Origin of the sequence: Sphingomonas abietis (genome assembly GCF_027625475.1) — a bacterium.
GTDB lineage: Bacteria > Pseudomonadota > Alphaproteobacteria > Sphingomonadales > Sphingomonadaceae > Solisphingomonas > Solisphingomonas abietis.
Map to the genome: position 1 here is coordinate 3276292 of NZ_CP115174.1, position 111202 is coordinate 3387493.

At 65.9% G+C, this 111202-nt stretch carries 111 protein-coding genes, 3 tRNA genes and 2 pseudogenes (1 of these 116 cut by a window edge); 69 read left to right on the top strand and 47 right to left on the bottom strand.

The window, feature by feature from the left end; all coding sequences use genetic code 11:
• Positions 1-222 precede the first annotated feature (222 nt).
• The 3 genes from PBT88_RS15450 to PBT88_RS15460 all read left to right on the top strand — a co-directional run bounded on the left by PBT88_RS15450 (position 223) and on the right by PBT88_RS15460 (position 5673).
• On the top strand, positions 223-1560 hold the full coding sequence (locus PBT88_RS15450) for a glycoside hydrolase family 27 protein (RefSeq protein WP_407696466.1): 1338 nt from the start codon (positions 223-225) through the stop codon (positions 1558-1560).
• Positions 1561-1981: 421 nt separating this feature from the next.
• Positions 1982-4621 (top strand): TonB-dependent receptor, encoded by a 2640-nt coding sequence (locus PBT88_RS15455; RefSeq protein ID WP_270076212.1) that lies wholly within the window; start codon positions 1982-1984, stop codon positions 4619-4621.
• A 14-nt stretch (positions 4622-4635) separates the two neighbouring features.
• On the top strand, positions 4636-5673 hold the full coding sequence (locus PBT88_RS15460) for an arabinan endo-1,5-alpha-L-arabinosidase (protein ID WP_407696467.1): 1038 nt from the start codon (positions 4636-4638) through the stop codon (positions 5671-5673).
• Positions 5674-5972: 299 nt separating this feature from the next.
• Here PBT88_RS15460 and PBT88_RS15465 read toward each other — a convergent pair whose 3' ends face one another.
• The gene (locus PBT88_RS15465) at positions 5973-7187 is read right to left on the bottom strand and encodes an IS701 family transposase (protein WP_270075978.1); all 1215 of its coding nucleotides are present in this window, start codon (positions 7185-7187) and stop codon (positions 5973-5975) included.
• Between the two features lie 42 nt (positions 7188-7229).
• Here PBT88_RS15465 and PBT88_RS15470 point away from each other — a divergent pair, with 42 nt between their 5' ends.
• The 3 genes from PBT88_RS15470 (at position 7230) to PBT88_RS15480 (ending at position 9290) form a co-directional block, all read left to right on the top strand.
• Positions 7230-7991, top strand: coding sequence for an MFS transporter (locus PBT88_RS15470; protein ID WP_270076213.1), 762 nt, complete (start codon positions 7230-7232; stop codon positions 7989-7991).
• Positions 7992-8367: 376 nt separating this feature from the next.
• Positions 8368-8796: a DUF2252 family protein gene (locus PBT88_RS15475; RefSeq protein WP_270076214.1), complete on the top strand. Its 429-nt coding sequence runs from the start codon at positions 8368-8370 to the stop codon at positions 8794-8796.
• Positions 8796-9290 carry a nucleoside deaminase gene (locus PBT88_RS15480; protein WP_270076215.1) on the top strand — a complete coding sequence of 165 codons (495 nt, stop codon included), beginning with the start codon at positions 8796-8798 and terminating at the stop codon, positions 9288-9290. Before PBT88_RS15475 ends, PBT88_RS15480 begins: the two co-directional genes overlap by 1 nt.
• 224 nt (positions 9291-9514) lie before the next feature.
• Here the strand turns inward: PBT88_RS15480 and PBT88_RS15485 are convergent, their stop codons facing one another.
• On the bottom strand, positions 9515-9703 hold the full coding sequence (locus PBT88_RS15485) for a hypothetical protein (RefSeq protein WP_270076216.1): 189 nt from the start codon (positions 9701-9703) through the stop codon (positions 9515-9517).
• A 323-nt stretch (positions 9704-10026) separates the two neighbouring features.
• On the opposite strand from PBT88_RS15485, the gene PBT88_RS15490 reads away from it, so the two are divergent.
• From PBT88_RS15490 to PBT88_RS15515, 6 genes are all read left to right on the top strand, one after another.
• Positions 10027-10974 (top strand): manganese catalase family protein, encoded by a 948-nt coding sequence (locus PBT88_RS15490; RefSeq protein WP_270076217.1) that lies wholly within the window; start codon positions 10027-10029, stop codon positions 10972-10974.
• A 205-nt stretch (positions 10975-11179) separates the two neighbouring features.
• Positions 11180-11482, top strand: a complete 303-nt coding sequence (locus PBT88_RS15495) for a hypothetical protein (protein WP_270076218.1) — start codon at positions 11180-11182, stop codon at positions 11480-11482.
• Between the two features lie 23 nt (positions 11483-11505).
• The gene (locus PBT88_RS15500) at positions 11506-12147 is read left to right on the top strand and encodes a hypothetical protein (protein ID WP_270076219.1); all 642 of its coding nucleotides are present in this window, start codon (positions 11506-11508) and stop codon (positions 12145-12147) included.
• 23 nt (positions 12148-12170) lie between these two features.
• Positions 12171-12803, top strand: a complete 633-nt coding sequence (locus PBT88_RS15505; RefSeq protein ID WP_270076220.1) for a DUF4142 domain-containing protein — start codon at positions 12171-12173, stop codon at positions 12801-12803.
• 58 nt (positions 12804-12861) lie between these two features.
• A complete protein-coding gene (locus tag PBT88_RS15510; protein ID WP_270076221.1) occupies positions 12862-14037 on the top strand; it encodes a zinc-dependent alcohol dehydrogenase in 1176 nt (391 codons plus the stop codon).
• A 263-nt stretch (positions 14038-14300) separates the two neighbouring features.
• Positions 14301-14486 carry a DUF3606 domain-containing protein gene (locus PBT88_RS15515; protein WP_270076222.1) on the top strand — a complete coding sequence of 62 codons (186 nt, stop codon included), beginning with the start codon at positions 14301-14303 and terminating at the stop codon, positions 14484-14486.
• A 267-nt stretch (positions 14487-14753) separates the two neighbouring features.
• Here PBT88_RS15515 and PBT88_RS15520 read toward each other — a convergent pair whose 3' ends face one another.
• Positions 14754-15206, bottom strand: a complete 453-nt coding sequence (locus PBT88_RS15520) for a GNAT family N-acetyltransferase (protein ID WP_270076223.1) — start codon at positions 15204-15206, stop codon at positions 14754-14756.
• A 200-nt stretch (positions 15207-15406) separates the two neighbouring features.
• Between PBT88_RS15520 and PBT88_RS15525 the strand changes: the two are divergent.
• From PBT88_RS15525 to PBT88_RS15540, 4 genes and pseudogenes are all read left to right on the top strand, one after another.
• A pseudogene (locus tag PBT88_RS15525) lies at positions 15407-15481 on the top strand (ATP-binding protein); the annotation flags it as partial.
• 205 nt (positions 15482-15686) lie between these two features.
• Positions 15687-16880 carry an AI-2E family transporter gene (locus PBT88_RS15530; RefSeq protein ID WP_270076224.1) on the top strand — a complete coding sequence of 398 codons (1194 nt, stop codon included), beginning with the start codon at positions 15687-15689 and terminating at the stop codon, positions 16878-16880.
• A 99-nt stretch (positions 16881-16979) separates the two neighbouring features.
• Positions 16980-17135 carry a DUF2256 domain-containing protein gene (locus tag PBT88_RS15535; protein ID WP_270079288.1) on the top strand — a complete coding sequence of 52 codons (156 nt, stop codon included), beginning with the start codon at positions 16980-16982 and terminating at the stop codon, positions 17133-17135.
• A gap of 105 nt (positions 17136-17240) precedes the next feature.
• Positions 17241-18413 (top strand): alkene reductase, encoded by a 1173-nt coding sequence (locus PBT88_RS15540; protein ID WP_270076225.1) that lies wholly within the window; start codon positions 17241-17243, stop codon positions 18411-18413.
• 134 nt (positions 18414-18547) lie between these two features.
• On the opposite strand, the gene PBT88_RS15545 is transcribed toward PBT88_RS15540, so the two are convergent.
• Positions 18548-19786, bottom strand: coding sequence for a tyrosine-type recombinase/integrase (locus PBT88_RS15545; protein ID WP_270076226.1), 1239 nt, complete (start codon positions 19784-19786; stop codon positions 18548-18550).
• Between the two features lie 165 nt (positions 19787-19951).
• Positions 19952-20037: transfer RNA gene (locus PBT88_RS15550), tRNA-Leu, on the bottom strand.
• Between the two features lie 142 nt (positions 20038-20179).
• Here PBT88_RS15550 and PBT88_RS15555 point away from each other — a divergent pair.
• The 6 genes from PBT88_RS15555 to PBT88_RS15580 all read left to right on the top strand — a co-directional run bounded on the left by PBT88_RS15555 (position 20180) and on the right by PBT88_RS15580 (position 29428).
• Positions 20180-21115: a complex I NDUFA9 subunit family protein gene (locus tag PBT88_RS15555; RefSeq protein WP_270076227.1), complete on the top strand. Its 936-nt coding sequence runs from the start codon at positions 20180-20182 to the stop codon at positions 21113-21115.
• Positions 21116-21238: 123 nt separating this feature from the next.
• Positions 21239-22045: an undecaprenyl-diphosphate phosphatase gene (locus tag PBT88_RS15560; protein WP_270076228.1), complete on the top strand. Its 807-nt coding sequence runs from the start codon at positions 21239-21241 to the stop codon at positions 22043-22045.
• Positions 22046-22220: 175 nt separating this feature from the next.
• Positions 22221-23663, top strand: a complete 1443-nt coding sequence (locus tag PBT88_RS15565; RefSeq protein ID WP_270076229.1) for an NAD(P)-dependent oxidoreductase — start codon at positions 22221-22223, stop codon at positions 23661-23663.
• Positions 23660-24247, top strand: a complete 588-nt coding sequence (locus PBT88_RS15570) for a DUF2059 domain-containing protein (protein ID WP_270076230.1) — start codon at positions 23660-23662, stop codon at positions 24245-24247. The genes PBT88_RS15565 and PBT88_RS15570 overlap by 4 nt, the downstream gene beginning before the upstream one ends.
• A 10-nt stretch (positions 24248-24257) precedes the next feature.
• Positions 24258-28784, top strand: coding sequence for a glutamate synthase large subunit (gltB, locus tag PBT88_RS15575; protein ID WP_270076231.1), 4527 nt, complete (start codon positions 24258-24260; stop codon positions 28782-28784).
• Entirely contained in the window at positions 28781-29428 is a 648-nt protein-coding gene (locus tag PBT88_RS15580) for a fumarylacetoacetate hydrolase family protein (protein ID WP_270076232.1), read from the top strand. Before gltB ends, PBT88_RS15580 begins: the two co-directional genes overlap by 4 nt.
• Positions 29429-29642: 214 nt before the next feature.
• On the opposite strand, the gene PBT88_RS15585 is transcribed toward PBT88_RS15580, so the two are convergent.
• Positions 29643-29933, bottom strand: coding sequence for a GIY-YIG nuclease family protein (locus PBT88_RS15585; RefSeq protein ID WP_270076233.1), 291 nt, complete (start codon positions 29931-29933; stop codon positions 29643-29645).
• 236 nt (positions 29934-30169) lie between these two features.
• Here PBT88_RS15585 and PBT88_RS15590 point away from each other — a divergent pair, with 236 nt between their 5' ends.
• A complete protein-coding gene (locus PBT88_RS15590) occupies positions 30170-30841 on the top strand; it encodes a glutathione S-transferase family protein (protein WP_270076234.1) in 672 nt (223 codons plus the stop codon).
• Positions 30838-32253, top strand: coding sequence for a peptide MFS transporter (locus PBT88_RS15595; protein ID WP_270076235.1), 1416 nt, complete (start codon positions 30838-30840; stop codon positions 32251-32253). Before PBT88_RS15590 ends, PBT88_RS15595 begins: the two co-directional genes overlap by 4 nt.
• A gap of 56 nt (positions 32254-32309) precedes the next feature.
• Here PBT88_RS15595 and PBT88_RS15600 read toward each other — a convergent pair whose 3' ends face one another.
• A complete protein-coding gene (locus PBT88_RS15600) occupies positions 32310-32747 on the bottom strand; it encodes a winged helix-turn-helix transcriptional regulator (protein WP_270076236.1) in 438 nt (145 codons plus the stop codon).
• 72 nt (positions 32748-32819) lie between these two features.
• Here PBT88_RS15600 and PBT88_RS15605 point away from each other — a divergent pair, with 72 nt between their 5' ends.
• Positions 32820-33620, top strand: a complete 801-nt coding sequence (locus tag PBT88_RS15605) for an SDR family NAD(P)-dependent oxidoreductase (RefSeq protein ID WP_270076237.1) — start codon at positions 32820-32822, stop codon at positions 33618-33620.
• Here PBT88_RS15605 and ubiG read toward each other — a convergent pair.
• On the bottom strand, positions 33617-34393 hold the full coding sequence (ubiG, locus tag PBT88_RS15610; RefSeq protein ID WP_270076238.1) for a bifunctional 2-polyprenyl-6-hydroxyphenol methylase/3-demethylubiquinol 3-O-methyltransferase UbiG: 777 nt from the start codon (positions 34391-34393) through the stop codon (positions 33617-33619). The genes PBT88_RS15605 and ubiG overlap by 4 nt on opposite strands.
• A 69-nt stretch (positions 34394-34462) precedes the next feature.
• Here ubiG and PBT88_RS15615 point away from each other — a divergent pair, with 69 nt between their 5' ends.
• Together PBT88_RS15615 and PBT88_RS15620 are read left to right on the top strand one after the other, a co-directional pair.
• The gene (locus PBT88_RS15615) at positions 34463-35731 is read left to right on the top strand and encodes an aspartate kinase (protein ID WP_270076239.1); all 1269 of its coding nucleotides are present in this window, start codon (positions 34463-34465) and stop codon (positions 35729-35731) included.
• Positions 35732-35809: 78 nt separating this feature from the next.
• A complete protein-coding gene (locus PBT88_RS15620; RefSeq protein WP_270076240.1) occupies positions 35810-36862 on the top strand; it encodes an NAD(P)H-dependent flavin oxidoreductase in 1053 nt (350 codons plus the stop codon).
• Between the two features lie 22 nt (positions 36863-36884).
• On the opposite strand, the gene PBT88_RS15625 is transcribed toward PBT88_RS15620, so the two are convergent.
• The 4 genes from PBT88_RS15625 to ubiA all read right to left on the bottom strand — a co-directional run bounded on the left by PBT88_RS15625 (position 36885) and on the right by ubiA (position 40832).
• Positions 36885-37523, bottom strand: a complete 639-nt coding sequence (locus PBT88_RS15625; RefSeq protein ID WP_270076241.1) for a L,D-transpeptidase family protein — start codon at positions 37521-37523, stop codon at positions 36885-36887.
• Positions 37524-37703: 180 nt separating this feature from the next.
• Positions 37704-38492, bottom strand: coding sequence for a 3'(2'),5'-bisphosphate nucleotidase CysQ (locus PBT88_RS15630; protein ID WP_270076242.1), 789 nt, complete (start codon positions 38490-38492; stop codon positions 37704-37706).
• Positions 38485-39831, bottom strand: a complete 1347-nt coding sequence (locus PBT88_RS15635) for a TldD/PmbA family protein (RefSeq protein ID WP_270076243.1) — start codon at positions 39829-39831, stop codon at positions 38485-38487. The genes PBT88_RS15630 and PBT88_RS15635 overlap by 8 nt, the downstream gene beginning before the upstream one ends.
• A 53-nt stretch (positions 39832-39884) precedes the next feature.
• Positions 39885-40832, bottom strand: coding sequence for a 4-hydroxybenzoate octaprenyltransferase (gene ubiA / locus PBT88_RS15640; RefSeq protein ID WP_270076244.1), 948 nt, complete (start codon positions 40830-40832; stop codon positions 39885-39887).
• A gap of 189 nt (positions 40833-41021) precedes the next feature.
• Between ubiA and PBT88_RS15645 the strand changes: the two genes are divergently transcribed.
• On the top strand, positions 41022-41744 hold the full coding sequence (locus tag PBT88_RS15645; RefSeq protein WP_270076245.1) for an energy transducer TonB: 723 nt from the start codon (positions 41022-41024) through the stop codon (positions 41742-41744).
• Between the two features lie 17 nt (positions 41745-41761).
• Here PBT88_RS15645 and PBT88_RS15650 read toward each other — a convergent pair whose 3' ends face one another.
• Entirely contained in the window at positions 41762-42088 is a 327-nt protein-coding gene (locus PBT88_RS15650; RefSeq protein ID WP_270076246.1) for a glycine zipper 2TM domain-containing protein, read from the bottom strand.
• A 110-nt stretch (positions 42089-42198) separates the two neighbouring features.
• Between PBT88_RS15650 and PBT88_RS15655 the strand changes: the two genes are divergently transcribed.
• Complete coding sequence (locus PBT88_RS15655; protein ID WP_270076247.1) at positions 42199-42945, top strand: 16S rRNA (uracil(1498)-N(3))-methyltransferase; 747 nt, start codon at positions 42199-42201, stop codon at positions 42943-42945.
• Positions 42946-42986: 41 nt separating this feature from the next.
• Positions 42987-44360, top strand: a complete 1374-nt coding sequence (locus PBT88_RS15660; protein ID WP_270076248.1) for a glutamate--cysteine ligase — start codon at positions 42987-42989, stop codon at positions 44358-44360.
• A gap of 141 nt (positions 44361-44501) precedes the next feature.
• On the opposite strand, the gene PBT88_RS15665 is transcribed toward PBT88_RS15660, so the two are convergent.
• Positions 44502-45332: a hypothetical protein gene (locus tag PBT88_RS15665; protein WP_270076249.1), complete on the bottom strand. Its 831-nt coding sequence runs from the start codon at positions 45330-45332 to the stop codon at positions 44502-44504.
• 205 nt (positions 45333-45537) lie between these two features.
• On the opposite strand from PBT88_RS15665, the gene PBT88_RS15670 reads away from it, so the two are divergent.
• Together PBT88_RS15670 and PBT88_RS15675 are read left to right on the top strand one after the other, a co-directional pair.
• Positions 45538-45717 carry a hypothetical protein gene (locus tag PBT88_RS15670; protein ID WP_270076250.1) on the top strand — a complete coding sequence of 60 codons (180 nt, stop codon included), beginning with the start codon at positions 45538-45540 and terminating at the stop codon, positions 45715-45717.
• A gap of 64 nt (positions 45718-45781) precedes the next feature.
• Complete coding sequence (locus tag PBT88_RS15675) at positions 45782-46090, top strand: hypothetical protein (RefSeq protein ID WP_270076251.1); 309 nt, start codon at positions 45782-45784, stop codon at positions 46088-46090.
• A 64-nt stretch (positions 46091-46154) separates the two neighbouring features.
• On the opposite strand, the gene PBT88_RS15680 is transcribed toward PBT88_RS15675, so the two are convergent.
• Entirely contained in the window at positions 46155-47495 is a 1341-nt protein-coding gene (locus tag PBT88_RS15680; protein WP_270076252.1) for a methyltransferase family protein, read from the bottom strand.
• Between the two features lie 155 nt (positions 47496-47650).
• Positions 47651-48253 carry a CHAP domain-containing protein gene (locus PBT88_RS15685; RefSeq protein WP_270076253.1) on the bottom strand — a complete coding sequence of 201 codons (603 nt, stop codon included), beginning with the start codon at positions 48251-48253 and terminating at the stop codon, positions 47651-47653.
• Between the two features lie 237 nt (positions 48254-48490).
• Here PBT88_RS15685 and PBT88_RS15690 point away from each other — a divergent pair, with 237 nt between their 5' ends.
• Both PBT88_RS15690 and PBT88_RS15695 read left to right on the top strand, forming a co-directional pair.
• Positions 48491-49825, top strand: coding sequence for a lipopolysaccharide biosynthesis protein (locus PBT88_RS15690; protein ID WP_270076254.1), 1335 nt, complete (start codon positions 48491-48493; stop codon positions 49823-49825).
• A 55-nt stretch (positions 49826-49880) separates the two neighbouring features.
• Positions 49881-50285, top strand: coding sequence for a hypothetical protein (locus tag PBT88_RS15695; protein ID WP_270076255.1), 405 nt, complete (start codon positions 49881-49883; stop codon positions 50283-50285).
• A 45-nt stretch (positions 50286-50330) separates the two neighbouring features.
• Here the strand turns inward: PBT88_RS15695 and PBT88_RS15700 are convergent, their stop codons facing one another.
• The gene (locus PBT88_RS15700; protein ID WP_270076256.1) at positions 50331-52049 is read right to left on the bottom strand and encodes a DNA methyltransferase; all 1719 of its coding nucleotides are present in this window, start codon (positions 52047-52049) and stop codon (positions 50331-50333) included.
• 167 nt (positions 52050-52216) lie between these two features.
• On the opposite strand from PBT88_RS15700, the gene uvrA reads away from it, so the two are divergent.
• A complete protein-coding gene (gene uvrA / locus PBT88_RS15705) occupies positions 52217-55276 on the top strand; it encodes an excinuclease ABC subunit UvrA (RefSeq protein ID WP_270076257.1) in 3060 nt (1019 codons plus the stop codon).
• 71 nt (positions 55277-55347) lie between these two features.
• On the top strand, positions 55348-56190 hold the full coding sequence (locus PBT88_RS15710; protein ID WP_270076258.1) for a DUF4747 family protein: 843 nt from the start codon (positions 55348-55350) through the stop codon (positions 56188-56190).
• A 580-nt stretch (positions 56191-56770) separates the two neighbouring features.
• On the opposite strand, the gene PBT88_RS15715 is transcribed toward PBT88_RS15710, so the two are convergent.
• Complete coding sequence (locus PBT88_RS15715) at positions 56771-57070, bottom strand: BrnA antitoxin family protein (RefSeq protein ID WP_270076259.1); 300 nt, start codon at positions 57068-57070, stop codon at positions 56771-56773.
• A complete protein-coding gene (locus PBT88_RS15720; protein WP_270076260.1) occupies positions 57030-57302 on the bottom strand; it encodes a BrnT family toxin in 273 nt (90 codons plus the stop codon). The genes PBT88_RS15715 and PBT88_RS15720 overlap by 41 nt, the downstream gene beginning before the upstream one ends.
• A 157-nt stretch (positions 57303-57459) precedes the next feature.
• Here PBT88_RS15720 and PBT88_RS15725 point away from each other — a divergent pair, with 157 nt between their 5' ends.
• On the top strand, positions 57460-58062 hold the full coding sequence (locus PBT88_RS15725; RefSeq protein WP_270076261.1) for a hypothetical protein: 603 nt from the start codon (positions 57460-57462) through the stop codon (positions 58060-58062).
• Positions 58063-58334: 272 nt separating this feature from the next.
• Here PBT88_RS15725 and PBT88_RS15730 read toward each other — a convergent pair whose 3' ends face one another.
• Both PBT88_RS15730 and PBT88_RS15735 read right to left on the bottom strand, forming a co-directional pair.
• Positions 58335-58649 carry a hypothetical protein gene (locus PBT88_RS15730; RefSeq protein ID WP_270076262.1) on the bottom strand — a complete coding sequence of 105 codons (315 nt, stop codon included), beginning with the start codon at positions 58647-58649 and terminating at the stop codon, positions 58335-58337.
• Positions 58650-59125: 476 nt separating this feature from the next.
• Complete coding sequence (locus tag PBT88_RS15735) at positions 59126-59338, bottom strand: hypothetical protein (RefSeq protein ID WP_270076263.1); 213 nt, start codon at positions 59336-59338, stop codon at positions 59126-59128.
• 129 nt (positions 59339-59467) lie between these two features.
• Here PBT88_RS15735 and PBT88_RS15740 point away from each other — a divergent pair, with 129 nt between their 5' ends.
• From PBT88_RS15740 to PBT88_RS15750, 3 genes are all read left to right on the top strand, one after another.
• Positions 59468-59893: an OsmC family protein gene (locus PBT88_RS15740; RefSeq protein ID WP_270076264.1), complete on the top strand. Its 426-nt coding sequence runs from the start codon at positions 59468-59470 to the stop codon at positions 59891-59893.
• A gap of 97 nt (positions 59894-59990) precedes the next feature.
• Entirely contained in the window at positions 59991-60572 is a 582-nt protein-coding gene (locus PBT88_RS15745; protein WP_270076265.1) for a carboxymuconolactone decarboxylase family protein, read from the top strand.
• A 57-nt stretch (positions 60573-60629) separates the two neighbouring features.
• Complete coding sequence (locus PBT88_RS15750) at positions 60630-61040, top strand: DUF4345 domain-containing protein (RefSeq protein WP_270076266.1); 411 nt, start codon at positions 60630-60632, stop codon at positions 61038-61040.
• An 18-nt stretch (positions 61041-61058) separates the two neighbouring features.
• Here the strand turns inward: PBT88_RS15750 and PBT88_RS15755 are convergent, their stop codons facing one another.
• The 3 genes from PBT88_RS15755 to PBT88_RS15765 form a co-directional block, all read right to left on the bottom strand.
• Complete coding sequence (locus PBT88_RS15755) at positions 61059-61523, bottom strand: hypothetical protein (protein WP_270076267.1); 465 nt, start codon at positions 61521-61523, stop codon at positions 61059-61061.
• A 417-nt stretch (positions 61524-61940) separates the two neighbouring features.
• Positions 61941-62087 (bottom strand): hypothetical protein, encoded by a 147-nt coding sequence (locus PBT88_RS15760; RefSeq protein WP_270076268.1) that lies wholly within the window; start codon positions 62085-62087, stop codon positions 61941-61943.
• Between the two features lie 92 nt (positions 62088-62179).
• Entirely contained in the window at positions 62180-65056 is a 2877-nt protein-coding gene (locus tag PBT88_RS15765; RefSeq protein WP_270076269.1) for a TonB-dependent receptor plug domain-containing protein, read from the bottom strand.
• 223 nt (positions 65057-65279) lie between these two features.
• Here PBT88_RS15765 and PBT88_RS15770 point away from each other — a divergent pair, with 223 nt between their 5' ends.
• From PBT88_RS15770 to PBT88_RS15790, 5 genes are all read left to right on the top strand, one after another.
• On the top strand, positions 65280-66068 hold the full coding sequence (locus PBT88_RS15770; protein ID WP_270076270.1) for a hypothetical protein: 789 nt from the start codon (positions 65280-65282) through the stop codon (positions 66066-66068).
• A gap of 307 nt (positions 66069-66375) precedes the next feature.
• Entirely contained in the window at positions 66376-68118 is a 1743-nt protein-coding gene (gene rpsA / locus PBT88_RS15775; RefSeq protein WP_270076271.1) for a 30S ribosomal protein S1, read from the top strand.
• A 203-nt stretch (positions 68119-68321) separates the two neighbouring features.
• Complete coding sequence (locus PBT88_RS15780; RefSeq protein WP_270076272.1) at positions 68322-68603, top strand: integration host factor subunit beta; 282 nt, start codon at positions 68322-68324, stop codon at positions 68601-68603.
• Positions 68604-68679: 76 nt separating this feature from the next.
• Positions 68680-68763 (top strand) — tRNA-Leu (locus PBT88_RS15785).
• 164 nt (positions 68764-68927) lie between these two features.
• On the top strand, positions 68928-69179 hold the full coding sequence (locus PBT88_RS15790) for a hypothetical protein (protein WP_270076273.1): 252 nt from the start codon (positions 68928-68930) through the stop codon (positions 69177-69179).
• A 44-nt stretch (positions 69180-69223) separates the two neighbouring features.
• Here the strand turns inward: PBT88_RS15790 and PBT88_RS15795 are convergent, their stop codons facing one another.
• Together PBT88_RS15795 and PBT88_RS15800 are read right to left on the bottom strand one after the other, a co-directional pair.
• A complete protein-coding gene (locus PBT88_RS15795; protein WP_270076274.1) occupies positions 69224-69595 on the bottom strand; it encodes a BlaI/MecI/CopY family transcriptional regulator in 372 nt (123 codons plus the stop codon).
• A gap of 83 nt (positions 69596-69678) precedes the next feature.
• Positions 69679-69984: a PilZ domain-containing protein gene (locus tag PBT88_RS15800; protein ID WP_270076275.1), complete on the bottom strand. Its 306-nt coding sequence runs from the start codon at positions 69982-69984 to the stop codon at positions 69679-69681.
• A gap of 113 nt (positions 69985-70097) precedes the next feature.
• Between PBT88_RS15800 and PBT88_RS15805 the strand changes: the two genes are divergently transcribed.
• Both PBT88_RS15805 and PBT88_RS15810 read left to right on the top strand, forming a co-directional pair.
• On the top strand, positions 70098-71564 hold the full coding sequence (locus PBT88_RS15805; protein ID WP_270076276.1) for an ABC transporter substrate-binding protein: 1467 nt from the start codon (positions 70098-70100) through the stop codon (positions 71562-71564).
• 22 nt (positions 71565-71586) lie between these two features.
• Positions 71587-72018: a DUF4112 domain-containing protein gene (locus PBT88_RS15810; protein ID WP_270076277.1), complete on the top strand. Its 432-nt coding sequence runs from the start codon at positions 71587-71589 to the stop codon at positions 72016-72018.
• A 52-nt stretch (positions 72019-72070) separates the two neighbouring features.
• On the opposite strand, the gene PBT88_RS15815 is transcribed toward PBT88_RS15810, so the two are convergent.
• The 13 genes from PBT88_RS15815 to PBT88_RS15875 form a co-directional block, all read right to left on the bottom strand.
• A complete protein-coding gene (locus PBT88_RS15815) occupies positions 72071-72766 on the bottom strand; it encodes a ribonuclease T2 family protein (RefSeq protein WP_270076278.1) in 696 nt (231 codons plus the stop codon).
• A 125-nt stretch (positions 72767-72891) separates the two neighbouring features.
• A complete protein-coding gene (gene nadC / locus PBT88_RS15820; RefSeq protein WP_270076279.1) occupies positions 72892-73746 on the bottom strand; it encodes a carboxylating nicotinate-nucleotide diphosphorylase in 855 nt (284 codons plus the stop codon).
• The gene (locus tag PBT88_RS15825; protein WP_270076280.1) at positions 73743-74270 is read right to left on the bottom strand and encodes a DUF1993 domain-containing protein; all 528 of its coding nucleotides are present in this window, start codon (positions 74268-74270) and stop codon (positions 73743-73745) included. Before PBT88_RS15825 ends, nadC begins: the two co-directional genes overlap by 4 nt.
• 98 nt (positions 74271-74368) lie before the next feature.
• Complete coding sequence (locus PBT88_RS15830) at positions 74369-74584, bottom strand: hypothetical protein (RefSeq protein ID WP_407696468.1); 216 nt, start codon at positions 74582-74584, stop codon at positions 74369-74371.
• A gap of 73 nt (positions 74585-74657) precedes the next feature.
• Entirely contained in the window at positions 74658-75644 is a 987-nt protein-coding gene (gene nadA, locus PBT88_RS15835) for a quinolinate synthase NadA (protein WP_270076281.1), read from the bottom strand.
• 79 nt (positions 75645-75723) lie between these two features.
• Positions 75724-76416, bottom strand: a complete 693-nt coding sequence (locus tag PBT88_RS15840) for a DUF4230 domain-containing protein (RefSeq protein ID WP_270076282.1) — start codon at positions 76414-76416, stop codon at positions 75724-75726.
• Positions 76416-77264: an MBL fold metallo-hydrolase gene (locus tag PBT88_RS15845; protein ID WP_270076283.1), complete on the bottom strand. Its 849-nt coding sequence runs from the start codon at positions 77262-77264 to the stop codon at positions 76416-76418. The genes PBT88_RS15840 and PBT88_RS15845 overlap by 1 nt, the downstream gene beginning before the upstream one ends.
• 236 nt (positions 77265-77500) lie before the next feature.
• Positions 77501-77836, bottom strand: coding sequence for a Grx4 family monothiol glutaredoxin (gene grxD / locus PBT88_RS15850; protein ID WP_270076284.1), 336 nt, complete (start codon positions 77834-77836; stop codon positions 77501-77503).
• A 99-nt stretch (positions 77837-77935) separates the two neighbouring features.
• Entirely contained in the window at positions 77936-78166 is a 231-nt protein-coding gene (locus PBT88_RS15855; RefSeq protein ID WP_270076285.1) for a BolA family transcriptional regulator, read from the bottom strand.
• The gene (locus PBT88_RS15860) at positions 78166-78489 is read right to left on the bottom strand and encodes a DUF1476 domain-containing protein (protein ID WP_270076286.1); all 324 of its coding nucleotides are present in this window, start codon (positions 78487-78489) and stop codon (positions 78166-78168) included. The genes PBT88_RS15855 and PBT88_RS15860 overlap by 1 nt, the downstream gene beginning before the upstream one ends.
• An 80-nt stretch (positions 78490-78569) precedes the next feature.
• Positions 78570-79226 carry a CoA transferase subunit B gene (locus tag PBT88_RS15865; RefSeq protein WP_270076287.1) on the bottom strand — a complete coding sequence of 219 codons (657 nt, stop codon included), beginning with the start codon at positions 79224-79226 and terminating at the stop codon, positions 78570-78572.
• Positions 79226-80074, bottom strand: a complete 849-nt coding sequence (locus tag PBT88_RS15870) for an HAD family acid phosphatase (RefSeq protein WP_407696566.1) — start codon at positions 80072-80074, stop codon at positions 79226-79228. Before PBT88_RS15870 ends, PBT88_RS15865 begins: the two co-directional genes overlap by 1 nt.
• 29 nt (positions 80075-80103) lie before the next feature.
• Complete coding sequence (locus tag PBT88_RS15875) at positions 80104-80814, bottom strand: CoA transferase subunit A (RefSeq protein WP_270076289.1); 711 nt, start codon at positions 80812-80814, stop codon at positions 80104-80106.
• Between the two features lie 108 nt (positions 80815-80922).
• Here PBT88_RS15875 and PBT88_RS15880 point away from each other — a divergent pair, with 108 nt between their 5' ends.
• Positions 80923-82587, top strand: coding sequence for a thiamine pyrophosphate-binding protein (locus PBT88_RS15880; protein ID WP_270076290.1), 1665 nt, complete (start codon positions 80923-80925; stop codon positions 82585-82587).
• Positions 82588-82674: 87 nt separating this feature from the next.
• The gene (locus PBT88_RS15885) at positions 82675-83022 is read left to right on the top strand and encodes a hypothetical protein (protein ID WP_270076291.1); all 348 of its coding nucleotides are present in this window, start codon (positions 82675-82677) and stop codon (positions 83020-83022) included.
• A 170-nt stretch (positions 83023-83192) separates the two neighbouring features.
• On the opposite strand, the gene PBT88_RS15890 is transcribed toward PBT88_RS15885, so the two are convergent.
• From PBT88_RS15890 to PBT88_RS15900, 3 genes are all read right to left on the bottom strand, one after another.
• The gene (locus tag PBT88_RS15890; protein WP_270076292.1) at positions 83193-83384 is read right to left on the bottom strand and encodes a CsbD family protein; all 192 of its coding nucleotides are present in this window, start codon (positions 83382-83384) and stop codon (positions 83193-83195) included.
• A gap of 92 nt (positions 83385-83476) precedes the next feature.
• Positions 83477-84481, bottom strand: a complete 1005-nt coding sequence (gene thiS, locus PBT88_RS15895; protein ID WP_270076293.1) for a sulfur carrier protein ThiS — start codon at positions 84479-84481, stop codon at positions 83477-83479.
• A 42-nt stretch (positions 84482-84523) separates the two neighbouring features.
• Positions 84524-85186 carry a hypothetical protein gene (locus tag PBT88_RS15900; protein WP_270076294.1) on the bottom strand — a complete coding sequence of 221 codons (663 nt, stop codon included), beginning with the start codon at positions 85184-85186 and terminating at the stop codon, positions 84524-84526.
• A 195-nt stretch (positions 85187-85381) separates the two neighbouring features.
• On the opposite strand from PBT88_RS15900, the gene aroQ reads away from it, so the two are divergent.
• Genes aroQ through aat form a run of 7 tightly spaced genes read left to right on the top strand, consistent with a single transcriptional unit; the run spans position 85382 to position 89952 of the window.
• The gene (gene aroQ, locus PBT88_RS15905; RefSeq protein ID WP_270076295.1) at positions 85382-85822 is read left to right on the top strand and encodes a type II 3-dehydroquinate dehydratase; all 441 of its coding nucleotides are present in this window, start codon (positions 85382-85384) and stop codon (positions 85820-85822) included.
• Between the two features lie 40 nt (positions 85823-85862).
• Positions 85863-86348, top strand: a complete 486-nt coding sequence (gene accB, locus PBT88_RS15910; protein ID WP_270076296.1) for an acetyl-CoA carboxylase biotin carboxyl carrier protein — start codon at positions 85863-85865, stop codon at positions 86346-86348.
• 4 nt (positions 86349-86352) lie between these two features.
• The gene (accC, locus tag PBT88_RS15915; RefSeq protein WP_270076297.1) at positions 86353-87702 is read left to right on the top strand and encodes an acetyl-CoA carboxylase biotin carboxylase subunit; all 1350 of its coding nucleotides are present in this window, start codon (positions 86353-86355) and stop codon (positions 87700-87702) included.
• Positions 87703-87728: 26 nt separating this feature from the next.
• Positions 87729-88046, top strand: a complete 318-nt coding sequence (locus PBT88_RS15920; protein WP_270076298.1) for an ACT domain-containing protein — start codon at positions 87729-87731, stop codon at positions 88044-88046.
• Positions 88043-88384 carry an arsenate reductase (glutaredoxin) gene (gene arsC, locus PBT88_RS15925; RefSeq protein WP_270076299.1) on the top strand — a complete coding sequence of 114 codons (342 nt, stop codon included), beginning with the start codon at positions 88043-88045 and terminating at the stop codon, positions 88382-88384. The genes PBT88_RS15920 and arsC overlap by 4 nt, the downstream gene beginning before the upstream one ends.
• Positions 88385-88433: 49 nt before the next feature.
• Positions 88434-89159 carry a ParA family protein gene (locus tag PBT88_RS15930; RefSeq protein WP_270076300.1) on the top strand — a complete coding sequence of 242 codons (726 nt, stop codon included), beginning with the start codon at positions 88434-88436 and terminating at the stop codon, positions 89157-89159.
• 16 nt (positions 89160-89175) lie between these two features.
• Complete coding sequence (gene aat / locus PBT88_RS15935) at positions 89176-89952, top strand: leucyl/phenylalanyl-tRNA--protein transferase (protein ID WP_270076301.1); 777 nt, start codon at positions 89176-89178, stop codon at positions 89950-89952.
• Positions 89953-89987: 35 nt separating this feature from the next.
• On the opposite strand, the pseudogene PBT88_RS15940 reads toward aat, so the two are convergent.
• The 5 genes and pseudogenes from PBT88_RS15940 to PBT88_RS15960 all read right to left on the bottom strand — a co-directional run.
• Positions 89988-90221 (bottom strand): annotated as a pseudogene (locus tag PBT88_RS15940) (DUF2155 domain-containing protein); the annotation flags it as partial.
• A gap of 224 nt (positions 90222-90445) precedes the next feature.
• Entirely contained in the window at positions 90446-90961 is a 516-nt protein-coding gene (gene mlaD, locus PBT88_RS15945) for an outer membrane lipid asymmetry maintenance protein MlaD (RefSeq protein ID WP_270076302.1), read from the bottom strand.
• A gap of 3 nt (positions 90962-90964) precedes the next feature.
• A complete protein-coding gene (locus PBT88_RS15950; RefSeq protein ID WP_270076303.1) occupies positions 90965-91357 on the bottom strand; it encodes an NADH:ubiquinone oxidoreductase subunit NDUFA12 in 393 nt (130 codons plus the stop codon).
• Between the two features lie 141 nt (positions 91358-91498).
• Positions 91499-92062 carry a cold-shock protein gene (locus PBT88_RS15955; protein ID WP_270079290.1) on the bottom strand — a complete coding sequence of 188 codons (564 nt, stop codon included), beginning with the start codon at positions 92060-92062 and terminating at the stop codon, positions 91499-91501.
• A gap of 198 nt (positions 92063-92260) precedes the next feature.
• Positions 92261-92746, bottom strand: a complete 486-nt coding sequence (locus tag PBT88_RS15960; RefSeq protein WP_270076304.1) for a regulatory protein RecX — start codon at positions 92744-92746, stop codon at positions 92261-92263.
• Between the two features lie 278 nt (positions 92747-93024).
• On the opposite strand from PBT88_RS15960, the gene PBT88_RS15965 reads away from it, so the two are divergent.
• From PBT88_RS15965 to rpoC, 13 genes are all read left to right on the top strand, one after another.
• The gene (locus PBT88_RS15965; RefSeq protein WP_270079291.1) at positions 93025-94704 is read left to right on the top strand and encodes a fatty acyl-AMP ligase; all 1680 of its coding nucleotides are present in this window, start codon (positions 93025-93027) and stop codon (positions 94702-94704) included.
• Positions 94705-94835: 131 nt separating this feature from the next.
• A complete protein-coding gene (locus PBT88_RS15970) occupies positions 94836-97178 on the top strand; it encodes a putative bifunctional diguanylate cyclase/phosphodiesterase (RefSeq protein ID WP_270076305.1) in 2343 nt (780 codons plus the stop codon).
• Between the two features lie 56 nt (positions 97179-97234).
• Positions 97235-97310: transfer RNA gene (locus tag PBT88_RS15975), tRNA-Trp, on the top strand.
• A 146-nt stretch (positions 97311-97456) separates the two neighbouring features.
• Complete coding sequence (secE, locus tag PBT88_RS15980) at positions 97457-97687, top strand: preprotein translocase subunit SecE (protein WP_270076306.1); 231 nt, start codon at positions 97457-97459, stop codon at positions 97685-97687.
• Between the two features lie 9 nt (positions 97688-97696).
• Positions 97697-98236, top strand: a complete 540-nt coding sequence (gene nusG / locus PBT88_RS15985; RefSeq protein ID WP_270076307.1) for a transcription termination/antitermination protein NusG — start codon at positions 97697-97699, stop codon at positions 98234-98236.
• 80 nt (positions 98237-98316) lie between these two features.
• Positions 98317-98748 carry a 50S ribosomal protein L11 gene (rplK, locus tag PBT88_RS15990; protein ID WP_270076308.1) on the top strand — a complete coding sequence of 144 codons (432 nt, stop codon included), beginning with the start codon at positions 98317-98319 and terminating at the stop codon, positions 98746-98748.
• A gap of 4 nt (positions 98749-98752) precedes the next feature.
• Positions 98753-99448 carry a 50S ribosomal protein L1 gene (gene rplA, locus PBT88_RS15995; protein ID WP_270076309.1) on the top strand — a complete coding sequence of 232 codons (696 nt, stop codon included), beginning with the start codon at positions 98753-98755 and terminating at the stop codon, positions 99446-99448.
• A 174-nt stretch (positions 99449-99622) separates the two neighbouring features.
• Entirely contained in the window at positions 99623-99835 is a 213-nt protein-coding gene (locus PBT88_RS16000) for a hypothetical protein (RefSeq protein WP_270076310.1), read from the top strand.
• 308 nt (positions 99836-100143) lie between these two features.
• On the top strand, positions 100144-100659 hold the full coding sequence (gene rplJ / locus PBT88_RS16005; protein ID WP_270076311.1) for a 50S ribosomal protein L10: 516 nt from the start codon (positions 100144-100146) through the stop codon (positions 100657-100659).
• A gap of 81 nt (positions 100660-100740) precedes the next feature.
• Positions 100741-101118 carry a 50S ribosomal protein L7/L12 gene (gene rplL, locus PBT88_RS16010; RefSeq protein ID WP_270076312.1) on the top strand — a complete coding sequence of 126 codons (378 nt, stop codon included), beginning with the start codon at positions 100741-100743 and terminating at the stop codon, positions 101116-101118.
• Between the two features lie 265 nt (positions 101119-101383).
• Positions 101384-102439: an FUSC family protein gene (locus PBT88_RS16015; RefSeq protein ID WP_270076313.1), complete on the top strand. Its 1056-nt coding sequence runs from the start codon at positions 101384-101386 to the stop codon at positions 102437-102439.
• Between the two features lie 301 nt (positions 102440-102740).
• Positions 102741-106904 carry a DNA-directed RNA polymerase subunit beta gene (gene rpoB / locus PBT88_RS16020; protein WP_270076314.1) on the top strand — a complete coding sequence of 1388 codons (4164 nt, stop codon included), beginning with the start codon at positions 102741-102743 and terminating at the stop codon, positions 106902-106904.
• 173 nt (positions 106905-107077) lie between these two features.
• Positions 107078-111202: the 5' portion of a DNA-directed RNA polymerase subunit beta' gene (rpoC, locus tag PBT88_RS16025; RefSeq protein WP_270076315.1), read on the top strand. Its footprint extends 150 nt past the window's final position; 4125 of the gene's 4275 nt are visible here — the first part of the coding sequence; it begins with the start codon at positions 107078-107080; its stop codon lies off the right edge, out of view.

Consider the following 111202-nt stretch of genomic DNA (forward strand, 5'->3'; position numbering starts at 1 on the left):
CACCGTCATCGGCCTCACCAGCATAGCGCCAGCCTCTTTAGGACCCTTTCATTTGCCCAACAATTGTAGGCTTCACGAGAGGCGCCTGGCGACGCGATGCAAATCTCGCGCGCTGCGCGGTGATCAAGCTGGCACACGTCGCCTTGCTCGACATGCAAGGCTCGAACGGTTTTCTCACCGGCCGGAACGCTCGAGACCACGACCGAGGACAGGGCAATCGTAATGGACAGTAATCGACGCATGGTGTTGGCAGGCGGGATGGCAGGCCTCACCGCCGCATCGTTGAGCGGCGCGGCGGCGGCGCCCGGGGCGCGCCTTGCGCCGCGCCCGCCGATGGGCTGGAACAGCTGGAACAGTTTCGCGACCACGATCAACGAGGCGCAGGCCCGCGAGACCGCTCAGATCATGGCCCAAACGCTACTGCCCTTCGGCTACGAGATCTTCACGATCGACATCCAATGGTATGAGCCCGGCGCATCCGGCTACGCCTATGCCGCAAATCCGGTGCCTACGATCGACGGCCATGGCCGGCTCCTCCCCGCCCCGAACCGTTTTCCATCGAGCGCGGGTGGCCGCGGTTTCGCGCCGCTGGCTGCGGAAATCCATGCGCTGGGCCTGAAATTCGGCATCCACCTGATGCGCGGCATTCCCCGCCTCGCGGTCGATCGCAACCAGCCCATCCTGGGTACCGAGCACCGCGCCGCCGACATCGCCGATCGCGACAGCATCTGCTCGTGGAATCCCGACATGTACGGCGTCGACATGACGAAGCCGGGCGCGCAGGCTTATTATGACAGCGTCTTCCAGCTCTATGCCGATTGGGGCGTCGATTTCGTGAAGATGGACGACATGAGCCGCCCCTATGACGCGCATGTGCCGGAGATCGAGGCCGCGCACCGCGCCATCGTCGCAACGCGACGCCCCATCCTGCTCAGCCTGTCACCCGGCGAAACCCCCGTGATCCGCGGCGATCATGTCCGCCGCTTTGCCCAGATGTGGCGGATCGCGGACGATTTCTGGGACGAATGGCCAATGCTGGAGGCACAATTCGTCCGCCTCGAAAACTGGACGCCGTATCGCGGCTTGGGCGCGTGGCCTGATGCCGACATGCTCCCGCTCGGGCGACTTGCGCTCGGCCAGCGCGACAGTCGCTTCACGCCCGACGAGCAACGGACGCTGATGACGCTGTGGTCGATCGCCCGCTCACCGCTGATCATGGGCGGTGATCTGCGCGATCTGGACGCCGACACACTCGCCCTGCTCACCCATCGCGACGTCCTTGCGGTCAGCCAGACCAGCACGGACAATCGCCCGCACTTCGTCGAGGACGGCGCGCGCATCTGGTCCGCTCGGCCGCAGGCCGGCCGTGGTCGTTACCTTGCGCTCTTCAACACCACGGACCAGCCGAAGGACGTGGGTATCAATCTTCGCGATCTGGGCTTTTGTGAGTCGGCCGACGTGCGCGACCTCTGGGAAGGGCGCTCACTGGGCCGCTGCGCCGGGCGTATGTCCCGGACGCTCCCCGCACATGGCGCAGGCCTCTATCTGCTCTCCGATTGACTGGCCATCGTCTTGACTGGCCATTGTGGACGGCCATTGCCGACGGACGAACGAAGCCGAGCCTACCAGACGCGCCGTCGACCTCGCTGCAGCGCAGCAATCATTTCAAAGAAGAACTGATTCGCTTTGAAATAGCATCAGCCACGTCATCCGTTCCATAATACTGCGTTCACGCAGACTGTCCGGTCATGCGAGCCGACCCGGACTACTCGGTCGACGCGACAGCTTGCCGTTCAGCTGGAAACCGGAGGATCCCAGGCGAATCCGACCCGGCTTCTCACATTGATTATACGCTTATTTCTCCATCCCAAGATGCTGCTTGGCAAAGCTCTTGCCAGCACCATCCGGGTTCGATAGGAATTGTCTGAGTAAATCACATCGATGCCGCAGATAGCGGTGCGAATTATAGGGAGGGGATGGAATGGCTTCCGTTCGTCATACGCTGTTGTCCGCATGTTCGGCACTCGCGCTCGGCATGATCGTCGGGCCCGCCTTTGCGCAGGATCAGTCCATTCAGACCGACGGTTCTGGCACAGCCGCCTCCGCCGCCACCGTCGATCCGGGTGCTGCGAGCCAGGAAATCATCGTCACCGGCGTCCGCGCCAGCCTGTCGAGCGCACAGTCGATCAAGCGCAACGCGCCGCAGATCGTCGACTCGATCGTGGCCGAGGATATCGGCAAGTTGCCGGACAATACCGTGGCCGACGCACTCCAGCGTGTCACCGGCGTGCAGGTGATCCGTGGCAATGGCGAGACCACCGGCGTCGACATCCGCGGCCTGCCCAACGCCGCGACGCTGCTCAACGGCCGCGAGGCCTTTACCGGCACCGGCCGCGGCGTCGCGCTGCAGGACATTCCGGCCGAGTTGCTCGCCGGCGTCGATGTCTACAAGACCAGCACGCCGGACATCATCGAGGGCGGCGTTGCCGGCGTGATCGACATTCGCCTGCATCGCCCATTCGATTTCAAGGGCTTCACGATCGCCGGCGACGGCCGCGCCGTCTATTCGGATCAGGCGAAGAAGTGGAGCTATCTCGGCGGCGGCCTGGTCTCGGACCGGTGGGACACCGGCATCGGCGAACTCGGACTGTTGATCGGCGCGTCTTACAACAAGCGCAGATATGAGGATCAGGTTGCCTTCGATTTCGATGCGAGCGGCACGCCGGTCGCGACGCCCGATACCGTTGGCGGCACATACACGGATGGCAATCGCCGCCGGATCGGCCTCAACGCGTCCGCCCAGTGGCGCCCTTCCGACAAGCTAGAATTCTACGCCGACGGTACCTACACCCAATATAAGGAGCGCTACGGCGTCAATTTCTTCATCGGTCTACCGAAGGCCGGCAATGTCGTCTCCATCACCCCGCGGTCCGACAGCCCGTCGCTTGCGCAGGGCGCGACGACGCTCAACGATTATACGCTGACCAGCAAGCAGGCTTATCAAAACAAGACGCAGACATATCAGGGTGACCTCGGCGGCAAGTGGCACATTGATGACCAAACCACGCTGACCGGCGAGTTCGTCTATAATTACAGCAAGATCGTCGATCGCAACGCTATTCTCGATACCTCGTTCAACGCACCGTCCGTCACCTATGATTTCGACAATAACGGCACACCCAACGTGGCGATCAGCGGCGTGGACATCACTGATCCGTCCAACTTCTACATCCGCACGCTGTTCGACAATCACAGCCTCGCGACCAGTAAGCAATATGCCTATCGCGCCGATCTGCAGCATGATTTCGAAGGCGGCTTCCTGCAGAACTTCAAGCTTGGCGCCCGCTACACCAATCGCAAGGCGAACTCGCAGGCCACCGCCTCGATCGGCCAGGCCAATCCCGATCCCGATGGCACGCAATTGACCAGCATTCCGGGCCTCGCTTCGTTGTCACCCGGCGGCCTCGTCGACGGCAAGCTAGGCATTGATCAGTTCGCGCTCAGCGACACTGATTTCCTGCTCGATAACACCGACACGATCCGCCAGATATTCGGCTACACCGGCGCACGTGCGTTCGATCCGACCCTGGCTTTCTTCGATAAGGAGAAGACCTATGCGGCCTACGCACAGGTTGGTTATCATCTCGATGCTGGCTCGATCCCGATCGATGGCATCGCGGGTGTCCGCGTCGTCAATACGGTCGAGCAACTCAACGGCGACGGGGTGAACGCCCGTGAGAATTATCTAGACTGGCTGCCCAGCGCGACCCTGCGCGCCAAGCTGACCGATAAGCTCCAGGCACGGCTCGCTTATGGCAAGACGATCACGCGCCCGGAATTCTCCGCGCTCAATCCGCTGGTGACTTACACCCCGAACGGCGCGACCGGTGGCGACAGCTATTACGGCACCGGCGGTGGCGGCAATCCGATGCTCACCCCGATCAAGTCGCAAGCCTTCGATGCGTCGCTGGAATATTATTTCAACCGGACCTCATCGGTCACCGTCGCCGGCTTCTATCATAAGCTGAAGGGCTATATTCAGACCTACTCTGCTCCGGAGGTCTATGGCGTCGACGGCAACGGGGATCCCGCTACCTATCTGGTCAGCCGCCCCCGCAACACCGGCGACGGCAAGCTCTACGGCGCGGAAGCCGCCTATCAGCAATTCTTCGATTTCCTTCCCGGGGCACTCTCCGGCTTGGGTGCCCAGATCAACGGCACCTTCCTGATCGGCACAACGGCCGATCCCAATACCGGTGCGCAGGAGCGGCTCGTCAACGTCTCCAAATATTCCTACAACGCGATTCTGATCTACGAGAAATACGGCATTTCGGCCCGGCTTGCCTATAATTGGCGCTCGAATTTCATCGACAGCTACACCTCCGGCGGCTCACAGGGCGGCACGATCCGGGTGAGCCCGGTTCAGCAACTGGATTTTTCCGGCAGCTACTCGCCGATCCCATGGCTGACCCTGACCTTCGATGCCACCAACCTGCTTGATCGCACTTATCATGATCGCTTCGTCGGTGTGAGCCAGACCACCGGCCTTGCCTCCAACACCCCGCGCGACACCCGCATGTACGACCGAACCTTCGAGTTCGGCGCGCGCTTTAAATTCTGATCGGGAGCCGTTCGATGCGTCGTTTCACCAGGTCCGCCCTCGCCGCCTCCTTCGCCGTCTTCGGGATGGCGGCAGCACCGGCCCCGCCCTCGTCGGCCAATGCTTCGATCAATGCAGCGATGGTCGGCGATCTTGTGCCCACCCATGATCCCGTCATGATCAAGCAGGGCGATAAATTCTACGTCTACGGCACCGGCACCGACAAGGCGACCGGCCGCCATATTCTGTCGCGTACATCGACTGATCTGATCCACTGGACCGCGCAGGGCGGCCTGTTCGCGGGCATCCCGGACTGGGGCGCGAAGGCGATCCCCGGCACCGAGGAATATTGGGCGCCCGACGTCCATTTTTTCAACGGTCAATATTATCTCTATTATGCGCTTTCGACCTTCGGCAGCAATCGCTCGGCGATCGGGCTGTTTACCAGCCCGACGCTCGATCCCCAGTCCTCCGATTATCACTGGACCGACCAAGGGCTGGTCGTGATGTCGACCGCGCAAAGCGACTTCAATGCGATCGATCCCAATCACTTCATCGATCGCGACGGCAAGCACTGGCTGTCGCTCGGCAGTTTCTGGAGCGGGATCAAGCTGTTCGCGCTGAATCCGAAAACCGGGAAACTGCTCGATCCGAACGAGAGGCCGATCTCGCTGGCCAAGCGGCTGGCCCCGGCCGGCGCGGCCGCGCCGATCGAAGCGCCCTATTTGTTCAGCCATGGTGGCTGGTATTATTTGCTCGCCTCCTACGACTATTGCTGCAAGGGCGTGAACAGCACTTATTATACCGTGGTCGGCCGCTCGAAGGATATTCGCGGGCCTTATCTGGGCGAAGATGGCAGTCGCATGCTCGATGGCCAAGGGACCGTCATCCTGAAGGCCGACCTGCAGGAAAAGCAGCGCTTCCGCGGTCCCGGCCATTCCGCCTATCTTTCGGACGGCGGCAAGGATTACATCGTCTATCACGCCTACGATAAGGAGCACGATGGCGCTCCGACGCTGCGCATCTCGCAGATCAGCTGGACCGCCGATGGCTGGCCACGCGCAGCGCTCTGATCCGCGGGCGATCGAGCGCCCGCGATTATAATGCCGCATGTCGGAAGTCGACGATGCCACCGCGGGCAATGATCGTCCCTTCCTCATGGCCCTCAGTCCGCCAAGGATCTGATAGCAGCGCCGTTATTGATCTGACCTCCTCTAGCATTACAGTTGCATTCTAGTTTTGAGATGAGCTCGTCTGGCAGCGGCTTGGTGCGCGCGTCGCCAGCATGACCAGGCGATGATGTACGCGGGCCGTATGCGGCGCTGAGCGAGCTTGTTGGCGATCCGCCGAACTTCCTGGATCGACCAGCGGATCAGATCCTGACGGTCCGCGTCCTCGATCTTTTTGGGGGCGTCACGGCATTGGCGCGGTATCGGATCACCGCCATCATGGCGAAGGCGAGCATGACCAGAGAGACGTGGCGATGCCAGCCATGCCACGAACGGCTTTCGTTATGATCGAGGCCGAGTTCGTTTTTGGTGGTCTCGAAGCTATCTTCAATCGCCCAACGACGGCCTTCGACAGCGACGAGTGTCTGGATGTTGGTGCCGGCCGGGCACCAGGTCGTGAAGTAGGCCAGGTCACCGTCGCTGATGTTACGGCGGATCAGCAGGCCCCGGGTCCACACGCCTGATTTCGTCTCGTCATATTCATCGGCATCGAGATCGGCGAGCTCGCAATATGCCCAGTCATGAAGACGGGCGCCCTTTGTGCCCTCACCAGCGGACAGGCGTTTCCATGCGTCTGCATCGAGGTCTTGTGCGATCTCCTCCGCCTTGCCTGCGACCGGGGGCTTGTCGCCCCAAGAGCCAAAATAGTGATCCGACTTCACGCCGAGAACGTAGCCCTTGCAGGCTCGACGCAGGGCCTGCTCGACGTCACCGACCCCATATACGGCGTCCGCCGCGACCCATGAAAATGGGACCTTGGCCGCCAAAGCCCGCTGTATCATCTGAACAGCCAAAGCCGGCTTGGTGGCGAAGGCTAACGCTTCAGGGACATGGGTTGCGGCAAGTCGTGCGGGATCACCCGTCCAGCTCTTTGGAAGATACAAAGCGCGATCGATAAACGCGTGCCCGCGAGCCGATACATAGGCCACGAATACACCGATCTGGCAGTTCGTGATCTTGCCAGCCGATCCGGTATATTGACGCGCAACGCCACAGGAAGCCTTGCCTTGCTTGAGGAAACCGGTCTCGTCGATGACCAGGACTGCCTCGTCGGTCGCAAGGCTCTCAACAACATAGTCTCGTACGATGTCGCGAAGCTCGTCTGCCTCCCATCGCCCGCGGCCCAAAATAGCCTGTTGCCGCCAAGGCCCCGGATCCCCTGCAGCCTCGGCGCGCATCCAACCCGTCTTGCGGCGCTCGTCACTCAGCAAGCCGTCCAGAAACAGGTTCGCAGACGCCGCAACGCGCTCCTGCGTGAACAACCCGCGCATACGGCTCTTCACGTCCCGCAGCGAGGACGCCCACAACTCCAGTGTCGCTTCTATCGATGCACCCGTCATCCACGGCCTCCTTACCATGGAGACCTATTGATTCAGAGTTCCGCTTGATATGCAACTGTAATGCTAGTGCTACAAACCCGCGGTCTGGGCGCGCAAATCGGAAACGCCTTCTCGGTCGGCCCGATCGCGTCGATCGCCGGCTCACTCCTGCTCGGCATGGCGGCAGCACGCTACCTCAACCCGCGCATGCTCCTCGTCGTGCTACATCTCGTCGGCGCAGCGATCCTGTTGGCATTGCCGCGTCTGATAACCCCTGCCGCCGGCGGCAGCTTCGTCTGGCTCCTGCTCGGCTATATGATCCTGTACATGCCGACCGTAGGGCTCGCCAACACGATCGCGCTGAAGAGCTTTGGCGGACGCGTCGATCGTTTTCCACTGGTCCGCGCGTTCGGCACGATCGGCTGGATTGTCGCAGGACTCGGCATCGGCCGGGCGGGACTCTCAGCCAGCCCGCAGGTCTTCACCATTGCCGCGATCGCGTCGCTGGTACTTGGCCTTTACAGCTGCACGCTGCCCGACGTCGCCGCCGATGCGCCGCGCAGCGGTAGCCTGGCTCGGGAGATCTTCTGTGTCGAGGCGTTTGCGCTGTTGCGGCAACGATCGTTCTGCATCTTCATCGTCTGCGCGACACTCATCTCGATCCCGCTCGCCATGTATTATGCCTATGCATCACCTTTCATCGGTGCGACCGGCATTGCCAATGTCGGTGGAACGCTTGCGATAGGGCAGATGTCGGAGCTCGGCTTCATGCTGTCGATGCCATGGCTCTATCGCCGGTTCGGGGTGAAGGCCCGGTCGGCCGAAGCGAGCGCACCACGGTGATAATATTCATAGGCCGCGAGGATAAGGGCGGAAGCGACCGCCAGATCGTGCTCGAACGCCTCGGTGCGGATACGAACGTGGGCTTTCTGGACGATGTCGATATCGTCTGGACCGCGCCGAGCGGAGGCACATGATCGCGGACGGTGGTGGGCTGGTACCGCCATGCTAGGCTCTACCGTCAGCGGCAGTTTTTCAGCGGGCATTATCCGTCACGCCAGCATCGTAACGCCGGGATTGATACCTACAGGGTCAGGGCGCGTCCGGGCGACGCATTCCTCCTCCCCGAAGAAGAAAGGACCTTAGCCCTAGGTCATGGTGACGGCTGGAGCGGTCACGCCTCGCACCGGAAGATCGCAATCGTCTGGTCTCCGAACTCATGGCCGCGCGACGAGACGTCGGAAAGAAGACCGTGATGCCGGAAGATCCGGCGGAGCGCGTCGTGGCGGGCGCCTGTGCGCTCTCGCCCAATCTTGGTGAGCGGATGATTGCGGCGAAGCTGCTTGGAAGGCCCGTCGTGCTCCGCGAGCTTGCCCCACAAGACCTCAAGATCGAGGTCGACCAGTTCTCCCGGAAGGAAGCGATCGAGGCGGCGACCTACCTTGCCTACGTTGTCGGGATCGCCCACGCGCGCCAGCTGACACCGGACCAGCGCCTGACCTGGCGGCAACAACTGGTGTCGGGACAGGAGGGCGACCTCGATGCGCCATCCTGGCTCTGGCGGAGCATCATCGATCTCGCGGGCGCGCACGAGACGGAGTATCTCGAACATTGTCGGCGCTTCGCTCTCGGCACGGAGCACGCTTGATGGGCGCGCATCTCGACGAGAAGTGGATGCGGCTCGCCATCCAGACGGCCACCCAGGATGGATCGGACCCCGCGAAGTCCCCAATCGGCTGCGTCATCATACTCGATGGGAAGGTATTCGCCGCGGAGCGAAACCAGACCGAGCCGCTGAACGATGCGACGGCACATGCGGAGATGATGGCGATCCGCAAGGCCGGCGCTGCCCATGGCGACATGGAATTGCGCGGAGCAACGCTCTACTCGACGCTCCAACCCTGTGGCATGTGCACCATGGCCTCGGTCTGGTCGAAAGTCGGGCGCGTCGTCTACGGGGCCGAGCGTGAAGACGTTCATCGGATGTATTTCGAGGCTCACCACGTTGACACGCTCGGCTTCGTGCGGTCCGCCTATCGTGACGACCTTGAGATAGAAGGCGGCTGCCTGCGCAGTGAATGCGCCAGGCTCTATTATGGTCCTAACGACGAAGTACCTGCCGACGATCAGGGGAATCTGTAGCAAGTGAAGCCTCGCTATCGGCGCGTCATGAAGTCGAATGACCACCGCAGATCGATACTGCACTGCACAATGCCTGAGTCACCGAAAGGATGCCGCCGATAAGCCGATCGGTTTTACGCCGGACCGATCGCCGCCCTTTGCGACCTAACATCACCGGCCGAGACCAGGCGTACCGGGCCGAGATCATCGGCCCGGCGATCACACGCCGGGAAAAGGACGCCGTATCAATTTTTTGCGGGTTTTTGATCTTCGTGCACGCCTTCCTCGTTACCTTCGGTAACTACGCCCCCCTCATCCTCACCACCCTCTCCCGCGCCGTCTTCATTGTTTGGCGGCATGTCCGTTCCACCTTCCTTGGAGCCCGTCATCTTTTCGATCTTATGAGGATCATCCTGCTTTGGGACTTCGGACATGTTAATCGCTCCAACAAATGGGTATCGAAGGGGATCGTCTTTCGACGGCTTTCTTGGACTGGCGCTTTGTCGATCCGAGCGTCCGGTCACACGAATGCCGCTCGAGATAGGTACTATTTCGAGCTTTTATGGATTTGCCTGCGCCGAACGACACTTCTCCACAGTACATAGAATATGGAAATTTGTTAGCGTTGGTACTAATGTAGATCATTAAATGCACTTTTTGCGATAAATCCGAACTTAATTTCTGATTCTTCGTTCGCAATAGGAACGTATCGTCGCCGCATTCGCTGAACGCATAATCCTAAAACAAGGAAACATGCATGTTCATGCACAACAAGCGCCTGCAATATACTGTGCGGGTCGCCGAGCCGAACCCGCGTCTCGCCTGCATGATGCTCGAGCAATTCGGCGGCGCGGATGGCGAACTTGCGGCAGCGATGCGCTATTTCACGCAGGGGCTCGGCGAGATCGATCCTGGTCGCAAAGACCTCCTGCTGGACATCGCGACCGAGGAGTTGAGCCACCTCGAGGTGATCGGTTCGATCGTCGCCATGCTCAACAAGGGCGTGAAGGCACAGCTCGCCGAGGGTGCGCTCGAAGAGGCCGAACTTTACAACATGATCGGCGCGAGCAGCTCGAGCGCCAAGGAAGCGCTGCTGTTTGGCGGCGGTCCATCGCTGACCGATTCCGCCGGTGTCCCTTGGACCGCGGCCTATATCGATAGCCGGGGTGACCCGACCTGCGATCTGCGATCGAACATCGCTGCGGAGAGCCGCGCCAAGGTCGTCTACGAGCGGCTGATCAATATCACTGATGATCCCGGCGTCAAGGAGGCGCTTGGCTTTCTGATGACGCGTGAGATCGCGCATCAGAAGTCGTTCGAGAAAGCGCTCTACGCGATCGAGGACAATTTTCCGAGCGGCAAGCTCCCCGGGATCGCGGCCTATGCCAACCTTTACGTCAACTCCTCGCAGGGCGAGGGTGATGTCGAGGGGCCGTGGAATAGCGGCGCGCAGTGGGATCGGATCGACGATCTCGAAAAGACGATGCCGATCGACGATGGTGACGGAACAGCGTCCGTGAAACTCTCGGCCGCCGATGAGGCCGTCGCGACGAAGCTCGCTCTTCGCACCGCATCTGATCGTTCGACCGATCCTGAAACCGGCGTTGATCTGGGCGCAGGTCCCGGTGCCGGGTTGATCTCGGGCGAAGATATGGGCGCCGCGAAGGATATTGGCGAAGCGATCAAAATGGCGGAAGACCTCTGACGAAGCCCGGCCGGCGCAAGCCGGCCGGGTCCGTTCAGGCTACCATCAGAACTGCCAATCACGCGCAAGGTCCCCGGCCATAAGGGCCGGAAGACATCATATAATGTCCGTAATCGAGCACTAAACATCGGCGATTGACTAATGTTTAAACACGATTGGCATGATTACATGCGTCGTACACTTAGAATATAAAATGGAGCGGATTATGCAGCGTATTTTGATTGCAGTTGCCATGGTGACTGCGCTTCCCACGGTCGCGTCCGCGCAGATGGCCAGCCCTCACAATCCGGCGGTGACTGATCCGTCACCCCGAGCAACGAGCAACGCGGTGCAGGGGCGTAACTCCTTCACGCAATCCCAGGCGCAGAGCCGTATCGCCAAGGCCGGGTATAGCAAGGTCGACAAGCTCGCCAAAGACGAGAATGGAGTCTGGCAGGGCAAGGCGATGAAAAACGGAAAACCCGTCACTGTCGCGCTCGATTACAATGGCGACGTCATGACGCGCTGAACAGCCCTTTTAGAGAGACAGTTATGACCCAGACAATCACGCGGCTGTTCGACAGCTATACCGACGCCACTTCTGCCGTCCGCTCGCTGGAGACAGCCGGGACGGCGCACGACGATATCAGCGTCATCGCCAACAATGCCGATGGCACCCACGCGGAGCGCGCCAATGATGGGGTCGACACCCGCGACGGCGTCAACGACCATGGCGACGTAACCCGGGGCACATCGACTGGTGCGGTGCTCGGCGGTGCTGGCGGGCTGCTCGCCGGCCTCGGCCTTCTCGCCATCCCGGGCCTCGGCCCGATCGTTGCCGCAGGCTGGCTTGCTGCCACGGCAGCTGGTGCCGGCATCGGTGCTGTCGGAGGTGCCGCGACAGGCGGCATCGTCGGCGCGCTCAAGAATGCCGGGCACAGCGACGAGGACGCGCATGTCTATTCCGAGGGGGTTCGCCGCGGCGGGACGCTGGTGAGCGTTCGTGCGCCAGAAGACCGCCGTGCCGCGATCGAGGCAATTCTCGACCAGAATGGCTCGGTCGATGCGGCGTCGCGTGGCCAGGCCTATCGCAGCTCCGGCTGGAACGGCTTCGATGCGGAGGCACCCGCCTATGATGCATCGCAGGTCCAGGGCGAACGCGCGCTCTATGCGCGGGATACCACGCGCGTCTGAACATCAAACCGCAACGGGCTTGCTTGAAGCTGAGCGGGTCCGTCGGTGGCGTACGACACACTGTCCGGATCGGATCACGTATGAAACAACCCATTCTTCTGGCTTCGGCCTTCGCGCTTCTCGCCTTTGCCGCCCCCGTCTCCGCCCAGGATCCCACCTCGATGACGGGATCAATGACTGCAGCAGACGTCGGCGCGTCCCCGATGACGAGCACGTCTGCAGCCGACTATGTGAAGCTCGCTGCCGACGGCGACAATTACGAGATCCAGTCGAGCAAGCTTGCCGAGATGCGCAGCAAGCGCGCGGACGTGAAGGCGTTCGCCAAGCAGATGATCACCGACCATATGCAGACCAGCAAGTCGCTCATGGCGGCGCTCAACAACGCCGACCGCAAGATTGCGCCGCCGTCGTCGATCTTGTCCACGGCGAACATGTCGAAGATCCAGTTGTTGAAGCAGGCGCCGCGCGCGAGCTTCGACGACCTGTATCTCCAGCAGCAGCTTCAGGCCCACCAGATGGCCTGGTCGGTGCACAAGGGCTATGCGAAGACCGGCACCGATCCGGCGCTCAAACAGGTCGCCTCCACGGCCGTCCCGGTCGTTGAGATGCATCTCCAGCATCTGAAGGCGATGGCTGGCGCAATGAGCGCCAACTGAACGCGATCGCAAAACCTCGGAACGTCGGCTGAGCCGGCACATTATCGGAGACTGAACGATGCGTGCACTGTGCTGGCACGGCAAGGGCGATGTTCGCGTGGACACCGTGGCCGATCCCGAGATCAAACATCCGCGCGACGCGATCATCAAGGTGACCGCATGCGCGATTTGTGGCTCCGATCTTCATCTGCTCGATGGCTATCAGCCGACGATGGAAGCCGGCGATATCCTCGGTCATGAGAATATGGGCGAGGTCGTGGCGCTCGGATCCGACGTCACCAACCTCAGGATCGGGGACCGCGTCGTCGTCCCGTTCACGATTAGCTGCGGTGAATGCTGGTTCTGCCAGAAGGGTCTGTTTGCAGCGTGTGAACGCACCAACCCCAATGCCGAGATGGCGATCAAGGCGATGGGTCACTCGCCTGCGGGACTGTTCGGCTTCAGCCACATGCTGGGTGGCTATTGTGGCGGTCAGGCGGAGTATCTGCGCGTGCCCATGGCCGATATCGGGCCCATCAAGGTGCCGGACAACGTCACCGACGAGCAGGCGCTTTTCCTGTCGGACATCTTCCCGACCGGATACATGGCCGCTGAGAACGCGCAGATCGAACCGGGCGATACGGTCGCTGTTTGGGGCTGTGGTCCGGTCGGCCAGTTCGCTATCCGCTCGGCGCTAATGCTGGGCGCTGGTCGGGTCATCGCGATCGACGAGGTGCCTGAACGGCTGGCCATGGCAGTAGCGGGCGGTGCCGAGACGATCAATTTCGCCGAAACCGATGTCTATGACGAGCTTCAGGCGCGCACCAAGGGGCGCGGCCCCGACAGCTGCATCGATGCCGTCGGCTGTGAGGCCTCCGGCCACGGCGGAGCGGACGCGATCATCGATAAGATCAAGGCGGCGACCATGCTCGCGACCGATCGGGTCCACGTCCTGCGCCAGGCAATCATGAGTTGCCGCATGGGGGGCACAGTGTCGATCCCCGGTGTCTATGTCGGCATGGGCGACAAGATCCCGCTTGGTGCGATGATGAACAAGGGGCTGACGATCAAGACCGGCCAGACCCACGTTCAAGCATACACCAAGCCGCTGCTCGCCCGCATCGAGGCCGGCGACATCGACCCGAGCTTCGTCGTGACACACCCTGCAAGCCTCGAAGACGCGACGGAGATGTACGCCAAGTTCCGCGACAAGGAGGACGGCGTCATCAAGGTCGTATTGCGGCCGGGCCTCTGACCTTATCCTCCTCGGTGGCGGGTTGGCGGTTCGCTTCAAGGCAGTCTGTAAAGCGGCATCTCAGCCAGTTCCTCCGGGTCTACCGACGCGGGTAGAAAGCTCCACCACGAAAAGGAATTATTAAGTCGACGCCCGAAGACCTCAAGGAAGTCTACACGGAAAGCCGAGCTGGAGAACGGCGACCCGTCATGGACGACAGACAACGGCCCCGCGAATGAACTCGCTGGAATCTCGGTGGTTCATAGCGGGAGAGGAGACGGACGATGGCAGACGACAAGACGAACCGCGGCCCGCAGGACGCTTCGCGGATCAACATCCACGAGGATTACGAGGTCGAATATTGGACCAAGAAGTTCGAAGTCAGCCGCGCGGAATTGGAGGCGGCCGTCGGAAAGGCGGGAGTGAGCGCGGACGCAGTCGCCCGTGAACTGGGCAAAGCGCCCGCTTGAATTCCACATAACAAAAAGGGCCGCTCCCGAAGGGGCGGCCCTTCCATTGTCAGCCGCTCGACATGCGGCTCAAAGACGACGTGCGGCTCGCTCCAACGAGCCTGCCGTCAGAGGCACCTCAGGCGCCGAACGCTCCGAAGAAGCTGTCGCTACCCTTGATGTGCCGGTCGAGCGGCATAGGACAATGAGACATTCGACCACCTCCTTTCGCGTTGTTGAACTCATGTCGAATATGGGAGTGTTTGATCGAATGAGAAGTGCCTCCGCTCAAATCCTTGCGACGAACCGGTAACTGACCTGGCGCAAACCCAGCGCGCGAAGGAAGCCGTTGGCGTTTCTTATCTCGATGTCGCTCATGCCCTCGATGAGCCCGACCTTGCGCTTACCAAACTCCTCGACCACCGCCTCGTAAAGCGCCTTCCCGACACCATCGCGACGGTCATGCTCGTCCACAACGACGACGGATATGCGACCCACGGCACCCGCCAGGACGTCGGCGATGACGGTCCAGGCCAGGATACCTATGACGTCGGCGCGCTCCGCGACGAGTATCGGCTCCTTTCGCGCATTCGCAGAGGCGATCGCCTTTCTCGCGCCAGACGCGTCCCCTTCGAAGCCGACGGTCGACAGGAGTCTCCCCACCGCCTCCGCATCGGACGCGCGCGCTTGCCTGATCGTCAGCTTCGGAACCGGCGGCGGCGCTTCGGGCGCGGTCCGCATGGGCCGACGTTCGGAGCGGGTTGCCTCCTCGTCATTGGTTCGAGCTTTTGCCTGGTTGGCAGACGCTCCCGCATCTCCCGCCGGTTGGCTCACCGCAGACGATGCTCCGCTGCGACGCGGTCGCGGTCGGATCGCGGATAACGTTGCCTCTGGAATGTCGTCCTTACTGGCCTTCGCTTTGCTGACGGCCTGCGGCGTGAGCCATGCTGATCACGTCCAATCGCAGCGTGGGGGAATGGGGAACGGTTTTTGGAGACCCGGTTGTCGCGACGGCGAATGTCCTTGAGCATGCAGCCTGTCCCGTCTCGCGATCCCGACGCGTTGCGCCGGCGGTGTTGTAAAGGAGCCGGCATCTCGATCGCAAAACCCGATGCTCATTACGGAAACGGAACCGTCACGTGGGTGGGCGGTTCCGGTCGCTCGTTCAGCCGTGGCGCCTTTGTCGCCATGGCTGATCCGCAACTTGATCGGCTCGTGCCGATGGCAAAGCAGCAGGACGATATCGTGGAAGAGAATGACGCGCCCATCGCCAAGCCCGGCACCTATAGACAGGGTGGAAAGCTGGCGATGTCGCGCGCGCAGCTCCGCGCGAGCCTCTTGGCCGCAGCGATCCTGTTCATCGCCGGCATCATCACGCTGAAGGACTTCCTGCCGGCGCTCGGCTGGACAGCGATTTTCGCGATCGCATTATGGCCGATCTACGTCCGTCTGTCGACGCGATGGCCGCAGCACCGCCGCGGCGCGGTGCCGGCGCTGCTGGTCTGCGGAATTCTGCTGGCCTTCGTGGTGCCGTTGCTGATCGTCGTGGTGCCGCTCGTCGCCGACACCCATGCCGTGATGCAATGGGTGTCGCAGACCCAGCAGAATGGCATCCCCGCCCCCGCCTTCCTGTCGAGCCTGCCGTTCGGCACGAAGCTGGTGCCGCTCTGGCAGAACGAGCTTGGCCAGCCCGGCGGCTTGGCCGGGCTCGCCCATCATGCCGTGCAAGCCAGCGGTGCGGGCCTGGGACGAAAGATCGCCGGCGAGGCCGTTCATCGCCTGGTGTTGATCGGGTTCATGCTGCTGACCCTGCTGTTCCTGCTGCGCGACGTCGGCGATGTCGTCGACGGCCTGCGCATCGGGAGCCATCGCGCATTCGGGCCCGCGGGCGAAAGTGTCGGGCGCCAGCTCATTCGCGCCGTCCAGGGCACGGTCAACGGGCTGGTCTTCGTGGGACTTGGCGAAGGCGTGCTGATGGGGATCGCCTATGCGGTTGCAGGCGTCCCCCATCCGACATTATTCGGGCTGCTGACCGCCATATTGGCGATGGTCCCCTTCGGAGCGGCCCTTGCCTTCTGTGCGGCCGGGATCGCCCTGCTGGTATCGGGAAGCACGGTCGCCGCGATCGTCATCGTCGTGCTGGGCTTCGCCGTGACCTTCATCGCCGATCATTTCGTGCGCCCGGTCCTGATCGAGGGAGCGACGCGCCTGCCCTTCGTGTGGGTGCTGCTCGGCATTCTTGGTGGGGTCGAGGCCTGGGGCCTGATCGGCCTCGTCATGGGGCCGGCGATCATGGCCGGGCTGATGCTGCTCTGGCGCGAGTGGATCGGTTCGCAGAAAGGGCCGATCAACCCGGCGCGCGGGGTTTCGGCCGAGGCCGGTGCCGGCATCGAGCAGGGTAGCGTTAGATCCTGACTGTCCTACCATCGGGTGATGCGGCGATAGGCCGGGCACGCCGACGACCTGGCGATGGCCTGTTCGCCGCTTCCCTGACCGCTCATGCGTTCGGATCGCATGGCCCATAAGAAGCCCCACCTCCCGACAAAAACGTGCGTCGTCTGCGGCCGTCCCTTTGCCTGGCGCAAGAAGTGGGAGCGGGACTGGGACAATGTGAAATTCTGCTCGGACCGATGTCGGACATCGGCAAAGGCAGATCCCCCCAAGCCATGACGACCGGGCCGGCCCAACTGCCGGTTGCGCTTCGAGACAGGCGAGTACTGTTCCGATGCGCATGGGAACCCGCCGGCAACAGACGAATAATCGGGGGCCGGACCATTGAGGCCGCTCGTCTGTTCAGCGTCCGGATCCACCACCCTTGCCATGGGATTCTCGATCATGCCTGACCGCTCCACCTCCCCCGTCCTGCAGCCTGTCACGATCGGCGACCTGCCGTTGAAGAACCGCATCGTCATGGCACCGCTTACCCGGAGCCGCTCCGACGATGCTGGCGTTCCGCCTCCCTACGCTGCCGACTATTACGCCCAGCGCGCCGACGCTGGCCTCATCGTGACCGAGGCGATCAATATCTCGCCGCAGGCGATCGGATATGCGCTGACGCCCGGCATCTGGACGGACCAGCAGGTCGAGGCATGGCAACCAATCGTCCAGGCCGTCCACGATCGCGGCGGCAGCTTCTTTCTCCAGCTCTGGCACACCGGCCGCATCTCGCACCCGGACCTGCAGGACGGAGCGCTGCCGGTCGCGCCTTCCGCGATAAAGCCGGTCGGGCAGGCCTTCACCAAGGACGGCATGAAGGACCATGTCACGCCGCGTGCGCTGGAGACCGACGAGATTCCACTGATCGTCGAGGATTATCGCCGCGCGGCCGCCAACGCCAAGGCGGCGGGCTTCGACGGGGTCGAGGTCCATTCCGCCAACAATTATCTGCTGGAACAGTTCGTCCGCGACAGCACCAACAAACGTGACGACCGCTATGGTGGCTCCATCGAGAACCGCCTGCGCTTTCCGCTGGAGGTGGTCGACGCGGTGGTCAGCGTCTGGGGCGCCAACCGGGTGGGGATCCGACTTTCGCCGGCAACGACGATGCCGGGCGAGACACCGCTCGATAGTGCGGTCATGGAGACGTTCGGCACCTATGTCGATGCGCTGTCCGCACGCGGACTTCTTTATATCCATGATATCGAGGGGGTGACGCAGCTGACGCGCGAGGCTCCGGACGACGTTGATTTCCCGGCGCTTCGCCGGCGCTTCTCGGGCGCCTACATCGCCAATAACCAATATACGCTCGATCTGGCGGAACAGGTCCTGGAAAAGGGCGATGCGGACCTGTTCAGCATGGGCCGGCCGTTCATCGCCAACCCCGACCTGATCGAGCGCCTTCGCCATGGGGCGCCGCTGGCCGAGGCGCCGAAGCAATATTGGTATGGTGGCGGGTCGGTCGGATATTCGGATTGGCCGCCGATGCGACCCATCACGCCGGCAGGCTGAAGCCTCCATCCGGCAACTCCAATCAAGGATGTGGAGAGAAGCTCGCGCTTATCTCAATCCATGATCGTGCGGCGGGTTCGATGGGAGACGATGGTGGAGGCCACCATCGTCTCCCATCGTTTGTAGATAGATACCTAGGCTGTGGCGGAATACGGCCTGCCGAAACTCGGCTTCCCCGGGCGAACATCGTCACGCAGGCGATCGAGATCGTCGGACCAATGCTGCATCATGCCGACACGCTCGCTCCAATATTCGCCGCGCGTATAGGCCCTGCGGACGGCGTTGTTCTCCATATGCGCAAGCTGGCGCTCGATCGCATCGGGATTGAACCTGCCCGATTCGTTGAGCAGCGTCGCGGCCATCGCGCGAAAGCCGTGGGCCGACATCTGATCCTGGCCGAAACCGAGAACCCGCAAGGCTGCGTTGACGGTGTTCTCCGACATCGGGCGCCGGGGCGACCGGAATGACGGAAAGCAGTATCGCCCGGTGCCGGTCAGGTCGTGAAGCTGCTCGAACAGCTTCATGACCTGACGCGAGAGCGGGACGCGGTGCGGCCGGCGCATCTTCATCTTCTCGGCCGGGATGTCCCACAGGCAGCGATCGAAATCGAATTCGCTCCACTCCGCCTGCCGAAGCTCACCGGGGCGGACGAACAGATGGGCTGACAGGCGCAGCGCGAACAGCGTGACCGCGTGGCCGGTATAGGCCTCGATCGCGCGCATGAGATCGCCCGCCCCTTTCGAGGTCGTGATGGCCGCGAGATGCCTGGCCTTGGGCACGGTGAGCGCGCCCCTGAGGTCACGTGCCGGATCCCGCTCGGCGCGGGTGGTGGCGATGGCGTAGCGGAAGACGCGGCTGAGCACGCTGCGCATCCGCCGCGCGCTTTCGTAGCGGCCGGTTGCCTCGACGGCGCGCAGCACGGCGAGCACCTCCTGCGCCGTGATCTTGGCGACGGGCCGGTTGCCGATCCTGGGATAGGCCTTGGCGAGCAGCCAGCGGATCTTGCTGAGCGTGATCTCGGCCATGCCTTCGCGGGCATTCTTCGCAACCCATTCCTCGGCGACGAGCTCGAACGTGTCGTCCTCCGCGACCTTCGCTCGCGCGGCATCGAGTTTCTGCTGGTGGCAGGGGTCCACGCCCGAGGCGATCAGGCGGCGCGCCTCGTCCCGGCGCGTCCGCGCGTCGGCGAGGCCGACATCGGGCCATGCCCCGAACGCCAGGGTCCGGTGTTTTTCGAGATAGCGATAGTTGAGGCGCCACAGCTTGGCGCCATTCGGCCGAACGAGGAGATAAAGGCCACCGCCGTCGGAAAGTTTGTAATCCGCATCCCTGGGCTTGGCGCTGGCGACCGTCGTTGCGAACAGCGTGCTCATCGAGGTATCGTCCTTGCTAGGACGGAGAACGGATACCCTCGGATATACCCTCATTGTTCCCGATTGGTGCCGTATCCGCCCGGATTTGACCGGACGGTTATAGCACAAGAAACGGCTGAAATCAGCCATTTCCGGGACGTCCACGGACGTCCCCGGAAGAACAAATGGTGCCCAGAAGAGGACTCGAACCTCCACGGCCTTGCGACCGCCAGCACCTGAAGCTGGTGCGTCTACCATTCCGCCATCTGGGCACGGGGTAGGCCGCGGCGGATAGCGGCGGGTGCGCTCCCTTGTCAACGCCTTCTTCCACTCTTTTTGTTGAACGCTTGTTTTCCCGCCCCCGCGGAGGCAGAGCGACACCCGACGGATTTCGCAGATGAGGATGGTGCGACGATGGTTGAGCTGGTGACGCTCTTCGGCGGCGGCGGGTTCCTGGGGCGCTATGTCGCGCAGGCCCTGCTGCAACGCGGCATGCGCGTGCGGATCGTGGAGCGCGATCCCAAGCGCGCCTTCTTCGTGAAGCCGCTCGGCGGCCTCGGCCAGACCCAGTTCATCGCCGCGGACGTCACCAAGCCCGCCACCGTCGCCCGCGCCGTGCAGGGCAGCGATGTCGTGGTGAACCTCGTCGGCATCCTCTCCGGCAAGTTCGAGGCGGTGCAGGTCGAGGGCGCCCGCAACGTCGCCGAAGCGGCCCGCGCGGCGGGCGCGAAGGCGCTGGTCCACGTCTCGGCGATCGGCGCCGACGCGGCATCGGACATCCCCTATGCCCGCACCAAGGGCCAGGGCGAGGCGACGGTGCGCGAGGCCTTCCCCGCCGCCACCATCGTCCGCCCGTCGATCATCTTCGGCGCCGAAGATGATTTCGTGAACCGTTTCGCCGGCATGATCCAGTCCGCCCCGGCGGTGCCGATCATGAGCCCCGACACCCGGTTCCAGCCCGTCTATGTCGCCGATGTCGCCAAGGCGATCGCGGAGACCGCGTTGTCGCCGGAGCGCTTCGGCGGCCGCACCTTCGAACTGGGCGGCCCGGAGGTGATCAGCATGGCCGACCTGATCCGGCGCACGGCGGCGATGATCGGCGCGACGCCGCGCTTCATCACCCTGCCCGATGCGCTGTCCGGCCTGATCGCCAGCTTCGGCTTCCTGCCCGGCGCGCCGATCACCCAGGATCAGTGGCGGATGCTGAAGCAGGACAATGTCGTGACGCCGGGCGCCGACAACCTCGCCACGATCGGCGTGCGGCCGACGCCGATCGCCACGGTCGCGCCGTCATGGCTGGTGCGATACCGGCGGCTGGGCCGCTTCGGCGCCGAGCGCAAGGCCTCCTGATCGCGGCAGGCCGGCGGCGGGCGCCCGCCCGCCCCCGCTTTCCGCATCCACCGCTTGTTCATGGGCAAGAATTAACCGGCGGGCATCTTCCCTTGTGCGCCGCGATAAGGGAGACAGGCCCGCATGATGATCATCCAGCCCATTCTCCTCGGCATCGTCGAGGGGCTCACCGAATTTCTGCCGGTCTCCTCCACCGGCCACCTGATCCTGGCCGGCGCGCTGCTCGGCTATGACGACAGCCAGTGGCAGGTGTTCGACATCGTCATCCAGCTCGGCGCGATCCTGGCGATCGTGGTGCTCTACTGGCGGACCTTCTGGGCGGTGCTGGGCGGGCTGCTGGAGCGGCGCCCGACATCGTGGCGGTTCGTGCGCAACATCCTGCTCGCCTTCCTGCCGGCGGCGGTGATCGGCCTCGCCCTGCACAAGCAGATCGAGGCACTGCTCAGCAAGCCGGAGCTGGTCTGCGTCACCCTGATCCTCGGCGGCATCGCGATCCTGATCATCGAGCGGCTGGCCAAGCGCCAGACCATCGTCGGCGTCGCCGACATCCCGGTGAAGACCACGATCGGCATCGGCTTCTTCCAGTGCCTGGCAATGGTGCCCGGCGTCAGCCGCTCGGGCGCGACGATCATGGGCGCGCTGTCGCTGGGCGTCGAGCGCCGCACCGCGGCCGAGTTCAGCTTCTTCCTCGCCATCCCCACGATGATCGGCGCGACGGCGCTGGAACTGGTCAAGAACCGGCACACGCTGGCGACGCCGGGCGCGGTCGGCGTGCCGGAGATCGCGATCGGCTTCATCGTCTCCTTCCTCGTCGCGATCCTGGTCGTGAAGGCGTTCGTCGGCATCGTCACCAAGCATGGCTTCGGCCCGTTCGCCTGGTATCGGATCATCGCCGGCAGCGCCGCCTTGATCTGGCTGATCAATAAATAGGACCGTAACGGACTTATCATGATCGATCGACAGTCGATCAGGACGAAGCGAGCGAAAATTCCGACATATCCACGTCAGCAATGCTGACCTATCGCCGAATCCTTTCGTGACTCACCCCTGAATCTATGCTTTTCGCGTCTTCCGAGTGGAGGGCGCGATGGCAGCTGAAAATCCGATGTTGAAGTTCGTGGGGACGGGCCAGGCCTATCCCGAGAAGCGCGCGCCCGAAATCCGCGCCGAGGACTTCGCCGAAATCACCCAGGCCTATCTGGCGGCCAAGGCAGAGGAGCAGGCCGGGCGCTGTTCGCAATGCGGCGTGCCCTATTGCTCGACCCATTGTCCGCTGCACAATCACATCCCGGACTGGCTGCGGCTGACCGCCGAGGGTCGCCTGCGCGAAGCCTATGAGCTCTCCGCCGCGACCTCGACCATGCCCGAGATCTGCGGCCGCATCTGCCCGCAGGATCGGCTGTGCGAAGGCAATTGCGTCATCGAGTTTTCGGGCCATGGCGCGGTCACCATCGGTTCGATCGAGAAGTTCATCACCGATACCGCGTGGAAGGAAGGCTGGGTCGAGCCGATCGTGCCGGCGCGCGATCGCTCCGCGCAGTCGGTCGGCATCATCGGCGCCGGCCCCGCAGGCCTCACCGCCGCCGAATATCTGCGCGGCCACGGCTATGACGTGCATGTCTATGATCGCCACGATCGCGCCGGCGGCCTGCTGGTCTATGGCATCCCCGGCTTCAAGCTGGAGAAGGAGGTGGTCACCCGCCGCTTCGAGCGGCTGCGCGACAGCGGCATCCAGTTCCACCTGAACTTCGAGGTCGGCCGCGACGCGACGATGGCGGAGCTGCGCCAGCGCCACGATGCGCTGCTGGTCGCCACCGGCGTCTACAAGGCGCGCGCGATCAAGGCGCCGGGCGTCGGTTCGCCGGGCGTGGTCAAGGCGCTCGACTATCTGATCGCCTCCAACCGCAAGAGCTTCGGCGATCAGGTGCCCGACTTCGAGAGCGGCGCGCTCAACGCGCAGGGCAAGCATGTCGTCGTCGTCGGCGGCGGCGATACCGCGATGGACTGCGTGCGCACCGCGATCCGCCAGGGCGCCAAGTCGGTGAAGTGCCTCTATCGCCGCGATCGCGCCAACATGCCCGGCTCGCAGCGCGAGGTCGCCAATGCCGAGGAGGAGGGCGTGGAGTTCGTCTGGCTCTCCGCCCCCGATGCTTTCGACGCGGAAGAGCGCGTGAAGGGCGTGCGCGCCTCGCGGATGCGCCTCGGCGCGCCGGACGCCTCCGGCCGCCGCGCGCCCGAACCCGATCCGGGCAGCGATTTCCGGCTCGATGCCGACCTCGTCATCCAGGCGCTCGGCTTCGATCCGGAAGACCTGCCGCAGATGTTCGGCACGCCGGAGCTGTCGGTGACGCGCTGGGGGACGCTGCGGGTCGACCACAAGACCATGCAGACCTCGCTCCCCGGCGTGTTCGCCGCCGGCGACATCGTCCGCGGCGCCAGCCTGGTGGTGTGGGGCGTGCGCGATGGCCGCGACGTCTCCGAGCGGATGCACGCCTGGCTCAAGGCCAAGGCGAAGGCCGCGAAGCCGGCCGAGACGGTGGCGGCGTGATCCGGCGCCTGCTCCTCGTCAGCGCGGTCGGCGCACTGGCCGCCGCTGCTTTGCCCGCCTGGGCGGATGTCGCGCCAGCACCCGCCGCGCCTGCGGCAGCCACGCCCGACGCGGCGACGATGGCGGCGGCGCGCGCGCTGATGCGCGCCACCGACATCCAGGCGCAGATGCGTGCGATCGGGCCGCGCATGGGTCAGGCGGTGACGATGCAGCTCCAGCAATCCTTCGCCGACCATCAGCTTCCGACCGAGCTGCAAAGCCAGATTGCGGGCGCGATGCAGGACTTCGTGGGATCGATGGACACCATGTTCACCCCCCAGCTGATCGATCAGATGGCCGCCATCTACGCACGCCATTTCACCGCGGCAGACCTGCAGCACCTCAGCCAGATGATGCAGGATCCGGCGATGGTGCGCTTCCGCAAGGTAATGCCCGACACGCTGGCCGAGATGATGCCCCTGATCATGACGGCGATGCGCCCCCAGCAGGACGCGTTCCAGGCGCGCATCCAGAAGATCGTTGCGGACTGGATCCAGCAGCACCCCGAAGACCAGGCGAAGCTCCGCTCGCCCACCGCCCACTAGGATGACGATCATGTCCTACGCGCACCTGACCCCCGAACATGCCCGCCTCGCCGAGCATGGCATGTACCGCCCCGAGTTCGAGGGCGATGCCTGCGGCGTCGGCCTCGTCGCCGCGACCGACGGCCAGTCCTCGCGCCGCGTCGTCGCCGCCGCGATCGATGCGCTGAAGGCGGTATGGCACCGCGGCGCCGTCGATGCCGACGGCAAGACCGGCGACGGCGCCGGCATCCATGTCGAGCTGCCGGTCCATTTCTTCGACGATGCCATCGAGAATGGCGGGCACAAGCCCGGTTCCGGCCGCCTCGGCGTCGGCATGATCTTCCTGCCGCGCACCGATCTCGGCGCGCAGGAGGCCTGCCGCACCATCGTCGAGAGCGAGATCATCGATTTCGGCTATGCGATCTATGGCTGGCGCCAGGTGCCGGTCGATATCGCGGTGATCGGCGAGAAGGGCCTCCAGACCCGCCCCGAGATCGAGCAGATCATGATCCAGGGCCCGCACCCGGATTCGGTCGATGCGGCCGAGTTCGAGAAGAATCTCTACCTCATCCGCCGGCGGATCGAGCGCAAGGTGATCGAGGCCCAGATCCAGGGCTTCTACATCTGCTCGCTGTCGTGCCGCTCGATCATCTACAAGGGGCTGTTCCTCGCCGAGGAGCTGTCGGTCTTCTACCCGGACCTGATGGACGAGCGCTTCACCAGCCGCTTCGCGATCTTCCACCAGCGCTATTCGACCAACACCTTCCCGCAATGGTGGCTGGCCCAGCCGTTCCGCACCCTCGCCCATAATGGCGAGATCAACACGGTTCGCGGCAACAAGAACTGGATGAAGAGCCACGAGATCAAGATGGCGGCGATCGCCTTCGGGGAACATTCCGAAGACATCAAGCCGCTGATCCCGGCCGGCGCCTCCGACACCGCGGCGCTCGACGCGGTGTTCGAGGCGATCTGCCGCGCCGGCCGCGACGCGCCGACCGCCAAGCTGATGCTCGTTCCCGAGGCGTGGCAGAACGCCACCACCATGAAGCCCGAGCATCGGGACATGTACGCCTATTACGCCTCGGTGATGGAGCCGTGGGACGGCCCGGCCGCGCTCGCGATGACCGATGGCCGCTGGGTGGTGGCCGGCGTCGACCGCAGCGCGCTGCGGCCGCTGCGCACCACGCTGACCGCCGACAATCTGCTGATCGTCGGCTCCGAGACCGGCATGGTCGTCGTGCCGGAGAGCACGATCATCGCCAAGGGCCGGATCGGGCCGGGCGAGATGCTGGCGGTCGACCTCGACGAGGGCCGGCTGTTCACCGATGGCGAGCTGAAGGATCGCCTCGCCGGCGAGCATCCGTTCGGCGACTATGTGAAGGACTTCAAGACCCTCGCCGATCTCCCCGTCCCCGAGGGCGACCATGCGGTGCGTTTCGAGCGCGCCGAGCTGATCCGCCGCCAGGTCGCCGCCGGGCAGACCATGGAGGATATGGAGCTGATCCTCGCGCCCGCCGTCGAGGACGCCAAGGAGGCGATCGGATCGATGGGCGACGATACGCCGCTCGCCGTCATCTCGGACAAGCCGCGCGTGGTCAGCCAGTTCTTCCGGCAGAATTTCTCGCAGGTCACCAACCCGCCGATCGACTCCCTGCGCGAGACGCGGGTGATGAGCCTCGCCACGCGCTTCGGCAATCTGGCCAACATCCTCGATACCGGGCCGGTCCAGTCCAATGTGCTGGTGCTGCCCTCCCCGGTCCTCACCTCGGCCGACTGGGCGACGCTCAAGGCCCATTTCGGCGCGAGCGCGGCCGAGATCGACTGCACCTTCGATCCCGCCGGCGGGCCGGACGTGCTGCGTGCCGCCATCGCCGAGATCCGCCGCCAGGCCGAGCAGGCGGTGCGCGAGGGCCGTTCCGAGCTCTTCCTTACCGACGAGAATGTCGGGCCGGATCGCTGCGCCATCCAGATGGTGCTGGCCGCCGCCGCCGTTCACACCCACCTCGTCCGGCGCGGCCTGCGCTCCTACGCCTCGATCAACGTGCGCTCCGCCGAATGCCTCGACACCCATTATTTCGCGGTGCTGGTCGGCGTCGGTGCGACGACGGTGAACCCCTATCTGACCGAGGCCTCGATCGCCGACCGCCAGGCGCGCGGCCTGTTCGGCGAGCGGACGCTGGAGGAATGCCTGAAGCGCTACCGCAAGGCGATCGACGACGGCCTGCTCAAGATCATGGCCAAGATGGGGATCTCGGTGATCTCCTCCTATCGCGGCGGCTATAATTTCGAGGCGGTCGGGCTCAGCCGCGCGCTGTGCAACGATCTGTTCCCAGGGATGCCCGCCAAGATCTCCGGCGAGGGCTATGCCTCGCTGATGGTCAACGCGCTGGAACGGCACGAAAAGGCGTTCGACGCCTCGGTGGCGACGCTGCCGATCGGCGGCTTCTACCGCCAGCGCGCCGGCGGCGAGACCCATGCCTATTCGGCGACGCTGATGCACCTGCTGCAAAGCTCGGTCAGCACCGACAGCTATTCGACCTATCTGCAATTCTCGCGCGGGGTGCGCGATCTGCCGCCGGTCTATCTGCGCGATCTGCTCGAGTTCAACTGGGCGCGCGAGGCGATCCCGATCGACGAGGTCGAGGCGATCACCGAGATCCGCAAGCGCTTCGTGACGCCGGGCATGTCGCTCGGCGCGCTCTCCCCGGAAGCACACGAGACGCTGGCGATCGCGATGAACCGGATCGGCGCCAAGGCGGTCTCGGGCGAAGGCGGCGAGGACAAGTCGCGCTACACCCCCTATGAGAATGGCGACAACGCCAATTCGGTGATCAAGCAGGTCGCGTCCGGCCGCTTCGGCGTGACGGCGGAATATCTGGGATCGGCCGAAGAGCTGGAGATCAAGGTCGCGCAGGGCGCCAAGCCCGGCGAGGGCGGCCAGCTGCCCGGCTTCAAGGTCACCGAGTTCATCGCCAAGCTGCGCCACTCGACGCCCGGCGTGATGCTGATCTCGCCACCGCCGCACCACGACATCTATTCGATCGAGGATCTGGCGCAGCTGATCTACGACCTCAAGCAGATCAATCCGCGCGCGCGGGTGTGCGTGAAGCTGGTGTCGTCGGCCGGCATCGGCACCGTCGCGGCCGGCGTCGCCAAGGCGCACGCCGACGTCATCCTCGTCGCCGGCCATGTCGGCGGCACCGGCGCCAGCCCGCAGACCTCGGTCAAATATGCCGGCACGCCGTGGGAAATGGGGCTCACCGAGACCAACCAGGTGCTGACCCTCAACGGGCTCAGGCATCGCGTCAAGCTGCGCACCGATGGCGGCCTGAAGACCGGGCGCGACATCGTCGTCGCCGCGATCCTCGGCGCCGAGGAGTTCGGCATCGGCACGCTCAGCCTGGTCGCGATGGGCTGCATCATGGTCCGCCAGTGCCATAGCAACACCTGCCCGGTCGGCGTCTGCACGCAGGACGACGCGCTGCGCCAGAAGTTCGTCGGTACGCCCGAAAAGGTGATCAACCTGATGACCTTCATCGCCGAGGAGGTGCGCGAGATTCTCGCCCGGCTCGGCGTCCGCTCGCTCGACGAGATCATCGGCCGCACCGAGTTGCTCCGCCAGGTCAGCCGCGGCGCCGAGCATCTCGACGATCTCGATCTCAACCCGATCCTCGCCAAGGTCGATGCGCCGGACGACCAGCGCCGCTTCTCGATCCCGACGCATCGCAACGAGGTGCCGGACAGCCTCGACGCGCAGATGATCCGCGATGCCGCCCCCGTCTTCGCGCGCGGCGAGAAGATGCAGCTGACCTATTCGGTGCGCAACACCCACCGCGCGGTCGGCACCCGCTTCTCGGCCGAGGTCACCGCCAAGTTCGGGATGAGCCATCTGGCGGACGGGCACGTCCATGTCCGCCTGCGCGGCTCGGCCGGCCAGTCGCTCGGCGCCTTCCTGTGCAAGGGCGTGACGCTGGAGGTGTTCGGCGATGCCAATGACTATGTCGGCAAGGGGCTGTCGGGGGGCATCATCGCGGTGCGGCCGACCGTCTCCTCGCCGCTGGACAGCCGCAAGAATGCGATCGTCGGCAACACCGTGCTCTATGGCGCGACATCGGGCCGGCTGTTCGCGGCGGGCCAGGCCGGCGAGCGCTTCGCGGTGCGGAACTCCGGCGCCGACGTGGTGGTCGAGGGCTGCGGCGCCAATGGCTGCGAATATATGACCAACGGCAACGCCGTGATCCTGGGTGCAGTCGGCGAGAATTTCGGCGCCGGCATGACCGGCGGCATGGCCTTCGTGCTCGATGAGGACGGCCATTTCGAGCATAACGCCAACCCGGAAAGCATCCTCTGGCAGCGTTTCGCCTCGGCCCATTGGGAGGATGTCGCCAAGTCGCTGATCGAGGAACATGCCCGGCGTACCGACAGCAAGTGGGCGCACACCGTGCTCGCCGACTGGGCGCACTGGCGCCAGCGCATCTGGCAGGTCTGCCCCAAGGAGATGGTGACGCGGCTGAAGCAGCCGCTCTCCGACGAGGAGACGGCGGTGGCAGCGGAATGAGCATGACGCTTCCCGTCGTCACCCCACCCTCGATCGCGATCGCCGGATCGGCGGAGCGCTTCCCGGTGCGGCGCATCTTCTGCGTCGGCCGCAACTATGCCGATCATGCCCGCGAGATGGGGCATGATCCCGATCGGGAGCCGCCCTTCTTCTTCACCAAGCCCGCCGATGCCGTGTGCGCCGGCGGCGCCCTGCCCTTCCCGTCGCACACCGCCGACCTCCATCATGAGGTCGAGCTGGTGGTGGCACTCGGCGAGGGGCTGGCGGTGTTCGGTTGCGCGGTCGGCCTCGATCTCACCCGCCGCGATCTCCAGGCCGAGGCGAAAAAGCTCGGTCGCCCGTGGGACATGGCCAAGGGCTTCGATCGCTCGGCCCCGATCGGCCCGCTCCGCGTCGGCCCCCTGCCCTCGGCGAGCGCGGCGATCAGCCTGACCATCGACGGCAAGACCCGCCAGAGCGGCCATCTCGCCGACATGATCTGGTCGGTGCCGGAGATCATCGCGACGATCGCCGGCTATGTCACGCTGATGCCGGGCGACCTGATCTTCACCGGCACGCCCGCCGGCGTCGGCCCGATCCGACCGGGCGAGAGCGTGGTCGGCACGATCGACGGCCTCGATCCGATCGAATTGCGCTTCGACTGAGCGGTTCTCCGCCGGGAAAGCTCGGCTGTCGCCCATATCTCGTCACCCCGGGGCTTGATCCGGGGGCCAGCTCCTTGGATTTTGGCGGGACACGCAAGCAGCGGGATCCCGGATCAAGTCCGGGATGACGGAGAAGATGGAATAACTGCTCCCGCCCAGATGCGGACATTTGATTATATCGTCACCCCGGCCCTGAGCCGGGGTCCAGCTGCTTTCAGGCGAACGTGGCGAACAGATCTTGCCAGTCTGGATTCCCGCTTTCGATCAATGCAAACTTCCAGTCTCGCCGCCAGCGTTTCAGCCGTTTCTCATGTGCGATGCAGGCCGTTATGTCGTCGCCACGCTCGGCCCAGACGAGGCGAGTGAGGTCGTAGCGTCTGCAAAAATCGGATCCGTCACCGCTGCGATGCTGGCCGACCCGCGCACGAAGGTCGGCTGTGACGCCAACGTAGATCGTGCCGCGATAACGACCTGCCATCATGTAGACCCAGCCGCCGGTCGTCATATCCGTTCCCATCCCTCGCATGGAAAGCGAAGACAAGCTGGACCCCGGGTCAAGCCCGGGGTGACGCGACCGAGATCAATCGCTATCCACCACGTCCCGTCATCACCAGCGCGCCTTCGCACCGGCGATGAGCATACCCCCACATCACCCTTCGCGACGACCATCCGGCGATGACCCCATGGCCCACAACGCGCCCCCTTCCCCCCCGCCGCGCTCGCCCCTAAGCAGGGCTGACCATGTGGCAACTTCTTCAATTCCCATTATGCCCCTTCTCCCGCAAAGTCCGGCTGATGCTCGGCGAGAAGGGCGTCGGTTACGAGATGGTGCGCGAATCGCCGTGGCTGCGCCGCGACGAGTTCGTCGATCTGAATCCGGCCGCGACCACGCCGGTGATGGTGCAGGGCCAGCTCAAGCTCTGCGACAGCTGGGCGATCTGCGAATATTTCGAGGAGACCATCGATCGCGCGCCGATGATCGCGGGCGATGCCGCCGCGCGCGCCGAGATCCGCCGCCTCGTCGCCTGGTTCGACGAGAAATTCTATGGCGAGGTGGTGAAGCCGCTGATGGACGAGCGGATGCTCAAGCGCCTCGTCCACCGCACCTCGCCCGACGCCAAGATGCTGCGCGAGGCGATGAAGAACGCCAACGGCCATATCGACTATATCGACTGGCTGCTCGATCACCGCCGCTGGCTCGGCGGCCCGGTGCTGAGCCTCGCCGATCTCGCCGCCGCCGCGCATATCTCGGTCGCCGACTATCTCGGCGGGATCGACTGGCGCGGGCATGAGCAGACCAAGCAATGGTATTCGGGCCTCAAGAGCCGCCCCTCCTTCCGCCCGATGCTGTCGGAACGGATGGAGGTGATCAGCCCGCCCGCCCACTACGACAAGGTCGATTTCTGGGAATGAGCACCGCCGACGCCCCCGCGATCCCCGCGCTCGAATATCAGTCCGACCGCGCCTTTCTCGGCCATCCGCGGGGGCTGGGCTATCTCTCCTTCGCCGAGGCGTGGGAGCGCTTCTCCTATTACGGCATGGCGACCCTGCTGGCGCTGTACGGCAAATATCAGCTGTTCCAGCCCGGCCATATCGAGCGCATCTGGGGCTTTGGCGGCTTCCGCGCGATGCTGGAGGGGCATTATGGCCCGCTCTCGCCGCTGACGATGGGCGGCGCGATCGCCGGGCTGTATGGCGGCTTCGTCTATCTGACCCCGATCGCCGGCGGGATCATCGCCGATCGCTGGATCGGCCGCACCCGCGCCGTCACCATCGGCGCGGTGCTGATGGCGTTCGGCCATTTCTGCATGGCGTTCGACCAGACCTTCCTGATCGCGCTGGCCTGCCTGCTGGTCGGCGTCGGGCTGTTCAAGGGCAATATCGCCGCGCAGGTCGGCGATCTCTACGCGCCGGGCGACCTGCGCCGGGCGGACGCCTTCCAGATCTACATGATCGGTATCCAGATCTCGGTGGTGGCAGCGCCGCTGGTGTGCGGCGGCCTCGGCCAGAAGGTGGCATGGCATTTCGGCTTCGGCGCGGCCGGCGTCGGCATGCTGATCGGTCTGATCGTCTATCTGTCCGGCCGCCGCTGGCTGCCGGCCGAACCGGCCCGGATCGCGGGCAGCCTCGCAGAGCCCCGGCCGAAACTGGTCGCCGGCGAGGGCAAGCGCATCGCCGTGCTCGCCCTGCTGGTGCCGGTGCTGGCCTTCACCGCGGTCGGCAATCAGCAATTATTCGCCGCCTACGAGCTGTGGGGCGATGCCCATTACCAGCTGCGCTTCTTCGGCTGGGAGATGCCCTCCACCTTCCTAATCTCGTTCGACGCGGCGATGTCGTTCGTGACGATGGTGGGATCGGTCGCCTTCTGGCGCTGGTGGGCGACGCGCCGCAAGGAGCCGGACGAGCTCACCAAGCTGACCATCGGCAGCATCATCGCGACGCTGGCACCGGCGACGCTGGCGCTCGCCTCGCTCCACGAGGCGGCGACCGGCGAGAAGGTGAGCTTCGCCTGGGCGGTGGCATTCCACTTCTTCAACGATGTCGGCTTCGCCAACATCTTCCCGGTCGGTCTCGCCCTCTATTCGCGCGCCAGCCCGAAGGCGATCGGCAGCACGATGATGGCGGTCTATTATCTCAACCTGTTCATCGCCGGGCTGATCGTCGCCCAGTTGGCGACGTTGCTCGACCGGATGAGCGGCTTCGAATTCTGGGGCCTCCATGCCGTGCTGATGGCCGCGGCGGTCGTGGTGCTGCTGGTCGTGCGCGGCGTCGCCGGCCGCCTGCTCGCGCCGGCGATCGATCCGGAGTCCCCGGCGACCGCCTGACGGCGATCGCTACGCTTCGGTCGGATTCGCATCCTGCCCCCGTGGATTGTCCAGCCTCACTCCGGCTGCACGATCCCCAGCGCCATCTCGCCGAGCGGCCGCCCGCTCGTGCGATCGACCACGATCGGGTAGACCGCCATACCCGTCGCCGTATCGATCGCGCGATGGATCCCGCCCTCGCCATGATGCTTCGCGCCCCAGGCGCCGATCGCCAGCAGGATCGGGAGGAAATCGCGCCCCTTGTCGGTCAGCACATAGTCGTCGCGGGGCGGCCGTTCGGAATAGCGGCGCTTCTCCAGCAATCCGGCGTCGGTCAGCGCCGCCAGCCGGCGGGTGAGGATGTTCGGCGCGATGCCGAGCGAGGTGCGGAACTGATCGAAGCGCGTCGCCCCCTGCCCCGCATCGCGCAGGATCATCATGCTCCAGGCGTCCCCCACCTTCAGCAAGGCCCGGCCGATGGGGCACGGCCCGGCGGAATATTTCTCGATGTCCATTGCACAATGATAGCGACATAACTATCAAAATGCAAGTGACTCGTCGGATCGAGTCGAGCAGGAGATACGGACATGAGCACATTCACGGGCACCGCCCTGATTACCGGCGCTTCCAGCGGCATCGGCGCCGTCTATGCGGATCGGCTGGCGAAGCGCGGGCATGACCTCGTGCTGGTCGCCCGCGACACCGCACGGATGGAGACGCTGGCCGAACGCCTGCGCGCCGAAACCGGCGTTGCCGTCGAGATCCTCGCCGCCGACCTCACCGCCGATGCCGACACCGCCAAGGTCGAAGCCCGCCTCGCCCAGGGTGATATCGCGCTGCTGATCAACAATGCCGGCATGTCGCTGAACGGCGGCATCCTCGACAATGGGCCGGCCGAATTCGCCCGGATCATCACCCTCAACATCACCGCGCCGACGCGGCTCGCCTCGGCCGCAGGCAAGACGTTCGTCGCCCGGGGCGCCGGCGCGATCGTCAACATCGCGTCCGTCCTCGCCTTCGCACCCGAGATGTTCGACGGCATCTACAGCGGCACCAAGGCCTATGTGCTCAATCTCAGCCAATCGATGGCGGCGCAGTTGGCCGACAGGGGCGTCTATGTGCAGGCCGTCCTGCCCGGCGCGACCCGCACCGAGATCTGGGAGCGTTCGGGCAAGGACATCGATGCCTTCCCGGCCGAGATGGTGATGGCGGTCGACGATCTGGTCGATGCGGCGCTGGTCGGCTTCGATCGCCGCGAGACGGTGACGATCCCGCCGCTCGCCGACGAGGGCCAGTTCACGGCGCTGACCGCCGCGCGGCTCGCCATGGCTCCCAACCTCTCCAAGCGCGACGTCGCCCCGCGCTATCGGGAGACGGTGGCGGCTTAAGCCGCCACCACCGCCATCAGATAATCCATGCGGATGTCGTTCGAGAGGATGAAGCCCTTCATCGGATCGAACGACAGCCCGCGCGTCTCCACCACGGTCAGCCCGGCACCGGCCAGCAATGCCTCCAGTTCGGCGGGCTGGAGGAATTTGGACCAGTCGTGCGTGCCCCTGGGAATCTGCCCCAGCCCCTCGCCGACCGTGATCAGCGCGAGGCGGGACAGCGCGGTGCGGTTCGGCGTCGACAGCAGCATCAGCCCGCCCGGCGCCAGCGCGCGCGCCAGCCCCGCGACGAACGCCGCCGGATCGCTGACATGCTCGACCACCTCCATCGAGCAGACCAGATCGAAGCGCTCGTCCCCGCCCAGCGTCTCGACGCTGCCGGCGCGATAGTCGATCGCCAGACCCTGCCCCGCGGCATGGACCTGCGCCGCCGCGATATTTTCGGGCGCCGCATCGAGCCCGGTCGCCGCCGCCCCCATCCGCGCCAGCGGTTCGGTCAGCAGACCGGCGCCGCAGCCGACGTCGAGCGCGCGCTTGCCGGCGAGCGGCCGCCGCTCGGTGCGGTCGCTCCCGAAATGGCGATCCACCATCTCGCGCACGAAGCCGAGCCGCACCGGATTCAGCCGGTGGAGCATCGCGGACGAGCCCTTGGGATCCCACCATTCGGCGGCGAGCGTGCCGAAATGCGCGGCCTCGGCCGGGTCGATGGTGGTGGTGGGGGAGCCCGTTACGGGGTCTGTTACGGGGGCGGTCACATGGCTTGCGTCGGTCATGGCTTCCCCCTAACAGGGCGCCGCTTTCTTTCCCAACGGCAATTCCCGCCGCAACTTTCGAGCAGTCGCATGGCCCGTATCGTGATGAAGTTTGGTGGCACGTCGATGGCGGGCATCGAGCGCATTCGCAACGTGGCGCGGCAGGTGAAACGCGAATGGGCCAAGGGCGAGCAGGTCGCCGTCGTCGTCTCGGCGATGTCGGGCGAGACCGACCGGCTGGTCAATTTCTGCCGCGAGGCCTCGCCGCTCTACGATCCCAAGGAATATGACGTCGTCGTCGCCGCCGGCGAGCAGGTGACCTCCGGCCTGCTGGCGATCGCGTTGCAGGCGATCGGGGTGCCGGCACGCAGCTGGCTCGGCTGGCAGCTGCCGATCCGCACGTCGGACGCGCACGCCTCCGCCCGCATCGCCACGATCGATACCGACGCACTCGACGCCAGCCTCGCCCAGGGCGAGGTCGCGGTGATCCCCGGCTTCCAGGGCCAGACCGAGGATGGCCGCGTCACCACGCTGGGCCGCGGCGGGTCGGATACGTCGGCGGTCGCCGTGGCGGCGGCGATGAAGGCCGATCGCTGCGACATCTATACCGACGTCGATGGCGTCTACACCACCGATCCGCGCATCGTCCCGCGCGCGCGCAAGATCGGCAAGATCACCTATGAGGAAATGCTGGAGCTCGCCTCGGTCGGCGCCAAGGTGCTCCAGACCCGCTCGGTCGGCCTCGCGATGAAGGAGAAGGTGCGCGTCCAGGTGCTCTCCTCCTTCGGCGATCCGGACCAGGAACCCACCCCCGGCACCTTCGTGGTCGGCGAAGACGAACTTAGGGACGAGATCGGAGATTCGAACGTGGAACAGCAGCTCATCACCGGCATCGCCTATGATCGCGGCGAGGCCAAGATCACGCTGGTGGCCGTGCCCGATCGCCCCGGCGCGGTGTCGTCGATCTTCAATCCGCTGGCCGAGGCCTCGATCAACGTCGACATGATCGTGCAGAACATCGCGCACAACACCGGATCGACCGACGTGACCTTCACCGTGCCCGGCGCCGAACTGGCCCGCTCGCTCGACGTGCTGGAGAAGGCCAAGGCGACGATCGGCTATGAGAAGCTGATTTCGGACCCGGAGGTCTGCAAGATCTCGGTGGTCGGCGTGGGCATGCGCAGCCATGCCGGCGTCGCCGCCACGATGTTTCAGGCACTCGCCGCGCGCGGCATCAATATCCTCGCAATCACCACCTCGGAGATCAAGGTCTCGGTGCTGATCCACCAGGATTATACCGAACTCGCGGTGCGCGTGCTGCACACCGCCTACGGGCTGGACGCCGACGACGCGGCGTAAAGACCGAGCTTAGCTGGTCAGCTTTTCTTCCGTCATCCCAGCTTCCGCTGGGATGACGAGATGGTTATGGACGCTTCCATGACAACGCTCGAAACCACCGCTCCTCCTGCCGCCATCGGCCATGACCGCCTCGCCCGCCTGATGACGCGCGGCACCGAATTCCTCGGCAGCGAGGTCGCGATCATGGCGGGTGCGATGTCGTGGGTGTCGGAACGCCATCTCGTCTCGGCGATGTCCAATGCCGGCGGCTTCGGCGTGATCGCCTGCGGGGCGATGACGCCCGAACTGCTCGATGCCGAGATCGTCGCGACCCAGGCGCTGACCAGCAAGCCGTTCGGCGTCAACCTGATCACCATGCACCCGATGCTGTCCGACCTGATCGACGTCTGCGCGAAGCATGGCGTCACCCATGTCGTGCTGGCCGGCGGCCTGCCCCCGGCCGGCGCGATCGATCGGATCAAGGCATCCGGCGCCAAGGTGATCTGCTTCCCGCCGACGCTCGCCTTCGCCAAGAAGCTGATCCGCTCGGGCGTGGACGCGCTGGTGATCGAGGGGATGGAGGCCGGCGGCCATATCGGCCCGGTCTCGACCAGCGTGCTGGCGCAAGAGATGCTGCCCGAAATCTCGGACAAGGTGCCGGTCTTCGTGGCGGGCGGCATCGGCCGGGGCGAGGCGATGGCCGGTTATCTCGAGATGGGCGCGGCCGGCGTACAGCTCGGCACGCGCTTCGTGTGTGCCACCGAATGCATCGCGCACCCCAATTTCAAGAAGGCGTTCATCCGCGCCTCGGCGCGCGAAGCGGTCGCCTCGGTGCAGATCGATCCGCGCCTGCCGGTGATCCCGGTGCGCGCGCTCAAGAACGCCGCCGGTGAGCTGTTCACCGCCAAGCAGCGCGAAGTCGCCCAGCTGCTCGACGAGGGCAAGGTCGAGATGATCGAGGCCCAGCTCCAGATCGAGCATTATTGGGCGGGCGCGCTGCGCCGCGCGGTCATCGAGGGTGACGTCGAGAACGGGTCGGTGATGGCCGGCCAGTCGGTCGGCATGGTCAGCCAGGAAGAGCCGATCGCCGATATCCTCGCCCGCCTGATCGATGAGGGCGCCCATGCGCTGGAGCGCCGCTCGGGCGGCTGAGCCATCATCTGGCCGGCCGGATTCAGGGCGCGGCGCTGGCCACCGTGGTCGGCGTCGCCTGATCGTCGAGGATCGGGGCGGACGGATCGGCCGGGGCATCCTGCGGCGTCGCCGGGAGCGCGTCCGCCATGGTGGTGCCATCCTCGGTGATCGCGACCACCGCGCCGAGATCGGTCTGCCCGTAGAGCGCCTTGGCGAAGGCGACCGGCATATGCACGCAGCCGTGCGACTCGCGATAGCCCGGCACGCCGCCGGCATGGAGCGCCACCCCGTCCCAGGTCAGCCGCTGCATATAGGGCATCGGCGCGGCGTTATAGAGGTTGGATTTGTGCTCGACCTGCTTCTGCAGGATCGGGAAGGTGCCGAGCGGCGTCTCGTGCCCCTCCCGGCCGGTGGAGACGGTGGTGATGCCGATCAGCGCGTCGCCGCGATAGACGAACGCCACCTGCCGCTGGAGATCGACCACCATGCCGATCGGCCCGGCCGCCGCGACCTCCGGGTGCCACAGATAGCTGCCGGGTTTCAGCGTGTCGGCATCGGCGATGGTGAGCGGCGCCGCCGACGAATCCAGGCTGCTCGGCGCCGCATCCTGCGCGACGGCGGCAAATAGAGGCGTGGCGGCCAATAAGGGCACGGCAAGAAGCAAGGCGACCCGGCGCATGGGCGATCCCCTTCGATGAAGAACGACGGCCAGTATTCGCGGGAGCAGATCTCCCGGCGTCATGCCGATCGTCGTGATGATGAACTGGGAACCCAACGCGGCGATCGGCGATAAGTGCCGCATTGCAGCGGACATGAAGTCGATTTTTGTTGACGACCGCGAAATGTCGTCTGGGTGCTGTCAGCGCGCGCCGACGCGCTCCGCAATGGCGGCATAGGCGGCCAGCCGCGCAACCGCCGCGTCGTGGATGCCGGGCGCGGTGACCAGCACGCCGAAGGCTTCGGCGCTCGGCGTGTTGAAGGCCAGCGGCGCGCCCAGCGCATCGGTGATCGCCGCGCCGGCCTCCGATGCGATCAGCACCGCGGCGGCGATGTCCCATTCATGCCCCCAGCGCAGCGTGGCGACCAGATCGGCCTCGCCCGCCGCCACCATTGCGATGCGCAGCGCGATCGAATTGGGCTTGGCGACGGCAACCAGATCGCTGTCGCGCCGCGGCAATTGGTCGGCCGGCACCCGCGATCCCGCCAGGGCGTCGCGCGGGCTTACCGCGATCGGCAGGCCGTTGCGCCGCGCGCCCTCGCCCGCTTGCGCCGTCCAGCGTTCACCACGCGCCGGCGCATCGAGGATGGCGAGGACCGGCTGCCCCGCCTCGACCAGCGCGATCGAGATCGCCCAGCCGGGCCGGCCGCGCAGATAATCGCGGGTGCCGTCGATCGGATCGACCACCCAGCAGCGCTCCGCCGCCAGCCGCGCCTTGTCGTCCACGCTTTCCTCGGACAGCCAGCCGGCCGCCGGATCGATCGCCGTCAGCCGCTCCCGGAGCAGCTTGTCGACGGCGAGGTCGATCTCGCACACCGGCTCGCCACCGCTCTTCTCCCAGCGCGCAAATCCCTGCCCCGATCGCGCGAGCGCCAGGGCGCCCGCCTCGGCGGCCACCGCCGCCACCCGATCGAGGAGGGTATCAGGCACCGGCGACGGTCATCCCGTCGATGCGGATGGTCGGTACGTTGGTGGCGCGATCGAAGGTCAGGTCGCTCGCTGGCACCAGCGCCCGGAACATGTCCTTGAGGTTGCCGGCGATGGTGATCTCGGCGACCGCCGGGCCGATCTCGCCATCCTCGATCAGGAAGCCGGAGGCGCCGCGCGAATAATCGCCGGTCACGCCATTCACGCCCTGCCCCATCATCTCGACCACATAGAGGCCGCGCTTGACGTCCTTCATCAGTTCGGCGGGAGAGAGCGGCCCTGCTTCCATATAGAAATTGGTGATGCCGACGCCGGGCGGCCCGCCGACGCCACGCTGGGCGTTGCCGGTCGGCTGGAGGCCGAGCTGGCGGGCCGAGGCGCTGTCGAGCAGCCAGCCGGTCAGTACGCCGTCCGCGATCAATTCGCGCCGCGCGGTGGGCAGGCCCTCGCCATCGAACGGCTTGGAGCCGAGACCGCGCAGGCGCAGCGGATCATCCACGATCGACACGCCATCGGCGAACACCTGGGTCTCCAGCGCGTCGAGCAGGAAGCTGGTCCGCCGGGCGATGGCGGAGCCGGTGATCGCGCTGGCGAAATGGCCGAGCAGGCTGGCGCCGACCCGCGGATCGAACAGGATCGGCATCGCCCCGGAAGCCAGCTTGGCCGGATCGAGCCGCGCCACCGCCCGCTCGCCGGCACGGCGGCCGATCGCTTCGGCCGCTTCGAGGTCCGCCAGATAGCGCGCCGATCGGTGCGCGTAATCGCGCTGCATCGATCCGCCCTCGCCGGCGATCACGCTGGCCGAGCAGCCATGGCCGCTGGTCGAATAGCCGCCGGTGAAGCCGTGGCTGGTGGCGAGGCCGACGATGGTACGGCCGGCGCTGGCGGATGCGCCCTCGCTGTTGGTGACGCCGGCGACCGCCCGCGAGGCGTCTTCCGCCGCCAGCGCGCGTGCGCGCAGCGCCTCGGGGGAGACATGGACGCCATCGTCGCCATCGACAGAAGGGGCCGCGCCGGTGAGCAGCCGATCCTCGGGCGCGAGGCCGGCATAGTGATCCTCGGGGGCTTCGCGCGCCATCGCCACGGCGCGATCGACCAGGGTGGCGAGCGCATCGGCCGACAGATCGGAGGAGGAGACGCTGGCCGAGCGACGGCCGACGAACAGCCGCAGGCCGATCGTCTCGCCCTCCGAACGCTCGACATCCTCCAGCGCGCCCAGCCGCACCGAAACGGCGGTCGATTCGGCGCAGACATAGAGGCTGTCGGCAGCGTCGGCACCGGCGCGCTTGGCCTGGGCGACGAGATCATGGACGCGGGACTGGGCTTCGGCAACGGTCAGCATCCCCGGCACTTAGGTAGCCGGTGCCGCTCCGTCTACCCCACCAAGCCTGACGTCTACCCCGCGCTGCCCACGACCAGCGCCGCCAGCGCCATCAGCACGCCGGCGTTGCGGTTCGATCGGAAGCGCCGGAGCGCGCCGACGGCGTCGGCCACGTCGAGCGTCGCCACCTGCCAGATCAGGTGCAGCGCCAGCGGCAGCAGCGCCAGCAGCGCCAGCGGATCGGGCCGCCGCAGCCAGAAGGCGCCGGCCCACAGCAGCAGCGCCACGGCATAGCATCCGGCGACGCCGGCGCGGACATGCCGCCCCATCGCCCGCGCCGACGATTTGACGCCGGCCAGCACGTCATCCTCGATATCCTGCAGGGCATAGATGGTGTCGTAGCCGACCACCCAGGCGATCGCGCCGCCGTACAGCAGCAGCCCGGCCGCCGGCACGGCGCCCGCCACCGCCGCCCAGCCGACCAGCGCCGCCCAGGAGAAGACCAGCCCGAGCCAGACCTGCGGCCACCAGGTGATCCGCTTCATGAACGGATAGCAGGCGACCGGCGCCAGGCTCGCCACCGCGATGATCCGCGCCGGCCAGTTGAGCGCGACCAGCACCGCCAGCCCGATCAGGCACAGCGCGATCAGGAAGGTCCATGCGCCGCGCAGGCCGACCCGCCCGCTCGCCAGCGGCCGATCGCGGGTGCGCGCCACCCGTGCATCGAGATCGCGATCGACGATGTCGTTATAGACGCAGCCGGCGCCGCGCATCGCGATCGCGCCGACGCCGAACAGCAGCAGCAGCCCCCCGGCCTGCGACAGCGGGCCGCCGGCGAGCAGGATCGCCCATGCGCCGGGCCAGAATAGCAGCCATGCCCCGATCGGCCGATCGAAGCGCGCGAGCGACGCATAGGGCCGCGCCGAGGCCGGCAGCACCGCCAGCAGCCCGCGCCGCTCGGTATCGGGAACGGCGCTATCGGGGCCGGCATGATCGGCAACGGAGGTATCGGACGGGATCATCGCGGACGGATGGCAGACCCGACCCGTTTAGGAAAGCCGGAAGCGCGCCGCGCCGGACCATCGCCCCCGCGCCTGCGCCCACCGGCGTGCAGGCCACGGGCCGGGCGTGGCGGTGGCTCCAGATGCCGTCCCGTGCGTTGATCGGCCATGGCATGGTCGACAGCAGAGACGCGCAGATATCAGGGTTCCTTGCGAGAGAGGCTGGTCGCCGCCCTGATATCGGCCCTGATCGTGACGCTGACCGGCTATCTGCTGGTCTACGGCCTGACCGTCCCGCTCGGGCATGTCCGCGATCGTGCGATCACCCTGCTCGCCTTGCATTCGCCCGCGCCGCCGCCGCCGCCGAAGCCGCGTATCGAACGCGCCCCCTCGAAGGCCACCAGGCGCGCACCATCGGCCCGCAACCTGCATAATGAGGCGACCAAGGTGGTGGTGCCGCCGCCGATCATTCCTATTCCCGCCCCGCCACCGATCATCGCCGCGCCCAAGGCCGGCATCGGCATGGCCCCCTCCAACGGCGCTTCCGACCGCGCCGGGCCGGGACAGGGCGCCGGCGGACAGGGCCACGGCACGGGGGGTGGCGGCACCGGAGAGGGCGACGGCGACGATATCGCGCCGCGCCAGATCAAGGGCAGATTGTCCTTCTCGGATCTGCCCGCGGATATCAAGGCGGCGCACCGGGGCGCGTCGCTGGATGTCCGCTACCGGGTGGGAATCGATGGCCGGGTGAGCGGATGCACCGCCACGAGATCGAGCGGGAGCGCGGAACTGGACCAGCTGGCCTGCCAGTTGATCCAGCAACGCTTCCGCTTCAGGCCGTCACTGGATCCGGACGGCCGCCCGGTGCCCTCTTTCGTTGAGGAGACCCATAGCTGGTCCATCGATCGGAGCCCCGAAGACTCCGATCGATGATCGAGACGATGACCGGCTCAGCAGCCGTTTTCGCGGTTCTGATGCTGATCATGCTTCTTGTCGAGATGACGGCCGAGCAGCGCGCCGCCGCCGGCGCCGGCCAGCGTGCCGACCGTGCCGCCGCCGAGCAGATTGCCGGCGAGGCCACCGCCGACCGCACCCGCGATCGTGCCCGTCGTGCCCTTGCTCTTCTTGCAGCGATAATGATAATCGCCGTCATTGCCATGATAGTCGCGGCCATTGGCGTCGCGATCGTCCTGATGCTGGGCGAGCGCCGGTGCCGGCACCGCTACGGGCACGGCGAGCATGGCTGCGAGCGCCGCCAAAGTGATTGTCTTGGTCATCAAACTCTCCTTCATATCCCCGGTCCAACGAAAAAGGAGCGAAACGGTTTCGGCCTGATCGCCCGATCACCGGCTTGAACCGCCCCCGGTCGAGCGCCTAAGCCTCGCGGATGCCCGCACTCCCTGCCTGGCCGCCCGAAAGCGCGCCCCGCCTGTTCATCGATCAGCCGTTGTCGGAAGGCGCCGAAGTGACGCTCGATTCCGGGCAGGCCAATTATCTCCTCAACGTGATGCGCCTGAAGGCCGGCGACGCGGTGCGCTGCTTCGACGATCGCAGCGGCGAATGGGGGGCGGAACTGTCCTCCGCCGGCAAGCGCGACGCGCGGCTGCGGATGGTGCGCCATCTCGCGCCCCGCGAGCCGGTGCCCGATCTGTGGCTGGTCGCCGCGCCGATCAAGCGCCAGCGGATCGACTGGATGGCGGAGAAGGCCTGCGAGCTCGGCGTCGATCGCTTCATGCCGGTGCTGACCCGGCGCAGCGTGGTCGACAAGCTCAACCTCGAACGGCTGCGCGCCCATATGATCGAGGCGGCCGAGCAGTGCGGCCGCACGGCGCTGCCCGGGCTGGACGAGCCGGTGAAGCTCGATCGACTACTCAGGGACTGGCCCGAAGATCGCACCCTCTATTTCGCCGACGAGACGGGCGGTGAACGGTTCGCCCCGGCTCCCGGCCCGGCGGCGATCCTGATCGGCCCCGAAGGCGGCTTCGACCCCGCCGAACGCGCGGCGATCCGGGCCTTGCCGCAGGCGCGCGGCGTCTCGCTCGGCCCCCGGATCCTTCGCGCGGAAACCGCCGCGCTGGCGGCCGCGGCGGTGTGGATGAGCATGGCCGGCGATTGGGCGCTGAGCGACAACTAACACCTCTTTTCATACCAATCGGTAACCGCTAGGGCGCGGCGATGTCGACCCGCACCTCCTCCGCAGACGCCGATCCGATCATCGAATCGCGCGACGACCTCCTCGCCATCTTCGCGAAGGGCGAGAAGCCGAAGGACCATTGGCGGATCGGCACCGAGCATGAGAAGTTCGTGTTCTGGAAGGGCGATCACCATGCCCCCTCCTATGAGGAGAAGGGCGGCATCCATGCCCTGCTGATCGGCCTGACCAAGTTCGGCTGGGAGCCGGTCTACGAGGGCGAGAACATCATCGCGCTGTCCGGCGCCGATGGCGGGATCAGCCTGGAGCCGGCCGGCCAGTTCGAGCTGTCCGGCGCGCCGCTCGACAATCTCCACGAGACCTGCGCCGAAACCGGCCGCCATCTGGCCCAGGTGAAGGAAATCGGCGACAGGCTCGGCATCGGCTTTCTGGGGCTGGGCTTCTGGCCGGACAAGACCCGCGCCGAGCTGCCGATCATGCCCAAGGGCCGCTACGACATCATGCTCCGCCACATGCCGCGGGTCGGCACGCTGGGCCTCGACATGATGCTGCGCACCTGCACCATCCAGACCAACCTCGATTATGCGAGCGAGGCGGACATGGTGAAGAAGTTCCGCGTCTCGCTGGCCCTCCAGCCGCTCGCCACCGCGCTGTTCGCCAACTCGCCGTTCACCGAGGGCAAGCCCAACGGCTATCTCTCCTACCGCTCGCACATCTGGACCGACACCGATCCGCAGCGCACCGGGATGCTGCCCTTCGTGTTCGAGGACGGCTTCGGCTATGAGCGCTACGCCGATTACATGCTCGACGTGCCGATGTATTTCGCCTTCCGCAACGGCGGCTATGTCGATGCGGCCGGGCTGTCGTTCCGCGATTTCCTGAAGGGCGAGCTGTCCGTCCTGCCGGGCGAGAAGCCGACCAAGGCCGACTGGACCGATCATCTCTCCACCGCCTTCCCCGAGGTGCGGCTGAAGAGCTTCCTCGAAATGCGCGGCGCCGATGGCGGCCCGTCGGACACGATCTGCGCGCTGCCCGCCTTCTGGGTCGGGCTGCTCTATGACGACCAGGCGCTCGATGCGGCGTGGGATCTGGTCAAGCATTGGACGGTCGAGGATCATCACCGGATCCGCGAGCAGGTGCCGCGCATCGCGCTCGACACCAAGGGGCCGCGCGGCCGGTCGTTCCGCGATCTCGCCCGCCAGGTGCTGGATATCGCCCATGGCGGCCTGTCACGCCGCCGGCGCCTCAACGCGGCCGGCGACGACGAGACCGGCTTCCTCACCCCGCTGCGCGAGATCGTCGACAGCGGCAAGGTGCCGGCGCAGCGGCTGCTCGATCGCTACCATGGCGAATGGGCGGGCAATCTCGATCGCATCTATGACGAGATGGCCTATTGACGCGCGAATCGGGCGCGCGTCTCCCATCGCTTTCCATCCGGCCGTCGTCCATCGCCAGCGCAGCCCCGGAACGCGGCAGGGTGACGGGTGGGGAAAGACGAGGCGGAGAACCGCGCCCACGGCGGCCTTATTCCGGCGCGCTCACTTGTTCTCCGGCGCCCGGTTGAAGAAGGCGATCGGGATACGCGCCGGGATACGATTCATGTCTGTCCCGTCGATATTCGCCACCCGGACCCGAAATAAGTGGGTCAGCGACAGCGCCGCCGCGCCGAATCCGTAATCGCGCGGGGTCTCGCTCAGAACGTGGCACCGTTTGGCCCGCGCATGATCGTCGATCAGGCAGGACAGCATGACGAAGCCCGAGACGTGATCGAGCCGCGCCCGGAACGGATCGACCTTGGCTATCTCCGCCTCAGTGGGTTTGCGGATCCAGTCTGCCGCCGAAAAGGAGAACGGCGCCGATCCGTCGCCTCGTCCGTCGCCCGCGGCTTTTCCCGGCCCGCTTCCCGAGCCGGCGCCGTTATCGCCGATCTGGGCCGGAGCGGACGGCCCGACAACCGCCGACGTCGTGGAAAGCGGCATCACGGGCCGGTCTATCGATAACGGCACGACGGGAAGATCGGGCACGTCGGCAACGACCGTCCGGCGATCATGATTCGGCGGCGCCGAGCCCTTGGAGAGCGGCCTCGCGACCGGTCGGGGCCGATGCGGCACGATCGGGGGAGGAAGCGGCGGCCGGGGAACCGGCGGCGGGGGCAGCAAGGCGAACTCATGCTCCACCGTGACGGCCTCCGGTTCGGGAACGACGGTGAACCGGACGATGAGGCTCTGCAGAAAGGCAATCAGGATGATTGCCCAAACGAGCGCGGACACCAGCAGACTGACGACTTGCGACCTCGTCAGACCGGCGCGGCGATCGGGAGGGGCGCCGTTCACGAACCGACGACGCCGCGCGCTCCAGTTATCCGGCATGCCGCCATGAAAGACTGCTCCGCAACACGAGACACACTATAGTTAGCCAGGATGGACCCCCCGATCCAGTCTAGAATCCTCGCCGCAAAGCGCAAGCGAATGGACCCCGCGGTGTCCGATCGACATGGCCGCGAAGCCTCACGGAATGCCGAGCGTCTCGATGGTTGGATCGCATAGACCTGGAGCAAGTCCTCGCTGAGCGTCGATGCCACCGCGTCGTTCGTCCCGCACCACGCGCCGGTCGCTGGACTTGCGGATCAGGATCTCCACCCCGCTGCGCGAGATCGTCGACAGCGGCAAGGTGCCGGCGCAGCGGCTGCTCGATCGCTACCATGGCGAATGGGCGGGCAATCTCGACCGCATCTATGACGAGATGGCCTATTGATCGGGTGGATCGATTGCGGCGGAGCGACGTTGGCTTGCCGCCATTCACTTCGAGGATAGACACCATGCGCAAGACCCTGCTGATATCGGCCACCATGGCGGCGATGCTGAGCCCGGTGGCGGTCTCCGCCCCGGTCGCTGCGGCCACGAATACCCACAGCTATCGCGGCACGGACGGCCATTATCATTATCGCTGCCACCGCAGCAAAGGCACGACCGGCCTGCTCGCCGGTGCCGGTGCGGGTGGCCTGGGTGCGGCGGCGCTGGGTGCCGGCCCGGTCGGCCTCGCGGCCGGCGTGATCGGCGGCGGCCTGCTCGGCCGTCATATCGACAAGCGCAGCAGCGCCGCGCATAATCGCAAGAACGGCTGCTGATATCGCGATGTCGCTGGCCCTGCGGCCAGCGACATCGCCCTTAATCCGCCGCCCTTAATCCCCCCTAATCCACCGGAGCCGCCGAGACATTGTTCGCGGCCCGCATCGTCCAGAGCCTCGCCGCGCGCGACAGCCATTTGGTGATCGCGCCGCGCTCCGCCATCCAGTCGGCATAGGCCCGATAGGCGGGATCGGCGCCGAGCAAGTGCCGCTCCTCGGTCTTCGCCCGCCAGACATAGACCCCGCTGATCAGCGCCAGGATCGCCGTGTTGCGCACGCCGTCGGCCCAGCCGGTCGAGGTCAGCATCGGGATCGCCGCCAGCCACCAATAGAGATTCTTGGCGAGATAGGCCGGGTGCTTGGTGAAGCGGTACGGCCCGTGGGTGAGAATGCCGCGATAGGTGAGGTTGGAGAAACGGATGCCGAACGCCACCGTCGCCCAGGCATAGCAGGCGGTGAGGAAGATCAGCGCGAACGCCCAGATCGGCAGCAGCAGCGGATGATCGGACAAGATCCGCTCCCACCCCATCTGGCCGGGGCCGTAATCGAGCGGGCCGCCGCCGTTCATCAGGATGAAGGGCGGATAGCAGATCAAGGCCGCCGTCCAGCCCTGCATGAACGGATTGCCCGAGCGGATATGCGCGTCGAGCGGCCGCAGCGTCAGGATATAGCCGACCGTGCCGATGCTGACATCGACCAGGAACATCAGCGCGATCGTCGCCTCGGCGAGCTTGACCGGATCGTCCCACATCTGCGCCGGCGAGGCGGCGATGGCCTCCCCCCAATTGCCCGGCAGGGTGGAGAACATGAAGGCGGTGAAGAAGCCCTTGATCGCCCAGCTGCGCGCATGTTCGGCGAGCTTCGGCTTGAGCGCCGGATCGAAATCGCGGCCGAACGTCATCAGCCAGTGGCCGGCCGCCCAGGCGCCATCCTCGCGATCGATCAGCCGGCGATCGAGCCACGGCACGTAGAGGATCGACAGGGCGACCAGCGGCACCAGCGCCGCCGAGAAGACCTCCATCGCGTAGAGATAGTCGCCCTGCCAATACCAGCGGCCGAGCGCGTAGCAGCAGGCCAGCACGCCCCATGTCGCCCACAGGCCGGCGAGCTTGACCAGCGCGGTATCGCAGGCGTCGCGCCAGCTGCGCGGCGGCCCGTCCCAATCGATCCCGGTCGACGGATGGCGATGGACCCGATCGATCAGCAGCGACCATGCGATCATCGGCACGCCGCAGGCGGCAAGGCCGGCGATCGGCACCCAGGGCGCATCGCAATGCCAGATACGGGCCGCGGCATAGAAGAGCGCCAGCCCGAGGAGACCGATCAGCCCGACGCCCGACGACACCGCCGATCGCGGTATCGGCCCCGAAGGCTGCGCGCTGAGCGGCTGGCTGGCGTCCATCATGCGATCCTGTCCCTGTTCAGGACAGGCTGCCTAGCGCATCAGCCGTAAGCAAGCGGTGAAGACGGGCGCTTGCCCCATGAGAGGACGGAACCCTGCCCCTCTTGTCCGCCGGGCGGAGAAGGGAATGCGACGCGGCCTAAGCCGGCCGGGAGGGCTCAGCCGATCAGAGCGGCGAGCGGGGCCTTGGCGCGCTGCGCCTTGAAGCTGGCCGGATCGACCTTCGCGGTGACCGCCTTCACCGCGTCCACGACCGCGCTCGACGCATCGGCGCTGTCGTCGGCAACGGGCTTGCCGCCCTTGCCGCCGTAGATGAAGCCATAGACCGGATAGCTGCTGGTGCCGAGATCATGGATGTTCTTGAACCAGACGCGGACCTTGCTCCAGTCGTTACCGGCGGAGACGTCCATCACCTCGACGTCGCTCTCGACCTTGCCGGGGCTCGACCAATTGGCGTGGGTCACCTTGATGATGCGATCGGAGACGACCTTGCTGACGGTGGCGACATGGCCGTCGCGCATCGAGCCGATCGCCTTGAACACCATCACCGCCCCCTCCTTGGGGGTTTCGCCGCGGCTATATTTGCCGACCGCCTGGTTCCACCAGGTCGCGGCATTGCCGAACAGCTGGATGCCGGAGAACATCCGGGCGAAGGTCACGCACTGCCAGAAGGAGCCGCCGGCGGCATCCGCAGGCGCCGAAACGACCGAGGCCATCGCGAGCGCGACGGAACACAATGCGATCTTCGACCGTTTGAACATGCTGCAGAAGCCCCGAAACCTTTTGCCCGAGGCCGGTGTAGCGGGCCTTCCTTATTAAGGAATGTTACCGGCGGCGACTCTTCGACCGGCCGATGCCGCAGTGCGGCGAACCGATGGCCGCACGGTTCATCGCACAGCAATGTCGCGGCGAAGCGAGCGGCAATCTTGCCAGGACCGCGAAAACCGCAGACAGGATCGCGCCATGTCCCAGCGCAGGCGGCCGAGCGACGGCGAATCATGAAGCATTGGTTCAAGGATGGCGTGTTTCGCGCCGTGCTGCGCAATGCCGGTTATCTGGGATCGACCAAGATCATCGGCGCGATCTTCGGCCTGATCGCGCTGATCCTGGCGGGCCACGCGCTCGATCGGGTGACGTTCGGCGTGCTGACCCTGGTCCATGCCTATGCGCTGGGTGCCGGCGCCCTGACCAAGTTTCAGAGCTGGCAGCTGATCCTGCGCTATGGCGGCCCGGCGCTGCAGCGGGGCGATGCCCGCACCGCCCGCGATTCGATCCGCTTCGCCTGCGGCCTCGATTTGACCAGCGGGTTGGCCGGGATGACGCTGGCGATGATCGCCCTGCCCTTGCTGGCGACGCGCTTCGGGATCGATCGCCCCCATCTCGCGCTGGCGCTGATCTACTGCACGCTGGTGCCCACCATGTCGGCGGCGACGCCGACCGGCGTGCTGCGCCTGCTCGATCGCTTCGATCTGCTCGCCCAGCAGCAATTGGTGACGCCGGTGCTGCGCGCGGCCGGCGCCGGCATCGCCTATGCCGGCGGCCTCGGCTTCGTCGGCTTCATCGTCGCTTGGTACATTGCCGACATCGCCGGCGACATCCTGCTGTGGGCGCTGGCGATCCGCGAATTGCGCCGCCGCGACATGGGCGATGCGCTCCGCCCCGGCCTGTTCGGCGTCGCGCGCCGGCTGCCGGATGCGTGGAGCTTCGTGTGGACCACCAACATCGCGGTCTCGCTCAACGCCTGCTGGGGCCCGATCAGCAACCTCATCGTCGGCGGCATTCTCGGGCCAGCGCCGGCCGGCCTCTACAAGATCGCCACCACCCTGCTCGATTCGGCCGGCAAGCCCGCCGACATGCTGACCAAGGGCTTCTATCCCGAGATCATGCGGCTCGATCCGTCGAGCCAGCATCCGTGGCGGCTGGGCATCCGCACCGGCATCATCTCGGGTGGGATCGCGCTGCTGGTGGTGATCGTGATCCTGCTCGGCGGCAAGCCGTTCATCGGCCTGTTCGGACACAAATATCTCGCGGCCTACGGGCTGCTGACGCTGATGATGTTCTCGCTGATGATCGAGATGGCGTGCTTCCCGCTGGAATCGCTGCTCTACATGGTCGGCCGGCAGCGGGCCGCGCTGGTGGCGCAGGCGGCGGCGACGATCGTCTATCTGGCGATCCTCTCGGTGCTGGCCCACGCCTTCGGGCTGACCGGGGCGGGCAGCGCCTATGTGCTGGGCAATGCCACGCTGGCGCTGTTCATGCTGGTGCCGGTGCTGGGCAGCTACCGTCGCCGCAGCGATTATGCGCCGGCGCCGCAGGGCAGCGCCACCGGCTGACACGAAATCGTAACACGGCATCGCGAGGGAGAGTGGAATGGCAAAGGATCGAACGATGCGACATGTTCTGGCGGGCTCCCTGATCCTCGCGCTCGGCGCGACCACCGCCGGCGCCCGGCTGGAACAGGTGCCGCGCAACGCCAAGCAGTGCATCAGCAAATCGGCGATCCGCGACCAGACCGCCGAGACCGACACCCACCTCATCCTCCATGTCGGCGGCAGCAAGGCCTATCGCAACTATCTGCCGACGCCGTGCGAGGGCCTCGGCCACATCAACAACGTCTCGACATTGCACTTCCACAGCGCCGATCCGGACAAGCTCTGCCAGGGCGACACCCTCGAACTGCTGGACCATTCGGGCACGCTCGGCATCGGCGGCGATCCCGAATCGGTGCGCTGCACCCTCGGCCGGTTCGAGCCGATCTCGGAAATGTCGCTGAGCGAGCCGCTCCGCCGCTGAGCGGCTGCGGCGCCAGCCCGGCGCCGCCTCTCCACCGCCCCCGCGTCACAGCAGCTGCGCCTGCGAACCGAACTGGTGGGAGGGCCGCGTTTCGACACGCACGGCGCGGCGGTTGACCGGGGCGAGCGGTGGCAGCTTCGCCCCGCCGCCATGGAAGATATCGGCCGGGGTCAGGATCTGGAGCCGCGGGAAGCGGCCGAGCTGGGTGTCGTGCAACCCTGCCGCCATCGCCTCGGCCAGCATCGGCCGGGTCGGTTCGTAGGCGGAGAGGAACAGCCCGAAGGGATAGGCGTCCCGCTCCATCACCCCGCGCAGATCGCGCACCATCGCGACGCCGACATGCTGCCCGGCCTTCACCGAGATCACCCCGGTCGAGGTCGTGCCGCCGCTCTCATAGGGGTAGAAATGGCCGTCGACGCCCCGGTCCGCGCCCTTGCGACCGCCGTCCAGCGGATAGCCGCCGACCTTGAGGCAGAACCAGTTCTGGAACTCGTGCGGCTTCTCGCCGGCGAGGCGTAGCGCGCTGTCGCGATCCTTGGGCACGCCGATCGTCTCGAAGCGGACGGCCTCGCCATAGCCTTCGCGCAGCCGCTTTTCGATCAGCCCGACGGCGAGATGGGTGACGTCGATCCCGATCCACTGCCGGCCGAGCTTCTGCGCCGCGTCCACCGCCGTGCCGCAGCCGCAGAATGGATCGAGCACGACATCGCCGGGGTTGGAGGAGGCGGCGATGATCCGTTCGAGCAGGGCCAGCGGCTTCTGGGTGGGATAGCCGAGCTTCTCGTCCGTGTTGTCGAGCCATTTCACATCCTGATCGATGCCGTCAGGCGTGCCGACCAATATCCCCCTGGTGCCGGGCTGATAGGCCCAGATATCCTGATGCAGCACGCCGTCCCCGGCTTCCAGATATTGCTTGTAGCGCGGCAGGGAACCGCTCCGTGCCGGATGCAGGATCAGACCGAGCGCATCCAGCCGGTCGAGGAGATGCTGCGGGCTGGCCGCGCCACGCTCGCCGGCCAGCTCCGCCAGCAATTTGCCTGGTAACGCCCAGTGCCGGTTCTTCGCGTTCGGATCATAACCGCGCCAGGGCTGTCCGCTGTCGCCCTTGCGCGACCCGGCGCCGGTCAGCACATTGGATTGATAGGGGCCTCGGGCATCTTCATGCGGGAAGGAATCCTTCACGTAGGACTTCGTGAAAGGGCGCCGACCGGGGTGGAAGATCATCCGGTCGGACACGCTGTAGAAGAAGATGATGTCGTGGATCGGCCCGAATTGCCGGCTCAGCTTGTTATGCGCGTTGGTCCGCCGCCACACGATCTCGTTGCGAAAATTCTCCGCCCCGAACACGGCGTCGAGCACCAGCTTGAGATAGTGGCTCGCGGTCGGGTCGCAGTGGAGATAGAGGCTGCCGGTCGGCTTGAGCACGCGATGTAGCTCGACCAGCCGCACCGCCATCATCGCCAGATAGGCCATCAGCGCGTTCTCGCCGATCGCAGAGCGCATCGCCTGCATCAGCATGTGGAGCTTGTGGTGGCCGCTTTGGGTGATCTCGATCAGCGCATTGGCCGCCGCCGGCCCCCATTGCCAGCTGTCGTCGAACGCCTCGATGCTGGCGTCGGTGCCCGCCCCCGACTGCGACTTGAACAGGATATTGTAGCTGGCGTTCGAGTTGAACGGCGGATCGAGATAGACCAGATCAACGCTCGCGTCGGCGACATGCGCGCGCAGCACGTCGAGATTGTCGCCATAATGCAACCGGTTCATCCTGCCCCCGCGTTGTGCCCCGGATCGCGAGACTAAGCGGCGCGGCGATCGCGGCACGAGCGCGGATTGATCCATATTGGTCGCAGCGGGGTTGGATGCGCGACCTGTCGTCCCCATTTCGGAGAGACCTTGCCCCTCCCGAACAAATATGGAACAGACTGAGCCCTATGCTGACTCATATTTCCGTCCGTGGTGCCCGCGAGCACAACCTCAAGGATGTCTCGCTCGATCTCCCGCGCGACAAGCTGATCGTGATCACCGGGCTGTCCGGCTCGGGCAAGTCGAGCCTCGCCTTCGACACCATCTATGCCGAGGGGCAGCGGCGCTACGTCGAGAGCCTGTCGGCCTATGCGCGCCAGTTCCTCGAACTGATGCAGAAGCCGGACGTCGATCATATCGAGGGGCTCTCGCCGGCCATCTCGATCGAGCAGAAGACGACGAGCCGCAACCCGCGCTCGACGGTCGCCACCGTCACCGAAATCTACGACTATATGCGCCTGCTGTGGGCGCGGGTCGGCATCCCCTATTCGCCGGCCACCGGCCTCCCGATCAGCGCGCAGACGGTCAGCCAGATGGTCGACCGGGTGATGGCGCTGCCCGAGGGGACGCGCGCGCTGCTGGTCGCCCCCGTGGTCCGCGGCCGCAAGGGCGAGTATAAGAAGGAGCTGGCGCTGTGGCAGAAGGACGGCTTCCAGCGCGTCCGCATCGACGGCACCGTCTACGAGATCGACGAGGCGCCGGCGCTCGACAAGAAATACAAGCATGACATCGAGATCGTCGTCGATCGCCTGGTGATCCGCGCGCCCGAGCCGGGCGACGACAGCAACGGCCTCGCCACCCGCCTGGCGCAGAGCTTCGAGACCGCGCTCAAGCTCGCCGAGGGATTGGCCTATGTCGATGTGATGGACAGCCCGGATTCCGTTCGTCCTGAGCCTGTCGAAGGACGTGACGCAGGCGAGGCATCCGGAGCACGTGCTTCGACAGGCTCAGCACGAACGGGGGGGATGAAAGGTCTGGTGCTCCCCGAAGGCATCTCGGAACGCATCACCTTCTCCGAGAAGTTCGCCTGCCCGGTCTCGGGCTTCACCATCGCCGAGATCGAGCCGCGGCTATTCTCGTTCAACGCGCCGCAGGGCGCCTGCCCGGCCTGCGACGGGCTCGGCGAGAAGCTCTATTTCAACCCCGAGCTGGTCGTCCCCAACGAGAATCTGTCGATCAAGCAGGGCGCCGTCGTGCCGTGGGCGAAGAGCAACCCGCCCTCGCCTTATTACATGCAGGTGCTGAGCAGCCTCGCCCGCGAATATGATTTCGACCTGGCGACGCCGTGGAAGGATCTCTCCGAGGAGGATCGCGACACCATCCTGCACGGCACCCGCGGCCGCGCGGTGACGCTGAAGTTCATGGACGGGCGCAAGAGCTACGAGGTCAAGAAGCCGTTCGAGGGCGTGATCGGCAATCTCGATCGCCGCATGTTGCAGACCGAGAGCGCGTGGATGCGCGAGGAGCTCGCCAAATATCAGTCGAGCCGCCCCTGCGAGGTGTGCGACGGCGCCCGCCTCAAGCCCGAGGCGCGCGCGGTGAAGATCGCCGGCGAGGACATCAGCATGTCGACCCGCCGCGCGGTCGGCCCCGCGCTGAAATTCTTCCGCGAGATGCCCGAGCATCTCAACGAGCAGCAGAACCAGATCGCCGAGCGCATCCTCAAGGAGATCGTCGAGCGGCTGGGCTTCCTCGACAATGTCGGGCTCGACTATCTCAACCTCGATCGCACCTCCGGCACGCTCAGCGGCGGCGAGAGCCAGCGCATCCGCCTCGCCAGCCAGATCGGCTCGGGCCTGTCGGGCGTGCTCTACGTGCTCGACGAGCCGAGCATCGGCCTCCACCAGCGCGACAATGACCGGCTGCTGGTCACGCTGCGCCGGCTGCGCGATCTCGGCAACACCGTGATCGTGGTCGAGCATGACGAGGATGCGATCCGCACCGCCGATCATATCGTCGACATGGGGCCGGGCGCCGGCGTCCATGGCGGCGCGATCGTCGCCGAGGGCAGCCTCGCCGACATCCTCGCCAACGAGGACAGCCTGACCGGCGACTATCTCTCCGGCCGCCGGAGCGTGCCCCTCCCGGCCCGGCGGCGCACGGGCAATGGCAAGCAGATCACCGTGAAGGGCGCGCGCGCCAACAATCTCAAGGATGTCAGCGCCTCGATCCCGATCGGCACCTTCACCTGCATCACCGGCGTCTCGGGATCGGGCAAGTCGACCTTCACCATCGACACCCTGTTCGCGTCGGCGTCCCGCACTCTCAACGGCGCCCGCATCCAGGCCGGGCATCATGAGAAGATCGAGGGGCTCCAGCATCTCGACAAGGTGATCGACATCGACCAGTCGCCGATCGGCCGCACCCCGCGCTCGAACCCGGCGACCTATACCGGCGCCTTCACCCAGATCCGCGACTGGTTCGCCGGCCTCCCCGAAAGCCAGGCGCGCGGCTACAAGCCTGGCCGCTTCTCGTTCAACGTCAAGGGCGGGCGCTGCGAGGCCTGCTCGGGCGACGGGCTGATCAAGATCGAGATGCACTTCCTGCCCGACGTCTACGTCACCTGCGACGTCTGCCACGGCCAGCGCTACAACCGCGAGACGCTGGAAGTGACCTTCAAGGGCAAGAGCATCGCCGACGTGCTCGACATGACCTGCGAGGATGCGGTCGAATTCTTCAAGGCGGTGCCCGGCATCCGCGACAAGATGGCGATGCTGGTCGAGGTCGGGCTCGGCTACGTCAAGGTCGGCCAGCAGGCGACCACGCTGTCGGGCGGCGAGGCGCAGCGCGTCAAGCTCGCCAAGGAGCTCTCCCGCCGCGCCACCGGCAACACCCTCTACATCCTCGACGAGCCGACCACCGGCCTCCATTTCGAGGATGTCCGCAAGCTGCTCGAGGTGCTCCACGCGCTGGTCGAGCAGGGCAATACGGTGGTGGTGATCGAGCATAATCTCGAAGTCATCAAGACCGCCGACTGGCTGATCGACCTCGGTCCCGAAGGCGGCGACAAGGGCGGCGAGATCGTCGCGGTCGGCACGCCCGAGGATGTGGTGCAGGTCGAGCGGAGCTATACGGGGCGGTATTTGAAGCCGTTGTTGGGGGGAGCGAATGTGGTGAGCGCGGCGCCGGTGAAGGCGGCGGGCAAGCGGAAGGTGGCGGCCAAGAAGGCAAAGGCGATGGCGGAGTAGTCGACGCTTGACTCCCTAAATGTTTCGGCTTTGCATAACGCCAAATCAATTGGGGGCATTCGATGGCGCGGATGATTAAAGTTTCTGGTGGCGTTCTAAACGTGAGACTCCACCCTCATCCATCTGGCGTTTACGGTCGTTTTATAGAGAGCCTTTATCGGCTGAGAAAACCAGTCAAGGTTCGCGGCGACCGCCATGCTATGATCTCTCTTTTAAACAGATCAGAGGAAGATGACGGAATTTACACGGGCTTCATCACAACGTTCATAAAAATTGATACCGATGAGCCATGGTTCGATGCCGGAGAACTCAAAGAGGCTTCAGACAATAAAGTTTCTGAAATCAGTATACCGGAAGACCTATACCCAAATTCCGCTGTCTTCAGCTTCTTATTCGATACCAATAATCATCGAATTTACGTTCAGACGTATTCCGGTGGGAAAACACTGACAATAAATTCTGCCGGTACGTTTTTTAGTCGACTGGCGGATGACCTAGGCATCACAGCAGAATTTGGCGATCCTAAAATTACTGTGGTGCAAAGCAAAGTTGGTCTCGAATCCGTTTTTTCGCTGCCAGTGATCAAGCGCGTGATAATAACGATCCAAGCGCCGAATGCGGATATTTTTGAGGACGATTTTGACGAAAAGGTCGAAGAATATCTTGGGAATTTAAATTCGAAAAAAATGACTGTCGTATTTGAAGCTGAGAGCGGCAAATCTATCAATCCAAATCAACAATTGCGTCGCTTGGGTGAGAGCGCCCTAGATCACGGATCGGTAAAAACGGAAGGCCGCGATCTACGCGGCGCGACGCAGCGCTCAACGGAGGATTTTCCGAAACTTCTTCACGATAAATTCGACCCGGATCGGGAAACAGAGCATCAAGCCTTTAGAAGAATCACGGGCAAGTAATGCCCGAGATTAAAACAGATATCGGTCAATTTCGGACCCTGCGTAGGAACCTTGGGAAATACCTGAGGGACTATGGAGGATGGAAATCCATAGCTTATTCTCCATTTTTATGGGGAGCCGTAATTCTCTCTGGCATTTCGTACAGATACATCATTTCTGCAGCGTGGGCTGACACGGCTCTCTCCGTTTTGCCTAATCTCCTAGGCTTTAGCCTTGGAACTTATGCCATGCTGTTCAGCCTTATGTCACCTAGATTAAAAAGGGCGCTTCGATCGCTTAGGAACAAGAGCGGCACGCCATACATCGACGAAATAAATGCGACATTTTTCCACTTTATATTTATTCAATGCGTATCAATCATATGGGCGTACTGTTATCAGCAAACTGCATTATTTGATGCAGCAAATTTAATTAAGTCATACGTTAAATATTCTCTCAATATTTTTAATATTCTATACTTTTTAGGCGGATTGATAGGATCAACCCTACTGCTGTATTCGATCTTTTTGATAATTGGGTCGTCTCTCGTTGTTTACAGATTGGCGAGACTGGTTGACCCGAACGAAGGCCAATAGGGCCATTACAACCCCAGCACCCCGCGCAGCGCCTCGTTGATCCGCGCCTGCCAGCCCGGGCCACTCTCGCGAAACCGCTCGATCACGTCGGGATCGAGGCGGAGCGTCACCTGCTGCTTAGCGCGCGCCCGCGCCGGTGGGCGGCCACGCACCACGACACCGCCTGGCCCGATATAGCCCGTCGCCGGGCGGATCACCTTGTCGCCGATCGAGACTTGGGCAGTGTCCCACATCTCCTCGGTCCATTCCGGCGCGTCGTCGGGATCAATCCAGTCGCTGTCGATAGCGCGCTTGCTCTCGGTCATTGCATTTCCTCATCGAAATGATGTGGCGCCCGCCCAATATGTCGGCCCATACCACCATCACCAGCCTTCCATCGAGCAGACCGTAGGTCTGGAAGCGCCTTTCGGGATAGTCGAAGCGCGCATCTTCCTGCGTGAACCCTGGCCCCTCGAAAACCTTGGGCGCATCCGCAAAATCGAGGCAGCGCCGCTCCAGCGTCAAAGCCCGCTTCACCGGATCGAAGCTGATCTCCATCGCTGCCTCACCCCCTATTTACGGAGTTACAGAAAGCCGGTCAATGGCTACGGGTTCGCCGCATCCTGCGATAAGAACAAAGCAAGATCAAACATCATTTTCCTACACATCCCTTTAATGCCATATGGGTTATCTCCGTTGAACAAGGGAGCCTATCATGCCCCGTCGCAGCACCGCCCCGGCCTCGTCCGCCATGCCGCGTCCGCGTCGCCCGCGTAGCGCCGCAACCGCAGCCGCTTCCGCCCCCGCCAGGCCGCCCGCCCCGCGCCACGACGGGATCACGCCCGAGCGCCAGCGCATCTTCTTCGAGACGCTCGCAGCCACCGCCAGCGTCACCCGCGCCGCCGCCGCGTGCGGGCTGTCGCGCCAGGCGCTCTATGCCTATCGCAACCGCGCCGATGCGCCCGCCTTCCGCGAGGCCTGGGATGTCGCGATGACCTGCGCGATCAACATCCTCGGCGACATCGCCTTCGATCGCGCCGTCGAGGGCGTCGAGGAGCCGGTGTTCTGGAAGGGCGAGCAGGTCGGCACGCGGCGGCGCTTCAACGACAATCTGCTGCTCACCCTCCTGCGGGTGCGCGATCCCTTCGCCTTCGCGCCGGAATCGGACCTCCGCCATTGGGCCGGCGCGCGCACCTACACCAACCGCCCCCGGCTCGACGGCGCGCTCGCGGCGCTGCTCGAGGAGGCGGCCGGGACGTTCGAGCATGCCTATGACGACGATCCGGGCGGGCCGCTGGATCGTCGGGACGGGCGTTGAGAGGGAGGCGGGAAAACGGGTGGGACAGCGGGCGGAAAAGCGGCCGGTGCGGGCGACGAAAAGGTCTTTTTTTCGGTCGGCCGACTGTCAACTTCGTCAACTTCGCCGGCCACCCGCCAATGACCGGCTATCACACGGGATTCACGGCGGATTCCGGGGGATTGCGCGCCGGATGCGGCGCCGATGGGCGGGCAATAAAAACCCCGCGACGGGCGGGCCGTCGCGGGGAGGTAAGCGGTCACACGCCGCGCAGAACGCGGCAGGAAAGGGGATTAGTTGGCGCCGAGCGCGGCGGTCTGCGAGTCGGCCGGGACTTCGGCGGTCAGGCGCGACACGGTGTCGGCGGAGACGGTGAAGGACACCGGGGTGTCGCCGACGCGGCCCGAGACATCGCGGCCGGCAACGCGCAGCGCGAAGGTGTCACCGGTCGTCTCGACGCGGCCGTTGACCAGCACGGTGCCGTTCGGCGCGCGCTTGGCGGTGTAGCTGTAGGTGTCGCCATCATTGGTGAAGCTGTTGGTGGGCGCTGCGGCGACGGCGGGAGCGGCGGTGAGCGCAAGCAGCGTGGCAAGAACGGTAAGACGCATGGCAATATCTCCGTGTGACCTGGGCGGGCGGGTGTGTCGCCTCGATGACAAGGAATAATGCTGCGGTGCAGCGATTCAAATGCGAAGTCCTGTTATACGATTGTTGACAGCGCAATCATCTGCCTGAAATGGGGCTTTTCAGCCGATCGCCGCACGGCTGCTCCCCGCCTTGCAGTGCAAAAAAAGCCCGGCACTGGCATCGGCCAGGCCGGGCGCGGCAGGGCGGGCGCCGCGACTCGCCGGCGCCGGCGCCGGCGCCGGGCGGCCGCTCACTCGCGGCCGGCGCCGCCGGCGCTGTCGGTCGCCGGTTCCTCGGGGGTGCCATGGCGGGTGCCGCCCGCACTGGCACCGGAGCCCTGCGCCTCGCCGGTTCGCAGCAATGCCGGCTGGCCGCGATGGGCGGCGTCCGGTTCCTCGGGCTGGCCCTGATCCGGCCCGCTCCGGCGGCGGGCCGCGGTGGAGCCGGCGGGATGATCCTAATGGCGCTCGGCCCGCTCCGGGCCGGCGCCCGCCCCGTCCTGCCGCTCGCCGATCGGCTTGGCGGGATCGGGCGGCGCCACCGGCTGCGCCGGCGGCGGCACCGGCTGGCCGACCGCATCGAGCGCCGGCGCTTCCTTCTTGCTGTCCGGGCGGCCCTTCTTGGGGCGATCGTCTTCGGGCTTGGCCGTGTGCGGATGGCTCTCCGTCATGGGAACGCCTTCTCCTTTCGCTAGAGCAACGACAGGATCAACGCGCGGGGCAGGCTGCGGTGCCCTCGAACCAACGCCGCGCTCGGACGTTGCGACACTGGACACCCCCACCCATCAGGAGAATATCCCATGATCCGTACCGGCTCCGCCCATTATGAAGGCCTCGGCAAGAGCGGCAAGGGCCGCATCTCCACCCAGTCCGGCGTGCTCTCCGATACGCCCTATGGCTTCAACACCCGCTTCGAGAACGAGCCCGGCACCAACCCGGAAGAGCTGATCGCCGCCGCCCATGCCTCCTGCTTCACGATGGCATTGTCCTTCGCGCTGGCCGGCGCCGGCCATACCGACGGCACGCTCGACACCAAGGCGGCGGTGACGCTGGAGAAGGATGGCGACGGCTTCACCGTCACCCAGTCGGCGCTGACGCTGACCGCCAAGATCCCCGGCATCTCGCAGAGCGAGTTCGATACGATCGCCGCCGGCGCCAAGGCCCATTGCCCGATCTCTAAGCTGCTCAACGCCGAGATCAGCCTGGATGCCACGCTCGAAGCCTGACACCGCCACAGGCCCGCGCCGCCCCGGCAGAAGGGCGGCGCGGATCGGAGGAGAGGAAGGCCCGCAAGACGCACCGCCAGCCCCCAGGAGCCCTATCATGCGCCTCCCCTTGATCGCCCCCGCCGACCTCTCCGACGACCAGAAGCCGCTCTATGCCGACATGAAGCAGGGCATCGGATCGGACTTCAACGCCTTCATCACGATCGCCCCCGACGGCAGCCGCGAGGCCGGCGCCCTGATGGGGCCGTGGAATCCGTGGCTGCACGAACCGCGCATCGGCGGCGCGGTGTGGGAACTGACCAAGGCGATGACGATGGAGGCGACGCTGCCCGATCCGGTGCGCCAGATCGCGATCCTCGTCACCGGCGCGCATTTCGATGCCGCCTATGAGATCTACGCCCATGTCGCCGGGGCCGAAAAGGACCGGATCGAGGATAGCAAGCTCGCCACCCTGGTGTCCGGCTCGCGACCGGAGGGGCTCTCGAAGGAGGAGGGCATCGCCTATGACGTCGCCTTCGCGCTGGTCAATGGCGGGGTGCTGCCGGAGCCGGTCTACCGCCTCGCCGTCGCCAGCTTCGGCCAGCATGGCGCCAACGAGCTGATCTATCTGGTCGGTCTCTATGCGCTGGTGTCGATGACGCTGAACGGCTTCAACGTGCCGTTGCCCGAGAAGGATTGAGCGCGCGCGTCCCACTCTCCGCCCATCGCTCTCCGCCGACCGCATATCGGAGCCCTCATGATCGTCGAAAAGCGTGCGCTTCAAATGGTGGTGGCGATCGCCTGCCTCGTTCCCTTCTCGGTCGCGATTCCCAGCGTGCTGCACGGTGCCACGACGCTTAAGGGCCTCCACGCGCCGGTGCCCCGCGATCTCGACAGCCATTTCCGCTATCTGTCGGGCATCTTCCTGATGCTCGGCATCGGCTTCGCCAGCTGCGTACCGGGGATCGACCGCAAGGGCCCGCGCTTCCGCCTGCTCGGCGCCATGGTGGTGACGGGCGGATTGGCCAGGGCGCTCTCCTGGGCGGAGATCGGTGCGCCCTCGCTGGGGCATCAACTGGGGCTGGTGATGGAGCTGGGCGTGGTGCCGGTGCTGATGCTCTGGCAGGCGCGCGTCGCCGATATCTGCATCGCCACATCGACCGGCTGAGGCCGGACGCGCCCGGTCTCAGGGATATTCGTGCGATATATCCTGCTTCAGGCCATGGAGGCGCACCACCCGCCCATCGATGCAGATCGGCGCGGCCGTCAGCCGCATCCAGCGTCGGCCGCCATCGGCCGGCCGGATCTCGGCGTCGAGCGTGAAGCCGCGCCGGTGCTTGATCGCGTAGGCCCGCAGCCGCTCCATCGCGGCCCGGGAATCCTCGCCATACATGGCGGCAGTTTCGGCGCGGGAGAGGCTCGTATCGCGCGGCAGCTCGAAGAGCGCGTAGACCCCGTCCGACCAGGTGAGCGCATTGTCGCGCAGATCGCATTCCCACAGGCCGACGCCAGGCCAGGCCGGCACCCGTTCACCGGTCGGCGCAGCCCGCAATGGCGCCCCGGCGGCATGGACATATCCGAGATCGAAGCGCTGCCCGCGTTCGAACAAGGGCCAGCTATGGTGGAGTTCCAGCGGCTGGGTTGGTCGCATATCCGATCTCTCCGACGAACGCGCAGGCTAAACCCGGCTGGTTAACAAGCGGTCAAGCCGTGGCCCCGCGCCAGAGGGCGGGACATCCGGCCGGAAGGCGGCGCCGCCGGCGATCGACATCGCCAGAATAGGATTTCGCCAGACAGAGAAAGACCACCGGGGCGGAGCTTGCCCCGGTGGTCTCGCATGGTCAGCGGCCGGAGGGTCCGGCCCGGGAGACCTTGGCCCCGCTAACCCGAAAGGTTAGCGAAGGGCCTCCCGAACGGACAGAACCGACCTCTTAGCTGAACCATGAGACATCGGATCACCTCCTTTCGCCATGTTGATGGTCCGAACAGTCTGATTCAAACCCATAAGGGATGCAACCCCTGATTTGCGCGCACCCCATCCGCGTGGCGAAAAAGCCATGGACGGTCTTCACCTGAGCTTGCGGAACAGCGCCAGCTTGTTCGCCTCGTGGCGCGCGATCGTTTCGGCATCGGCATTTGCACGGATGCGGTTGGGGGTGGCCGCCTCGCGATCACGCTCCAGAAGATATGCGCCGGTTTCCAGCTTGCGTACCATTTTCTCTCTCCTTGTCCGGAGAAAACGCACCGCGCGCCATGGCGTTGCCCCGGCGGCGGAGGCTCCCCGGCGCGGCGCCGGGGAGCGCCCAATCAGAGCTTCACGCCGACGCGGGCATAGAAGAACTGGCTCGGCAGATCATAGACCGCCGGATCATAGTTGGCGAGCGAGCAGCTGTAGCAGGCGGGCGGCGCGGTGCCGGCGATATTGTTGACGCCGACCGCGAAGTTGAAGGCGCGATCGCCGAGCTTGGTGTCCCACAGCAGCTGGATGTCACCATAGAGACGACGACCCATCTCATGCCCGGCGAAATCCCCGGTCGCTTCGTGGATCGCGGCGATGTAGCGGCCGGTGATCGAGGCGGTGAACTGCCCCAGCGACCAATCGAAGGTCGCGTTCGATTTATACTTCGGATAGCCCTGCGTGCCGGACTCGGTCCCTGCCCGCTTCACCGTGCTGCTGCCATCGGCCGTCGGCGAGACCTCGTCATATTTGAAGGTGAAGGTGTTCAGCCAGGTCAGGCCGACGGCGCCATAAGGGCCGGTCGGCGAACGGTAGGTGAAATTCACGTCCAGCCCGTCGGTCTTGATGCTGGAGATGTTCTGGAGGGTGCCGACGATCTGGGTGATCTGCCCCGATGCGCTGCGATGGATGGCCGAGCAGCTGAGCGCGTCGGCGGTCTGGGCGCAGCGATCGAGCAGGGTCGCCGGGTCGATCGCGCCGATCGCGTCCTTCACGCGGATATTATAGTAATTGACCTCCAGCGTCAGCGTCCTCGCCCAGTCGCGTGCCCAGGACGCCGAATAGACGCCGCCGCCGACCCAGCTGCGCGAGGTTTCCGGCTTCAGCCTGTCATTGCCGCCGGTCAGCACCGGCAACTGGCTGCCCTGCTGCTGGAAATCCCCGCTGGAGGGCGCGCCATTGGCGATGCAGTTCTGCCGGACGGTGCTGTTGAAGCCCGGCGCGTTGAGGCCGTTGCAGGGATCGTCCACCGGCGCGTCGAAGCGGGAGAGCGATCCGAACAATTCGCCGATCGAGGGGGCACGGAAGCCCTGTGCGTAGGTGCCGCGCAGCACCACGTCCTGCACCGGCTTCCAGTCGCCGCCGCCCTTCAGCGTCACCTTCGAACTACCGGTCGAATAATTGGAATAGCGCGCCGCGAACGAGCCGTTGAGCATCTGGAAGAAGGGCTTGTCCTTCAGGATCGGCACCGACAGCTCGCCATAGACCTCGTCCGAATTATATTGCCCGGCGGTCGCCTGCGCCGGGATATCGGCGCCGAGACCGGCCTGGATGATCGGATCGGGCGTGAACGACCCCTTGAGATCGCGATGTTCATAGCCGAACGCCACGCCGACCGGGCCGGCCGGCAGATCGAACAGCGAGCCGGAGAGGTTGGCGGTGCCGTCCCAGATCCGCTGCATCGAGCGGTCATGCTCGGTGAAGGCGATGTAGTTGAGCATCGCCGGCGTGATCGAGCCGGCGCCGCCGAACAGGTTGAGCGGCACGCAATCGCCGGTGCAGTCCGCGATCGGGCCGAGCGCCTCCTGGACATGGGCGGCGTTGACGTTGCCGGTGAAGGTCTGGCGCGCATGGCTGGTGCCGTAGACGCCGTTCAGATCCCAGAACCAGTCATGCCCGAGCAGCTGGAACTGGCCGCTGAGCGTCGCCGTGCCGTAATAGCTGTCGACCGTCTGGCTGTAGTGGCGCGGCCCGTTCTCGACGAGGCGCCGGGCCACGAAGGAATAATTGGCCGGGGTGCCGGCGGTGCCGGCCGACAGCGTGCCGAACGGGTTATAGGGATTGCTGCCGTCGATGGTGATCGTGTCGAGCAAATTGCCGTTACCCGAATCCGGCCCGATGAACAGCGGCAGCGGCGCCGCCTGGTTGGCGGACTCGCGGCGGTTGAAGAAGAATTTGCTGCTGAACTTGATGTCGCCCCCCAGGGGCTGGGTCAGCGACGCGAAAGCGGAATAGCGTTTATAGGGCGTCAGCAGATAGTTGAGCGGCGCGGTGTTGTAGCGATCGGCGTTGGAGAAATCCTTGAAGTCGCTGCCCGCCCCGGTCGGATCGAGGGGATCGAAGGCGGGCCGCCCGCCGACCGCGCTCTTGAGCGTCAGATCATTGTCGCCGACGATGAATCGCCCCAGCGGCGTCGCCGAGGAACAACTGCTGTCGCACGAGCTGATGAACGGGTGCGAGAACAGCGCGAAGGCGCGATCGGCCCGGAACACCGGCTTCTGCTGGACATAGCTGCCGCCGAACACGACCTCGGTGCCGGCCGACGGGATGCTGAAGCCGTAGCTCGCATCGTAATTGCGGGTGAAGCCGTCGCCTTCCCGGAACAGGCCGTGCTGGAGCGAGACTTCGAGCCCCTTCTGCTTGGTCTTGGTGATGATGTTGACGACGCCCGAGATCGCATCCGATCCGTAGATCGCCGACGCGCCGTCCTGGAGCACCTCGACCCGCTCGATCGCCGCCTGCGGGATCGAATTGAGATCGACCGAGCCGGGCACGCCGGACGCCGAGGAGGCGTTCACGAAGCGCAGGCTGTCGACCATGACCAGCGTGCGCTTGGACTGGAGATAGCGCAGGTCGATCTCGGAGGTGCCGGCGCCGACGCCGCCGCCATCCTGCGGATTGCCGAGATTGCCCGAGCTGTTGTTCTTGCTGTTGAGGCCGCCGCCGGCGCTCGGCATCCGCTGGAGCACGTCCGCGATCGAACTGAGGCCCGTGCGGTCGATATCCGCCTTGTCGATGAAGGTGACGGGCGACGGCTGGTCGAGCGGGCTGTGGCGTATGCGCGAGCCGGTGACGATGATCTCGTCGGCCGGGGTGGTCGCGGAGGAGGCCGTGGCCGTCGGATCGGCCACGGGTGGCGTGCCGCTCTGTGCGAAGGAGGCGTGGGCGGAAAGCGCGCAGGCGAGCGCAGCCGCCGAAACGAGGCCGGCGTGAGGCATGAGTCTCATGATGTGTCCCCTTGTTCGAGCCGTGGCACGGTTCTTGTCGGGAACGCGGTTCGCGCGTCGCCCCCGTTGCGCACCGCAGCAAGGTGACGGCCTTGAAATGATTCCGCAATATATGGAAAAATTTCCGTCGGTCGGAACACTCGTCCTGTCGCGCGGGGCGACAAAGATGAACTATCCGTCATCGCATTGCGGCAACCCCCGGCCCCCTGTAAGGCAAGGCGATATGCGTTCGGCGTCCTACCAACACTCCTCCTATCGTTCCGACGCATCGCTCCGCAGCCGATTCACCTCGTTCCTGCTCGCGCTGCTGATCGCCGCGCTGTTCCTGTTCATGCTGCTGGAACTGGGCGTGGTGCCGCTGCTGCCGCAGGAGAAGAACGACCCGATCACCGTCACCATGCTGGGCGGATCGAAATCGGCGACCCACAAGACGGTCAGCGTCAAGCGCGCCAGCCGCGGCGCCCAGAAGCCCGTCCCCAAGGTGACCAAGACGGTCGTCAGCAAGGCGGTGCCGACGCCCAAGGTGCCGCCGCCGCCCATCCCGTGGAACGTGATCCCGATGTCCAAGGAGGAGTTCGCGCAATCGGACATCTCCTCGAAGCCGACGCGCGCGGCCGCCGCCGCCGCCACGCCGGGATCGGACGGCGACAATGGCAATGACGACAGCAAGGACAGTTCGGCCACCTATGGCCCCGGCGAGGGCCCGGGCGGCGACCGGCTGTACAATGCCGAATGGTATACCAGGCCGACCGACGCGCAGATGGCCTTCTACATGCCCAAGAACGGGGTGGTCGGCGACGGCTATGGCGATGTCGCCTGCAAGACGATCCCCGATTTTCGCGTCGAGGATTGCCAGGAACTCGGCGAGACGCCCGGCTCCGGCTTCGCCCGCGCGGTGCGCGAGGCGGCGTGGCAGTTCCGCGTCCGCCCGCCCCGGATCGGCGGCAAGCCCCAGATCGGCGCGTGGGTCCGCATCCACTACACCTTCACGCTGACCCGAACGGCGCATTGACGGCGCATTGGCCGCCTGATCGGCCGACTCGCTTGCTCCCGATGGCGCACAGGGCTATAGGCGCGCGATCCAGCGGGCAAAGTCCGCGGTGGCAAGGTGCGATGGGGTGAGCGCAAGCTCGTTCCCGCGCGCCCCTTTTCGCTTGGAGCAAAGTCGTCGCATCGCGACGACCCCGGCGAGGATCGCGTCACCGCTCATGCTATCCGATGGACGCCGCGACGGGCATTCGGCCCCCGCGGCAGTTCGGCCAAAGACCTCCGGATTCAACCGGATGGCCGGAAACGACAGACTAGGAAACGCTCCTTTTATGGCGACCACTGCCAACCCCACCCGCGACGATTTCGCGGCGCTCCTCGACCAGACGCTCGGCAATGCCGATGGCTTTGAAGGCCGCGTCGTCAAGGGCACCGTCACCGGCATCGAGAACGACCTCGTCGTCATCGACGTCGGCCTCAAGTCCGAAGGCCGCGTGCCGCTGCGCGAATTCGCGCCCGCGCCGGGCCAGAAGGCCGATCTCAAGGTCGGCGACGAAGTCGAAGTCTATGTCGATCGCGTCGAGAACATGCATGGCGAAGCGATGCTCAGCCGCGATCGCGCCCGCCGCGAAGCCGCCTGGGACAAGCTGGAAGGCGAATTCGCCAACACCGCCCGCGTCGAAGGCGTGATCTTCGGCCGCGTGAAGGGTGGCTTCACCGTCGACCTCAACGGCGCCGTGGCATTCCTGCCCGGCTCGCAGGTCGACATCCGCCCCGTCCGCGACGTCACCCCGCTGATGGACATCCCGCAGCCCTTCCAGATCCTCAAGATGGATCGCCGCCGCGGCAACATCGTCGTGTCGCGCCGCGCCGTCCTGGAAGAGACCCGCGCCGAGCAGCGCACCGGCCTGATCCAGTCCCTCGCCGAGGGCCAGGTGATCGACGGCATCGTCAAGAACATCACCGATTACGGTGCCTTCGTCGATCTCGGCGGCATCGACGGCCTGCTCCATGTCACCGACATGAGCTACAAGCGCGTCAACCACCCGTCGGAAGTCATCAACATCGGTGACACCGTCAAGGTGCAGATCATCCGCATCAACCGCGACACGCAGCGCATCAGCCTCGGCATGAAGCAGCTCGAGAGCGATCCGTGGGAAGGCGCATCGGCCAAGTACCCGATCGGTGGCAAGTTCACCGGCCGCGTCACGAACATCACCGAATATGGTGCGTTCGTCGAGCTGGAAGCCGGCATCGAGGGCCTCGTCCACGTCTCCGAGATGAGCTGGACCAAGAAGAACGTCCACCCGGGCAAGATCGTCTCGACCTCGCAGGAAGTCGAAGTCGTCATCCTCGAAGTCGACGAGGACAAGCGCCGCATCTCGCTCGGCCTCAAGCAGGCCCAGCAGAATCCGTGGGAGGCCTTCACCGAGAAGCACCCGATCGGTTCGACCGTCGAGGGCGAAGTCAAGAACGCCACCGAGTTCGGCCTGTTCATCGGCCTGGACGGCGACGTCGACGGCATGGTCCACATGTCGGACATCGCCTGGGGCGTGACCGGCGAGGAAGCGCTCGCGCTTCACCACAAGGGCGAGACCGTGCAGGCGGTCGTGCTCGACGTGGACGCCGAGAAGGAGCGCATCTCGCTCGGCATCAAGCAGCTCGAGCGTGGCGGCGTTGCCGGCGGCACGAGCGCGGCCGGTGGTGCCTCGGCTGGCGGCGTGAGCAGCGGCTCGGGCGTCAACAAGGGCCAGACCGTCACCGTCACCGTGCTGGCGGTCAATGACGCCGGCCTCGACGTCCAGATCGGCGACGATGGCGCCCATGGCTTCATCCGCCGTGGCGACCTTGGCCGCGATCGCGACGAGCAGCGTGCCGAGCGTTTCCAGGTCGGCCAGAAGTTCGACGCGATGGTGACCGGTTTCGACCGCTCCAAGAAGCCGACCTTCTCGATCAAGGCGCTTCAGCTCGCCGAAGAGAAGCAGGCCGTGGCGCAGTATGGCTCGTCCGACTCGGGCGCGTCGCTGGGCGACATCCTGGGCGAGGCCCTCAAGGCCCGCCAGTCGGACCAGTAAGACACCGACAGCGGGTGGCTTCGGGCATCCCGACGATGGCCCCTTCCGCATCCGCGGAAGGGGCCATTTTCATTTCGGCCCAAAGGCCTCGTTTTCGTTTCTGTTGCGCAACGTATTCGATGAGTCGCGCGTGACATTGATCCAGTTTTATGGGATTGAATGTGCGGGGGAAGTTTCCAGGACCAGCGACGGGGCTTAACACGATGATCCGATCCGAACTGGTGCAGCGGGTGGCCGATGCCAACCCCGAGTTGCCGCTGAAGGACGTGGAGCACCTCGTCTCCGTCATCTTCGAGGCAATCAGCGCCCATCTGGTGGCGGGAGGCCGCGTCGAGCTGCGCGGCTTCGGCGCCTTCTCCACCCGGGCCCGCGATGCCCGCACCGGCCGCAACCCGCGCACCGGCGAGCCGGTCGATGTCTCGGCCAAGCGCGTGCCCTATTTCAAGCCTGGCAAAGAAATGCGCGAACGCCTCAACGTGGCATGACGACGCGCCAAAGGGCGCCGGGGCCTGACAGAGGGGCTTGACCCCCCTGCCCGCTTCGCCCTTTGTGGCAATCAGTGTGGGCGTGGCGGAACCGGTAGACGCGGGCGACTTAAAATCGCCTTCCCATGGAGTGCGGGTTCGAGTCCCGCCGCCCGCACCAGCCGCATCGGCCAGTCTCGGCCCGGTCGCCCGATCTTTCTCCCACGTGGATCGCCCTGGCCGGCCTCGGCCATATTGCGCTGCGCGGCCGGCCGTGTTTCAGTCCGCGCCACGGCCGCAGAGCCGATCCTTGGGGAAGGAGAGCATCATTCAGGAGAGCTTTGCATGATCGATCGCGTCGCCCACGCCATTCACGCCGCCGTGCCACGCCTTGCGATCAGCGGCGCGGTGCTGGCATGGGACGATCTGAGCGACGAGGCCCGCGCCGAATATCGCATCGCAGCCAGCCGCGCGATCGCGGCGATGCGCATCCCCACCGATGCGATGCTCGATGCCGGCGATCGCCGCGATCTGCCGCACGATGCCGCCAATATCTGGGAACGGATGGTCTTCACCGCGATGTCGGACATGCGCTGAGCCGGACAGCCGGACAGCCGGCCCCACCGCGATCGATGCTCGGCTCAGCGCCGCAGCGTCTTGAGCAGGGTTTCCAATTCGGCGATGTCCTGCGTGGTGAGGCCGTCATTCTCGGCCAGATGCGCGAGCAGCGGCGCAGCGCGGCCACCGAACAGCCGATCGACCAGCCTGCGCGATTCCCGCGCGACATAGGCGTTGCGGGTCACCATGGCGCGATAGAGATAGCGGCGGCCATCCTCCTCATGGGCCAGCACCCCCTTGGCCAGCAGCCGGGCCAGCATCGTCTTCACGGTGCGGTCGCTCCAGTCCCGCACGGGATGAATCCGCTCGGCAACCTCCAGGGCGGTGAGCGGCACCGCGCTGGCCCACAGCACGTCCATCACCGACAGCTCGGCCTCACCGATCCGTTCCGCCAAAACCCACTCCCCTGACTACGATAGTAGTCATAGGTAGGCTTCCGCGCGGTGGTCAAGCACGCAACGGCGGAAAACCGCGGGCTTCACGCCTGGAGCAGGCGCTCCACAAGCTCGGGTTGCAGCTTGCCGGCGAACTCGCAGCCCGCCGCGGTGCCGTCATACCAGACCACCCGGGCCATGAACGGGCCATGCCCGCCGACCTTCAGCCACACCACGCTCTCGGCCGCCAGCGGCTCGTCCACGACGATGCGGAAGCCCGACCGCGACAGATCGGTGACGACCCCCGATACGCTGTTCGAGCCGGCCGGCTCGATCTCGCCATCACGATGCGCGAAGTGGCGGGATTCGCGGCGCGGATCGTCCCGGCGCACCTCAATGACTGCCTGCATCACGTTCACCTTTCATCGGAACGACTGCCGGAGATAAGCAATGCCTGTAAAGCAATGGTAAATGCCATGTTGAGGCTGACGGCCGCCGATCCGGCGCCTAACATGGCCCGCCCATGATCCGCGCATCGCTCCTCGTCTCTGCCCTTCTCGCGCTGCTCGGCGGTTGCCGTCGACAGGAGGATGCCGGCCCGATCGCGGTCAGCGTCGTCGGGCCGGCGCTCGGCTCGGGCGCGGCGACGCCGGTTCGCGGCCAACTCACCGCCCCGGCCGCCGCGCTGATCGGCGCCACCGGGCAGGGGCTGCTGCGCTTCGACGCCGCGGGGCAGGTCGTCCCCGGCACCGCCGCCCGCTGGATCGTCAGCGACGAGGGGCGCAGCCTGATCTTCCGGCTGCCCGACGTGCGGACGCCCGGCACCACCGCGATCGACGCCGCCCAGATCGCCCGCCGCATCCATGCCGCGATGGCGGATGGCAGCGACAATCCGCTCAAGCCCCTGCTCGGTGCGATCAGCGAGGTCGATGCGGTGACCCCGCAGGTGATCGATATCGAGCTCAAGGCGCCGCGCCCGAACATGCTGCAACTGTTCGCGCAGCCGGCGCTGGCGATGGGCGGCGGCGGGCGCGGGCCGCTGGCGATCGTCTCCGCCCGCAACGGCGTGGTGCTACTGCGGCCGCTGCCCGATCCCCAGGCCGATCCCGACAATCCGCCACCGCGCCCGCCCAGGGTGCTGCTGCGCGGAGAGGCTGCCGGGCGGGCGGTGGCACGGTTCGTCGCCGGGGACACAGACCTGCTGCTCGGCGGGCGCTTCGAGGATCTGCCGGTGGCACATATCGCCGCCCTGCCGCGCGGCGTGCTGCACGTCGATCCGGTGAAGGGCCTGTTCGGCCTCGCCTTCGTCGCCGCCGATCATGGCTTCACGACGGAGGCCGGCAATCGCCGCGCGCTCGCCATGGCGATCGATCGCGATCGCATCGGGCGACTGCTCGATATTCCCGGCTGGGCGCCGGCCACCGCGACGATCACCACGCCGACGCCGGAGATTGATCGCCCCGCCGCGCCCGCCTGGACCGGCATCGCCCTGCCGGATCGCCAGACCCAGGCCCGCACCATCCTCCGGCACTGGCAGGCAGCCCATGGCGCGCTGCCGACGCTCAGGATCGCGATGCCGGCCGGCCCGGGGGCGCGGCTGCTGTTCGCCGCGATCGCCAGCGACTGGCAAGCGATCGGCCTGTCCGCCGTCGCGGTGGGACAGGAGGATCCCGCCGATCTGCGCCTGATCGACGACGTGGCGCCGGCCGAGGTCGCCAGTTTCTACCTGCGGGCCTTCGCCTGCGATCGGGGCGTGCCCTGCACCGCCGTCACCGATCGCCTGCTGATCGAGGCGCGCAACGCCAATTCGCTGGCGGAGCGCGCCGTGCTGCTGGCGCAGGCGGACGCGCTGATCACCGACAACGCGCCGTTCATCGCGCTCGGCAACCCGGTGCGCTGGTCACTGGTGTCGCCGGCGCTCGATCTGTACCGCGATTCCCCGCGCGCGATTCATCCGCTGAATGAACTGAGATCGCCCCTCAAGCGCTGAACGGCCTGAAGGAGCCTCCGCGATGCCCATGACCGACCATTTCGACCGCCTCGCCGATCAGATCAAGCTCGGCCGCGATCCCGCCTCGGTGCGCCGCCGGCTCGAACATGCCGAACGCCTGCTCGAGCGCCTGTTCGTGATCCCCGGCATCAACCGGCCGATCGGCCTCGACGTGATCCTCGATATCGTGCCCGGCATCGGCGACGTGTCGGCGGCGGTGCTCGGCGGCTGGATCGTCTGGGAGGCGCGCAACCTCGGCATGTCGAAATGGCAGATGGCGCGGATGGCCGGCAATGTCGGCTTCGATTTCGTGCTCGGGCTGATCCCGTGGGTCGGCGCGATCCCGGATTTCTTCTTCCGCTCCAACACGATGAACCTCAAGATCATCAAGCGCCATCTCGACCGGCATTATCCCGAAAGCGCAATCGTGGAGGGCGAAGCGATCCGCCGCTGAGGCGGCCGCCCCCTCCCGCCGGCAGGCAGGAGGGAGGCCGGCCAGTTCGCCGTCAGGGGGCCTGCACCTTCACCAGATCGCCGGGCTGCGCGCCACCCTGCCCGGCCGGGCAGGTCCGCGGCCGCTTGTCGAGGCCGAGGCAGAGCCAGACCTCTTCCAGCCAGCCATTCTTGTTGACGTTGAGCCGCATCATGTCCGCCCGCATCCCCGGATTGGCGGCGGCGAAGGCGGACTGAAACTGCCCGACGGTCAGCCCGCGCCGGTGCGCCAGGCTGGCCATGTCGGGCGCGTGGATGCCGGCATAGAGGCCATCCTCCAGCTGGAAATACTGGACCGGATCATCGGTCATGCAGCTGCCATGCTTGGCCCATTCATGCTGGAGCAGCTGGGCGGACGGGGTGGCGCCGATCCCGGTCGCGATCTGGCCGTCGGTCAGGATCGCCACCGGATGGCAAAATTGCGGCCAGCGATTGGGGCCGTCGCCATCCGGCCACAGCCCATGGAGCGTGAAGCCGGTGCGCGCGGAGCCGCTGCACTGGGGATCGCCGGTGCCGCCGCCATGCCTGGCATCCGCAAAGCAATGCTCCGGCGTCCAGATCATCGACAGCGTATAGCCGGTCGTCGGCACGCGGCGCGCCGGCTGCCCGGCACTGGGCAATTCGGCATGGGGCCGATCGGCCGCGGCCGCCACGCCCGGCGCCAGCAGGCCCGGCAGGAAGAAAGCCATGATCAGCAGAAGCCAGCGCATCGTGCGACTCTCCAAACAGAACATTAAGGGAACAATGTCATGCCAAATCCTACAGTGCAAGCGCATCCTGCGGCGTTGGTCGCGATCCGTGAATTCCGGTCGAGCCTTAGCGCCCGGCCCCGGCCTCAGGCAAGCGCGAGGTCCAGCCCGATGTCCGCCGCCGGCGCCGACTGGGTGAGCCGGCCGACCGACACATAGGTGACGCCGGTGCCGGCGATCTCGCGGATCGTCTCCAGCGTGACGCCGCCCGAGGCCTCGGTCGGCACCCGCCCGCCGACCAGCGTCACCGCCCCGCGCAGGATCGACGGGGTCATGTTGTCGAGCAGCAGGTGGGTGGCGCCGGCGGCCAGCGCCGGCTCGATCTGGTCGACCCGATCGACCTCGACGATGATGTTGGCGATCCCGGCGGCCGTCGCCCGGCGCACCGCTTCGCCGACATCGCCGGCGACCGCGACATGGTTGTCCTTGATCATCGCCGCATCCCACAGGCCCATGCGGTGGTTGGTCGCACCACCCATGCGGGTCGCATATTTCTCCAGCAGGCGCAGGCCGGGGATGGTCTTGCGGGTATCGAGCAGGATCGCGCCGGTGCCCGCGATCGCATCGGCATAGGTGCGCGCCATGGTCGCGACGCCGGAGAGATGCTGGAGCGTGTTGAGCGCGGAGCGTTCGGCAGTGAGCATGGCGCGCGCCCTGCCCTCCATCCGCATCAGCGCGGTGCCCTTGCGGACGCGATCGCCATCCGCGACCAGCCGCTCGATCGTCACGTCGGAATCGAGATGGCGGAAGAAAGCCTCGGCGATCGGCAGGCCGGCCACCGCGATCGCATCCCGGCTGACCAGTTCGCCGGTGAAGCGGGCGTCTGCGGGGATCACGGCGGCGGAGGTGATGTCTCCGCCCTCACCAAGATCTTCCGCCAGCGTCGCGCGCACGAAGCCGTCGAGATCGAAGCCCGGCAGGCTCCAGCTAAATTCGCTCATGCGTCTCTCCTGATGCGCAGCGTGCCGAGATAATCACGCTTCGCGAGCGGCAGCCCCTCCGCCCGCAGGATCGCGTAGGCGGCAGCGGCGTGAAAATAGAAATTGGGCTGGGAGAAGCTCAGCAGAAACTGATCCGCCGAGAAGGACACGTCGCGCCCGTTCCAGACGAAGATCATGTCGCGGTCGACAAACGCTTCCATCTCGGCCGGATCGATCGCGGCGAGCGCGGCCTCGGCCTGGCGCACCATTGCGCGCAATTCCGCGACGCTCGCTTCGATCGGATCGACGTCGGGCGTGAACCGCCCCTGCCGCACCGCCTCGATCGCGTCCGCGGAGTGCATGACCACCGATTTCACCTGATAGCGGAAATCCAGCATGTCGTCGGCCAGCCGCGCACCAAGCAGACTGGACTGACCGGCGCCGCGCTCGTAGCCGGCAAGCGCGGCCTTGTCGATCAGGCGGGCGATCGAACCCAGAATCTGGATGCACGACGGCACGAACGCCGCATGGAGGGACACGCCCATCTCGCTCTCCCCTCCTCATCGAGGCGGGCCGACCCCGCATCACGGGATCGGCTCATAGCATCGGGGCGGGCGCGATCAACCGGGGGCCGATCACGCCGTCACTCGGTCGCGGCGGCATCCTCGCCGGTGAGGGCTTCCACCGCACGGCGCGCGAGGAACTGCACGCCCCAGCCGATCGCGAAGGTCACCACCAGCGGCGCGACGATCTTGAGCGCACCCTCGGCCAGATAGCCGGTGATCGCGCCCTCGATGCCGCTGTCGCCGTCCTCGCGGTCGATCGTGGCACCGACCAGCATTCCCAGCATGTTGTTCAACGCAAACCTCCTCGCAGGTTGAGCCCGCTGAGCGATCGACGCGCGCTTCCGTTCCGTGCTTTTCGGGCTGGTGTCAGCGCGACCCGAGATCGCCCTTGCCCACCGTCCGGCCGGCCATCTCCAGCATCCGGTCGAGCGGCTTCTTGGCGGCGAGGCGGGTCGCCTCGTCGAGCTCGATGCGGGGCTCCATATCGCGCAGCGCGATGTAGAGCTTCTCCATCGTGTTCATCGCCATGTACGGGCACATGTTGCAGTTGCAGTTGCCGTCCGCACCCGGCGCACCGATGAAGGTCTTGTGCGGCGCCGCTTTCTCCATCTGGTGGATGATGTGCGGCTCGGTGGCGACGATGATCGTCTGTGCGTCACTCTTGAGCGCATAGTCGAGGATCGCGCGCGTGGATCCCACTTCATCGGCATGATCGAGGATGAAGGCCGGGCATTCGGGGTGCGCGGCGACCGGCGCATCCGGATATTGCGCCTTGAGCTTGAGCAGCTCGGTCTCGCTGAACGCCTCGTGGACGATGCACGCGCCCGGCCACAGCAGCATGTCGCGGCCGGTCTTGCGGTTGAACCAGGCGCCCAGATTCTTGTCGGGCGCGAAGATGATCTTCTGGTCCATCGGCAGCTGGGCGAGGATCCGCTCGGCCGAGGACGAGGTGACGATGATGTCCGAGTGCGCCTTCACCGCCGCCGAGCAATTGATGTAGGTCAGCGCGATATGATCGGGGTGCGCGGCGCGGAATGCGGCGAACTGCTCGGGCGGGCAGCTGTCCTCCAGCGAGCAGCCGGCATCCATGTCGGGCAGGATCACGGTCTTCTGGGGCGAGAGGATCTTGGCGACCTCGGCCATGAAGCGCACGCCGCAGAAGGCGATCACGTCGGCATCGGTCGCCGCCGCCTTGGCCGAGAGATCGAGGCTGTCGCCGACGAAGTCGGCAATGTCCTGGATGTCGGGGGTCTGGTAGTAATGGGCGAGGATGACGGCGTTGCGCTCCTTGCGCAGCCGGTCGATCTCGGCCTTCAGATCGAGGCCCTTCAGGCTCATCGCGGGGGCGTTCATGGCATCAACTCCTTGGTCGCCGCGTCCATAGGCACAGGCGAGGCGCTTGTCAGGGGAAATGGTGTCTGCCGGATCGGCGTCAATGGCGGTTGGCGATCACGTCCTGCCACGGCCTGGCGAAATCCATCGGGGTGAAGGGGGCTGGATCGGCGAACGCCTCGCCCTGGAAGCGGACGCGGACGTTCGGGTCCATGCCCGCCGCCTTGAGCGGCAGCGCGAAGCTCTGCGCCACCGCCTGCCGCGCCGCCTGCTTGGCGATGGCGACCGGCGACGGCTCGCGCGCCTGGCGGATCAGCTCCACCCGCGCCGCCTGCTGGTTGGTCTGGTCGAGCGCCTCGCCGCTGTCGGTGAGCTTGAGCAGCAGGCCGCCGCCGTCATAGGCCTTCATCCGCGCCGGATCGATCTCCGGCCCCTCGATCATCAGCGGCGGCAGCGTCACGTCGAGCATGTGGCTATCCTTGTGCCACACCAGGTCGCCGGGCTTCATCTGGCTGAGATCGACCTCGTAGCGCACCCGGCCCGGCATGATCAGGGTCCGCTGGGCGGACAGGCCGAAGCGATGCTGGGTGGAGGTCACCACCGCGACATAGGAGGCGACCAGTGCGGTCAGCCGGCTCTGCGCCTGCAATCCCTGCAAGCTGGCGCTGGCGACGCTTTCCGGATCGGGCGACCAGAAATGATCGAAGGCGCGCTTGCCGAGCAGCGCGGCACCACCGGCGATCAGGACGAACGCCAGCACCATGCCGAGCAATACCTTGAGGACGGTCTTCATCAGGCAGCCAGGCTCCAGATATCGGCGGTGGCGCGCACCCGGCCGCGCGCATCGAGATCGAGCAGATGGGCGAGTACGCTGGCGCCGGCCGCCTTCTCCAGCCGGGGATCGAGGCCCGCATACATTTGCGCCACCATCTCGGGCACCGACCGCGGCCCCTCGCCCAATATGCGCACGATCTGCGCCTCGCGCTGGCGGCGATGGCCAAGCATCCCGCGCAGCAATTGCTTCGGCTTGGTCACCGGCTCGCCATGCGCCGGGAAATAGATCAGGTCGTCGCGCGGCGAGAGCTTGTCGAGGCTGGCCATATAGGCGCCCATGTCGCCGTCCGGCGGCACCACCACGCTGGTCGACCAGCCCATGACATGATCGCCGGTGAACAGCGCCTGCGCCTCGGGTAGTGCGAAACAGAGATGGTTGGAGGTGTGGCCGGGGGTCGCGATCGCCTCCAGCGTCCAGCCGGGGCCGGAGACCGTATCGCCCTCCCCCATCACCCGATCGGGCGCATAGCTGTGGTCGAAGCCGGCTTCGAGGCCGGAGCCGTCGCGCGCCGGGATCGGCGCACAGCCCATCACCGGCGCGCCGGTCGCCGCGGCCAGCGGCTGGGCGGCGGGTGTATGATCGCGGTGGGTGTGGGTGCAGACGATCGCCACGATCGTCTCGCCGGCGGTGGCGGCGAGGATCGCCTCGACATGCGCGGCGATGGCCGGGCCGGGATCGATCACCGCGACCGCGCCATGGCCGACAATATGGGTCTGCGTGCCGGTGTAGGTGAAGGGCGACGGATTCTGCGCCAGCACCCGCCGCACCAAGGGATGCACCGTCTCGAAGAGAGGCTGGTCGGTCATGCTGCGATCACCCTGTCGGCCGATTTTACACATCCGATGCCGGCGATGGGGCCATTAACCACCGAGAGGCGCGGGAAAGGCAGCATCCGTTATGTTGGCACGGCATCTGCATGGTATTGGATGTTCCACGTTCCCGCGAACACCGGCGGGCCGGCGCGATCCACGCGACGGCCCGCCACCCCGCGGAACCGCCCCGGACATTCCCCGAAGCAGCCCGCCGAAATCGGCATTGAGGTTCAGGCCGCCTTGCTGGTGACGCCGGCCGTCTTCATCAGTTCGGCCAGTTCGCCGCTCTCGTACATCTCCATCATGATGTCCGATCCGCCGACGAATTCGCCCTTCACATAGAGCTGCGGGATGGTCGGCCAATCGGAGAAGGCCTTGATGCCCTGGCGGATGCCCTGATCCTGGAGCACGTCCACCGATCCATATTCGACGCCGAGATGGTCGAGGATCGCCACCGCGCGGCTGGAAAAGCCGCACTGCGGGAAGAGCGGCGAGCCCTTCATGAACAGCAGCACCTCGTTGGCGTTCACGGTCTCCGCGATGCGGGCCTGGACGTCGTCGGTCATGTCAATCACTCCAAAGTCGATCTCATGGGGTATAAATCGGTCCCACGCGCGGCAAATTCAAGCGTTCAGGCCAGAGTCAGCCTCTGGCCGGGCAAGCCCTCAGGGCGTGGTGGTGGTGAGCTGGAGCGCGTGCAGCACGCCGCCCATCCGCCCGCCGAGCGCCTCATACACCTTCTGATGCTGGCGAACGCGCGGGATTCCGCGGAACGTTTCGCTCACCACCTTCGCGGCATAATGATCGCCGTCGCCGGCGAGATCGGTGATCTCGACCTCGGCATCGGGGATCCCTGCGCGGATCAGCGCGATGATATCGTCGGCCGCCATCGGCATCAGATCGATCCCATCAGCTGGCGACGCGCCTCGACCTCGCACGCCTTCATCTGCGCGCGGATCACCGCTTCATCGGTCTCGACATTGGCGGAGACGAGATCGCCATAGAGCTTGCGCATCACATCCTCGTCGCCGGCCTCTTCGAACTCGGCCTGGACGACCGCCTTGGCATAGGCATCGGTTTCCTCGGGCGTGAGTTTCATCAACCCCGCCGCCCACTGGCCCAGCAGACGGTTGCGACGCGCGGTGACGCGGAAGGCCATTTCCTGATCATGGGCAAATTGATTTTCGGCCGCCTGCTCGCGATCATCGAAGATATTCATCGGTCAGTTCCTGTTATTACGCGCAAATCATACGGATCGGTGCCCGCACAAGCAACGGCGGCTCGATGTGTCGAAAATCTTTACAGCGCGACCTCATAGGGGGCGGTGGTCTTCGCGGCGATGTCCTCGGCGGTCACGCCGGGGGCGAGTTCGATCAGGCGGAACGGGCTGTCATGATCCTTGCGGCCGAACACGCACAGATCGGTGACGATCATATCCACGACATTCCTGCCGGTGAGCGGCAGCGTGCAGGCGGGGATGAACTTGGCGCTGCCGTCTTTCGAGACATGCTCCATCACCACGATGATCTTCTTGACGCCGGCGACGAGATCCATCGCGCCGCCCATGCCCTTCACCATCTTGCCGGGGATCATCCAGTTGGCGATGTCGCCCTCGCCGGACACCTCCATCGCGCCGAGCACCGCCAGGTCGATATGCCCGCCGCGGATCATCGCGAAGCTGTCGGCCGACGAGAAGTAGCTGGTCTGCGGCAGTTCCGAGACGGTCTGCTTGCCGGCGTTGATCAGGTCCGCATCCTCCTCGCCCTCATAGGGGAAGGGGCCGATACCGAGCATCCCGTTCTCCGACTGGAGCGTCACCTCGACGCCGGCCGGGATATGGTTGGCCACCAGCGTCGGGATGCCGATACCCAGATTGACGTAGAAGCCGTCCTGCAATTCCTGGGCGGCACGGGCCGCCATTTCGTCACGGGTCCAACCCTTGATATCCTGGGGCATCACTGAACCTCCTTCCGGGGCGTCGCCGGATCATGCCATTGCCTGTCGGCAGGGAAGATGTCGCCGGCCCCGCCCTGCAAGGCCGAACCGTAGACGGGATTGGGCATCACGAACCAGCCGCGCCCCCACAGGCCGGCGACAGCAGGCAGCGCGGTCTCGGCGCGGCGGGCGGGAACGCTCGATGCCTCGGCGAACAGATCGGAGAAATCGCCGAGTTGGTCGCCGCCCATCGCGATGACGCAGTAGCGGGCCGCGATGGTGGCGCGGCGGCCGTCCTTGCCGGAACCGTCGGCATCGTCTCCGGCGAGGAACAAGGTCGTGCCATGTTTCGCGGGGCCGATCCCGGCATCGTCGATCGCCTGCTCGGTCGGGCCGGCGTTGAAGGCATTGCGGTTGGTGTTGAAGATCACGGTCACGCCCATGCGGCGGAGCGCGTCCAGCGCCTCCTTGGCGCCCGGCGTCGGCGAGACGGCATGAACGCCGGTCTTCTCCCAGCGCGCCCAGCGATCGTCGAAATCGCGATGCGGGGCGCCGGTCAGGTCGTCATATTCGAAGCCCTGGTTGAGCAGCACCGTCTCGTCGACGTCGAACACGGCGGCCGCCGGCTTGCCGGCACAGGGCACGAATTTCGGATCATCGAGCGTCGCGCCTTCCGCCAGCACGACCGAGCGCCGGTCCTTCCCCTGCATCGCCTCGCCGACATAGAAAGTCAGCGCGCTCCACGCCTGACGGCTGATCGCGGCCGCCTCGGCGGAGCCGTAGAGATACTGCATCCCGGCCAGCTTCGGGTCTGCGGCAGGAGGGTCCGGCGGAAACGCCGGCTTGGCGGTGCCCGCGCACCCCGTCATCGCCAGCGTCAGCAGGAGGACAAGCCGCTTCACGCCGTGTCCCGCTTCCGAACCGTGCGGAACTCGATCCGCTTCTCGTAGGGCGCACCGCAGATCAGCCGGTTGACGTAGATGCCCGGCAGATGGATCGCATCGGGATCGAGCGATCCGGTCGGTACGATCTCCTCGACCTCGGCGACGCAGATCTTGCCGCAGGTGGCCGCCGGCGCGTTGAAGTTGCGCGCGGTCTTGCGGAAGATCAGGTTGCCGGCCTCGTCCGCCTTCCAGCCCTTGATGATCGACAGATCGGCCCGGATGCCGCGTTCCAGCACATATTCCTCACCGTCGAAGACCTTGGTTTCCTTGCCCTCGGCGATCAGCGTGCCGACGCCGGTCTTGGTGTAGAAGCCCGGAATGCCCGCGCCGCCGGCCCGCATCCGCTCGGCCAGCGTCCCTTGGGGCGTGAACTCCACCTCGAGCTCGCCGGAAAGATATTGCCGCTCGAACTCCTTGTTCTCGCCGACATAGCTGGCGATCATCTTCTTCACCTGCTTGGTGCGGAGCAGCTTGCCGATGCCTTCATTGTCGATGCCGGCATTGTTCGACGCGAAAGTGAGATCCTTCACCCCCGAATCCTGAATGGCGACGAGCAGGCGTTCGGGGAGCCCCGAGAGGCCGAAGCCTCCGGATGCGATGGTCATGCCGTCGAACAGCACGCCCTCCAATGCCGATGCCGCATCCTTGAAGGTCTTGTTCGCCATGCGCCTCTTCCTCGTGCCGCCCAACGCCCGTTTACAGCCGCCCGTTAACAGTCGCGCGCGCCAAGCGGAAGCTGGCATCGCGCGACGGGAAGTCTTAAGCCAGCGCGCATGACAACTGATAATCCCGGTCAGCGCGCCGGCGGCCGCATCCTCGTCGATCAGCTTCTGGCGCAGGGCTGCGACCGCATCTTCTGCGTGCCCGGCGAATCCTATCTGGCGGTGCTCGATGCGCTGCACGATTCGCCCGCCATCGATCTGGTCGTCTGCCGGCAGGAGGGTGGCGCCGCCTATATGGCCGAGGCCGACGGCAAGCTGACCGGCAGGCCCGGCATCTGCTTCGTCACGCGCGGCCCCGGCGCCACCAACGCCGCGATCGGCGTGCATACCGCGATGCAGGATTCGACCCCGATGATCCTGTTCATCGGCGATGTGGCGCGCGAGGCGAAGGACCGGGAAGGCTTTCAGGAGATCGATTTCCCCGCGATGTTCGGGCCGCTCGCCAAATGGGCCGCCAAGATCGATGATGCCCGCCGCATCCCCGAATATGTCGCGCGGGCCTATGCGGTCGCGATGTCCGGCCGCCCCGGCCCGGTGGTGCTGGCGCTGCCGGAGGACATGCTGCTCGACGTGGTCGAGGCGGTCGATCGCCCCAAGGTCGTTCGCCCTGCCCAGCCGCCCTGCATCGGCGCCGCCGGCACGCTGGTCGATATGCTGAAGGACGCCGCCGCGCCGATCGCGATCGTCGGCGGCGCCGACTGGGACGACCGCGCCGCGCATGAATTCGCCGCGTTCGCAGAAGGGATCGGCCTGCCGGTCGCCTGCGCCTTCCGCCGGCAGGATGCGATCCTCTCCTCCTCGCCGGTCTATGCCGGCAATCTTGGCTACGGCCCCAATCCCAGGCTGCTGGAGCGGGTCAAGGCGGCGGACCTGCTGCTCGTCGTCGGCGCGCGGCTCGGCGAGGCGACGACCGATGGCTACACGCTGATCACGCCCGAGCATCCCGACCAGATTCTCGTTCACGTCCACCCCGATCCGGACGAGTTGCAGTCGGTCTATCGCACCGATCTCGCCATCTGCGCCGACATGCCCGAATTTGCCGAGACCATGGCGGCGTGGGAGCATGATATCCTGCCGTTCCAGGACGGTGCCGAGGCCCATGCCGATTGGGCGGCGTGGAATACGCCGCAGCCGCGCGAGGACGCGGTGCTCGATCTGGGCGCCTGCGTGGCGGCGATGCGGGCAGCGATGCCGGCCGACACCGTGATCTGCAACGGCGCGGGGAATTATTCCGGCTGGTGGCATCGCTACTGGCGCTATGGGCGGCGCGGCACCCAGTTGGCACCGACCAACGGATCGATGGGCTATGGCGTCCCCGCGGCCGTCGCGGCCGCGCTGCGCAGGCCCGACAGCCGCGTCGTGGCGCTCGCCGGCGACGGCTGCTTCCTGATGAACGGGCAGGAATTGGCGACGGCGGTGGCGCACGGTGCGCGCCTGCTAGTGGTGGTCGTCGACAACGGCAATTACGGCACGATCCGGATGCACCAGGAGCGCGAATATCCGCATCGCGTATCCGGCACCGCGCTGGCCAATCCGGATTTCGCGGCGCTGGCCCGTGCATATGGCGGCTGGGCAGAAATGGTGACGCGCACCGAGGAGTTCGGCCCGGCGCTGGCCCGTGCGCTGGAACAACCCGGCCTCGCCCTCCTCCATCTCAAAACCGATATTGAACAAATCACGCCGGCTGCCCGTTTGAGTAATCTGAACAGGCGATAAAGAAACCATTCCGTCGCTGTTCAGTACGACTCGCCTAGAAAGGCATTCGTAGCGGTCATACTCCGCTGAACAGGATGGAGATTGAATATGCGCAAGCTGATTTCAGGCCTCGTCGCCGCAGGTCTGCTCGCCGGTACTGCCGTTGTCGGCGCCTCGCCGGCTGAAGCCCGCTGGCATGGCGGTTATGGCGGCGGCTATCATGGCGGCTGGCACGGTGGCTATCATCATGGCATCGGCACCGGCGGTGCCATCGGCCTCGGCCTTCTCGGCGTCGGCGTGGGTGCCGCGATCGCGTCGTCGGACCATGATCGCTATTATGACCGCGGTGGCTACGGCTATTACGCGCCGCCGCCCCCGCCGCCGGCCTATTATGGCAGCTATTATGCCCCGCCGCCCCCGCCGCCGGCTTATTATGGCGGCTATTACGGCTACTGAGCCGAACCTGCCGATCGTGAATGAAGGGCGCCGCCACCGAAAGGGAGCGGCGCCTTTCTCTTATGCACCGCCCATCACGAGCCCCTGCCTCGGCCCGATTGCCATATAAGGAAAAGGCGCCACCCCATGGGGGCGACGCCTGTTCCTGCCTGCGAAGGTCGATGCGGGGATCAGATCTTGTCGATCGTGTCCTTCACCGCACCCTTGGCATTGCCGACCGTGGTCTGGACATGGCCCTTGGCTTCCTGGCCTGCGCCTTCGGCTTCGAGGCTACCGTCGTTGCTCTCGCGGCCGATCGCCTGCTTGGCCTTGCCGACGGTCTCGTTGACGGCGCCTTTGATCTTGTCGGTGAGCTCGCTCATATCATGTCTCCTGCGAAACGCGGTCATCCAACCGCCTCGCAGAACACAACAATCATGGAGGCGGGACGTTCCTTGGCTCGCCGCCAGATCGATCAGATCAGGCCGGCGAGCGGGCTCGACGGATCGGCATAGCGCCGCACGCCCATCCGGCCGGCGCGATAGGACAAGCGCCCGCCCTCGACCGCCGCCTTCATCGCCCGCGCCATCAGGATCGGATCCTTGGCCTCGGCGATCGCGGTGTTCATCAGCACGCCGTCGCAGCCCAATTCCATCGCCACCGCCGCGTCCGACGCCTGGCCGACGCCGGCATCGACCAGCACCGGCACCTTGGCGCCTTCGACGATCAGGCGGATCGTCACCCGGTTCTGGATGCCCAGCCCCGATCCGATCGGCGCGCCGAGCGGCATGATCGCCACCGCGCCGGCATCCTCCAGCCGCTTCGCCGCGATCGGATCGTCGACGCAATAGACCATCGGCCTGAAGCCTTCCTTGGCGAGCACCTCGGTCGCCCGCAGCGTCTCGACCATATCGGGATAGAGGGTGCGCGCCTCGCCGAGCACCTCCAGCTTCACCAGATCCCAGCCCCCCGCCTCTCGCGCGAGGCGGAGCGTGCGGATCGCGGATTCGGCGTCGAAACAGCCGGCGGTGTTGGGCAGGTAGGTGATGCGCTTGGGATCGATATAGTCGGTCAGCATCGGCGCCTTGGGATCGCTGACATTCACCCGCCGCACCGCAACGGTCACGATCTCAGCGCCCGAGGCTTCCACCGCGGCGGCGTTCTCCGCGAAATCCTTATATTTGCCGGTGCCGACGATCAGCCGCGAGCGGAAGGTCTTGCCGGCCACCGTCCAGCTGTCCTCGGTGACGGGCGCGGCATGGTCGCCGCCGCCGACAAAGTGGACGATCTCGAGTTCGTCACCATCCTCGACCTTCACCTCGGCCAGCGTCGAACGGGGCACGACCTCGAGATTGCGCTCCACCGCCACCTTGGCCGGTTCCAGCCCCAGTTCGGCCGCCAGCCCGGCCAGCGTCAGGCCATCGCGAATGCGCCGATGCTCGCCGTTGACATAGATCGAGATGGTGCCGTCAGAATGCATGGAGTCGCTCCCGGATAGGAGCGCTGATCTAGGCGCGCCCGCTCAAACCGGCAACCGCATCGCCATGTCGCCAAGCCATTGCATCATCGGCGTGAAGCCGAGCGGGAACATCAGGATCTGCGAGGCGATCAGCAACGGCCCGCCGATCTTCCACACCCGATGCACCCTGCCGCGCGTGATCCGGTCGAACAGGATGCCGGCGACGATGATCAGGTCCGGGCTGGCGAAGGCCGAAAACGGCATGAACGGGTGCAGCGCCGGAATACGTGCCAAGGCCGGGGTGGTCAGCACCACCAGCGACAGCAGGATCAGCCGCTTGTGCGTCTCGGCCTCGCGTCGCCTGGCGATCGCCAGCCCGATCACGATCGCAAAGGTGATCGCACCGACCAGATTGATCGCGAAGAAGGCATAAGGCGTCGGGAAGACCGGGGGCACGCCCCCGCGCATCGATTCGATCGTGGCGAGCACCATCAGCACCACCATCGCCGCCGCGAGCCCTGCGCCTGCATAGCCCAGCGACCGATGCAGCGCGCGATTGCCCGCCGCGATGAGCAGCGGCTGCACGATGGTCAGCACGATCCATGTGGTGAAGACGATGCCGTGGACGATCAGCAACGGCGACAGCGGCCCGAAATGCGGCGGCGCGCCGAGGAAGGGCCGGAGGAACCAGCTCGGCGAGAAGCCGATCAGGACGACCATCCCCACCACCGCCGGAACGCTTGCATAGAAGATTCGATCGGCCCGCAGCCGAGTCCTCGCCACCGTCGCCATGCCCACCCCCTGGCCAGCTCCGGACGGGAAGACTCCTCCCAAACCCGTCCCCGGTCAAGTGCGGTTTGCCAAATCGTGCGGCCGCCCGCTAAGAAGCGCGCTCCGATTTCCCAAGAGAAAAGGCGCGGCATGGCCGACAAGCCCATCGTCTTCGTTCTGAATGGCCCCAATCTCAACATGCTCGGTTTGCGCGAGCCCGAAATCTATGGCGCCGACACGCTCGACGACATCGCCGACATGCTCGACGATCGCGCCCGGGAGCTGGGATTGGAGCTCGATATCCGGCAATCCAACCATGAAGGCCATCTGGTCGACTGGATTCAGGAGGCCAATGCCAAGGGCGCGCAGGCGGTGCTGCTCAACGGCGGCGGCTTCACCCACACCTCGGTGGCGATCCACGATGCGATCAGGGCCGTCACCGTGCCGGTGATCGAGGTCCATCTGTCCAACCCGCACCAGCGCGAAGAATTCCGCCATCACAGCTATATCGGGATGGCCGCGAAAGGCACGGTGGCGGGATTCGGCGCAATGTCGTATCGGCTCGCGCTGGACGCGGCCGCCAAGCTCTGACAGAGCCGGCCTCAACGAAGAATAGAAAGAGGGTCGAGTAATGACCGATGCCCCCGAAGTGACCAATGGTTCGATGCAGATCGATGCCGGGCTGGTGCGCCAGCTCGCCGAGATGCTGGACGCTACCCGCCTGACCGAGATCGAGGTGCAGGACGGCGATCGCCGCATCCGCGTCGCCCGCACCGTGTCGATGACCGCCGCGCCTGCCGTGGCGATGGCCGCTGCCCCCGTAGCCGCCGCACCGGCGGCGGCCGCCACCGCCGCGCCGGTTCTCGCCGCGCCGACCGACCATCCCGGTCTGGTCAAGTCGCCGATGGTCGGCACCGTCTATCTCGCGGCCGAGCCCGGCGCCGCACCGTTCGCCACTCCCGGCAAGCAGGTCGCGGCGGGCGATACGCTGCTGATCGTCGAGGCGATGAAGGTGATGAACCCGATCATCGCCACCAAGGCCGGCAAGGTGACGCAGATTCTGGTCGAGAACGGCCAGCCGGTCGAATTCGACCAGCCGCTCGTCATCGTCGAGTAAGCCTGTGACGATCCGCAAGATCCTGATCGCCAATCGCGGCGAGATCGCCCTCCGCATCCATCGCGCCTGCCACGAGATGGGCATCGAGACGGTCGCGGTGCATAGCACCGCCGATACCGACGCGATGCATGTCCGCCTCGCCGATCAGGCGGTGTGCATCGGGCCGCCGGCTGCGGCCGAGAGCTATCTCAACATTCCGAACATCATCGCGGCCGCCGAGATCAGCGGCGCGGACGCGATCCACCCGGGCTACGGCTTCCTCTCCGAGAACGCGCAGTTCGCCGAGATCGTGGAAGCCCATGACCTGATCTTCATCGGGCCCAAGCCCGAGCATATCCGCACGATGGGCGACAAGATCGAGGCGAAGCTGACCGCGGCCAAGCTCGGCCTGCCGCTGGTGCCGGGCTCCGATGGCCCGCTGTCCGATCTCGCCGAGGCCAAGGCGGTGGCGGCCGAGATCGGCTATCCGGTGATCATCAAGGCGGCGTCGGGCGGCGGCGGCCGCGGCATGAAGGTCGTGGCCGACGAGAGCCAGCTCGGCACGCTGATGCAGCAGGCCGGCACCGAGGCGAAGGCCGCGTTCGGCGACGCGACGGTCTATATGGAGAAATATCTCTCCGATCCGCGCCACATCGAATTCCAGATCTTCGGCGACGGCAACGGCAACGCGATCCATCTTGGCGAGCGCGACTGCTCGCTCCAGCGCCGCCACCAGAAAGTGCTGGAGGAGGCCCCCTCCCCGGTCATCTCGATGGAGCAGCGCGAGGAGATGGGCGCGATCGTCGCCAAGGCGATGGCCGACATGGGCTATCGCGGCGCCGGCACGATCGAGTTCCTCTACGAGGACGGCCAGTTCTACTTCATCGAGATGAACACCCGGCTCCAGGTCGAGCATCCGGTGACCGAGGCGATCACCGGCCTCGATCTCGTCCGCGAGCAGATCCGCATCGCCGACGGCCATCTGCTGACGCTGCGCCAGGAGGATGTCGAGTTCCGCGGCCATGCGATCGAATGCCGGATCAACGCCGAGCATCCGCGCACCTTCGCGCCCTCGCCGGGGCTGGTGAAGGGCTATCATGCGCCGGGCGGCATGAACGTCCGCGTCGATAGCGGGCTCTACGCCGGCTATCGCGTACCGCCTTATTACGACTCGATGATCGCCAAGCTGATCGTCTGGGGGCACACCCGTGAGGGCGCGCTCCGCCGCCTGCGCCGCGCGCTGGAAGAGTTCGTGATCGACGGCGTGACGACGACGATCCCGCTTCACCAGGCGCTGCTCGACGATCCCGAGTTCCAGGAAGGCGACTACACGATCAAGTGGCTGGAACAGTGGCTGGCCAAGCAGGAGGACTGAGCGATCTCGGCCGGCTCCTGAGGGAGATGCGGCCGGTCCTCCACGACAGTCCCTATGGCTTCGAGGTCATGGACAAGGCGCCGGCCAATGCCTTCGCCACGATCCGCGAGGATGAGGGGCTGACCGTGATCGCGCCCGGCGACGGCTGGGCGCGGATCAGCCTGGCGGTCCATTCCAGCCTTGCCGCGGTAGGATTGTCCGCCGCCATCTCGGGAACGCTGGCTGCGGCCGGCATCTCCTGCAACATCGTCGCCGGCTATCATCACGACCATCTGTTCGTGCCATGGCCCCGCCGGCACGACGCGATGACGGCCCTCGCCACGATTTCAGGGGATCGCCCATGAAGGCCACCATCTATCACAATCCGCGCTGCTCCAAGTCGCGCGAGGCGCTGGCGTTGCTGCAAGCCGCGGGCATGGACGTCACCATCGTCGAATATCTCAAGCAGCCGCCATCCCGTGATACGCTGGTACGCCTCTACGGCCGCGCCGGGATGCGTGCCCGCGACGGGCTCCGCATGGCAGAGGCTGGTGCCAAGGCGCTGAAGGATGCCGGCGAGGACGCCATTCTCGATGCGATGGCGGCCGACCCGAGCCTGATCGAGCGCCCGCTGGTGGAAACCGATCGTGGCGTTCGGCTGGGCCGGCCGCCGGAGAAGGTTAAGGAAATTTTGCCCGATTGACCTTCTCGCACTTGCCCGAGTCGCCGACATCCGGCTTAATCGGCGGGTCATGGCCACAATTGCAGTTTACAGCCTGAAGGGCGGGGTCGGGAAGACGACTTTGGCCGTCAGCCTTGCCTGGTGCGCAGCATCGTCGGCCCGCCGCACCCTGCTCTGGGATCTCGATCCGCAAGCCGCCTCGTCCTGGCTGCTCGGCGCCAGCGCGCCCGGCAAGGAGGAGGCGCAGGCGGTGTTCACCCGCGAGGCCGAGCCGAGCGACCTCGTCCGCCCGACGGGGATCGACAATCTGTCCATCCTGCCCGCCGACCGTTCGCTGCGCGGGCTCGATCGGCTGTTCCACGATCTGGACAAGCGCAAGCGCCTCGCCAAGCTGGCCGAGCGGCTCGGCAAGGGCTGGGATCGCACCGTGCTCGATTGCCCGCCCGGCCTCACCGACACCGCCGACCAAGCGCTGCGCGCCGCCACGCTGATCATCGTGCCGGTCATCCCCTCCCCGCTCGCCCGCCGCGCCTTCGACGATGTCGTGGCCCATCTGCGCGAGACGCATGGCAAGGTCGCGCCGATGCTGCCGGTGTTCAACATGGTCGATCGGCGCCGCCTGCTCCACCGTGCGGCCATTGCCGAGCAGCCGGACTGGCCGATCGTGCCGATGGCGAGCGCCCTCGAGAGCATGACCGCCGCCGCACCGCTTTCCGGCCCTTTTCCCGCCTCGTCGGTCGCCGGCCCGGCCATCTCGCGGTTGTGGCGCGGCATCGAGAAGAGGTTGGCGCCATGACGACGGGGCGCGCCTGATGCTGGGGCGGGGGCGTCGCGCGGCCGCCGAGCCGATCGATCCCGATCTCCTGCTGCGCGCTTATTCGGTCGGCGTCTTCCCGATGGCGGACAGCCGGGACGCCACCGACATCTTCTGGGTGGAGCCCAAGAAACGCGGCGTGATGCCGCTCGATGGTTTCCACCTCTCCCATTCGCTGCGCAAGACGCTGCGGTCGGATCGCTTCGCCGTCACTGCCGATCGCGCCTTCGCCCAGGTCATGGCGCATTGCGCCGAAGCCACCGACGGACGGCCGGAAACCTGGATCAATGGCCAGATCGAGCGGGCCTATACGATCCTGCATCGGAACGGCCACGCCCATTCGATCGAGGTATGGAAGGCGGGCGATATCGGCGGCACGATGATCGGCGGGCTTTACGGCGTGTCGCTGGGCGGCGCCTTCTTCGGGGAGAGCATGTTCTCCCGTGCCACCGATGCCTCCAAGATCGCGCTCGCCCACCTCGTCGCGCGGCTCAGGGCCGGGGGCTTCCGGTTGCTCGACTGCCAGTTCATCACCGATCACCTCGCCTCGCTGGGCGCGATCGAGATCGGGCGATCGGATTATCGGACGCTGTTGGACGATGCGCTGGGCGCCGGCGTCGCGGCGGCGGGCGGCGGCGCCGCACCGGCCTCCGTATCGGGCGACTTCTTCGCGATCGAGCGCGGCGCCTCACCGGCGCCGACCGAAGAGGCCATCACCGTATCCGGCCCGATATCGGGATGCGTCATCGCGCAGCTCTTGGGCCAGACATCGTAGATCGGGTGCTCGACGACGTTGAGCGACGGCGATTCCTTGTAGAGCCAGCCAGAGAAGATTCTCCGCCAGCGTGAATCGCGCCCTTCGGTATCGACCTGCACGAAGGCCCCCGTCAGCGGCTCGGCCTCCCACGGCGCGCTCGTCTCGCAGGCACGCAGGCGCACGACGACATCGCCGACCCGCACGGCCTGGCCGGGCTTGAGCGTCAGATCGCGCTCCTCGCCATTCCGCTTGTTAAGCAGCCCCAGCACCGCGACGCGATCGGCCATCGGCGTCTCCGCCTTGGAGAGCGCCTCGGCATCGGACGAAGATTTGCTTTTGGATTTCGCCGGGGCTTTCGCGGGCGCGGCATCATCCGACGCATCGCTGCCGTCCGTGCCGTTTCCCAGCGGCAGGACCGGCTGCTGGTCGTTCGCCTGGATCGCCTCGACACCCTGCCACGCGGCAACACCGCCGATCAGCAGCACCGCGACGCCAGCGGCGAGCCGCCCGCTCACGGGTGCGCGGGCGCTGCGCCCGGATCAGCCGCCGCCGGTGCGGTCTTGGCGCTATCCCCGCCCGACTTGTTGATGAACTGCCCGACCATGCTCATCAGATCGACCGACCCCTGGGTATCCACGATCACGTCGCCATTCTTGAACGGCGTCGATGAACCGCCCGGGATCATGTTCATGTAGGTGCCGCCGAGAATGCCCTCGGATGCGATCGCCGCGCTGCTGTCGTCCGGCAGCTTGGAATCGGGATTGATCGCCAGCGTCACTTCGGCCTGGAAGGTCTTGGGATCGAGTTTCACCCCCGCGACCTGGCCGATCTTGATACCGGCGACGCGCACGTCGGTGCCGGCGTTGATACCGCTGGCATTGGGGAACAGCGCGCTGACTTGAATGGCATTGGGCACACGGCCGCCGCCGGTGCGCTGGAAGGCGTACCAGCCAAACCAGATCGCGACGAGGACAACGAGAAGACCGATCAGCGCCTCGGCGCCATGCTCCTTGGCAAGACTACGCATAGGTCAGTTCGGGCTCCACGCCTCATAGTCGCCGGTCGCCGCGGCACGCTTGCCGCCTGCTTCCAGCGCGCCCGCCGGGCGATACGCCTCACGGGTGCCGGTCATGTTCGGTTGGGCGGGCGCTTGCCAGGCCCGCCGCGGCGGCAAGGCCTTGTCGGGCGTCTCGGCCTGGGTGCCGTGCAGCCAGCCATGCCATTCCGGCGTGACCCGGCTCGCATCGTTCGCGCCCGCATAGATCACCCAGCGACGTGGGCCGCCATGGACGGCGACGCCGCCCTCGAAATAGACGTTACCGAACTCGTCCGACCCGACCCGACTGCCCTTCCGGGCAGAAAAGATGCGGGTGCCGAGTGTGGCGCCGTTCCACCACGTGAAGATGCTCGTGAGTAAGCCCATATCAAAGCGCTTAGCGCGGCGCCCCCCGCCCGGCAAGCGCGACCGTCACGATCGCAGCGATCGGCGATCGACATGATCGCTGGAACATGGCCCCCATGGCAGGCGCGCTCCTCGCGATCGACCGGGCGCCGCGACGCGCCATCAATCCTCGCGAACGAGGATCATGACGGCCAGCGGCCCTTTGGCGCCCGCTGCGATTCGGGCGACCAGATTCTGTTCGGGAACCAGATCCGCAAGCCCCGCGCGCCGCACCGTTTCCATATGCACGAAGATATCCGCGGAATCGCTCTCGCGCATCAGGAAGCCGTAGCCCTTGAGGCGATTGAACCACTTCACCCGCACCGGCTCGGGCTCGCCCGCATCATCAAGCAGCGGAATCGGGTCGACATGGGTCGCGGCCCGGCGGGCAGCGGTTTCCAGATCGGGGCCGGTCGCGGTAGACAGGTCAAAGCTGACGATCGAGCGCGCCTGCAGGCCGCGATCGCGATGCGCCGCCAGACAAACGGCGCGCGCGCCTTCCGGCAGGCTTCGCCGGCCAAAGGGCCGCAGCACGGAAAAATGGATGAGGACATCCCCCTCGCCATCGTCGCCGACGAGAAATCCGAAGCCGCGCGTAGCATCGAACCATTTGACACTGCCCGATACTTCCACATCGCCAGTGTCACCATCGGCAGCAGCAGCAAAAGGATCAGGATTCCGGATCATGCCGCCCCCAACGTCATGTGTGGACGAGCCATGTGCCAGACCCGATGCCCTATCATGCTCCACGCCGTCCCCGTCGTCGTACGCAAAAGCACCTTCTTGCATGACAAATACTCCCCCGGATCGCCATGCTAGCATGATTATTAACCGAATCGACCTCGAATCTTTCGGATGCTTGCGAGAATCGCCACAGCCAAGGTCTCACGATCCGTCCTGTTCCGGCACATCACCGGGCCGACATGCGAGAATTTTGCGGATATGCTCGGGTGCGTGCCCGGCGCGGACCATCGCCCCGAACGCCCGCCGGCGATCGGCATCGTCCGCCACATCCCTGGCGAACGGCCCGAAACGCCGCCGCTCGGCAAAACGCAGCGCGGTTTGCCAAGCGACATCGGCGGCGTGCTGGCGCGCGTCGCCGGCATCCCCGTCCCCGATGCCCAGCACGCTCAGCGCCTGTCCGAGCCGGCGGGCGCCATAGCCCCGCGCGGCCAGCGCCCGGCCGCGCGCGTCTGCGACCGCGCGATCATCGACATAGCCCAGATCGGCAAACCGGGTGACCAGCGGCTCGATCGGTGCCTCCGACTCCCCGTCCCAGCCACGCTCGGCGAGCTTACGTCGAAGATAATCCCGCAGCTTCGCTCGACTGGTCGCGTAACGGCTGACATAGCCGATCGCGAGGCGCTCCAAGCCGCCTGAATCCAGCGGCGGGCGGGGTCGGGAGGAATCTCTGGGTCTCACCCGCCATGTTTGTGCCACAGTCGAGCCGAATTTTGAACGCTGATGACCGTCACATGACAAAGGATGGATTCATTGCGCCGAGCCGTCTATCAGGCCGGGTTGTTGTAGTTAAGGAGATGCCGTCGGTGCGTCACGAAGTTGAAAGCACTGCCAGCACCGGGGACACGAAGGCGAATGCAGGACCGGGCCTGGTCCTCACGCCGACCGACGACGTACTGCCGCGCCGCATGGCCGACTTCGCCACCATGGCCGAGGCACTGGATTATGCGGCCCGGAGCGCGCGCGGCCTGAACTTTCACGATGCCCGCGGCACGCTGGTACGGCCCTATCCCTATGCCGAGCTGCGCACCGATGCGCTGGCCAACGCCCATCGCCTGATCGCCGCCGGTGTACGCCCCGGCGATCGCATCGCCCTGGTCGCAGAGACGGGGATGCAGTTCGCGGCGATGTTCTTCGGCGCGATCTATGCCGGCGCATGGCCGGTGCCGCTGCCGCTGCCGACCAGCTTCGGCGGGCGCGAATCCTATATCGACCAGCTCGCCGTCCAACTCGCCAGCTCGGATCCGAAGATGCTGATGTACCCGGCCGAACTCGCCTCGATGGCGGGCGCGGCCGCGGAAACCGGCAAGGTCCAGGGCCTTACCTACGAGGATTTCACCGCGCGCGAGGCGCCCGCCGGGCCGCTTCCGCAGGCGTCGGGCGACGACATCGCCTATCTCCAATATTCCAGCGGATCGACGCGCTTCCCGCATGGCGTGGTGATCACGCATCGGCAGTTGCTCGATAATCTGGCGGCCCACGGCCACGGCATGTCGATCGGGGACGGCGATCGCTGCATCTCCTGGCTGCCCTGGTATCACGACATGGGCCTGGTCGGCTGCCTGCTCTCGCCGATCGCCAACCAGGTTTCGACCGATTATCTGAAGACCGAGGACTTTGCGCGCCGCCCGCTCGCCTGGCTCGACCTGATCAGCCGCAACGAAGGCACCACCCTCAGCTATTCGCCGACCTTCGGCTATGACATCTGCGCCCGCCGCATCGGCTCGCAATCGGACGTCGCCGGCCGCTTCGACCTGTCGCGCTGGCGGCTGGCGGGCAATGGCGCCGACATGATTCGTCCGGACGTGATGCAGGCCTTCGTCGATGCGTTCGCGCCGGCCGGCTTCGATGCCAAGGCCTTCACGCCGAGCTACGGCCTGGCCGAAGCCACCCTCGCCGTGTCGCTGATGCCGCCGGGCGAAGGCATCGTCGTCGAGCTGGTCGAAGAGACGCAGCTTTCCGGCGGCGACATCGCCACTCATCGGCCGCAACGCTATCGCGCGATCGTGAACTGCGGCAAGCCGGTGCGCGGCATGACCATCGAAATTCGCGAGGAGGACGGCACGCCGCTTCCCGAAAAGGCGATCGGCAAGGTGTGGTGCTCGGGCGGATCGGTGATGGTCGGCTATTTCCGCGACCAGGATGCGACCGATGCCTGCATGGTCGATGGCTGGCTCGATACCGGTGACATGGGCTATCTGAGCGACGGCTATATCTACATCGTCGGCCGCGCCAAGGACATGATCATCGTCAACGGCCGCAACCATTGGCCGCAGGACATCGAATGGGCGGTCGAGCAGTTGCCCGGCTTCAAGGCCGGCGACATCGCCGCCTTCGCGATCACCACGCCGGGCGGCGAAGAGACGCCCGCCGTCCTCGTCCAGTGCCGCACGTCCGACCAGGAGGAGCGCACCCGCCTGCGCGATCTGATCCGCGAGAAGGTCCGCGCGATCACCGGCATGAACTGCGTGGTCGAACTGGTGCCGCCGCGCACGCTGCCGCGCACATCGTCGGGCAAGCTCAGCCGCGCCAAGGCGCGCACCCTCTATCTGTCGGGCGAGATCCAGCCCTACGATATCGCCGCCTGATCCGGCTTTCCGGGGATCGGCGCGGCACCGCTCCGATCCCTGTCATATGTTTGTCGAAAATACGGACTTATCCACCGCTGATGACGGCCATGCTTACGCCCCGGTAAGATATCGCCGTTAAGTCTCCGGAGGTGTCGAGTTCCTCGCCCTCTTCCTCGGAGCGGATCACACCCTCCTGGTCCTATACGCTCGGCCTCAGCAAGGGCCGGGGCGATGCCTATCCCGCGATCACCGAAGCCCGCAGCGCCGCGATGCGCCAGCGGCGGCCGCTGTGGCTGGGCGCCCATGTCGTCGGTGTCGCCTTCGTAGCCCTGATCCGATTCGAATTGCTCGGCTGGAAGGTGCTGCTGCCCTGGGTTTCGGCGATTACCGCCATCCTTGCGCTGATCCTGATCGGCGGCTTGCGGGACGATCGGGCAGGCACTGGCCGGCGCGATCCCGATCTGCTGGGCGGCATCTTTCTCGGCATCGGCTGGGCCGTCGCAATGGCGCTCTACACCGGCCCGTCGGGAACGATGTACGCCTTCACCCTGCTGGCGATCGGCGGATCCCTCGCCACCCTGGCGACCGCGCTCATGGTCGCCGCCCCGATCGGTGGCCTGGGCTTCATCCTGATCGTCGGCACTGCCGCCTCGACATCCATGGCGCTGGACGGCCGGATCGCGCTTGCGGGCGTGATCGCGATGTTCACCGTCGCCGCAACGCTGACCTTCCTCGCCAATGCGCGACTGCTGCTCAATCGGATGACCGCCGAACAGGCGCTGGCCGGCAAGGAAGAGGTGATCAGCCTGCTGCTCGGCGAGTTCGAGGATAGCAGCGCCGACTGGCTGTGGCGCACCGACGCGGCCAAGAGCCTGATCGACGTCAGCCCGCGCCTCGCCCGCCTGTTCGGCCTGAAGCGCAGCGACGTCGAGGGCAAGCCCCTGCTGGCGATGCTGGCCGGTGACGGCTGGGATCGCGGCGACGTCGCGCCCGGCATCCGGATGCTCGCCGAAAAGCTGCGGCTGCGCGAAAGCTTCCGCGATCTGGTCGTGCCCGTGATGGTCGCCGACGAACGCCGCTGGTGGTCGCTGTCCGCCACCCCGCGACGGGACGAGCGCGGCGCGCTGATCGGCTTCTGGGGGGTCGGGACGGATGCTACGGAACGCCATCGCTCCGCGGAGAAGATCGATCGCATGGCGCGCTTCGATGCGCTGACCGGGCTCGCCAACCGCGCCCATGTCATCGACAAGCTGGGCATAGCGCTCCGCGACGGGCATCATGTCGGCCGCCGCTCGACGCTGATGCTGATCGACCTCGATCGCTTCAAGCAGGTCAACGACACGCTCGGCCATCCGATCGGCGACAAGCTGCTGATCGAGGTCGCCAACCGGATATCGGCGCTGCTGTCCCCCGGCGACCTGTGCGGACGCCTGGGCGGCGACGAATTTGCTGTCGTGATACCCGATTCGACCGACCGCGACCGGGTCGAGGTGCTCGCCGAGCGCATCGTCCATGTCCTCTCCGCGCCGTTCGACATCGAGGATCACCAGCTCCACATCGGCGGATCGGTGGGATCGGCGACGGCGCCGCTCGATGGCCGTGTCGTCGAGACCCTGCTCCGCAATGCCGACCTCGCGCTGTACCGCGCCAAGGATGACGGGCGCGGCGTCCATCGCCGCTACGAACCCTCGCTCCATGCCCATGCCGAGCAGCGACGCCGCATCGAGATCGCCTTGCGCGATGCCCTGGAGCGCGGCGAGCTCAGTCTCGTCTACCAGCCCATTGTGGAGGCCGTGCATGGCAATCTGACGAGCTTCGAGGCATTCCTGCGCTGGACCCACCCCGAACTCGGCGACGTATCGCCCGACATCTTCATCCCCATCGCCGAAGAAGCCCGCCTGATCGGGCGAATCGGGGACTGGGTGATGCATTCGGCGTGTCGCGACGCTGCCAGCTGGCCGGATCATGTCCGCGTTTCGGTCAACATGGCCGCTGCCCAGCTCAAGGACGCGCAATTGCCGGCGACGATCGTCTCCGCCCTCTCCCATTCGGGGCTGGCCGCCGACCGGCTGGAACTGGAAATCGCCGAGGAGGTGTTCGTCCGGGATGGCCGCGTGACCGGCGTGGTCGACAAGATCCTGGCGCTCGGCGTCCGGATCACGCTCGACGATTTCGGCACCGGCCGATCCTCGCTCGCCTATCTGCGCAAGGCCCGTTTCTCCAGCATCAAGATCGATCGCAGCTTCGTGCGGGCAGCCAGTGCCAATGCGGCGGAGAGCATCGCCATCGTCCGCGCCATCGTCGCCATGGCGGATTCGCTCGGCATGACCACGATCGCCGAGGGCGCGGAAACCCGCAGTGAATATGAGCGGATGCGCGCGCTCGGCTGCCGCCAGGTGCAGGGCTGGCTGATCGGCCAGCCGGTCAACCCGAAGGCCGCCGCCGAATTGGCCCATGGCCGCGACAAGGCGCGTGTCGTCCGCGTTCACTGAGGCGCTTGCACGCCCACCGCTCTCCCGCTATGGACCGCTTCCGCTTCCCGACCTGGAGGAGCGTAGCTCAGTTGGTAGAGCATCGGTCTCCAAAACCGAGGGTCGTGGGTTCGAGTCCCTCCGCTCCTGCCATCCCATGATGGTGAGCCAAAAGGTCGGGAAGCGGGAATTGATCGAGGCCAGGGCGCCGCTGCCCCTTTCGGGATGGCGCCTGCGGCCTCTTGTGTCGTTGATGGCCGCCGGCCATGGATGGCCTAGTCGTTGATGGAAGGTGTACCGTGGCGAGGACGAACGAGAAGGATGGGATCGGCGGATTTTTCCGCAACATCCCCGAATTCGTCAATCAGGTGAAGGCCGAGACCGCCAAGGTCGCCTGGCCCACCCGCAGGGAAACGACCATGACCGCCGTGATGGTGGTGATCATGACGACGGTGCTGGCGCTGTTCTTCTTCGGCGTCGACAACGCATTCAACGGGCTCGCGCAGCTCCTGCTCAAGCTCGTCGGCTAAGGAAACTTCATGTCGCGCTGGTACATCATCCACGCCTATTCGGGCTTCGAGAACAAGGTGCGGGAACAGATCCTCGCCGACGCGACCCGCATGGGTCTCGAGCAGCTCGTCGAGGCCGTCGAGGTTCCGACCGAGAAGGTGACCGAGGTCCGTCGCGGCAAGAAGATCACGTCCGACCGCAAATTCTTCCCCGGTTACGTGCTGGCGAAGCTGCACATGAACGACGACGTCTACCATCTCGTGCGCAACACGCCGAAGGTGACGGGCTTCCTCGGCAACAACGGCAAGCCGCAGCCGATCAGCGAGGCCGAAGCCTCGCGCATCCTCAACACCAAGGAGGAGATCGCGACCGCCGCGCCGAAGCAGAAGATCAAGGTCGATTTCGACATCGGCGATCAGGTGAAGGTGCTGGAAGGCCCGTTCGCCTCGTTCAACGGCCTGGTCGAGGAGCTCGATTTCGATCGCAGCCGCGTCAAGGTCTCGGTGTCGATCTTCGGTCGCGCCACCCCGGTCGAGCTCGAGTTCGAGCAGGTCGAGCGCGTCAAGTAATTCAAGGTTTCCGGCCCAGGCCGGAAAAGTCCGCGGGAGGCCGCAAGGCCGTTTGTACCGCTAAGCCATAGGAGATCATCATGGCGAAGAAGATTACCGGTTACATCAAGTTGCAGGTGAAGGCTGGCTCCGCCAACCCGTCGCCGCCGATCGGCCCCGCGCTGGGTCAGCGCGGCGTCAACATCATGGAGTTCTGCAAGGCGTTCAACGCCGCGACGAACGACCTCGAGAAGGGCATGCCCATCCCGACCGTGATCACCGTCTACGCCGATCGCAGCTTCTCGTTCATCACGAAGACGCCGCCGGCCTCGTTCCTGCTCAAGAAGGCCGCCGGCCTGACCTCGGGCTCCAAGGAGCCGGGCAAGGCGATCGCAGGCAAGATCAAGCGCTCGCAGCTCGCCGAAATCGCACAGGCCAAGATGAAGGACCTGAACGCGATGGACATCGACGCGGCAACGAAGACGATCGAAGGCTCCGCGCGCGCGATGGGCCTCGAAGTGGTGGAGGGCTGAGATCATGGCCAAGCTGACCAAGAAGGCGAAGACCCTCGCCACCGCCGTTGACCGTGACAAGCTGTACGCGATCGACGAGGCGATCACCCTCGCCAAGACCAACGCCACCTCCAAGTTCGACGAGACCATCGAGGTCGCGGTGAACCTGGGCGTCGATCCGCGCCACGCCGACCAGATGGTCCGCGGCGTCGTCACCCTGCCCAAGGGCACCGGCAAGACCGTCCGCGTCGGCGTGTTCGCCCGCGGCGCCAAGGCCGAGGAAGCCAAGAATGCCGGCGCCGACGTCGTCGGTGCGGAAGATCTGCTCGAGATCGTCCAGGGCGGCACGATCGATTTCGATCGCTGCATCGCGACCCCGGACATGATGGGCCTGGTCGGCCGTCTCGGCAAGATCCTCGGCCCGAAGGGCATGATGCCCAACCCGAAGCTCGGCACCGTGACGATGAACGTCGCGGCGGCGGTCGAAGCGGCCAAGGGCGGCCAGATCGAATATCGCGTCGAGAAGGCGGGCATCATCCATGCCGGCCTCGGCAAGGCGAGCTTCCCGGCTGCCGACCTGCGCGAGAATTTCGACGCGCTGCTGGACGCGCTGGTCCGGGCCAAGCCGTCGGGCGCCAAGGGCAAATATGTGAAGAAGGTCGCCGTCTCGTCCACCATGGGCGCCGGCATCAAGGTCGACACCGCCGAACTCGGCGGCTGATCTTCGCCTTCTGGCAAAACGGAAAGGGCCGGGAGCGATCCCGGCCCTTTTTGTATGTGCGTCCCTCCCCACGCCCCGGATTAATTCTCGGTCAGAAGCGCCCTGCCCGATTGACCTCGCGGCGAAACCGGTCTGGATTGCGCCCACCGCAATCCTTGCGGGGGAGGTAGACTGATGATCCGCACGCTGACCGCGCTTTCCGTGACCGCGCTTCTCGCCACCAGCCTCGTCGCGGCCCCCTGCAAGGACGCCAAGGGCAAGTTCACCAAATGCCCGCCGGCCGCCACTGCCGCTGCCGCCCCGGCGGCGTTCAACAAGGATGCCAAGGGCCGCTGCCACGTCGCATCCGGCCCCAAGAAGGGCCAGCTGATGAAGTGCCCGAAATAAGCGGCGCGGTAATTTATTGACTCCTGGCGCGGGCTCGCTATGAGCCCGCCCTTCGGTCGGCGTCAGCCGGCCGTGTACCGTCCGAGACTGCAGCTGGGGTTTGCCCCTTAATTCGGCTGCATAGGCGGGGAAGAGTTTTTCCGGGTCCGTCCTCATGATGGTCCCCGGGTCTGCCGGGCAAGGGTCTCCAGACCATCTGCGCGTGCCAGTCGACGATTTCCCACGGACGAACCATGCGGCGGCGTATTTGCCGTGTGGCTCACCCCGGCCTCCCATGTTGGGCGGCCGGTTACGATGTGGAGATTGGCATGGATCGCGATCAGAAGTCCGCGGCTGTCGCCGAGCTGAACCGCACATTTTCCGAGAGCGGCGTGGTGGTTGTCACCCGCAATCTCGGTCTCACCGTCGCGCAGTCCACTGCGCTCCGTGTGAAGATGCGTGACGCCGGCGCCAGCTACAAGGTTGCCAAGAACCGCCTCGCCCGTATCGCTGCCGAAGGCACGGCCTACACCTCGCTCAGCGATCTGCTGACGGGGCCGACCGCACTTTCGACGTCCGTCGATCCGGTGGCGGCCGCCAAGGCCGTCGTCGAATTCGCGAAGACCAACGACAAGTTGGAAATCGTCGGCGGCGCGATGGGGGATACCGTCCTCGACGTGAACGGCGTGAAGGCTCTCGCAGAGCTGCCTTCGCTCGACGAACTGCGCGCCAAGATCGTGGGCCTCGTGCAGGCTCCCGCGACCAAGATCGTCCAGATCGTCCAGGCACCCGCAGGCCAGCTGGCCCGCGTGTTCGCCGCCTATGCGGACAAGGACGCGGCCTGATTCGTCAGGCCCGAGGTTTTTCTACCGACCTATTCTTGAAGACCTATGGGGCCGAAGCTGCCCCGCACATGGAGACTACACATGGCTGACCTGCAGAAGATCGTCGACGACCTGTCGGCTCTCACCGTTCTCGAGGCCGCTGAGCTCTCGAAGCTGCTCGAAGAGAAGTGGGGCGTTTCGGCTGCCGCCGCTGTTGCGGTTGCCGCTCCGGCCGGTGGCGCCGGCGGCGCCGCTGCTGCTGAAGAGAAGACCGAGTTCGACGTGATCCTCACCGGCGACGGTGGCAAGAAGATCAACGTCATCAAGGAAGTCCGCGCGATCACCGGCCTGGGCCTGACCGAAGCCAAGACTCTCGTCGAGTCGGCTCCGAAGGCGATCAAGGAAGGCGTGAGCAAGGACGAGGCCGAGAAGGTCAAGAAGCAGCTCGAAGACGCCGGCGCGACCGTCGAGCTGAAGTAATCCGGCGGGGCTCCGGCACCGGGCTCGCGCCACGCGCGGCCCTTGCCGGGCCACGACGAGACTTCGAGGAAAGGGGCGGCCCGCAAGGGTCGCCCCTTTTCCGTTGGCACCCCGCCCTTCGCGCCGGATGATGCGCCTTCCCCGGATGACGGTTCCGCGCGATGCCAAACCTCTCTAATCGATCCTCATGACCGGACACCCAATCTCGGCATGGCCGGCCCGCCTGGCTCAAGAGGCCCGCAGCTTCCTGCGGCCGGGGCCTCGCATGATCGACGAGATCGAATGCATCTGCTCGGTGCTGCTGGCGATCCTGTTCGCCCATGCGATCGGCGCCGCCAACATCTCCTGGGCCGCCTTTTCCGGCTATATGGTCATGCGCGGCCATTTGACCGACAGCCTGCTGCGCGGCGTGCTGCGGATCGTCGGCACCGCCTGCGGCGCCGCGCTGGGGCTGGCGATCGTGCCGCTGGTGCGGGCGTCGCTGCCCGCCGCCGCGATCTCCGGCGCGCTGATCGGCGGGCTGACCCTCTACGGCGCGATGACCGGCCGCCGGGCCTATGCCTGGCTGTTCGTGGGGCTGACCTTCGAGATGGTGCTGCTCGATACGATGGAGCATCCGGCCCACGGCATCGCCGCCTTCGCCCGCACGCGGGTCCTCGAGGTTCTCGCCGGCACGGTCGCCTGCGTGCTGGTCAGCTGCCTGTCCACCGTTACCGCCCGGCGGCGCTGGCCGGCGGAACGGACCCCTTCCGCCAAATTCGCCGGCTGGCATCCCCACGCCGCGCGCCACGCGATGCAGGCCGCGTCGGCCCTGCTGCTGCTTCCGTTCCTGTGGCGCGCCTTCGCCATTCCCGAGCTCGCCCAGAGCGCGGTGACGATCATGGCGGTGATGCTGGTGCCGCTCACCAGCCTGGGCACGAGCGGCCTCGCCCCGGTCAGCCGGCGGCTGGTGCTGCGGATCGCCGGCTGCCTCGCCGGAAGCGCGCTCGCGGCCCTCTGCCTGTTCGCGGCGCGCGGCGCACCCGCCATGTCGCCCGCGATATTGATCGCCGGGTCCGCGATCGGCGTCGCGATCGGGCGCCATATCGAGAACAGCAAGTCCGGCATCGTCTATGCGGGCACCCAGTTCACGCTGGCGATCCTCGTCACGCTGGTGCCGGACAGCTATGCCGATGCCGCGATCGGGCCGGCGACCGAACGATTGACCGGCATCCTGGTCGGCATGGCCCTGCTCGAACCCGTGCTGCTCGCCTGGTATTGGGTGATACCGCGCCGCCCGACGAACGGCACGCCCGCCGCGCCGGAAAGCACCGATCTGTGAGAAACTGATCGCACCCCCTTCCCTTGCGCGATCCACACGCTATATAGCCCTCTTCCTACATCACAGGTCGCCTGCCCGCTGTTCGCGTGCAACCGGCCGTCCGCCAGAGTCTTCGGGACACGACCCGCCTTGCGCAACGGGCCGCGACGAATGGAAGATCCGGGTGGGAGAATAGTGCAGCAGTGCGGCCCCGACAGCCCGGGACCGCACTTTTTTGCGTGACTTGCCTCAAGTCGCGCGTGGCTGCTGGAGGTGCTGCGAGGCGCTTCCGCGACGAAATTGATTGCGAGGTAAGGACCACATGGCGACCCAGCCCATCCCCCCGGCGATGATCGGCACCGCGAAGAAGCGGATCCGCAAGGTGTTCGGCGACATCCATGAAGTGATTCAGATGCCGAACCTGATCGAGGTTCAGCGCGAGAGCTACGAACAGTTCCTGCGCTCCGATGCCTCGATCGGCTATGTCTCCGGCCTCGAGAAGACGCTGCGCAGCGTGTTCCCGATCCGCGATTTCGCCGGCACCGCCGAGCTGGATTTCGTCAACTACGAGCTCGAAGAGCCGAAGTATGACGTCGAGGAATGCCGCCAGCGTGGCATCACCTTCGCCGCGCCGATGCGCGTGACGCTCCGCCTGATCGTGTTCGAGGTCGATCCCGATACCGAGACCCGCTCGGTCCTCGATATCAAGGAGCAGGACGTCTACATGGGCGACATGCCCCTGATGACGGGCAACGGCACCTTCTTCGTCAACGGCACCGAGCGCGTCATCGTCTCGCAGATGCACCGTTCGCCGGGCGTGCTGTTCGATCATGATCGCGGCAAGACCCACGCGTCGGGCAAGTATCTCTTCGCCGCCCGCGTCATCCCGTATCGCGGCTCGTGGCTCGATTTCGAGTTCGACGCCAAGGACATCGTCAACGTCCGCATCGATCGCAAGCGCAAGCTGCCGGTGACGACCCTGCTCTATGCGCTGGGCCTGTCGGGCGAGGAGATCCTCAACGAATTCTACAAGACCGCCACCTATGTGCGCGGCGAAGGCGGCTGGAAGGTGCCCTTCCTGACCGAGAACTGGCGTGGCCAGAAGCCGATGTACGACGTCGTCAACGGCGACACCGGCGAGGTCGTGTTCCCCGCCGGCCAGAAGATCAGCCCGCGTGCTGCCAACAAGGCCGGCAAGGACGGCCTGACCACGCTGCTGATCCCGACCGAAGAGATCTTCGGCCGCTACAGCGCGTTCGACCTGATCAACGAAGCCACCGGCGAGATCTACATCGAAGCCGGCGACGAAGTGACCGAGGAGAATCTCGCCAAGCTCGACGCCACCGGCATCGAGGAGTTGGTGCTGCTCGACATCGATCATGTCTCGACCGGTGCCTGGATCCGCAACACGCTCAAGGCCGACAAGGTCGAGGAGCGTGACCATGCGCTCTCCGAAATCTATCGCGTCATGCGCCCCGGCGAGCCGCCGACGAAGGAGACGGCGGAAGCGCTGTTCGCCGGCCTGTTCTTCGATCCCGAGCGCTACGACCTTTCGGCCGTCGGCCGCGTCAAGCTCAACATGCGCCTCGACCTCGACGTCGAGGACACGGTGACGACGCTGCGCACCGAGGACATCCTCGAGGTGGTCAAGACCCTCGTCGGCCTCAAGGACGGCAAGGGCGAGATCGACGACATCGACAATCTCGGCAACCGCCGCGTGCGCTCGGTGGGCGAGCTGCTCGAGAACCAGTATCGCGTCGGCCTGCTCCGCATGGAGCGCGCCGTGAAGGAGCGCATGAGCTCCGTGGACGTGTCCACGGTCATGCCCAACGACCTGATCAACGCCAAGCCGGCCGTTGCCGCCGTCCGCGAGTTCTTCGGCTCGTCGCAGCTGTCGCAGTTCATGGATCAGACCAACCCGCTCTCCGAAGTGACGCATAAGCGTCGCGTCTCGGCGCTCGGGCCGGGCGGTCTCACCCGCGAGCGCGCGGGCTTCGAGGTCCGCGACGTCCATCCGACGCATTATGGCCGCATCTGCCCGATCGAGACGCCGGAAGGCCCGAACATCGGCCTGATCAACTCGCTCGCCAGCTTCTCGCGCGTCAACAAGTATGGCTTCATCGAGACGCCGTACCGCAAGGTGATCGACCACAAGGTCACCGACGAGGTCGTGTACCTGTCGGCGATGGAAGAGGCCAAGCACACGATCGCGCAGGCCAACGCCGAAGTGAATGCCGACGGCACCTTCGTCGAGGAGCTGATTTCCGCCCGTGAGGCCGGCGAGTTCCTGATGGCGTTCCGCGATCAGATCACGCTGATGGACGTCAGCCCCAAGCAGCTCGTGTCCGTGGCCGCCTCGCTCATCCCGTTCCTGGAGAACGATGACGCCAACCGCGCGCTGATGGGCTCGAACATGCAGCGTCAGGCCGTGCCGCTCGTCCGCGCCGAGGCCCCGTTCGTGGGCACCGGCATGGAAGAGACCGTCGCGCGTGACTCGGGTGCCGCGATCGGCGCGAAGCGTACCGGCATCATCGATCAGGTCGATGCCGGCCGTATCGTGATCCGCGCCACCGAAGAGGTGGAGCCGGGCAAGTCGGGCGTCGACATCTACACGCTGATGAAGTTCCAGCGCTCCAACCAGTCGACCTGCATCAACCAGCGTCCGCTGGTGAAGGTGGGCGATCTGGTGAAGAAGGGCGACATCATCGCCGACGGCCCGTCGACCGAGTTCGGCGAGCTGGCGCTGGGCCGCAACGTCCTCGTCGCGTTCATGCCGTGGAACGGCTACAACTACGAGGATTCCATCCTCATCTCCGAGCGGATCGTGAAGGACGACGTGTTCACGTCGATCCACATCGAAGAGTTCGAGGTGATGGCCCGCGACACCAAGCTCGGGCCGGAGGACATCACCCGCGACATCCCGAACGTGGGTGAAGAGGCGCTGCGCAACCTCGACGAGGCCGGCATCGTCTACATCGGCGCCGAGATCGAGCCGGGCGACATCCTCGCCGGCAAGATCACGCCGAAGGGCGAGAGCCCGATGACGCCGGAGGAGAAGCTGCTCCGCGCCATCTTCGGCGAGAAGGCGTCGGACGTGCGCGACACCTCGCTGCGCCTGCCGCCGGGCGTGTCCGGCACGGTCGTCGATGTCCGCGTGTTCAACCGTCACGGCGTCGACAAGGACGAGCGCGCCCTGGCGATCGAACGCGAGGAGATCGACCGTCTCGCGAAGGATCGCGAGGACGAGCGCGGCATTCTCAACCGCGCCACCTTCACCCGTCTCCAGCCGATGCTCGTCGGCCAGACGATCGCCGCGGCGCCGAAGGGCATCAAGAAGGGCGTGGAGATCACGTCCGAGATGCTGCTCGACATCGAGAAGCGCGAATGGTGGAAGTTCGCCGTCGCGGACGACGCCATCCAGGCCGATCTCGAGGCGGTGAAGGCGCAATATGATGATGCCGTCGGCGTCATGCAGAAGCGCTATGAGGATCGCGTCGAGAAGCTCCAGCGTGGCGACGAGCTGCCGCCGGGCGTGCTCAAGATGGTCAAGGTGTTCGTCGCGGTGAAGCGCAAGCTGCAGCCGGGCGACAAGATGGCCGGCCGTCACGGCAACAAGGGCGTCATCTCGCGCATCCTGCCGAACGAGGACATGCCGTTCCTCGCCGACGGGACGCATGTGGATATCGTGCTGAACCCGCTGGGCGTGCCGTCGCGCATGAACGTCGGGCAGATCTTCGAGACGCATCTCGGCTGGGCCTCGCGCGGGCTCGGCAAGCAGATCACCGAGGCGCTGGAAGCCTGGCGCGAAGCGAACCCCGATGCGGCTGCCGGCGCCCCGCCGACCGCGGTCGTGGATCGCCTCAAGACCGTCTATGGTGAGCAGTACCATGCCGAGATCGACGCCCGTTCGGCGGACGAGATCATCGAGATGGCCGGTCTGTTGAAGAACGGCGTGCCGATGGCGACGCCGGTGTTCGACGGCGCCCGCGAGGCGGACGTGTCGGCGATGCTCACGCTCGCCGGCCTCGACACGTCGGGCCAGAGCGATCTGTATGACGGCCGCACCGGCGACATGTTCGATCGCAAGGTGACGGTGGGCTACATCTACATGCTGAAGCTCCACCATCTCGTCGACGACAAGATCCACGCGCGTTCGATCGGGCCCTACTCGCTCGTCACCCAGCAGCCGCTGGGTGGTAAGGCGCAGTTCGGTGGTCAGCGCTTCGGTGAGATGGAGGTGTGGGCGCTCCAGGCTTATGGCGCCGCCTACACGCTCCAGGAAATGCTGACGGTGAAGTCCGACGACGTGGTCGGCCGCACCAAGGTCTACGAGGCGATCGTCAAGGGTGACGACACCTTCGAGGCCGGCATTCCCGAGAGCTTCAACGTGCTCGTCAAGGAAATGCGCTCGCTGGGCCTCAACGTCGAACTCCTCAATGAGGAACGCGACGAAGACGGCAACGCGCTGGCGCAGGCGGCGGAGTAAGCAATCCATAGAGCCCTCTCCCGCTCGCGGGAGAGGGTTGGGTGAGGGTCTTCTTGTTCTACGATGTGGGCGCCGGTTGCGGCGCGGAAGAAGAAGACCCTCACCCTCCCGCCTGACGGCGGGCCCCTCCCTCTCCCGCATGCGGGAGAGGGTTCAAGAGTGAGGAAAAACTCATGAACGAGATGACCAATTTCGCCAATCCGCTCGCGAAGCCGGAGACGTTCGATCAGATCAAGATCGGCATCGCCTCCCCCGAGCGCATCCGGTCCTGGTCCTTCGGCGAGATCAAAAAGCCGGAGACCATCAACTACCGCACGTTCAAGCCCGAGCGTGACGGCCTGTTCTGCGCGCGCATCTTCGGTCCGATCAAGGATTACGAGTGCCTGTGCGGCAAGTACAAGCGGATGAAGTACAAGGGCATCGTCTGCGAGAAGTGCGGCGTCGAGGTCACCGTCTCGAAGGTCCGCCGCGAGCGGATGGGCCATATCGAGCTCGCTGCCCCGGTCGCGCACATCTGGTTCCTGAAGTCGCTGCCGTCGCGCATCGGCCTGCTGCTCGACATGCAGCTCAAGCAGCTCGAGCGCATCCTGTACTTCGAGGCCTATGTGGTGATCGAGCCGGGCCTGACCCCGCTCGAAAAGTATCAGCTGCTCACCGAGGACGAACTGCTCTCGGCGCAGGACGAATATGGCGAGGACGCCTTCTCGGCTGGCATCGGCGCGGAAGCCGTCAAGCAGATGCTCATCGACCTCGATCTCGAGGGCGAGCGTGAGCAGCTGCTCGCGGAGCTGGCCGTCACCAAGTCCGAGCTGAAGCCCAAGAAGATCATCAAGCGGCTCAAGGTCGTCGAGAGCTTCATCGATTCGGGCAACCGCCCGGAGTGGATGATCCTCGACGTCGTGCCGGTCATCCCGCCGGAACTGCGCCCGCTGGTGCCGCTCGACGGCGGCCGCTTCGCGACCTCGGATCTCAACGATCTGTATCGCCGCGTGATCAACCGCAACAACCGCTTGAAGCGCCTGATGGAGCTGCGCGCGCCGGACATCATCGTCCGCAACGAAAAGCGCATGCTGCAGGAGGCCGTCGACGCGCTGTTCGACAATGGCCGTCGCGGCCGCACCATCACGGGCGCCAACAAGCGTCCCCTGAAGTCGCTGTCCGACATGCTCAAGGGCAAGCAGGGCCGCTTCCGCCAGAATCTGCTCGGCAAGCGCGTCGACTATTCGGGCCGTTCGGTCATCGTGACCGGGCCGGAACTCAAGCTGCACCAGTGCGGCCTGCCGAAGAAGATGGCGCTCGAGCTGTTCAAGCCGTTCATCTACGCGCGCCTCGACGCCAAGGGTCTCTCGATGACCCTCAAGCAGGCGAAGAAGTGGGTCGAGAAGGAGCGCAAGGAAGTCTGGGACATCCTGGACGAGGTGATCCGCGAGCATCCCGTGATGCTCAACCGCGCACCGACGCTCCACCGTCTCGGCATCCAGGCGTTCGAGCCGGTGCTGATCGAGGGCAAGGCGATCCAGCTTCACCCGCTGGTCTGCTCGGCCTTCAACGCCGACTTCGACGGCGACCAGATGGCCGTCCACGTACCGCTCTCGCTGGAAGCCCAGCTGGAAGCGCGCGTGCTGATGATGTCGACCAACAACATCCTGTCGCCCGCCAACGGCAAGCCGATCATCGTGCCGTCGCAGGACATGGTGCTGGGCCTCTATTACCTCTCCCTCTCCAAGGAGAAGGAGCCGGGTGAAGGCATGCTGATCGCCGACATGACCGAGGTGCATCAGGCGCTCAACGCCAAGGCGGTGACGCTGCACTCCAAGATCATCAGCCGCATCCCGCAGACGGATGAGCAGGGCAACCAGTACCTCAAGCGTTACGAGACGACGCCGGGCCGGATGCTGATCGGCGAGTGCCTGCCGAAGTCGTTCAAGGTGCCCTTCGAGACGGTCAACCGCGTGCTGACCAAGAAGGACATCGGCGACGTCATCGACGAGGTCTATCGTCACACCGGCCAGAAGGACACGGTGCTGTTCGCCGACGCGATCATGTCGCTGGGCTTCCGCCACGCCTTCCAGGCGGGTATTTCGTTCGGCAAGGATGACATGATCATCCCGCAGGCGAAGGATCCGCTGGTCGAAGAGGCTCGCACGCTCGTGAAGGATTACGAGCAGCAGTATCAGGACGGCCTCATCACCCAGCAGGAAAAGTACAACAAGGTGATCGACGCCTGGTCGCGTTGCGGTGACCGCGTTGCTGCCGAGATGATGAAGGAGATCCAGGCGGTCAAGCACGAGGAAAACGGGCGCGAGAAGCCGATGAACGCCATCTACATGATGGCGCATTCGGGTGCCCGTGGTTCCGCCGCCCAGATCAAGCAGCTCGCCGGCATGCGCGGCCTGATGGCCAAGCCGTCGGGCGAGATCATCGAGACGCCGATCATCTCGAACTTCAAGGAGGGCCTGACCGTCCTTGAGTATTTCAACTCCACCCACGGCGCCCGCAAGGGCCTCGCGGATACGGCGTTGAAGACGGCGAACTCGGGCTATCTGACCCGTCGTCTGGTCGATGTGTCGCAGGATTGCGTGATCGTAGAGATCGACTGCAAGACCCAGCGTTCGCTGGAGATGAAGGCGATCGTCCAGGGCGGCGCCACCATCGCCAGCCTCGGCGAACGCGTCCTCGGCCGCACCACGGCCGAAGACATCGTCGATCCCAAGACCGGCCAGATCTTCATCCCGGAGGGCACGCTGCTCGACGAGGCGATGGTCGTGCAGGTCGAGGCGATCGCGCCGCAGTCGATGCAGATCCGCTCGCCGCTGGTCTGCGAGAGCGTCGGCGGCGTCTGCGCCACCTGCTACGGCCGTGACCTTGCTCGCGGTACGCCGGTGAACATCGGCGAAGCGGTCGGCGTCATCGCGGCACAGTCGATCGGCGAGCCGGGCACCCAGCTGACGATGCGGACCTTCCACATCGGCGGCGCCGCCCAGCTCAACGAGCAGTCCAACCTGGAAGCGCCGACCGACGGCAAGATCGAACTGCGCGATCTGCCGACGATCGTCGATCCGCGTGGTCGCCGCGTCGCCATGTCCCGCTCGGCGGAACTGGCGATCGTCGACATGGACGGCCGCGAGCTCTCGACCCACCGCCTGCCCTACGGCGCGCACCTGCTGCACGGCGAAGGCGCGATCATCTCCAAGGGTGATCGTCTGGCCGAGTGGGATCCGTTCATGATGCCCGTGATCACCGAGAAGGCCGGTATCGTGAAGTATCAGGATCTCATCGAGAACTCGACGCTGACCGAGCAGACCGACGAAGCCACCGGCATCGCCCAGAAGGTCGTGATCGAATATCGTGCCACCAGCCGGAAGGAGGATCTCCGTCCGCGCCTGACCCTGCTCGACGACAATTCGGGCGAGGCCGCGCGCTACATGCTGGCACCGGGCGCGATGCTCTCGGTCGAGGACGGCCAGACGGTGCAGGCGGGTGAGGTTCTCGCCCGTGTGTCCCGCGAAGCCGCCAAGACCCGCGACATCACCGGCGGTCTGCCGCGCGTCGCCGAGCTGTTCGAGGCCCGCAAGCCGAAGGAGAACGCGATCATCGCGAAGATCTCCGGCCGCGTGGAATTCGGCAAGGACTACAAGGCCAAGCGCAAGATCATCATCCGTCCGGACGATGGATCGGAAGCAGTCGAGTATCTGGTGCCGAAGTCCAAGGTCATCGACGTGCAGGAAGGCGATCACGTCCGTCGTGGCGACAACCTGATCGGCGGTTCGCCCGATCCGCACGACATCCTCGAGGTGCTCGGCATCGAGCCGCTCGCGGCTTACCTCGTGTCGGAAATCCAGGAGGTCTATCGTCTCCAGGGCGTGAAGATCAACGACAAGCACATCGAGACGATCGTTCGTCAGATGCTGCTCAAGGTCGAGATCACCGATGCGGGCGACACCACCTTCCTGGCCGGCGAGCAGGTCGAGAAGGAAGACATGGAGGCGGTCAACAAGAAGATGATCGCCGACGGTCAGCGTCCGGCCGAAGGCAAGCCGATCCTGCTGGGCATCACCAAGGCGTCGCTGCAGACCCGCAGCTTCATCTCGGCGGCGTCCTTCCAGGAGACCACGCGCGTGCTCACCGAAGCGTCCGTGCAGGGCAAGATCGATCACCTGAACGGTCTGAAGGAAAACGTCATCGTCGGCCGGCTCATCCCGGCCGGCACCGGCGCCGGCCTGTCGCGCCTCCGCGTGGCAGCCTCAAGCCGCGATGCGGCGCTGCGGGCCCAGACCCGTGCGTTCGAGACGGCGATC

Excerpts from the sequence above, each read along its gene's own strand:
- PBT88_RS15450 (WP_407696466.1), top strand. The coding sequence starts at position 223 with ATGGACAGTAATCGACGCATGGTGTTGGCAGGCGGGATGGCAGGCCTC.
- PBT88_RS15455 (WP_270076212.1), top strand. The coding sequence starts at position 1,982 with ATGGCTTCCGTTCGTCATACGCTGTTGTCCGCATGTTCGGCACTCGCG.
- PBT88_RS15460 (WP_407696467.1), top strand. The coding sequence starts at position 4,636 with ATGCGTCGTTTCACCAGGTCCGCCCTCGCCGCCTCCTTCGCCGTCTTC.
- PBT88_RS15465 (WP_270075978.1), bottom strand. The coding sequence starts at position 7,187 with ATGGTAAGGAGGCCGTGGATGACGGGTGCATCGATAGAAGCGACACTG.
- PBT88_RS15470 (WP_270076213.1), top strand. The coding sequence starts at position 7,230 with ATGCTAGTGCTACAAACCCGCGGTCTGGGCGCGCAAATCGGAAACGCC.
- PBT88_RS15475 (WP_270076214.1), top strand. The coding sequence starts at position 8,368 with ATGGCCGCGCGACGAGACGTCGGAAAGAAGACCGTGATGCCGGAAGAT.
- PBT88_RS15480 (WP_270076215.1), top strand. The coding sequence starts at position 8,796 with ATGGGCGCGCATCTCGACGAGAAGTGGATGCGGCTCGCCATCCAGACG.
- PBT88_RS15485 (WP_270076216.1), bottom strand. The coding sequence starts at position 9,703 with ATGTCCGAAGTCCCAAAGCAGGATGATCCTCATAAGATCGAAAAGATG.
- PBT88_RS15490 (WP_270076217.1), top strand. The coding sequence starts at position 10,027 with ATGTTCATGCACAACAAGCGCCTGCAATATACTGTGCGGGTCGCCGAG.
- PBT88_RS15495 (WP_270076218.1), top strand. The coding sequence starts at position 11,180 with ATGCAGCGTATTTTGATTGCAGTTGCCATGGTGACTGCGCTTCCCACG.
- PBT88_RS15500 (WP_270076219.1), top strand. The coding sequence starts at position 11,506 with ATGACCCAGACAATCACGCGGCTGTTCGACAGCTATACCGACGCCACT.
- PBT88_RS15510 (WP_270076221.1), top strand. The coding sequence starts at position 12,862 with ATGCGTGCACTGTGCTGGCACGGCAAGGGCGATGTTCGCGTGGACACC.
- PBT88_RS15515 (WP_270076222.1), top strand. The coding sequence starts at position 14,301 with ATGGCAGACGACAAGACGAACCGCGGCCCGCAGGACGCTTCGCGGATC.
- PBT88_RS15520 (WP_270076223.1), bottom strand. The coding sequence starts at position 15,206 with ATGCGGACCGCGCCCGAAGCGCCGCCGCCGGTTCCGAAGCTGACGATC.
- PBT88_RS15530 (WP_270076224.1), top strand. The coding sequence starts at position 15,687 with ATGGCAAAGCAGCAGGACGATATCGTGGAAGAGAATGACGCGCCCATC.
- PBT88_RS15535 (WP_270079288.1), top strand. The coding sequence starts at position 16,980 with ATGGCCCATAAGAAGCCCCACCTCCCGACAAAAACGTGCGTCGTCTGC.
- PBT88_RS15545 (WP_270076226.1), bottom strand. The coding sequence starts at position 19,786 with ATGAGCACGCTGTTCGCAACGACGGTCGCCAGCGCCAAGCCCAGGGAT.
- PBT88_RS15555 (WP_270076227.1), top strand. The coding sequence starts at position 20,180 with ATGGTTGAGCTGGTGACGCTCTTCGGCGGCGGCGGGTTCCTGGGGCGC.
- PBT88_RS15560 (WP_270076228.1), top strand. The coding sequence starts at position 21,239 with ATGATGATCATCCAGCCCATTCTCCTCGGCATCGTCGAGGGGCTCACC.
- PBT88_RS15565 (WP_270076229.1), top strand. The coding sequence starts at position 22,221 with ATGTTGAAGTTCGTGGGGACGGGCCAGGCCTATCCCGAGAAGCGCGCG.
- gltB (WP_270076231.1), top strand. The coding sequence starts at position 24,258 with ATGTCCTACGCGCACCTGACCCCCGAACATGCCCGCCTCGCCGAGCAT.
- PBT88_RS15580 (WP_270076232.1), top strand. The coding sequence starts at position 28,781 with ATGAGCATGACGCTTCCCGTCGTCACCCCACCCTCGATCGCGATCGCC.
- PBT88_RS15585 (WP_270076233.1), bottom strand. The coding sequence starts at position 29,933 with ATGACGACCGGCGGCTGGGTCTACATGATGGCAGGTCGTTATCGCGGC.
- PBT88_RS15590 (WP_270076234.1), top strand. The coding sequence starts at position 30,170 with ATGTGGCAACTTCTTCAATTCCCATTATGCCCCTTCTCCCGCAAAGTC.
- PBT88_RS15595 (WP_270076235.1), top strand. The coding sequence starts at position 30,838 with ATGAGCACCGCCGACGCCCCCGCGATCCCCGCGCTCGAATATCAGTCC.
- PBT88_RS15600 (WP_270076236.1), bottom strand. The coding sequence starts at position 32,747 with ATGGACATCGAGAAATATTCCGCCGGGCCGTGCCCCATCGGCCGGGCC.
- PBT88_RS15605 (WP_270076237.1), top strand. The coding sequence starts at position 32,820 with ATGAGCACATTCACGGGCACCGCCCTGATTACCGGCGCTTCCAGCGGC.
- ubiG (WP_270076238.1), bottom strand. The coding sequence starts at position 34,393 with ATGACCGACGCAAGCCATGTGACCGCCCCCGTAACAGACCCCGTAACG.
- PBT88_RS15615 (WP_270076239.1), top strand. The coding sequence starts at position 34,463 with ATGGCCCGTATCGTGATGAAGTTTGGTGGCACGTCGATGGCGGGCATC.
- PBT88_RS15620 (WP_270076240.1), top strand. The coding sequence starts at position 35,810 with ATGACAACGCTCGAAACCACCGCTCCTCCTGCCGCCATCGGCCATGAC.
- PBT88_RS15625 (WP_270076241.1), bottom strand. The coding sequence starts at position 37,523 with ATGCGCCGGGTCGCCTTGCTTCTTGCCGTGCCCTTATTGGCCGCCACG.
- PBT88_RS15635 (WP_270076243.1), bottom strand. The coding sequence starts at position 39,831 with ATGCTGACCGTTGCCGAAGCCCAGTCCCGCGTCCATGATCTCGTCGCC.
- ubiA (WP_270076244.1), bottom strand. The coding sequence starts at position 40,832 with ATGATCCCGTCCGATACCTCCGTTGCCGATCATGCCGGCCCCGATAGC.
- PBT88_RS15650 (WP_270076246.1), bottom strand. The coding sequence starts at position 42,088 with ATGACCAAGACAATCACTTTGGCGGCGCTCGCAGCCATGCTCGCCGTG.
- PBT88_RS15655 (WP_270076247.1), top strand. The coding sequence starts at position 42,199 with ATGCCCGCACTCCCTGCCTGGCCGCCCGAAAGCGCGCCCCGCCTGTTC.
- PBT88_RS15660 (WP_270076248.1), top strand. The coding sequence starts at position 42,987 with ATGTCGACCCGCACCTCCTCCGCAGACGCCGATCCGATCATCGAATCG.
- PBT88_RS15665 (WP_270076249.1), bottom strand. The coding sequence starts at position 45,332 with ATGCCGGATAACTGGAGCGCGCGGCGTCGTCGGTTCGTGAACGGCGCC.
- PBT88_RS15670 (WP_270076250.1), top strand. The coding sequence starts at position 45,538 with ATGCCACCGCGTCGTTCGTCCCGCACCACGCGCCGGTCGCTGGACTTG.
- PBT88_RS15675 (WP_270076251.1), top strand. The coding sequence starts at position 45,782 with ATGCGCAAGACCCTGCTGATATCGGCCACCATGGCGGCGATGCTGAGC.
- PBT88_RS15680 (WP_270076252.1), bottom strand. The coding sequence starts at position 47,495 with ATGATGGACGCCAGCCAGCCGCTCAGCGCGCAGCCTTCGGGGCCGATA.
- PBT88_RS15685 (WP_270076253.1), bottom strand. The coding sequence starts at position 48,253 with ATGTTCAAACGGTCGAAGATCGCATTGTGTTCCGTCGCGCTCGCGATG.
- PBT88_RS15690 (WP_270076254.1), top strand. The coding sequence starts at position 48,491 with ATGAAGCATTGGTTCAAGGATGGCGTGTTTCGCGCCGTGCTGCGCAAT.
- PBT88_RS15695 (WP_270076255.1), top strand. The coding sequence starts at position 49,881 with ATGCGACATGTTCTGGCGGGCTCCCTGATCCTCGCGCTCGGCGCGACC.
- PBT88_RS15700 (WP_270076256.1), bottom strand. The coding sequence starts at position 52,049 with ATGAACCGGTTGCATTATGGCGACAATCTCGACGTGCTGCGCGCGCAT.
- uvrA (WP_270076257.1), top strand. The coding sequence starts at position 52,217 with ATGCTGACTCATATTTCCGTCCGTGGTGCCCGCGAGCACAACCTCAAG.
- PBT88_RS15710 (WP_270076258.1), top strand. The coding sequence starts at position 55,348 with ATGATTAAAGTTTCTGGTGGCGTTCTAAACGTGAGACTCCACCCTCAT.
- PBT88_RS15715 (WP_270076259.1), bottom strand. The coding sequence starts at position 57,070 with ATGACCGAGAGCAAGCGCGCTATCGACAGCGACTGGATTGATCCCGAC.
- PBT88_RS15720 (WP_270076260.1), bottom strand. The coding sequence starts at position 57,302 with ATGGAGATCAGCTTCGATCCGGTGAAGCGGGCTTTGACGCTGGAGCGG.
- PBT88_RS15725 (WP_270076261.1), top strand. The coding sequence starts at position 57,460 with ATGCCCCGTCGCAGCACCGCCCCGGCCTCGTCCGCCATGCCGCGTCCG.
- PBT88_RS15730 (WP_270076262.1), bottom strand. The coding sequence starts at position 58,649 with ATGCGTCTTACCGTTCTTGCCACGCTGCTTGCGCTCACCGCCGCTCCC.
- PBT88_RS15735 (WP_270076263.1), bottom strand. The coding sequence starts at position 59,338 with ATGACGGAGAGCCATCCGCACACGGCCAAGCCCGAAGACGATCGCCCC.
- PBT88_RS15740 (WP_270076264.1), top strand. The coding sequence starts at position 59,468 with ATGATCCGTACCGGCTCCGCCCATTATGAAGGCCTCGGCAAGAGCGGC.
- PBT88_RS15745 (WP_270076265.1), top strand. The coding sequence starts at position 59,991 with ATGCGCCTCCCCTTGATCGCCCCCGCCGACCTCTCCGACGACCAGAAG.
- PBT88_RS15750 (WP_270076266.1), top strand. The coding sequence starts at position 60,630 with ATGATCGTCGAAAAGCGTGCGCTTCAAATGGTGGTGGCGATCGCCTGC.
- PBT88_RS15755 (WP_270076267.1), bottom strand. The coding sequence starts at position 61,523 with ATGCGACCAACCCAGCCGCTGGAACTCCACCATAGCTGGCCCTTGTTC.
- PBT88_RS15760 (WP_270076268.1), bottom strand. The coding sequence starts at position 62,087 with ATGGTACGCAAGCTGGAAACCGGCGCATATCTTCTGGAGCGTGATCGC.
- PBT88_RS15765 (WP_270076269.1), bottom strand. The coding sequence starts at position 65,056 with ATGAGACTCATGCCTCACGCCGGCCTCGTTTCGGCGGCTGCGCTCGCC.
- PBT88_RS15770 (WP_270076270.1), top strand. The coding sequence starts at position 65,280 with ATGCGTTCGGCGTCCTACCAACACTCCTCCTATCGTTCCGACGCATCG.
- rpsA (WP_270076271.1), top strand. The coding sequence starts at position 66,376 with ATGGCGACCACTGCCAACCCCACCCGCGACGATTTCGCGGCGCTCCTC.
- PBT88_RS15780 (WP_270076272.1), top strand. The coding sequence starts at position 68,322 with ATGATCCGATCCGAACTGGTGCAGCGGGTGGCCGATGCCAACCCCGAG.
- PBT88_RS15790 (WP_270076273.1), top strand. The coding sequence starts at position 68,928 with ATGATCGATCGCGTCGCCCACGCCATTCACGCCGCCGTGCCACGCCTT.
- PBT88_RS15800 (WP_270076275.1), bottom strand. The coding sequence starts at position 69,984 with ATGCAGGCAGTCATTGAGGTGCGCCGGGACGATCCGCGCCGCGAATCC.
- PBT88_RS15805 (WP_270076276.1), top strand. The coding sequence starts at position 70,098 with ATGATCCGCGCATCGCTCCTCGTCTCTGCCCTTCTCGCGCTGCTCGGC.
- PBT88_RS15810 (WP_270076277.1), top strand. The coding sequence starts at position 71,587 with ATGCCCATGACCGACCATTTCGACCGCCTCGCCGATCAGATCAAGCTC.
- PBT88_RS15815 (WP_270076278.1), bottom strand. The coding sequence starts at position 72,766 with ATGCGCTGGCTTCTGCTGATCATGGCTTTCTTCCTGCCGGGCCTGCTG.
- nadC (WP_270076279.1), bottom strand. The coding sequence starts at position 73,746 with ATGAGCGAATTTAGCTGGAGCCTGCCGGGCTTCGATCTCGACGGCTTC.
- PBT88_RS15825 (WP_270076280.1), bottom strand. The coding sequence starts at position 74,270 with ATGGGCGTGTCCCTCCATGCGGCGTTCGTGCCGTCGTGCATCCAGATT.
- nadA (WP_270076281.1), bottom strand. The coding sequence starts at position 75,644 with ATGAACGCCCCCGCGATGAGCCTGAAGGGCCTCGATCTGAAGGCCGAG.
- PBT88_RS15840 (WP_270076282.1), bottom strand. The coding sequence starts at position 76,416 with ATGAAGACCGTCCTCAAGGTATTGCTCGGCATGGTGCTGGCGTTCGTC.
- PBT88_RS15845 (WP_270076283.1), bottom strand. The coding sequence starts at position 77,264 with ATGACCGACCAGCCTCTCTTCGAGACGGTGCATCCCTTGGTGCGGCGG.
- grxD (WP_270076284.1), bottom strand. The coding sequence starts at position 77,836 with ATGACCGACGACGTCCAGGCCCGCATCGCGGAGACCGTGAACGCCAAC.
- PBT88_RS15855 (WP_270076285.1), bottom strand. The coding sequence starts at position 78,166 with ATGCCGATGGCGGCCGACGATATCATCGCGCTGATCCGCGCAGGGATC.
- PBT88_RS15860 (WP_270076286.1), bottom strand. The coding sequence starts at position 78,489 with ATGAATATCTTCGATGATCGCGAGCAGGCGGCCGAAAATCAATTTGCC.
- PBT88_RS15865 (WP_270076287.1), bottom strand. The coding sequence starts at position 79,226 with ATGCCCCAGGATATCAAGGGTTGGACCCGTGACGAAATGGCGGCCCGT.
- PBT88_RS15870 (WP_407696566.1), bottom strand. The coding sequence starts at position 80,074 with ATGACGGGGTGCGCGGGCACCGCCAAGCCGGCGTTTCCGCCGGACCCT.
- PBT88_RS15875 (WP_270076289.1), bottom strand. The coding sequence starts at position 80,814 with ATGGCGAACAAGACCTTCAAGGATGCGGCATCGGCATTGGAGGGCGTG.
- PBT88_RS15880 (WP_270076290.1), top strand. The coding sequence starts at position 80,923 with ATGACAACTGATAATCCCGGTCAGCGCGCCGGCGGCCGCATCCTCGTC.
- PBT88_RS15885 (WP_270076291.1), top strand. The coding sequence starts at position 82,675 with ATGCGCAAGCTGATTTCAGGCCTCGTCGCCGCAGGTCTGCTCGCCGGT.
- PBT88_RS15890 (WP_270076292.1), bottom strand. The coding sequence starts at position 83,384 with ATGAGCGAGCTCACCGACAAGATCAAAGGCGCCGTCAACGAGACCGTC.
- thiS (WP_270076293.1), bottom strand. The coding sequence starts at position 84,481 with ATGCATTCTGACGGCACCATCTCGATCTATGTCAACGGCGAGCATCGG.
- aroQ (WP_270076295.1), top strand. The coding sequence starts at position 85,382 with ATGGCCGACAAGCCCATCGTCTTCGTTCTGAATGGCCCCAATCTCAAC.
- accB (WP_270076296.1), top strand. The coding sequence starts at position 85,863 with ATGACCGATGCCCCCGAAGTGACCAATGGTTCGATGCAGATCGATGCC.
- PBT88_RS15920 (WP_270076298.1), top strand. The coding sequence starts at position 87,729 with ATGCGGCCGGTCCTCCACGACAGTCCCTATGGCTTCGAGGTCATGGAC.
- arsC (WP_270076299.1), top strand. The coding sequence starts at position 88,043 with ATGAAGGCCACCATCTATCACAATCCGCGCTGCTCCAAGTCGCGCGAG.
- PBT88_RS15930 (WP_270076300.1), top strand. The coding sequence starts at position 88,434 with ATGGCCACAATTGCAGTTTACAGCCTGAAGGGCGGGGTCGGGAAGACG.
- aat (WP_270076301.1), top strand. The coding sequence starts at position 89,176 with ATGCTGGGGCGGGGGCGTCGCGCGGCCGCCGAGCCGATCGATCCCGAT.
- mlaD (WP_270076302.1), bottom strand. The coding sequence starts at position 90,961 with ATGCGTAGTCTTGCCAAGGAGCATGGCGCCGAGGCGCTGATCGGTCTT.
- PBT88_RS15950 (WP_270076303.1), bottom strand. The coding sequence starts at position 91,357 with ATGGGCTTACTCACGAGCATCTTCACGTGGTGGAACGGCGCCACACTC.
- PBT88_RS15955 (WP_270079290.1), bottom strand. The coding sequence starts at position 92,062 with ATGATCCGGAATCCTGATCCTTTTGCTGCTGCTGCCGATGGTGACACT.
- PBT88_RS15965 (WP_270079291.1), top strand. The coding sequence starts at position 93,025 with ATGGCCGACTTCGCCACCATGGCCGAGGCACTGGATTATGCGGCCCGG.
- nusG (WP_270076307.1), top strand. The coding sequence starts at position 97,697 with ATGTCGCGCTGGTACATCATCCACGCCTATTCGGGCTTCGAGAACAAG.
- rplK (WP_270076308.1), top strand. The coding sequence starts at position 98,317 with ATGGCGAAGAAGATTACCGGTTACATCAAGTTGCAGGTGAAGGCTGGC.
- rplA (WP_270076309.1), top strand. The coding sequence starts at position 98,753 with ATGGCCAAGCTGACCAAGAAGGCGAAGACCCTCGCCACCGCCGTTGAC.
- PBT88_RS16000 (WP_270076310.1), top strand. The coding sequence starts at position 99,623 with ATGATCCGCACGCTGACCGCGCTTTCCGTGACCGCGCTTCTCGCCACC.
- rplJ (WP_270076311.1), top strand. The coding sequence starts at position 100,144 with ATGGATCGCGATCAGAAGTCCGCGGCTGTCGCCGAGCTGAACCGCACA.
- rplL (WP_270076312.1), top strand. The coding sequence starts at position 100,741 with ATGGCTGACCTGCAGAAGATCGTCGACGACCTGTCGGCTCTCACCGTT.
- PBT88_RS16015 (WP_270076313.1), top strand. The coding sequence starts at position 101,384 with ATGATCGACGAGATCGAATGCATCTGCTCGGTGCTGCTGGCGATCCTG.
- rpoB (WP_270076314.1), top strand. The coding sequence starts at position 102,741 with ATGGCGACCCAGCCCATCCCCCCGGCGATGATCGGCACCGCGAAGAAG.